This window comes from Paraburkholderia sp. RL17-373-BIF-A, from assembly GCF_046030175.1.
Classification (GTDB): domain Bacteria; phylum Pseudomonadota; class Gammaproteobacteria; order Burkholderiales; family Burkholderiaceae; genus Paraburkholderia.
The window spans coordinates 1-112,590 of the sequence record NZ_JARESO010000003.1 but is presented as its reverse complement, the minus strand read 5'-3'; the positions used below and the strand labels follow the sequence as shown (position 1 = coordinate 112,590).

Here is a 112,590-nt window from a genome sequence, read left to right as displayed (position 1 = left end):
GGGCACGTGTGGAGCTTCGGCCAGACGGTTCGCACCGTGTCGCGCGAGGAAGCCGAGCGCGTCAGCGGTCTGAAGATCGAAGGGTGGGTGTAACGCATGGCCCTGCCTGCGAGCGCCTCGCTCGACCGCACGCTGGCCGCGCTAGCCGATCCGAACCGGCGGCAGGTGGTCGATCTGCTCAGCCGTCAGCCGATGCGCGCCGGCGAACTCGCGCAAGCCACCGGCCTGTCGCCTCAAGCGATGAGCCGGCACTTGCGTGTGCTGCGCTCGAGCCAGTTGATCGAAGAGTCGCATGACGGCGTCGATGCGCGCGTGCGCCTTTACGTGCTGCGCTCGACGCCGATGGCCGAGTTAAAGGCGTGGCTCGAACAGACCGAGGCCATGTGGGCCGGGCAATTGCTGTCGTTCAAAGCGCATCTGGAGGCACAGGGATGAGTTCGCGCGTGCAGGTGTCGTTGCGCGTGGCCGCCTCGCCGCAACGCGCGTTCGACGTTTTCACGCGCGAGATCGGCGCATGGTGGCGGCCTAATCAGCTCTTTCAGTTCACGCCGCAGAGCGCCGGCATATTGTCGTTCGAACCGGCTGAGCAAGCGGGCGGGCAGGGGCGCCTGATCGAGACGCAGGCGGACGGCAGCGTCTTCGAGATTGGCCGCGTCACGGTCTGGGAGCCGGGCGAGCGCCTCGCCTTCGGCTGGCGTCAGGCCAGTTTCAGCGACGCGCAACACACGCACGTCGAGGTGCGTTTCGAAGCGGTGGGCGACGAAACACGAGTGACCGTTGAACATCGCGGCTGGGATACCGTGCCGCAGGAACACGTGGCGCGCCACCATTTCCCCGATCGCGTGTTTCTGCTGCGGCACGGCGAATGGTGGCAAGCGTTACTGGCTTCACTGCGAACGGCCGTACAGGCGTCCGGACCGACTGGCTGAGCGCTCGGGCGTTCCAGCGACGCAAAGCCTCAGCGCGTGGCGATCGCGGCCGCGACGCCCGCCATCACCGTCGCGCTCGCGCGGTTGGCGATCTTCACGGCGCGCCGCGTGGTGAGCAGCTTGCGCGCTCGCGTGGCGAGCAGCGCCCAGCCGAAGTCGACGGCCATCAGCACGATCAGCATGGTGAGCGTGAGTTCGAACCACGCGACGGTGCCGATGCGCGACACGTCGATGATGGTCGGCAACAGCGCGAGGTAGAACATCATGATCTTCGGATTGCCGAGCGTGACGAGCAGACCCGCCACGAACATGCGCCACGGCGAGCGGGCGCTCGGCAATTCGCTGCCTTGCACATCGGCCGGCGCGCGCCACATCTTCCAGGCGAGAAACAGCAGATACGCCACGCCGATGAATTTGAGCACCACGAACACCATGCCGAAGCTGCGCGCAATCACTGCAAGTCCGGCCACCGCGCAGGTGAGCCAGAGCGCCTCGCCGATCCACATGGCGGCGAGAAAGGGCAGCACGTCGCGAAAGCCGTTGGTCAGCGCGCGCGCGACCAACGCGGCGATACTCGGCCCCGGCGTGCCGGCCGCGACGATCAGCGCGAGGGCGAAAACGAGCAAGGCGGTTAGCGTCATGACGATCTCCACGAATTTCAGTGCGCGCGCAAGCGCCGGTTGACGAAGCGCCACACTCCGCTCACGAGCAGCGAGCCGACGCCGAGCGCGACGCCCAGCAGCACGATCGAACTCATATGATCGCGCACCAGCGGCACATTGCCGAACAGATAGCCGGCCGCCACCAGCGATACGATCCACAGCGCCGCGCCCGCCGTGACGAACGACACGAAACGCGCGAACGTCATGCGCGAAACGCCCGCGACGAACGGCGCGAAGGTGCGCACCACGGCGATGAACGGTGACAGCAGGAAAGTCAGTCCGCCGCGTGCTTCGTAAAACGCGTGCGCCTTGCGCAGCGCGTTCTTGTCGAGCCAGCGATAGTCGGCGGTATAGACTTTCTCGCCGATCGCGCGTCCGATCGCATAGTCGACGATGCTGCCCGCCACCGTCGCGGCGAACAGCACCGGAATCACGAGCCAGACGTTCAGCGCGCCGGCGGCCGCGAGACCGCCGCAAATGAAGATCAGCGGATCGCCGGGCAGGAAGAATAGCGGCAGGAAGCCAATTTCGACGAATACGACGAGAAACAGCATCGCGTAGACGGCGGTGCCGTATTGCACGATCAGGCCGCTCAGGTGCTGGTCGAAGTGCAGGGCGACCTGCAGCACATGCATCAGATCCATCTTGGGTCGAAGGGAAATTCAGATCTTCAGGAGTTTAGTCCCGCCGCGGCGCGCTGACTTGTCTATTTCTCGGAGGTGATGTCAATATCGGGGCGTGTCGTCGAGAATAACCAGCACTACACACCTGCGAAAACGCCCATGCAACACGCCACCGCTGTCACCTTCCGCTTTGCCGAGCCGCACGATGCGAACGCCATCCGCACGATCGAATTCGAAGCGGGGCAGCGCTTCCTCAGCGTCGATATGGCGGGCATCGCGGATGCGCCGCCGATGGACCTGGAACTCGTCGAGCGCAAGATCGCGGCGCGGGAAATCATCGTTGCCGTGGCTGCCGATGCGACGTGTGCCGGTTTCGTGATGTTCGAGCTGCAGCCCACGCGCATCTACGTGCAGGAACTCGATGTGCTCACCTCACACGCGGGGCAGCGGATCGGCGCGGCGCTGATCGAGCAGGTCGCGCAAATTGCTCGCGCGCAACGACTCACGCAACTGATTCTGTCGACGTTTCGCGAGGTGCCGTGGAATGCGCCGTACTATCGGCGGCTCGGGTTTCGCGATATCGAAGAAGCCGAACTCGACGCGGCATTGATCGCGCGGCGCGACGCGCATATCGCGCGAGGACTCGACGAATCGAAGAGGGTGTTCATGCGGCGTGATCTTGCGTGATATGCGCTTTTTTTCAGGCATAAAAAACGCGGCGGGTATGACCGGAACATATCGTTCATGTCACACCCGCCGCGCGGTTTTTAGCGTACTGCCATGCATTTGCCGCTTTGACTCAGCGGCTTAACCTCCGTCGACCCCACGCATAGCTTCGCTTTTTTACAGCTTGCTGCAAGGCTTATTCCACGGTTTCCAGCGTCGGATAATCGATGTAGCCAGTTTCGCCGCGTGCATAGTACGTCGCCGGGTTCGGCTTGTTCAACGGCGCATTGGTGGCGAAGCGGCGCACCAGATCCGGATTCGCGATGAACAGTTGACCCCACGCCACCGCGTCCGCTTCACCCGCGTCGAGCACCTGTTGCGCGGTTTCCTTGGTGAACTTTTCGTTCGCGATGTACGGGCCGCCGAAGGCTTTCTTCAGTTGCGGGCCGAGACGGTCGTCGCCGAGCGCTTCACGTGCGGCGATGAACGCGATCTTGCGCTTGCCGAGTTCGCGGGCCACATAGCCGAAGGTGCCGGCCGGATCGGAATCGCCCATGGCGTGCGCATCGCGACGCGGCGCGAGGTGCACGCCGACACGGTTCGCGCCCCACACGTCGATACAGGCGTCGGTGACTTCGAGCAGCAGACGCGCGCGGTTTTCGATCGGGCCGCCGTAGGCGTCGGTACGCTTGTTGGTGCTGTCCTGCAGAAACTGGTCGAGCAGATAGCCATTCGCGCCGTGCACTTCAACGCCGTCGAAACCGGCTGCCTTCGCGTTTGCCGCGCCTTTGCGGAAGGCTTCGACCACGCCGGCGATTTCATCGAGTTCCAGGGCGCGCGGCGTCACATAGGGACGCTCCGGACGCACCAGGCTCACGTGGCCTTGTGCCGCGATCGCGCTCGGCGCGACCGGCAGTTCGCCGTTCAGGAACAGCGGGTCCGAAATACGGCCGACGTGCCACAGTTGCAGAAAAATCTTGCCGCCGGCGGCGTGCACGGCGCTCGTGACGAGTTTCCATCCTTCGACCTGCTCCTGCGACCAGATGCCCGGCGTCTCGGCATAACCCACGCCCTGCGGCGTGACAGACGTCGCTTCGCTGATGATCAGGCCGGCGCTCGCGCGTTCAGCGTAGTACTTCGCCATCAGCGCATTCGGCACGCGGATTTCTTCGGCGCGTTGGCGCGTGAGCGGCGCCATGATGATGCGGTTCGGCAGCGTGATGTCACCAATTTGCAGCGGATCGAAAAGAGTCGGCATATGAGTTCACCTTTGGCCGAGGGCGCGCGGCCCGAGCCGAAAAAACTGCTTGATGAAAGAAGCGCGGCACTGCGAATAACAGCGCCTAGAACTGCGTGTTCATGTGCTCGAGGAACGCCTGGATGACGGCCTCGTTGCGTTTGAAAAACACCCATTGACCCACCCGCTTCGACGTGACGAGGCCCGCGCACTGCAAAGCCGCGAGGTGGGCCGACACGGTGGACTGCGACAAGCCGCAGTGTTCGTTGATCTTGCCCGCGCACACGCCGTAATCGAGCGGCAGTTCCTGGTCGCCGAAATGCGCAAACGGCTCGCGCAGCCAGCCAAGAATCTCCCGGCGAACAGGATTGGCAAGCGCTTTGTGAATCGCGTCGATGTCGAGCGTCATTGGGTGGGTTTCAGGGTCATCAACAACAGCCAGTTGGGGGCGCCGGTTGGCGCCCCCACGACTGCATCGCTACAGGACGAATCATATATCGGATTTCGACGATATGCACGAAGGCACTACTGGCGATGGGGGTGATAGGTGTGGACGCCCGACAAGGCCCTACTTTCGACGCACCTCCGATCAGATGAAACGCCACATCGACCCACTATCGCAGACCGGTCGCGGGGAGCGCAACCCGCTGCAGCGCGGCCATCGGGCCGAGCCGCTCGATCACTTGCATCTGCGCCGCGTCGCGCACGAAGAGCGACCCGGCGAATCCCAATGCGTTGATTGATACGCCCTCGACACGCTCTTCCGACCTCGGTACGAGCAACATCCATCGGCGTGTAACGAGCAGGTTGTACGGGGCCGACTGACGAAGTTCACCGTTGGACTCGACCGGTCGGACGCCGGCGGCTTCGAGCAGTGCACGGTAGCAGGAGAGGACCGACTGCGCCGCAGCCACGGAGATCGCGGCGCCGGGTTCGAGGTGCGCGAACGCATGCCGGAATGGCAGCCCTGGTACGCATTGCGGCAGACCATCGGCAAGCGTGGTTGCGAGAACGGGCTCGATGGGGACCGGCGGTTCAGAGTCGCCGAGCGGCAGCGGCATGATTTGCAGATGCTTGTGCGCCTGACTCGCGCCCGCGGCAGCGCCTGCATTGTAGAAACCGATGCCGTCGAACTCGGCCATACAGGCAATCAGCGACTCGAAGTCGGCCAGGTTGAGGAGCGCGTCCTGCGGTTCGAAAGCACGGGTAACGATCAGCAGATGATTGTCGATGACATTGAACTTGTTGAGCAAAGCCACATGCGTGTCGGAGATATCGGCGACAAAGAGATCCGGCTCATAGGGAAGGAATGGATTCTTGGATGGACGCTCCCCGTCATGAAGCTTTTGCGTTTGCCGGCGCTGCTGCTCCTTGCGGTTCAGGCTCGAAACCTGCCGCACGATAAAACGGATGCCGCCGCTTTCGATCACCGCCTGGAAGGTTTCGATCTGTTGCAGCGCGCCGCAGCGCAGCGCGTGCGCGGTCTGGCGCAGCATGGCAGGCCACAGGGTTCCCGGTGGAAGGCGTCGATTTTCCATGGTTCGTTGCGGAGACAGGTTCGTCATTGGGCACGCTCATCGATTGCCGCTAAAGCTTGTAACCGATCGTGCGCAACAGATCCTTGCGCCATTGCACGTCTTCCTCGCTTTCGACGCCGAGCGGCGAGAATCCATCAATCACGCCGACAATGCCACGGCCCTGATCCGTTTCCGCGATCAACACCTCGACGGGATTCGCTGTCGCACAGAAGATCCGGCATACCTCGGGCACCGCCTTGATCGCGTTCAGCACGTTGACCGGAAAAAAACCGTCTCCGAGAAAAACAAAGAAGCTGTGGCCCGCGGCGACGCTCATCGCGTTCTTGCAAGCCATCTCGACCAGGCTTTCCTCGGTGCCGGAGCGGCGCACGAGGCGCTTGCCTGATGCCTCGCAGAACGCCAGGCCGAACTTGATGCCGGGCACGGTGCCAACCATTGCCTCGTGAATATCCTCGACGGATTTGATGAAATGGGTTTGCCCGAGGATGAAGTTAGTCGTTTCGGGCTTGACGATTGTGACGGCGGACAATTGCATATCGGACCTCGCTCCGTTGCGACAGCACACTGGTAAAGACGCGCAGACGACCGGCAATTGTGACTTCAGAGATTTGCGCCAGCCAGTCCACCGCTTTAGCCCATCTTCTAGGCTAGTACTAACCGCCCCTCAGCGGAAGCACAGTTCGCCGATGAGGTCTCGCCAGACTTCTGTTTTCTCGTTACCGGCCGGCATTCATGTCTGGCGCGGTCCTTTGACAGCCTATTTCAATCATTCGGGTACAGGCGTTGACCCAGAGCCCGCCGTAACCTCATCGGTCAAGGGACAGTTCTGAACTTTGCGTGCCGACGGCAATATGTAATCGCCGAACTGCTCACGCAGCTTCAGCTTGTGCAGCTTCCCGGTTGCGGTGTGGGGCAGCTCGTCGACGAAGACGACATCGTCGGGAATCCACCACTTGGCGACCTTGCCTTCGTAGAATCCACGCAGCTCGTCCTGGGTCACATCGCTATCGGGACGCTTGACGACCACCAGCAGCGGCCGCTCTGTCCATTTCGGATGCGCGCAGGCAATACACGCCGCTTCCGCCACCGCGGGATGCGCGACTGCCACGTTCTCGATGTCGATCGAACTGATCCACTCGCAGCCGGACTTGATCAGGTCTTTGCTGCGATCGGTGATGCGCATGAAGCCGTCGCGATCGATCGTCGCGACGTCACCCGTCGCAAACCAGCCATCGACGAGCGGCGACGTATCGTGGCGGAAATAACGGTCGATCACCCACGGCCCGCGCACATGCAGATCGCCGAACGCGACGCCGTCCCACGGCAATTCGCGCCCGCCGTCGCCAACGATCTTCATGTCGACGCCATAGATCACATGCCCTTGCTTCTCGAGCAGCCTGCGCTGCTTGTCGGGCGAGCGCTGCATCTGCTCCCAGTTGAGTCTTGCGAGCGTGCCGAGCGGCGACATCTCCGTCATGCCCCACCCATGGATGGCCTCGACGCCATAGTCGTCCTTGAACATCCTGAGCATCGCGGGCGGGCACGCCGAGCCGCCGATTATCGTGCGCTCCAGCGACGAGAACCGCACGCCCGCTTCGCGCACGTAGTTGAGCAGCCCGAGCCACACGGTCGGCACGCCCGCCGAACACGTGACGCGCTCGGCTTCCATCAGCTCGTAGAGCGACTTGCCGTCGAGGTCCTTGCCGGGGAACACGAGCTTCGCGCCGGTCAACGGCGCGCCGTGCGGAATGCCCCACGCGTTCACATGGAACATCGGTACGACGGGCAGCACGGAATCGCGCGCGGACAAGCCCATCGCGTCGGGAAGCGATGCGCCTAGCGCATGCAGCACCGTGGAACGATGCGAATACAACGCGCCCTTCGGATTGCCTGTCGTGCCCGACGTGTAGCAAAGATTCGAGGCGCTTCGCTCGTCGATGAGCGGCCAGTCGAATTGACCGTCCATCTCCGTGAGCAACGCTTCGTAGCACGATGCGTCCGTCGACATGCGCGGCCTATGCGCCTCGTCCGTCATCGCAATCCAGCCGCGCACGTTCGGACATTGTGGCGCAAGCATATCGACGAGCGGCGCGAACGTGAGGTCGAATAGCACATAGCTGTCGTCGGCGTGATTGACGATATAGGCGATCTGCTCGGGAAAAAGCCGCGGATTGATCGTGTGGCAGACGGCGCCGAAGCCTGTCGTGCCGTAGTACGTTTCCAGATGCCGGTAGCCGTTCCATGCGAGCGTGCCGATTCGGTCACCTGCTTCGACGCCAAGCGCGATGAGCGCCTGCGCGAGTTGCTTTGCGCGCCGCTCGCAATCGCGATATGTATAGCGATGCACGTCGCCCTCGACGCGCTTCGACACGATCTCCGTCGTGCCGAAGTAGCGTGACGCATGCGCCAGCAACGAAGAAACCGTCAGCGGCACATCCATCATCTGTCCATGCAGCGGTGTCGTCATAGCCGCGTCTCCCTGCTGTTCTCAACGCTTCGCTTTGGCACTCGAAGGCTGACTCGTTGTGCTCGAATTGACCGGCTGATGCTTCTATTGGCCTCTGACTTAACCCACCTAGCAATCCCGTTCAGTGATTCAAGATAGGCTAGCCCTGGACCTGTTGCAAATGGCTAACGAGAATATTGCCAGCCTCGATGGCGCCTTCCGGGAAAAAGTCCCTTATTCGGCTAATTAACGATACGGCCCTGGAGGGCGCTCTTGTCGCAACCGGGTCCTGCGCCTAATGTTTAGAAGCAGGCACGGGACAAGGGAAGGGATCGTATGCGCTGCACAAACTGCGGATTCGAGAATCCCGCTGGGGCCAGCTTCTGTGAAGCATGCCGTGCCATGCTGGCACGCACGTGTCCGCGCTGTGGACAAGAGGCGGGGTCTTCCGCGAAGTTCTGCAGCGAGTGCGGCGCGCCGCTGACTGATGGGCCCACAGGGGCGTCCGCGCAGTCCCGGTCCGTTTCAGAGCCGTCCCCGGCGCCTGTCCATTACACGCCACACCACCTTGCCGAGCGCATCCGCGCCGAGCAGGCGGCCATGGAAGCCCGGGGCGAGATCGCCGGCGAGCGCAAGACCGTCACGGCGCTATTTGCCGACATGGCGGGGTCCACGGCGCTGGTTCACGACCTGGACCCGGAAGAAGCCCAGCGCCTGATCGAGCCCGTCGTCGCGCTGATGATGGACGCTGTCCACTACTACGAGGGCTATGTCGCCAAATCGCTGGGCGACGGCATCCTGGCGTTGTTCGGCGCGCCCATCGCCCACGAGGACCATCCGCAGCGCGCGCTGTATGCGGCGCTGCGGATGCAGCATGCGATGCGCCGCCACGGGGATCGGATTCGTCTGGAAAAAGGCATCCCGCTGCAAATTCGCGTCGGCATCCACACCGGTGAGGTCGTCGTGCGTTCGATCCGCACGGACGACCTGCACACCGATTACGATCCGGTCGGCCACACGATCCACATCGCGTCCCGGATGGAAGGGATCGCCGCCCCCTCGTCGATTCTGGTGAGCGAGTGCACATACAAACTCGCCACGGGATATTTTGAGTTCAAGGCGCTGGGGGCCACCCTGGTCAAAGGGGTTCCCGAGCCGCTCGTCGTGTATGAGGTATTGGGTCCTGGCGCGTTGCGCACGCGCCTGCAACTGTCGGCATATCGCGGCCTTGCCCGATTCGTGGGCCGGCAGCTCGAACTGGACCATTTGCATGCGGCGCTGGAGGAGGTAAAAGAGGGGCGCGGACGGGTCGTCGCAGTGGCGGGCGAGGCCGGGGTCGGCAAGTCGCGCCTGTTCCATGAGTTCAAGGAGCGCTCTCAGGGCAACCGTGTGTTGCTGGAGACGTTTTCGGTTTCGCACGGCAAGGCCTTCGCCTATTTGCCGCTCATCGAGTTATTGAAGAACTATTTCCAGATCACCGCTCGCGACGACGAGCGGCAGTGTCGGGAAAAGGTTATGGGCAAGGCGTTGACTCTCGAGCGAAGCTTCGAGGATCTCGTGCCTTACCTTCTCTACCTGCTAGGCATCGGCGAGCGAGGATCGGCGCTCGCGGAAATGGATCCGCAGATCCGGCGTGACCGGACCATTGACGCGATCATCGAGCTTCTCACGCGGGAGAGCCGCGACCAGCCGATCGAGTTGTTGTTCGAGGATCTGCAATGGCTGGACCGCGAGACCGAAGCATTTCTCTTGAGCCTCATCGACCGCGTGGCGAATTCACGGATCCTGCTGCTGGTGAACTACCGGCCAGAGTATCAGCCTGTCTGGGAACGCGTGGGCCATTGCAGCCAGTTGCGACTCGAACCGCTTGGTCCGGCGGAGGCCCAGGGATTGCTCTCCGCGCTGCTTGGGGACGATCCCACCCTCGTAGCGCTCAAACAGCTCATCCTGGAGAAGACGGAGGGCAATCCCTTCTTCATGGAGGAAGTCGTCCAGACGCTGGTCGAAGAGAAATCGCTGCTGGGCGAGCCCGGCCGTTTCCGGATCGAGCACACCCCGGCTGCGCTGCATATTCCGACCACCGTGCAAGGCGTGCTGGCCGCTCGCATCGACCGGCTCCCTGTCGCGGAGAAGGACTTGCTGCAGGCGCTTGCCGTCCTCGGCAAGGAGTTTTCGTTCAGTCTGGTCCAGCGCATCTGCGAGGGGCCGGGCGCCCCGACCGATGACGCGTTGCGGGAGCTGCTGGCCCGGCTGGAGGCCGCGGAATTCATTTACGAGCGTCCCGCGTTTCCGGAGGTCGAGTATTCGTTCAAGCACGCGCTGACCCAGGAAGTCGCCGGCCGCTCGCTGCTGACTGAGCGCCGCAGCGCCTTGCACGAGCGTGCGGCGCAGGCCATCGAGGCGCTGTTCTCCACCCGTATCGCGGACTACTGGAGCGAATTGGCGCATCACTACAGGCTGAGCGGCAATGTCCCGAAGGCCGTGGAATACCTGCACCGCACCGGGCAACAGGCGCTCGAGCATTCCGCCCATCTGGACGCGATGCGTCATCTCGGCGCGGCGCGGGAGTTACTCGAGCATTTGCCTGACACGGCCGAGCGCGCTCAGCAGGAACTGACGCTGCTGCTCTCGCTGGGGCCCGCCTTGGTGGCCGTCCGCGGCTATGGCGCGCCGGAGGTCGTGGCGGCGTACACGCGCGCGCTGACGTTGTGCGAACGGATCGGCGAGACATCGAAGATCTTCCCGGTGCAACTGGGACTGAGGACTTATTACCAGCTGCGCGCGGAGTACCGTACCGCGAACGAACTGGGAGAGCGGCTGCTGCGCATGGGACGGCAGATCGGGAAACCGGCCTTGCTGGTGGAGGCGCATCTGGCGCTCGGGTCAAGCCTGTTTTTCCAGGGCGATCTCGAAGCTGCCCGCGTCCACCAGGAACAAGCGCTGGTTTTCTATTTCCAGGAAAGGCACGAAGAGCAGGTCTACGACCACGTGATCGATCCGGGCGTGCGCGCCCTGAACTTTATGGCCTGGACCCTGTGGCATCAGGGATACCCCGATCAGTCGAGCGAACGGAGTCAGGAGGGGCTTGCACTGGCCCGGAAATATAGCGGCGGCTCGAGCCTGGCGCTGACGTTGGCCTACACGGCGCAACTGCATCAGTTTCGCGGTGATGCGACGCTGACCCGCAAGTACGCGGAGGCCGTCGTGTCGCTCGCGGCCGAGCAGGGGATGTCGTTCTGGCTCGCGTGGGGAACGATTCTGCGCGGCAGGGTGCTGTGCCAGCAGGGAAGCCTCCAGGAGGGAATTGCGCAGATGCGCGAGGGAATGGCCGGCTACCGGGCGACCGGGGCCGAAATGGGGTATTCGTACTTTTTGGCGCTGCTCGCCGACAGCTACCGGCAAGCGGGCGAGACGGATGCGGGCCTCGGGGCGATCGACGAAGCGATGGCGATGGTGAGCCGTTCAGGCGAGCACTGCTACGAGGCGGAGTTGCATCGGATCAAGGGGCATCTGCTGCTCGGTGCGTTGGGCGCTCGCATCGGCGATGCCACCCGCGCGGAAGACGCGGAGGACTGCTTTCATCAGGCGATCGCAGTGGCCCGCCGTCAGGGCGCCAGGTCGTTCGAATTGCGGGCCGCATCGGGCCTCGCCCGTCTGTGGCAATGCCAGGGCAAAACGGCGGACGCGCGCCAGGCGTTGTCCGAGGTGTACGGCAACCTGGCAGAAGGCTTTGACACCGCCGACATGCGAGAGGCGAAAGCCTTGCTCGATGCGTTGGCGTTGTGCGAGGGGTGAACGATCGATGACACGTGGCGCCGACTGGTGTGTGATTGACCGGCGCACCGCGCCGGGCGAGTGCTACCGAATCCGCAGTGACCCAGGAGACGGGAAATGACGACGAAGAATACAAGACGTCGCGGCGATGACGAGCACAAGCCGGTCGCGCTGGCTTTGCAAGGTGGCGGGATGCACGGTGCGTTCACGTGGGGCGTCCTCGACCGGCTGCTCGAGGACGGCAGGCTCGCGATTGAAGGGGTGAGTGCGACCAGCGCCGGCTCGATGAATGCCGCAGTGCTCGCGTACGGGCTGCTGAAAGGGGACGAGGACGGCGCACGGCAGGCGCTGCACGACTTCTGGTACGCCGTGGCGCAATCGGCCGAGCATTACAACCCGTTGCGCTGGATGCCGTGGCTGAAAGGGACGCACAGCTTCGGGTTCGATCATTCGCCGTTATATGCGTTCGCCGACATGGCGCTGCGGATTTTCTCGCCCTACCAGTTCAATCCGAACAATCTCAATCCGCTGCGCGAGGTGCTCGACAGTCAGGTCGACTTCACCGCGTTGCGAAAACAATGTCCCATCCATCTGTACCTGTGCGCGACCAACGTCGAGACGGGGAAAATACGCCTCTTCACGGGCGAGGATATCTGCGCGGACGCCGTGCTTGCATCCGCGTGCGTGCCGACGCTGTTCCAGGCGATCGCCATCGACGGTGAACACTACTGGGACGGCGGCTACATGGGAAATCCAGCCATCTACCCGTTGATTTACCACTGCAATACGCGCGACGTCGTGATCGTCCACATCAACCCGCTCGTTCGCCGGGGCGTGCCGATTACGGCTGCCGACATTCTCAACCGCATCAGCGAAATCAGCTTCAATTCGTCGCTGATGCGTGAGATGCGCGCGATCGCCTTCGTCACAGATCTGATTCAGCATGGCAAAGTGGATGGTAACGAGATGAAGGAGATGCTGATCCATTCCATTCGATCCGACGAGGCAATGTGTGCGCTCAGCGTGTCCAGCAAGTACAACGCCGATTGGGATTTCCTTTGCGGACTGCGCGATAACGGGCGGCGCGAAGCCGATGCGTGGCTCACGCATCACTACCGGAACGTTGGGCAACGCTCGAGTATCGACATTCGCGAGGAGTTTCTTTGAGCATTGCGAGTCGATCGGCGCACAGCAACGAGGTCGCGATAGGCACGGCACCGGACGCTCACGCGTCGGCGCATGGTGCAAAGGGGCGGGAATGAGTCAGACGCAGGCGCGCTTCATCGCATTGTGGTCACGCAGCGGCGGCTTGCGCGCCGAGGCCGCCTATGCTGAGCTGGCGCAGCTATATGCCGAACCGGCGCGCTATTACCACACGCTGCGTCATATCCGCCGCTGCTTGCGCGATCTCGATCTGGCGCGTAGCGCGATTCCTCATCCCGATGTTGTGGAACTTGCGCTGTGGTGTCACGACGTGATTTACGTTCCCGGCGCGCGGGACAACGAGCAATGCAGCGCGGACTGGTTCCGGCAATGGGCAGATGACCGTATCGCTGCGGGCGGGCGTATCTGCGAAATGATCCTGGCGACGAAGCATACGCGTGTGCCGGCCGGATTGGACGACCGCTTTGCCTGCGATATCGACCTCGCGGTGCTGGGTGCTCGACGCAATCGTTTTCGCGAGGACGGGGTGCGCCTGAGAGCGGAACGTCCCGACCTCGACGACCGCGCCTACGACACGCACGAACGGACGATTCTGGGCAAGCTGCTGGCACGTCCGCGCATTTACTACACCGATTTTTTTCATGCCCGCTGCGAAACGAGCGCGCGGAGCAATCTGATATGGAGGCTTGGCCTGCCTGTGCCGCGATGACCGTGAGGTGGCGTCCGTCAACAGTCTTTGCGGTCAAAGCGCGGACGGTGTGTCTTTCATATCGCCTTCGGCCCACTCCCGAACTGCATTCGCAAATAATCGAAGTGCTGTTGGTGGGTGGCGATTCGCCGGGTAGTAAAGGCAGAGCCCAGGAAATGATGGGCTCCACTCAGTGAGCAACTGGACGAGGCGCCCCGACTGTACGTGCTCGGCTGCAATGTAATCCGGAATCCACGCAATACCTATCCCGTTGAGCGCTGCCTCGATCATGAGGTTGAGGTTGCCGAGCGTCATCGGACCATCGACATCGATGCTCGCGCTCTTTCCGCGACGTTCGAGATCCCATCGATACAGGGCGCCGCTCTCGAAACGAAAGCGGATACATCGATGTTGCGCAAGATCATGGGGCGCCTGAGGCGCGGGATGTCGCCGTAAATAGTCCGGCGATGCCACGGCCGCGAACCGCATATCGTCTCCGAAGCGCACGGCGATCATGTCGCGCGGAACGTCTTGCAGCACGCGAATGCCCGCGTCGAATCCATCGGCAACGATATCGACCAACCGCGTATCAACGACGATTTCGATATGTATGTCCGGATATCGCGTCAGGAAGCCTGGCAAGACGCCGCGCACGAGCGGTTTTGCCGCGGATTCAGACGCGCTGATGCGAATCACGCCCGACGGACGGTCGCGCGTGGAAGCCGCTTCGCTCACGGCGCTTTGCAGATCGGCGAGGGCGGGACCTACGCGCCGTAGCAACCGCTCTCCTGCCTCGGTGAGCGCGACCGAACGCGTCGTCCGGTTGAACATTCGCACGCCCAGACGCGCTTCGAACGCGCGCATGGCATGGCTGAGCGCCGACGGCGACACGCCCAGGTTACGCGCGGCCGCACTGAAGCTGCGCTGATGCGCGATCTCCACGAAGATCGTCAGATCCGAAAGACCAGCTTTCTGCATAGTTGAGAGATGTTCATAAGCCCATGCAATTGTAGGCCGATTGTTGAGTCCATCACAGCAGACTAAGCTTCATCCTTCACATGCCATTTGGCGATCCGAAGGAGATAGAGCAATGCAAAAGCGCAAGCTTGGTAACGGTGGACTCGAGGTCTCGGCGCTCGGTCTAGGTTGCATGGGTCTCAGCTTTGGTTACGGGCCGGCCGTCGGGAGAGCCGACGGCATCGCACTCATCCGTTCGGCCTTTGAGGCGGGCGTGACGTTTTTCGATACGGCAGAGTGCTACGGCCCGTTTGTCAACGAGGAACTGGTGGGCGAAGCGGTTGCGCCGTTTCGTGACCAGATCGTGATTGCGACGAAGTTCGGGTTCCAGGACGGCGATTCGAAGAATCCGTCCGACAGCCGTCCCGAACGCATCCGCGCGGTCGCGGAGGCCTCGTTGAAGCGGCTCAAGACCGATCGTATCGATCTCTTCTACCAGCATCGCGTCGATCCAAACGTTCCGATCGAAGACGTCGCGGGAACCGTGAAGGACCTCATTCGGGAAGGCAAGGTCAAGCACTTTGGTTTGTCCGAGGCGGGCGCTCAGACGATCCGCCGTGCTCATGCCGTGCAACCGGTCGCCGCGCTGCAAAGCGAGTACTCGTTGTGGTGGCGCGAGCCGGAGCAGTCCGTGCTCCCAACGCTCGATGAGCTCGGTATCGGCTTCGTTCCTTTTAGCCCGCTCGGCAAGGGTTTCCTGACCGGCACGATCAACCCGGGTACCGAGTTCGCCTCGAACGACTTTCGTAACGTCGTGCCGCGGTTTTCCGAAGCGAATCGCAAGGCGAATGCGGCGCTCGTCGACTTGCTCGGCGAGATAGCGGCCGGAAAAGGCGTGACGCGCGCGCAAATTGCACTTGCCTGGCTGCTTGCACAAAAGCCAGGGATCGTGCCGATTCCGGGCACCACGAAGCTGTATCGGTTGAAAGAGAACGTGGGGGCCGCAGCTGTGGAGTTGTCGGCGGACAATCTCGCAGCGATCGAATCAGCGTTACAGCATGTTCAAATTGCCGGAGAGCGCTATCCGGCGCATATGCAGCAACGTATTGATCGCTAACGCAAATCAATCGAACAGGTGACAAGGACCCGATATGCAGCAAGTGACTCTGAGCAATGGCGTCGACATGCCTATCCTTGGCTTCGGCGTCTATCAGATACGCGACCACGATGAATGCGAGCGCTGCGTGATCGACGCGATCGACGCGATCAACGCGATCAACGCGATCAACGCGATCAACGCGATCAGCGCGGGCTACCGCCATATTGACACCGCCGCCTCTTATATGAATGAAGAGGCGGTTGGCAAAGGTGGGCAAGAGCAGCTTCTTTTCGCATCAGGATCCGGCGATCGTCAGGTGGATGAGCGAGAGGAAGCTGGAGGTTTAGCGTCTTCGCCTACCGAGTGGATCGTTGACAATCCGCTTCTACGGCGCTGCAGTCCGCGTCCGCACCATGCAGGCACCTATTGGCGCACAATGATCAACCCACGGGTGCCTGCACCGCAGGTGTGAAGGTGCGCATCACTCGCCAGCGTATGGTCGGAAAATCGCCCGACACAGTGACGCGGACATAGCAGCCGGAGTAACGTCCGGCCGCCCGTGGCCAACTCGTCGCTCGCGAGGACCGGTAGGAGCATGGCGACGACGGCCCAGAGCGCGTCCAGGTTTTGCTGACGGATGGACCGGCCGGGCCACATTTCGATTTGGTGCCGCTACGACCGAGATAAAAGACGCAGGCCTGACCTGTCGGTGGAGTCGCGCGTATGGACACGTTCCGTAACATGAAGATTTTCGTCGAGGTCGCGGAAGCGGGCAGCTTCACGGCCGCCGCGCAGCAACTCGATGCGACGACAGGCTATGTGTCCCGTTCGGTCTCCGAACTCGAAGCGCATTTGCGTACGAGATTGCTGAACCGCACGACACGCCGGATAGCGCTCACGGAAGCCGGCGAGCGCTATCTGAACCGCTGCCATGCGATCCTCGCGTCGGTGATGGAGGCGGAGGCCGAAGCGTCCGACGCCCATGCAAAGCCGGTGGGAACGCTGAAAGTGCACGCCATGGCGAGTATCGGGCAGAACTATGTCGTGCCTGCGATCGCTGCCTATCAGGAACGCTACCCGTCGGTGACCGTCGATCTGACGCTGTCGCAGAACGTGCCCGATCTGCTCGAAGAGGGATACGACGTCGCGCTCAGGGTGTCGCCGGATGCCTTGCCCGATTCGAATTACATTTCGCATCAGCTCGGGACCGTCTACAGCGTGCTGTGCGCGGCGCCGGCGTACCTCCAGAAGCACGGCACACCCACGTCCGTCGATGATCTCTCGCATCACATTTGTCTGCAAGTGGCGATGCCCATTTTTCCGTCCGAACGCTGGCTGCTGGTTGGTCCGGATGGGGAGCGTGAATTCCGGTTGCAGAACGCTCGCTTCAAGGTCAACGTACCCGATGCGATGGCGGCCGCCTTGCACGAAGGCATGGGTATCGGTGCGCTGCCGACGTTGACGATAAGATCGGCGTTCAAGTCCGGCTCGTTGATTAGAGTGCTGCCCGACTATCATCTTCAGCTGCTGAATATTTACGCGGTCTATGCATCGCGCCAGTACCTCGACGCGAAGATCAGAACATGGATTGATTTCTTGCGGGAGTCGATCGCACAAGCGTTAAGCGCCGACGAGGCTGCATTCGGAAGCACGCCCGTCAAGTTATCCTGAAGAACGGCGCCGTACGGGGCCGTCATTGAGGAGGGAAAGCGGAGAGTACGATCGAGCCGAGTTCATCGAGTATCTCGACATACGGACGCGGCGTAACCCGCGGGTTGAGCGCAACATGATTGACGCCCGCGTCGCGCGCCTGTTCGAGGAACTCTCTCAACGCACGGCTGCCTATGGCGAACCCGCCGCGAATTCGTGTGAACGGATGATCGGGCTTCGGATGCAAATAAAGGAAACCACCAAAGGCGAGTGGTTTGAATGCGGTCGTGTTGGCGGTGGACTGTGTGAGGCTGCGCCATTCTTCTGCGAAGTTGCGCAACTCGGATGGATCCGGCACGAACCCGAGGTAACCATCCATGTTCTCGGCGATCCACTGCAACGTTTGCTGCGAGCGGCCGACGGCGATGGCGGGCGTGCGGCCATACGGCGGCTTGGGAAGCATATCCAGCGCACCCAGCGACCGTCCGAAGCGCGCCGACGCGAATTGCGGGAACGCGCTTTCGCTGACATTCCGATAAACACCGTAGGCGTCTCTGAACCGTTCGCCGCGCGTCGCGAAGTCGATGCCGAAGACAGGATACTCCGACGGCCGGTCACCACTCGACATGCCGATCACAACACGTCCGCCCGTCAGTTGATCGAGCGAGTTGACCTGTTTCGCCAACAGCAGCGGCTCGCGCATCGGCAGCACGATGCCCGTCGTGCCGAGCGTGATATTGCGCGTTGCGGCAGCGAGGTGCGCGATATAGATCAGCGGCTCGAAAATCTGCCCGGTGTCGCCATAAGCGGGATCGAAGAACGGGATGTCGCGTGCCCATAGTGCCGCGACGCCCAGGCTCTCCGCGCGTTGCGCCATCGAAATGTGCTCACGCATCGTAGGATGCGGCATGCCGGGGTGCGTTTCCAACGGCAGAATCAGCCCGACAGTGAGTTCGCGCGGCTGGAATACGCGGCTATATCCAGGATGCGACTCAAGTCGAATCGTGGTCGCGGTTGCGTCGGTGCGGGCAGGGGTGACGGACATATCCATGGCGGTTCCTCAGAGCGTGATGGGAGAGTACGCACTTTCTCGTCGGGGAAAAACGCAGCCATGCAAACAACACTTGATACACGGCGTCATCAACCGTGTTCATAAGACCTTTTCCATCTGGGCGATGAATGCGCGAATGACGACCTCGTCCGCACCGCGGCGTGAGAGACCGTGGCGTACGGAAAACAGCCGATACGTCTTCCCGGACGCATTTATTCCATCGAGGCAAAACTGTTGTTCGGCGAGGTGTCGTGCCAAACAGCCGCCGTGACTCCTATAGTTCGCTTGGACCGCATGCCGGTTTTATCAGCCAACCTGTACCAAGGCTCTATGTGCGCACTACTGCCCTTTATCGATCTGTTCAAACGGCGCCATGGCGGCGCCGCACGGTGTGATCATGAAACGTTTTAGTCTGATCGCGTCACTATGTGTTGCGTCGCTCATGTCGCCGGCAATTCAGGCGCAAGAACCGCCGCCGTCCGGCTACCACTACAGCTTGCCGCTCGACGTCGCTCTCGACGCGGCGAAAGAAGCGATACGCGTGTGTGAAACGAAGCGTTACTGGGTGACCGCCACGGTGCTCGACATGGATGGCGTGCCGCAAGTGGTACTGCGCGGGGACAGGAGCACGGTACACACCGCTGAATCGAGCATGCGTAAAGCGTTCACCGTCGTGACCCTAGGGCCGGAATTCGGCTTTGACCGGTCGAGTGGCTTTTTCGAATTGATGAAGACGAGTCCGTACGCACCGCAACTCGCGACCGTGCACAACGTCATGGCGTTGCCGGGTGCGGTAGCGTTCAAGGTGAACGGAGAGATAGTAGGCGCGCTCGGTATCGGCGGCGCACCCGGCGGCGACAAGGACGAAGTGTGCGCTGCGGCGGGCGTCGCGAAAGTCGCGGACCGCTTGCCGCACTGAGCCGTCGAGTCTCACTAAAAGTCCGCGATGCATGCCGGGTCGGCAAGAAGATCATCGGGCGAGATCCTGGTAACAGTACGCGCTCAGGCGGCCGCAACTCGTGGATCGAAGTCGAACTCGAGCCGAATTCCGCCCGGTTCGAAAATCATCGTGTGCCGTTTTGGGCCGGCACCCAGGGGTTCGGGCGCAAATTGAACTTCGACACCAGGCCATTTGGACACCTTCGAGAACACGTCGTCAAGCGCTGCTTCACTGCCGACGCGCAGGGCCAGGTGGTGCAGGCCTACGTTCGTTTTGCGGTCGAATTCCACGCGGCCCGCTTGATTCTGCACTTCCCACAGCGTCAGCATCACGTGCCCGTCAGACACGAATGCAGCCGGATAGTCCGGCTTCTCGCCAATTTGCGTCCATCCCAAACAATTGATGAAAAAGTCGCGAGTGAGATTCAGATCACGAACGGTCAAGCCGATGTGATCGATGCCAAGCGTCAGCGGTTTCGCAGTCATTTCGAGCCTCCGGGTTGTGGTGATGATGCTACCGCAGAAAAGCAATGTCGATCGATGGCGCGCGGGGCGGCGCGATCAGATCGCAATGGATGTAGTCGGGACGCTCAGTCGTGCATGGCGAGCCAGTCGATGCGTGCATTCACGCGCACCCGGTAAACGATGTCTTGATTGATCTGGGGTTAACCCCGACAACGTTGAAGCATAGACTTCATTCACCGCTTCAAACAACTGAGTCTGTTGCAGGCAGGTCCAACATTTATCGAGGTGTTTGTCATGAAATCATTTATCCGTGGAGTCCTTATTGCCGGCGCTCTTGTGATTCCCGCTGCGTCCTTCGCTCAATCGACGGAGCACACGACACGTGCGCAGGTCCGCGCAGAACTCGTGCAACTGGAGAGTGTGGGTTATCACGTCGGCGACGGTGATCCGACGCACTATCCTGATGCAATCCAGGCCGCCGAAGCGAAGGTGGCGGCGCGCGATGCATCGACGAGCAACTACGGTGGCGCATCGAGCAGTACATCCCAGTCGAGTGGTGGCGTGTCGGCAGCGGACTGGAATGCAATGTATAGCCGCTGAGCGGTGATGGTGTTTCTTCTGGTACCAGGACGCGGCCATGACGGCCTCCCGTCCTGGTTTGCGCTGATGCCCATCCATAGAGTCCGACGCGGACTCAAAGAACGAATACAAGAACTCTTGGCCGGCGGCAATAACTCGATTACTCTTTTCATTGGAATTGCGTAGGCGGTCATAGCGCCCCGTCATTGCCCTGCGCACTGGTGACTGTCGGCCAACCGATGGCGGCGCCCATCAGCATTGGAGGAGGAGCCGCGATGAGCAACGAGTCAGGGCCGGAAGGCGGTACGCCTTCCCCTCAGCCTTCCGCGGATGGAAGCCGTATCGACGACGCATTCGCCGATGACCCGGCCGTGCGCGATCACCCGCGTTACCAACAGATGTTTCCGGTGCTCACCGATGCGGAAGTCGACAAGGTGCGCCGCTTCGGCAGCTTGTCCCGCTACGTCAAAGGCGAATTGCTCTACCGTGCGGGAAGTCTCTGCCCCGGAATGTTCGTCCTGCTGTCAGGCAAAGTTCGGATAGTCGGCCGCGATGGCCTCGGCCACGAACGGATCATTCACACCTATACGCAGCGCGGCGAGTTCACCTCGGATGTCACCCAGCTCTCGAGCAAGCCCGCGGTTGTCGACGCGCATGTCGTCGAAGATGTCGAAGCGGTGTTGTTGCGGCCCGATGAACTCAGCACCATGATGATCAGTGAAGCCGATCTTGGCGAAAAGATCATGCGCGCACTGATTCTGCGGCGTGTCCTCGTGATCGAGCGCGGACAAGGGGTGATTCTTGTTGGCTCATCCAATCATCCGCAACTGCGCGCGCTGCAGAATTTCCTGCGCCGCAATGCTTTTCCGAATATGACGCTCGATGCCGAGCAGGATGCCGAAGCCATTGCGCTGCTCGAGCGCCTGACGCCACAGCCCGATGACTTCCCACTTGTGGTTTGTCCGGACGGTACTGTGCTGCGAAATCCCGACGAGGGGCAGCTCGCATCTTGCCTCGGACTGATCCCCGAGTTCGATCCGACGCACGTCTACGATGTGGCGATAGTCGGCGCAGGCCCGGCTGGACTGGCGGCGGCCGTATACGCGGCATCCGAGGGACTGTCGGTCGCGGCGCTCGACTGTCGCGCACCCGGCGGCCAGGCCGGTACGAGTGCACGCATCGAGAACTATCTGGGCTTTCCCACCGGTATCACGGGTCAGGCTCTCGCGGGCCGCGCGTTTGTCCAGGCGCAGAAGTTCGGCGCACATATCGGCATTCCGTGCGAGGTCAAGGCGTTGTATTGCCATAAGCAACCGCTTGTCATAGAGCTTGCCGATGGCCGCCGCATTGCCACACGCACTGTGGTCATCGCCAGTGGTGCGGAGTATCGGCGACCTGATGTCGAGGATCTCCCGCGCTTCGAACGCTGTGGCGTTTATTACTGGGCTACGCCAATCGAGGCAAGGCTGTGCCGCAAGGAGCCGGTGTTGCTGGTCGGTGGCGGCAATTCAGCGGGACAAGCGGCGGTGTTTCTGGCGTCGCACGCCGAGCATGTGCATATGTTCATTCGCAGCGCGAGTCTCGAACACAGCATGTCGCATTATCTGGCCGAACGTGTCGCATCTCTGGCGAACGTGACGCTTCATACGCGTATCGAACTGACCGCGCTCGAAGGGGCAGCACGCCTCGAGCGTGTGCACTACCGCGGTGCTGGTGGCATTGAAGGAAGCATGACGGCACATCATCTGTTCGTATTCATCGGCGCGGAACCGAATACTGAATGGCTCAAGACATGCAGCGTGTCGCTCGACAGTAAGGGGTTCGTCTTGACGGGGACCGATCTCGAGGAAGCGGGCGTCCATTCCATGCCGTTGCAGACGAGCGTCGAGGGTGTCTTCGCGATCGGCGACGTTCGTTCAGGATCGACGAAGCGTGTCGCGTCGGCTGTGGGTGAGGGCGCGGCCGTGGTGGCCCAGATTCACGGATTCCTGACCGGTGCGCGGTGAGTCATTCGAACTAGCAACCTTCATATTCAGGCTGACGCCTTTCAGCAAATGCGGCGACCCCTTCGGTTGCATCATTGGTAAGCGACCTTTGACGAAACGATACGTGCAGCGAAGGCCAGGTTCGACGGATCTGAAAAACGGCGTTGACTCGCTGATTTACCACTAGAAGAATTGTCGCAGTCGAAAAGAACCTCGGACAGAACCTCGCAGCTCAATACGAAGTGCATACGAGTCTTAACGGCTGGCATCCTGAGGCACAGGCGGAATATACAGCCGGCTGGTCACGAGCATCACCGCTGCCAACACAACAATCCCGGTGAGAATGCCGGAAAGCCGCATAAGCGCGGGTAACGGATCGGCTGACCAATGATGATCCTGGACAAACACCATGATGAACGCGATGGTGAACTGCCGGCCCACGTAGCTTGCTCCTTCGCGTCCCGTTTGCACGTGACATCCTGCCCACACGCCGATGGACAGCGCGAGCATGCAGAGCATCGCTTGCCCCTGCATCAGAGGGAGTAGCGCCACACCGATCGCACCGGCCAGCAGACAGCCGGCCACGCGTTGCACCATCTTTTCCATGACCGGCTGCCGCGTTCTGTCTATTGCCAGCCCCGGCGGCACGATCAGCACGGCGATCGCCGTGACCATTGCTTGCGCGAAACCCGGTAGATGCAGCACGAAGGTCAGGGAGGCGAGGATTGTGATGGACAGCGCGGCCTGCAAGCACAGCAGCATGCGGGTCGAGCGCGCTGATTCCAATGGCGGCGTCAAGATCGCAGCGGAAGGCACGCCCGAATCGCCCGCTGCGCGAGCGACTGAAGCCGCCAATGATGTTCTGTTCTTTCGGTACCACTTCGGCCCGAAATGAAACACGCTCGCCACCAGCAGACAAGCAAGTGTTCCGACCGCGACCTCGGCGACTCGCAGCACCGCGAATATTGCGGTCGCCCGGACGGTCGCGAACTTGTGCGCTTCGTACGTCACCATCAGGGCCGTCACGCCGCCCAGAATCCAGGCGTAGGCCGCTTTGGACCCGTTGGCTCGATACACCGTGACAGCGCCGATCACCCCTAACGCGGGCACGAACAGCCACGGGCGGTCACCAATCCAGGGCCCCGCCAGGGTTCCCAGCGCCGCGCCTATCACCGTGCCCATGATCCGGTGTGCGGCACGCTGCACGGAGCCGGCAAAACTCGTTTGCATGACTGCAAAGCCGCTGATTGCGGCCCACCACGTGTCCGATAGATGCAACGCGTTGGCAAGCGCGACAGAGAGTGCGACCGAGAGCATCGCTTCGGCCCCGAATGTCGCGCGCGCTCCGGAAGGCTTCCAGGCCGCCAGTTCACGCCCGAGCCCGAATAGGGCCGTCCGGCAGATCTGAGCAAGCGTACCGAAGAGCGTCATCTATGCCGCCGCAGTCTCGTAACGCCTGCGCGAGGGACATAGTCGAGCGGAATGGCCGCATCGCGATAAGTGAGTCTTCCGGGCAAGAGTGATCTGCCAGGCTTCGCGCACATGTGGCCCAAGCACTGCACCACAATAGAGGAGCGCAAGCACAGCGGCAGAAATAACATAGTGATCCATGGGGAACCGGCCTCCGTCGATCGCACGGGTCATGACACTTACGTCGAGTCGTCCTCGCAGTCATGCCGCAGATTATATGGCTGGCGATGCAAAAGGCCATGCGTTATCCGGCGCATGGCCTGGCGGATCCGAATGGGTGGCTGATCCGGGCTTCCAGAAGGTCACGTCAGAAGGGGTGACGCGGAATGCCCCATCATCTTCCTGCCAATTCTTGCACGCTACGAAACGGACGTGCCCGTTAGCGCATCTTGCCGGACAGGACGGGCCGGAAGTTGCCACGCGTCGCGCAACAGTCTCAGGAATTCGGCTTCGCGATCGCAATGGCCGCAGTCCGCCATGACGGCCTCGCTGCACAACTCTAGGATGTCGCGCCGGAGTCGCCAGTCCTGCACATCAGCCGCGAGCCAGGCGAGCGTCGTGGGATCGACGTGACATACGTCGCTCCAGCTCAGGTACCCGGAGCGCGTCAGGTCTTCGTACAGCGTTTGCACGATCGAGAGCAGACGGTGTCGATTCAACAACAGGCGCTTTTCCATGCCACAACGATCGAGTGCCTCGAGTTCCGTGAGGCTGAGGTGTCCATCGGTTAGCAGGCATGCCGCCAGGATGCGGCCGGCTGCCTCAGGACTGTTGCATTGATAGTGACGCATTTGCTACTCCTCTCTATATCGGCAAGAACGGATCGGCGAAATGAATCCTGAGATGTTCCAGGTGAATCGCCGTGACAATTCAGTTCGCCTCACGTGTTCGCTAAATGAGGAAAACAAAATGTTTGGGTGCGGCATGCGGCCGGTTCGGGTTCATTGACGGCGGCATTCTGGCGTCCGCCCAGCCGCCGGTCAGCGGCGAGATTGCCGACCGATTGGAGCGGGGCGTAGCTTGACCGCTGGTCGCCTTGCAGGATCATTTCGATTGCGGTGCGATCGGCTTTTCCCTGTTCAGTAAGCGGCACGCGATCCGCCACGACGATACGAATCCGCTTGGCGACCAAAGGGCCGAGCACGATTTCGAGCCTGCGCATGCATCGCGCAACGTCTGCTTGCCCAGCAACCCACGGTTCGATTAGCGCGTTCCATCCATATTTGTCGGCAGACTGGTCGGCGGCCAGCACTACGGCGTAGCGAACGTCGGGTAAGCGGCACAGGACATCTTCGATATCGGTGGGGCCGATCGCCAGTCCATCGATTTCCGCCACATCGGTCGCGCGGCCGAGAATGTGCAGATTGGCAGCCTCGTCGATGAAGCCGGCGTCGCCGGTCAGGCACCAACCGTCCTGAAACTTTTGTGCTTCTTCGACCGACTGATGGTAGTAACCTTCAGCCACAGCGTCCGACCTGACTTCAATGTTTCCGCACTGTCCCGCGCGCGCCAGCGTTCCATCGGCGCGACGCAAACGTACCTCGACGCCGGGTCGAATGCGGCCCGCGCAAGCCAGCAGATCCGGATTCGCCTCGTATGCGGATGGCGGCAGAATGCTGACGAGACCGGTTTCGCTGGCACCGTACATGTGCGTGAGCACAGGACCCAGACGCGCGATCGCGCGTTGCCGCAGTACCGCAGGCGCTGATCCGCCGATGTGCGCAATGGAGCGCAGCGACGACAGGTCGCGCCGGCCGACGTCCGGGTGGTCCATTATTTCGAACAGCTGAGGCTCGACGAGAAGCACGTCGGTGATGCGATCCGATTCGATCGTCGCGAGCGTCTCCGCGGGGTCGTACCGACGCTTCAGCACGACCGTACCGCCGCCGATGAGCGTGCTGTCGACGAGCACTTGCGACAGGTAGGCGAGCGGGCCATTGATAAGCTGACGCCGGTCCTTGTCGTCCGCTGCGCCGACCATCGTTGAATATGTCGCGAAGGACCGGCGGCTGCATTTCGGCACACCTGTCGTGCCGCCCGACGAGACGACGACCGCGAGGTCATCGGGCCTCAGTCGTCCGCGTAACGGCAGATCAGAGTGCACTTGCACGAGTTTGTCCAGGCGTGACGACGCGGGACCGACGCCCACGAAAACCACATGGCCCTCGACCGCAACGGGAATGAGGTGAAGGGTTTCCGGGAAGGCTACGAGAAGCGTCGGTTGAACGCGGGCCAGCAAGGTTGCGCGCCGTTCGGCATTCGTAGACGCAGGCACGAACATCGTAGCCGAACCAAGGAGGTTTGCGGCGTAGCGAATCGCAAGCGCGTCCGGGCAATTGGGTGCGAGCAGTGCGACCAGCGAGCCCCGGCCGATGCCATGCACTGCAAGTGCCCGCGCATAGCGAAATATTGCGCTTCGCAGGGTTCTGCCTGTGACGTCATGATCGAGATAACGCAATACCGCACGATCAGATTGGTTTTCCAGTTGACCGAGTAAGGCGTCAACATAGGGCCGAAAGGCTGCATTCCCGTCGTTTTGCATGATTGCTCCGCTCCAGTGATGCGTGATTCGATATGCGAATCAGGCTGTGTTGTGAAGCATTGTGCGTTTGCAAAATGAGCGGAGAATTAGCCGGTGCGGAAGGGGCGCCACCTCCCGTCTTGCTATGCGAGTCGATGAGGGGCCGTCGGCCGGCGCGATCGCCGGATTGAGCAGCAGCACCAGTGGCTCATCGTAAAGATGCTCCCACGACTCGGGTAGCGTGGTCGCGCGGGGTTCGCTGACGATCACCGCCGCGTCGATTTCCCCGGCGCGCACCTGGCGCTCCAATTCGGCGCTGTTGCCGTGCGCGAGGCGCACCTTCAGCCCGGGGTAGGAGACCCTTGGCCGGATCACGTTGGCCGCCAGAAAACCCATCGACGACACGGTCGAGCCGATCGTGATCGAACCTTCGATGCTGAGTTTGTCGGCCAAGCCGCGCAACAGCGAGTCATCCGCGGCCACCACCGTGCGCCTGCTCGATGATCGAGCGGCCGGCATCGTTCAACTGGATGCTGCGCCCGCTGCGGTCGAACTCAAGTCGATATTCATCTTCGCTGTTCGGATCGGCCGCGGAGCAGCCAGTCGTTAAGGACCGGTATTGGTCCGCTCTACGTCATTCGCCGAACGGATGTAGCTCACCCGGATAGCGTCGGTTCATAGCCCAAGCTCCGCCTATACTGAGTAAAGTTCGTACCCTGTACGGGCTTGGATTCTGGCTGGAGAACGAGGTGAACAACACCAAAGTCTGCGACACTGATCCACCACTATCGAGCGCCCCACTGAATGGCCGCTTTGATGCTGTTGTCATAGGTGCGGGTCTCGCCGGGTGTACGGCGGCGCGGTTGTTTGCGCTGCAAGACCTGCGTGTCGCGCTGGTCGAACATCATTCCGACATGGCTGCTTTCAAACAGTTATGTACACATTTCATCCAGGCGTCAGCCACGCCAACGCTGCGGCGTCTGGGTCTTGACCGGCTGATTGAGGACGCTGGCGGCCTGCGTAACGGCGTTGATATATGGACTCGCTATGGCTGGACCGGAGACGTCGCCCCGCTTGATGAGAACGGTGAGCCTGCCTTCGGGTACAACGTCCAGCGCCGAACGCTTGATCCGATTCTGCGGCAACTTACGATGAACACCCCGGGCGTCACAACCCTGTTCGGGTGCGGCGTGCGTGGGCTCGTGAAAGAAAACGGTGTCGTCACAGGCGTCGATCTCGGCGGGAACCGCACGGGTATAGTTTCGGCCCCCCTGATCGTCGGTGCGGACGGCCGAAGCTCTCCGCTGGCGACGCTCGCCGGGATCAAGCCTGCCGCGTCGGAGAACTGTCGCTTCGGTGCGATTCGCGCTTATCGCGGCGTGGCACTGCGGCGGGGAACCTGTTCGCAAATGTGGTTGCGCGGTCCGGAGACCGGCTACGTATTTCCCAACGACGGTGACGTTACCGTGATTGCCTACATGGCGACCAAGGACAAGCTCGACGGCTTTCGCGCCAATCCGGGGGAGGCACTTGAACGAAGCATGGCTGGGTTTCCGGATTCCCCCGATTTGGCTTCCGCCGAGCCGCTCAATAACGCGCTGCTCGTCAAGGACTATCCGAATTTGTGGCGACAGCCAGCTGTTGGGAACATCGCGTTCGTCGGCGATGCCCTAATGAGTATCGACCCCCTGTGGGGCGTCGGTTGCGGGTTCGCGTTCCAGACGGCGGAGTGGCTCGTTAACACTCTTACTCCAGCCCTACGACAAGGGCGCCCGATTGCGCCGGCCCTGCGCAGCTACGCGAAGCGTGTGCATCGGGAACTCAATGGACATCGATTTCTTATAGTCGATTTTGCACGCCGACGCGGACTCAACGCGATTGAGCGGCTTAACTTCTCGGCCGCGGCGAAAGACGTAGCAGCAGCGAGACATCTGCACGCCTTTGGCGCGCGTCTGATAGGGCCGGCAAGGTTCTTGTCACCCGGCGCTCTGCTGAGGGCCGCTTGGGTCGATCTGCGTCGGCCCGCCGCGCGCTCCGCGCAACCTGACGCACCGGTCTGAATGATGCGTCCGCCGTCGCTCCGTAGACAGCCATGAAAGAGGGCTCCGTCCGCGTCGATGGAATCCGTTCCCCCCTGTTGGAGGCAGGACCGCCCGACGCCATCGAGGCAATCGTTTTCGTGCACGGCAATCCTGGATCGACTGCCGACTGGACGCGACTCGTGGCCAGGGTGGGTGAATTCGGTCGCGCCCTCGCCATGGACATGCCAGGTTTCGGCAATGCCGACAAACCTGAACAGTTTGACTACAGCGTGCGTGGCTACGCACACCATCTCGGTCGTCTGCTGGTTGAGTGCAATGTCCAGCGTGCCCATCTCGTCATGCACGACTTCGGCGGCCCTTGGGGCCTTGCGTGGGCCGCTGCCAATCCCCGCGCTATCGCGAGCGTTACATTGATCAACACAGGCATCTTGCTTGATTACCGATGGCACTATCTCGCGCGTATCTGGCAGACGCCGTGGCTAGGCGAATTGTTCATGGCCACGACAACGCGTGCCGGGATGCGGCTCCTGCTTCGACACGGGAACCCGCGTGGCTTGCCCGTGGAGTACATCGACCAAGCGTTCAACAACTTCGATGCTCGCACCCGGCGCGCTGTGCTGCGGCTCTATCGCAACACCCGCGAGACGAATGGCGCCATGCAGGACATCGCTAACGCGTTGCGTCCGTTGGATCTGCCTGCACAGGTTGTGTGGGGTGCCCGCGATCCCTATATTTCCGTGGACTTCGCCGATCGGCAATGCGAGGTCTTTCCCCGCGCCGAGGTGTTGATTCTGCACGATAGCGGGCACTGGCCTTTCATAGACAATCCTGACGCCGTCGCGTGCGCGATCGTACCGTTCCTGCGCAAGCAACTGGGCGCGAGTTGAAGCGTTCGGAGCCACAGGGAAGATTCAGATATGTTGAATACACGCGAGGAAATGGCCTTAACCCAGCGCCTGATTTACCGGTTGCGACATCCCGGCGTTCGTTGCTATGCAAGCCGAACATTTTTCCAGGACCTCTAACTTGGGCAGCACTGCCGAAACAATTGACCCAGCAGCGAATCGACTCGCTACTGCACCACCATATCGTTACGGCCTTCATTCATGAAGGTTACGCTCCAACCAACGAGCAACTGGCACAGAAGGTCGCGTCGAGCATCGACGATGTAGAAGCTGGGCTGTTGCGCCTTCAGGCCTCTCATGGCGTCGTTGCGATCGCTTTGAAGCATATAAGCTCGCTGTAAGTCACCCTTCATGCGGTTTGTGCGAGGACCGCGCGAAGGAGGCGTCACTCAAGACAAAAAAAGACCGGTGACCGGCTTGCGCCCGTCGCTGGTCTTTGCGATTGTCACGCTTCAATTGCGCAACGAACTCCGACTAGAACTTATGACGAATACCGAGGCTGACGATTTCTTGCGTGCGCGAATCGCCCGTGAAGCCGTAGTCGGCCACCGAAGCAACTGCCGGTTGTAGTTGCTGCGGTGGCGAGCTGCGCGGGTTGTGCTGCGTGCCGCTCGCGCGCTGCCAGGCGCCTACCAGGTAAAGGTCCGTGCGCTTCGACAGGTTGTAGTCCGCGCCGAGCGAAACCTGGTTGTACGATGCAGACGTGTCACCTGAACCGTGCGTGTAGGTATAGCCGAGACCCAGCAACGCAGCCGGCGTCACCTGGTAGCCAAGATAGCCGCCAGCCACGTTGTAGCGCTCGGTCGAGACGAACGTCGACGCTCCATCAGGCTTGTATTGTGCATTGCTGTAACGCACGCCGGCCGTGAACGGGCCCGTGACGAATTGCACTGCAACCGACGCGATGCCGATCGACTTCGCCGTTGCGTATGCGCCGTTGACGATCGAATCGATCGTGCCGTCAGACGAGCTCGTGAAGGCGTTGTTCGGGCGCCACACTCGAGCTGGCGTTGTTCATGCGGATGTAGCCTGCTGCCACGCTGAACGGGCCCGTTGCGTAGGTTGCCGCACCCGCCCACGTTTGCTGCGAACCCGTCTGGCCTGCCACGCCGCCGAACGCGTACATGCCTTCGAACTGGAAGCCAGTCCATGTTGGCTAGGTGTACTTGACCGCGTTGTTCGTGCGCGAGCTGTTGTCGTTGTTGTCGACGTCGCCCGGAGTCGTGAACGTGCTGCCGAAGTAGTTGTCGGCCGTGAGCGGCTGAACCAGGTCGACGAGCGGGTCATATTAACGGCCAAGCGTCACGGTACCGTACGCCTGATGCGCGAGGCCGACGTATGCCTGTCGGCCGAACATGCGACCGCCCTGGCTCAGTTGGCCGTTGTTGATGTCAAAGCCGTTTTCCAACTGGAAGATCGCTTGCATGCCGCCGCCGAGATCTTCCGTACCCTTCAGGCCCCAGCGGTTGCCCTGGAGGTTGCCGCCAGCCAGCTGGTACAGGTTGTTGCCCGCCGGATCGGCGTTGTGCACGTACTGAAACGCTTCATCGATGACGCCGTATAGGGTGACGCTGCTTTGCGCATGGACTGCGCCGCTTGCGCTGAGCAGCGCAAGCGAAACCGTAGATAAAGCGATTCGTTTCATCGATTTCTCCACGCAGACGACTGGTTTGTCGTTGCGAAGCTGAGCGTACGCCCCACACCCTGGGATACCGAAGCAAAAACAAATTTTCTGTCGCTACCCCTGTTGGATTACCGCAAACAGCGGCTCGAAAAAGCGTTCGATACAGTCAGACATCGCCGCTTTTCAATTCCACCAGGCACCTTCCTGGTGGAGATCAACTCCTGTTTATTTTCAGGTGGTTACCGTCGGTCAGCGGGCGGACGGATCGGACTTGGCATAACCCGTGCATTTGTAGCTGCGGGCACAACGACGACCGGTTTCGTGCTTTCGCCGCGGCGTCAGCAATATTGCTCACATTTAAAGGGAAATGCGTTGTTCGTTTGAGCCTCTTTGTCAGCGCGCGGCAAGCCCTTTGCCTCTTCGCATCAACGTTGAATAGCGCGCCGAAAATGGACCTGATCCGGGTGCATTCGAGTATTCAACAAACTTATTATTGGAGTCGTTATGAAGGTGAAACTTATCGTCGGTCTATTAGTCGCAAGCTCTGCCGTGTTGGCTGCTCCCGCGTTTGCGAGCGGTTACGGCCCTGCACCTTTCTATCGCCCCGACGTCGGCGAGCCTGCAATGCAACGCAGTCAAACTGCTCAGACGATGGCTGCGGCAGTGAGTCCGGCAAGCATGGTAGACGAAAACAGCAGTGGCGTTGGCGGTAACGAATCGGTCAGATCGCAGTCTGGCGGGCCTGCCGCGGCTGATAGCGTCGGCGTGATGTATCGCGGCAATTGATAAGCCCGGTCGCGGGGCGCGAGTCAGCCAGCGCTCTGCGACCGAAGTGATGTCCGTTGCCGCGGCTATTTCAGTTTGCACTCGCGTTTAGTAAAACCATCCCGTGTATGCCCGAAAGCGTCTGTTGCCAGGTGCTGCTGTTCTGTGCGGCCTGGTTATCGTCAAACAAAGGTTGCAGCAACGTAAGCAGATCTTTCGAAACCGATGTATTCGTTGGCGTGGTGACGTCCGACACCAACACGCCTCTCACGTATTCGGATTGTCGTACAGACTGATTGGACGCCTGGTTCAACGTCGCCTGAAGTAGCTTGCCGCGTTTCGTTGCGATGTCGACTGTGCTGCTTGCGTCGTCGTTGATCTGCACATAGTCGTAGTTCTGTGATGCTAACGATTTGCGGAGTTGTAGCGTGCCGCCGGCTAGCGCCTGGTGGTAACTCGCTTGCAGATGCGATCGCTGCGTTTGCGAAATCTTGCCGTCCAGCAGATTGCCTTCGGTTCGCGTGCTCTGCGAGACCTGATAGGAAAAAGTATCCGTTTGATTCACCAGCATCGGATTGGAGGACACCGGGTTATCGGTCATCGAGCCGGTGAAATCGGCCAGACCGGTCAACATGGCGTGATCCGACTGCGCCAGCCACGGTGCATAGGCCGTACCGGGAAGCTGCTGCGACGACGTCCCATAGTCGCTGTTCAGTTGCGTGAACGCGTCTTTGAACATTGACATCAACGCGGTGTTCCCGTGCCCTTTCGCGTTGGCGTTGTCGAACTGCGTCAGATAGCTTGCGATGGCCTGGTCGCGTTGCGCGCCCGAGCCCCAGACTGCGGAATCGCTCGTATCGACCTTGAGATTGATCGTGCCGGCGGAGTCTGTGAGGCTCACGCTCCTCGCTGAACTGTCCAGTGAGATATTGGCTGACACGTTGTTTGGGCCGTCGCCTGTCACATCGAACTGCATATTCACGGACGACAATACCGATGTGTCGTACTGCGTCAGACCTCTCATGTCGAGCGTCGGTGGGACAGCGCTGATGCCATCGATTGCTTTCTGAAATCCATCCGCCAGCTTGGCCAGGGCACTGCGCTCGGTGCCGCTCAACGTCCCGCTGCTCTTTACGCTGACCGCCAGCGTCCCGTCCCCGCTGTCCATTTCAATATCAACCTTGACGCCGCTCGCGGTCTGAACGGTCAGTTTGATATCGCCCTGCGGACTTTGTCCCGATAGTCCGATTGCACCGGCTCCGCCGGCTGCGCCCGCCGAAGCGACCGTGACCGACTGCGAGAAATTGCTACCCGTGGTCTTGAAGCGATCGAGCAGAGCGCTTCCCAGATTGTAGAACTGCCCGCACATCGTGCCGGCCATGTAATCGCCCGCCATCGCGAGAGAGACGGCGTCGGTGTTGCTGTGACCCCAGGTGATGGTCGGTCCCGCGCTAGCCAGCGTTCCGTGCTGCGTGTACACGATGGGTGATTCGACGCCCGCGTAGGGGATCGTGACAACTGTCGACGCGGTCTCGGTGACGGCATCTTCCGATACGACGCCGGCTGTCGAAGCAAGGCTGTTCGCCGTGCTCGATGACGGCGTCATAGTTAGAGGAAGGCCTACATTCAATGACGATAAGGTGGTCATGGTGCCGTGCTTTGTTATTTTTTCGATGCGGGATTGTGGTCATCTGCGCGACGAGCGGCTTCAGTCGATATATCGACTGCAAACTGAAAATCTTTAAGCTTAATACTTGGTTTTATGGAAACTCGGGGCGAAAGAGGGGTTAATCCGCTGTTTCGCTCCGCATCCGCGTTGCTCGCTTATAGCCCCATGCCTTTGCCGGGCTGACCCTCGAACTGCGCCATTTCGTCATACTTTGGGCCACCGAGACGAGGTGTCCCAAATGCGGTCAACGGCCGCCGGCGCGTCCCAAATCCTCCTGTCTCGATGCCTTGGCAGTGCGGTCGCCGAAGCACGAGTTACCGCGAGTAAAATGATGCGACTGCAACGCCAACCAGTTAACACCATGAACCTCGGCCGGATCGACCTTAATCTCTTGCGAGTATTCGACGCAGTGTTCGAGGACCGCAATCTGGTCCTCGCCGGAAAGCGGTTGAATCTTAGCCAGTCCGCCGTGAGTCACGCTCTGGGGCGGTTGCGGGACGCACTGGAGGATGACCTGTTCGTCCGGACCTCGAAAGGGATGGAGCCGACCGCGCGCGCAGTCGCGATGGCAGCCCCGTTGCGCAACGCACTCCACCAGATTCAAGTGGCGCTGGGCGACGAGCCGTTCCGGCCGGATGTTGCCGAACGTGAGTTCGTCGTTGCGGCGAACGACTACATCACGATGCTTCTTCTCGGCCGTCTCAGTCAGAGACTTGCCGCCGAAGCTCCGATGGTGAACCTCGTGATACGACCGTCCACGCGGCTGGATCTCGCCGGACAGATCGACATCGGCCGGATCGACATCGCCATTGGAATCTTTGCGGAGGTGCCGCCGCGCTTTCAGTCGATGATGGTGTGGCAGCAGAGAGACGTGCTGGTGATGCGTCAGGATCATCCCATTGGCGAGCGCACAGTCACTCACGACGACCTGTTGAACTACCCACTTGTCGCCGTCTCGCTCGGTGGTGCGGAAGAGGGCGCCGTTGGCGGCTTCATCGTTGAACGGGGTTTGGCGCGGCAGTCGGAAATGTTCGACCGGCAGGCGTTGGAAGATGCCTTTCCAGAGGGATCGGCGCGACCGCGGCTGAGGGTCGCTGTGGCTCATTCGCTGGCGATCCCTGCATTGCTGCGTCACAGTGCGATGTTCGCCGTCGTACCTTCCCCATTGGGACGCGAGTTCGAGCGCTACGGCGAGCTGAAAACGCGGGCAACGCCGTACCCGCCTCCGGAGTCCGCGGTCAGAGCGGTGTGGCATGCGCGAAACGCCCACGACCCGGCGCTGCAGTGGCTGCGGGCCCAGATACTCGACATCGGCAGGCAGGTGCGAAGCTAGGCGGTCCCGTTTCCTTCAAGACCATCTTGCAGTCTTTTCACCGCGCTTGATGTTCTGGCTATGCCATCATGGGGGCACTATGCATATAGATATCCCTAACGCCGCGGAGACCGGTCATCAAATGCATTCGGACGCTCAAGTCGTCGATTCGGTTATCCGGTCACGGAAAGCCGTTCGCGTTTTCCGTTCCGATGCAGTCTCACAGAAAGACATCATAGACATTCTCGATGTCGCTCGCACAGCGCCAAGCAACTCGAACATGCAACCGTGGCGAGTTCACGTGCTGCGTGGGCGTAGCAAGGAGTCGCTGAGTGAGGCGCTTGTGCGCGCCCATGTCGCGGATTTGCATCCGCCACTACAGCATGTTCCGGACCCCATGCCGGAGGCTTATCGCCCGATGCAGGAGGAGTTCGGCGCGCGATACTACGGTGCCCTTGGTATCGACAAGGCGGACGTCGCCGGTCGCGCCCGCGCCACAGGCCGAAACTTCGGTTTCTTTGGGGCACCGGTCGGCCTGATCTTCACTATCGATGCGAGACTGAAAAAGCACAGCTGGCTCGACTATGGTCTCTTTCTGCAGACGGTCATGATCGCAGCCCGTGCTCGGGGCCTCGATACGTGCCCGCAAGTGTCGTTTGCACGCTATCAGACGATCATCGCCGAGCATCTTTTACTTGAACCGGGCTTTGACGTGGTGTGCGGTATGTCGCTGGGTTACGCAGACCATGATTCAGTGGTCAACAGGCTCGCAATTCCGCGCGAGACGGTCGAAAGATTTACTACGTTTGTCGGCTTCGACGAAGAGGCATAGCGCCGAAGGCCGTTGTTTTGGACCGGCTAATCGGTCGCTCTCCATTTCAGAATTCGCGTGCGTTGCAGTTGCGGCGCGCGCAATCGCCTTGCCGAAGACCCACGAGCCATGTGCACCGGGCAGGCGTCCCAACGTGTGTACGCGACATGATCGCGGATCATCTAACTCACGTTGAGGATCAGCCGGCAATAGTTCAATCAGTTCACTTCAATCTCTTTTTTTGACTCCACTACTTTTCAAAATATGACAGTAAAGATCCTTGCCTTTTGTGGGAGTTCCCGCCGTGATTCCCTTAATCGAAAACTATTGGAAATAGCTGCGTCTGCTGCACGAACGGATGGCGCGGAGGTGACGTTTATCACACTCGCTGACTTTCCCTTGCCAATTTACGACGTTGATGTCGAAAGTGCGCACGGTGTCCCTGAGCGGGTTCGAGCGCTGCAGGAATTGTTCGCCAGACATGACGCGCTGTTAGTCGCTTCGCCTGAGCATAACGGCGGCTATACCGCTGTGCTCAAGAACATGCTGGACTGGGTAAGCAGGCCGACCGCGACGGGAAGTTCCGGCTTGACACTCTTCGCCGGTAAGGTCGCGGCGGTTGTTTCGGCATCACCGGGGCCGATGGGCGGGATTCGCGCAATGCTCGGAATGCGGGGTGTTCTCGAGAAGATGGGCGCGATCCTGATTCCTCAAGTGTTCTCGCTGGGTTCTGCCCATCAGGCATTTGCTGAGAACGGCGGGCTCGTCGATGAGATAGCGGATGCCGAAGTGCGACGTGTCGGTCTTGGCCTCGTTGGCGTGACGAAGCAACTGACCACCCACTGAATGTTGGTGCCCGGGCGCAACTCAACGCGCCCGGCGTGATGCCGGTTTGGTGTCCCAGCTTCCGGGTTGAAGGGGAACGGGTGTCGACGCGGCGTAAGCGCAGAACGCGCCGTTACCGACGGGTCCTGCGCATGATCAGTTTGCGTCAGGCGCCTTGACGTTATACGCAATGCGCCCTGCGGGCAGAAAAAACAAAGCGATAATTGCGCCGCCCTTTGCTTCCGGATAGTGATGACTGCCCGGCGCCGGCGCGGTCCATCCGCCATAACACCAGCCGTTCGGACCGGCGAGGGCCGCGCCTTCGTTTAGCGACACCACCATGTTGAATTCGCCATAGGGATGCGCGTGGTAATCGCCCCGGAAGCTTCCCTCCGGATTGTTCTGGTCATTGCCGGTGCTATCCATATAGACCGCCGTAATGCTGAATCCAAAGGTCTCTTCTGACGGATCGACAAGACGTGCGCGCCGATACCTGCGCCCGGAGATCTCGATGTTGGCCGCCCAGCCTTCTTCCACTACGCCGATCGTAATCAGGCGCTCGAGATCTTTATAGAACTCGCTCGATGTGCCGTATTTTTCGTTGAGCCACTGTTCGACCTCATTGCCCGTAGTCAGATCCTTGACCTCCTCGAGAAAGGGCAGGCATTTCGCTATCAGTTCATCTCTACTGCTTGAGTTATTGGCTTGTGACAAGTTGGTCCTCACTGGTCTGAGGGGCTGCGTGTGCAGCCCGGGTCGACGACGCCGCGTCGAAGATGGTGGGCTTTGCCCGTCGACACATAACGACTGGGCGCTCACCGCTGCGGTCACGATGCCACATCGCTGCAGGAGGGCGAAGGGGATAGTTTTCAATACCACATTGAATGATGTTCAAGTGCCGCACACCGCTGCGTTCAATAGGCAAATGAACACAATTCATCTCGATACTCGAGGTCTCCGGCGCTTCTCTCTCAAGCACGTTAGCGCATGAAAATCACCGCTGATCACGCCGTGAAAAGAAAAGTACATGCGTCTGTGTCCTGACAGGAGAATTTAAATTTTCCAAATGTCCGGCGAATACGCTTCGTATTTTCGTGGCCCCGTGTTTCACCGTGTTGTTGCTTTTTATTTGCAAACATAAGCTCCGCACCAATGATCCGTATCACATAAAGTACTTTGGATAACGAAGCGACTGACCAATCATTGGGAGGAGTATGAAGCGTGGAAGGGTTGCAGCGTTCGGTCTCGGGATGTTGAGTGCATCTGCCTTCGCACAAAGCAGCGTCACACTGTATGGTTTGATCGATACCGGCATCGAGTACGTGTCTCATGCAAATTCCGCCGGCGACCACGTCGTTCGGATGCCGGCCATCAGTGGGGAATTGCCGTCCCGGTGGGGGATCCGCGGCACCGAGGACCTCGGGGGCGGCTGGAAGGCGATCTTTACCCTGGAGAATGGCTTCAATACGAGAGCGGGAGACATTGGGCAAGGAGGGCGGTTGTTTGGGCGCCAGGCGTGGGTCGGCATTGACGGGCCGTGGGGGGCGCTAACCTTCGGGCGCCAGTACAACATGGTTTTCTGGGCTTTGTCCGATGCGGACATGCTGGGCCCCGATGTCCACGGGATCGGCGCACTGGACAATTACCTGCCCAATGCGCGTAGCGATAACAGTATCGTCTACAAGGGCACCTATAAAGGGGTGACAGTGGGCGCCTCGTATTCGTTCGGACGCGATGCGGCCGGCACCGGCAATTCGCCGGGACAGGGTACATGCGCCGGTCAGGTTCCAGGCCAGTTCAACCCATGTCATGAATGGAGCGCAATGCTCAAATACGACGCGGCAAGTTTTGGCGTTGCGACTGCATACGACGAACAGCGCGGCGGTGCGAACGCCGCGGCTAATTTCTTTGACGGCATCGGCACTTTTCCCATTGCGTCAGGCGCAGACAAGGACACGCGCATCGTGGCAAACGGCTACGTGAAGTTTGCCGGGTTGAAGGTCGGAGCGGGGTGGCTCGGAAGACACGTCGAGACGAACGCCGCCGCGGCGCCCGACGTACGGTCGAATCTTTACTTCGTAGGCGCCCAGTATTTCGTGACCCCGAGTTTTGTGATCGATGGCGAAGGCTTTCGGATCGTGGTCCGGGAGCAGGATGCGCGGGCAACGATGACAACGCTGCGCGCCACTTACTTCTTGTCGAAAGCCACTGCTGTCTATATCGGCGGTACGTATTTGTGGAACAGCGCCAAGGCGCGCTTTTCCGCGAGCGTGGGCGGCGGAGGCACAACGCCGGCGGCGGGCATGGGTCAGTTCGCTACGATGGCGGGTATTCGGCACTTGTTCTAACCGGGCGCGTGCGCGAAGCGCGAGTTGCCCGATAGAAGCGACGGGTATCGTGCTCCGTGAATCCGCAGGGCAATCATTAACCATGGCAGGCGGACAGTGTTCTCGCGAACGCTCCGCCCGTTTGATCACGGAGTTTGCATGAGCACACGAGATATCGGCGAGCAGAACGTACTCAACGTCGAACAGTTCATTGACGAACGCAGGTTTTCACCCTATCAGTGGTTGATTCTGTTTTTCTGCTTTCTGATCGTCGCGCTGGACGGATTCGATACCAGCGCAATCGGCTTCGTTGCGCCGGCGATCGCGAAAGAGTGGGGAGTAACAAAAATCGCGCTTGGGCCCGTACTTAGTGCGGCGCTCGTGGGTCTCGCGATCGGTGCGCTGCTTGCTGGACCCGTTGCCGACAGGATCGGGCGTCGCAAGGTTTTGATCGGCTCAGTCTGTTTTTTCGGCGTGTGGACGATTGCCTGCGTATTCGCTACGGGTGTTTGGCAACTGTCGGTCTTTCGCTTTTTAACCGGAATTGGGCTTGGCGCGGCACTTCCCAACTCGACGACGTTATTGTCGGAATACGTGCCGGCGAGACGTCGATCCTTGCTGCTGAACGTCATGTTCTGCGGATTCACCTTAGGCGCGTCGGCCGGTGGCGTCGTGTCGGCTGCATTGATACCAGACTTCGGATGGCGCTCGATCTTCCTCGCGGGCGGCATTGCGCCCGTCCTGCTTGCATGTGCCCTTGTTGCGCTGCCCGAGTCCGTGCGATTCATGGTGATCAAAGGCTGGCCGGATGATCGGATTCGTCGAGTACTTCGAAGAATTGCCAGTGGTGAGCTGGTGACTGCTTCAAAGTTCTCTGTATCTGATCGGGTAGGGGAGAAGGAAACCGCGCCACTTGCTCTCATCCTCTCTACGCGTTACAGGTTCGGCACGTTGATGTTGTGGCTAGCGTACTTCATGGGTCTGCTTGTCTATTACATGCTGACGAGCTGGATGCCGACGATGATCCATGACGCGGGCTTCACACTGCGCCAGGCGTCGTTGGTGTCGGCACTGTTTCCGGCGGGAGGCGTAATCGGCGCATTGGGTTGTGGCTGGTTGATGGACCGCTTCAATCCGTGGCGAGTGGTCGCGCTCGCATTTCTGTTGTTGGGCGCCGCTGTCTGCGCGATGGGACAGGGCACGGCCAATGTTCAGTCGCTTGCGATCGCGACCTTCGTGGCGGGTGTCTGCATGACGGGCGCGCAAATGTCGATGCTGGCCCTTGCGGCGCTGTTCTATCCCACGCACGGGCGCGCTTCCGGCGTGGCGTGGATGCTGGGTATCGGGCGCCTGGGAGGCATTCTCGGCGCGCTCGGCGGGGGAGCGCTTTCTGCTGCCGGCTACAGCATGATCGCCATTTTGACGTCGATGGCCGCGCCCGCATTCGTCGCAGCCATGGCATTGCTTGTCGCGGTATCGGTCAGTAATAAGCAGGGAAGCCTGCAGGCGGCGGTTGTTGAACCGAGTCCATGAGAAGGCGCGCGCCATCGAATTCGCGATAGGATCTCGGTACAGACCGGATGGTGCTCGCCCCGGCAAGAGGAGACAGCATGGACCTATTCATGTCGATGGAAGCGTTCGTACGCGCCGCGGAAGCGCAGAGCTTCGCCGGCGCGGCGCGTCAGTTGGGGGTCGCCAAATCGGTGGTGACCTCGCGCGTCAAGCAGCTCGAAGACCATTTCGGCGTGCCGCTCTTTCATCGTTCGACCCGGGCGGTGCGCCTGTCCGAACTCGGCGAGACCTACTACCGCGAGTGCGCCGAGCTGGTCACCAAGGTTCACGATCTGTCCGGCCGCTCGCGTGGCGATCCGCAGGCGCTCGCGGGCACGCTCAATATCCACGTCCTGCCGGGCTTTGCGCTCGGCCATTTTTCGCAGACGCTGATCGAATTCCGCGCCGCGTACCCACGCGTGGAGTTCGTCGTGACCGTCAACGACCGCGTCATCGATCCGGTTCAGGAAGGTTTCGACCTGGCGTTGCAAATCTATCCGCCGGCATCGAACCTGCTGGTCGAGCGGCGTCTCTTTCCGGTGCGCGGCGTGCTCTGTGCCGCGCCCGGCTATCTGAAGGAAGAGCCGCTGATCGAGACACCGCTCGATCTGCTGCGGCACGATTTCGCCCGCTATTCGTACTACCCTTGGGGCGACAAGTGGCCGCTGATGCGCGGCAACGAGTGCTTCGAAATCGCGCTGAACCCGGTGCTCAAAACCAATAGCGTGCATCTGCTGCTGGAATTCGCGAGGGCCGGCGCGGGCGTCGTCTATCTTCCGACCATGGTCGCCGCCGCCGATCTGCTCGAACGCCGGCTGGAACGTGTGCTGCCGGAATACGCGGCGCCGCCGCTGTGGCTGTCGGCGGTGTATCCTGCGTCGCACCGCTCGACCACCAAGGTCAAGGCCTTCGTCGACTTCCTGCGCGCGCGCTATCTGCGCGAACCGCAGTGGGACCGGGCGCTCGGCATTACGCCGCCGGACGACGAAACGAAAAGCGTCGGCGAGGAACTGTCCGACAGTTAAGGCCAACCCGAGGCCGATGAGGGTTCGCCACCAGGTAGTTTCCCTGGCGCGATTTTGGAGCACCCAAGGTTCGCGTTTCCCGACCCTCAGAACATTGCTGTAATGCCTGTCGCCGCTTAATCTTCGATGCAAGCAACGCATTCGTGGATCAACTGGAGGCAGACATGCAACAAACCTGGTTCGGCAGCCTGGACAACTTTCGGAAAGGCTCCATCGAAATCATCAAGGGCAAACCGGAACATTACGCCATGTCGAATGTATTCGACGTCGCGAGCCGCGCTGAGCCCTACGAGAAGGTCGTCGTCGGCAAGAATCTCAAGTACGTGATCGAGACGCTGCGCGCGGAAGGTTCGTCGCCGTGGTTTGCTGCGTCGCACGATGAGTTCGCTGTCGTGCTCGACGGCGAAATCGACATCTATTTCATCAAGCCGTCGGACGGCCCGCTGGTCGACGCACAGACCGAAGGCAGCGTGCGCCTCGAAGGCCAGCCCTCGGGCCAGTCGATGGGCCATGTGCGGCTGCGCCGCGGTCATCAGGCGCTGCTGCCCGCCGGCGCCGCCTATCGCTTCGAAGCAAAGACAAAAGGCGTGCTGCTCGTGCAGACGATCCTCGGACGCTATTCGGTCGAGAAGTGGGCCGACATCTGCATCCACTGAATCCCTCTACACGATCGATCTTTTCGGAGCCCATCATGGACAAAGTCAGCACCCTGCAAAACGTCACCGCGAGCGAGGCCGACGCGGTGACCGGTTATCGCACGTTCTGTCTCGGCGACTTCGAATTCAGCCGCGACGCTTATTTCGCCACCGTCAGATGGCCGGCCAAAGGCCAGATCCGCTCGCACCAGATGCACGCCGACGACTTCCTGCGCGCGATGATGCGCGACGTGGCGTGGGGCTTCTTCTACGGCTGGGTCAACTTCGACGAAGTGATCGGCACGCGCAATCACTACGGCAAGGTCGACATGTACGCCGGCGCGTATAACGCGAGCTTCAAGGAAGCGGGCGTCGACCATATGCAGCAGTTCGACACGCCGCTCATCATGGCGACCTTCAAGGCGATCCTGAAGGACTGGGTCAACGAAGGCTTCGACCCGTTCGCCGCGCCCGAAGAAACCGGCTCCGCGTTCGGCACGAAACATGGCGACAACATCGCCGCGATCGAGCGCACGCGGATTGCCACCAAGCGCATGCCGGGCCTCGAAGGCGACTCGCCGTTGCGCGACGATCTTCCCGTCAATCGCCAGTTTGCCGACGTCGGCCAGGACGAACCGGAGATTCACGCGGAGCCGGGTTTCGAAGGCGCTCTGCATGCGTTCAGCCTCTTCAAGTACCTGTCGCGCTCGGACGTGACGTGGAATCCGTCGGTCACGTCGGTATGCCAGCAGAGCCTGTTCTGCCCGACCACCGAGGAATTCGTGCTGCCGGTGTTCCACGGCAACGACCGCGTCGAGTGGTTCCTGCAACTGTCCGACCAGATCATCTGGGACGTCGCCGACAAGGACAGCGGCGAGCCGCGCGCACGCATCACGATGAACGCGGGCGATATCGCCGCGATGCCGGCCGATATCCGCCACAAGGGCTATTCGCAGAAGCGTTCGATGCTGCTGGTGTGGGAGAACGCGACCCCCGATCTGCCCAAGCGCTACGAAAGCGGTGAGCTGCCGCCGTATCCGATTCAGATGTAACTCCCCGGCATTCCCCCCGATCGTCGATCGAACGGCGCCAGACCGCTGGCGCCGCGGGGAAAGTCGCGTCCAGGTTTTACTTGCACAGGACTGACATGCAAACGCAACTCTTCATCGGCGGCCGCTTCGTGCCGGCTGCAAACGGCGAAACGCTCGCCTCCCTCAATCCCCACGACAACTCGGTAATCGCCGACGTCGCGATGGCGGGCCCGGCCGATGTCGATCGCGCCGTCGCGGCGGCGAAGGCGGCGTTTCCGAAGTGGAGCAACCTCGCCGCGATGGAGCGCGGGCATCTGCTTCTCAAGCTGGCCGACGCGATCGAAGCGAATGCCGACAAGCTCGCGCGCCTCGAATCGCTCGATACCGGCCACCCGATCCGCGATACACGCAACCTCGACGTGCCGCGCACGGCGGCCACGTTCCGCTATTTCGGCGGCATGGCCGACAAGTTCGAAGGCTCGGTGATTCCGGTCGAGCAGGGCTTTCTGAACTACCTGACGCGAGAGCCGGTCGGCATTGTCGGGCAGGTGGTGCCGTGGAATTTCCCGCTCATGTTCACGAGCTGGAAGATGGCGCCGGCGCTCGCCGCGGGCAACTGCGTGATCATGAAGCCCGCCGAACTCACGCCGCTGTCGAGCCTGGCGATAGCCGAACTGATGGCCGAAGTGGGTTTCCCGGATGGCGTCGTCAATATTCTGCCGGGCCTGGGTCATGTGGCCGGGCAGTATATCGCCGAACATCCGGAGATCAGCAAGGTCGCCTTCACCGGTTCGACCGCGGTGGGCCGCAAGGTCGTGCAGGCGTCGAGCGGCAATCTGAAGAAGGTGCAACTCGAACTCGGCGGCAAGGGCGCGAACATCGTATTCGGCGACGCGAATATCGAGGCGGTCGTGCAAGGCTCGGCGTTCGCGATCTTCCACAACCAGGGGCAGGCGTGCATCGCCGGCTCGCGGATGATCGTGCACGAATCGATCGCCGACGAAGTGCTCGAAAAGTTCGCCGCGTTGAGCCGCACGATCAAGATTGGCGATCCGCTCGATCCGTCGACCGAGATGGGCCCGCTCACCTCGCGTCAGCACCGCGACCGCGTGCTTTCATTTGTCGATATCGCCCGCGAACAGGGTGGCCGCGTACTGGCGGGAGGCAAGGCGCCGGACAATGCCGCGCTCGCAAATGGCTGCTATGTCGAGCCGACTATCGTCGAAGCGAAACCGGAGCATCGGGTGTCGCAGGAAGAGGTGTTCGGGCCATTCATGACGGTCACGACATTTAGCACCGACGAAGAGGCGCTGGCGATTGCGAATGGCACCGAATACGGTCTCGGCGCGGGTCTCTGGACACGCGATCTCCAACGCGCGCATCTGGTGGCTCGCGAGATTCGCGCCGGCATGGTGTGGATCAACTGCTACAAGCGCGTGAGTCCCGCTTCGCCATTCGGCGGCGTCGGCGCAAGCGGCTACGGCCGTGAAATGGGTTTCGAAGCGATGCGCGAATACACGCAGCCCAAGTCGGTCTGGGTCAACGTGGATGCGCAGATTCCGCCTTACTACCCGCGCTGAACCGCCATGGAACCGTTCATCTATAACGGCCTGCCGTCACGCGTGATTTTCGGCGCGGGCAGTCTCGACCAGCTCGATCGCGAGATCGGTTTGCTCGGCGCCACGCGGGCGATCGTGCTGTCCACGCCGCAACAGCGTGCGCAGGCCGAAGCGCTCGCGGCGAGTCTCGGCTCGCGCGCGGCAGGCGTCTACGCCGAAGCCGTGATGCATGTACCGGTCGAAACCGCTCGCGCGGCGCGCGAGTTCGCCGCAAGCGTCGGCGCCGATTGCGCGATCGCGATAGGCGGCGGTTCCACAACCGGTCTCGGCAAGGCAATCGCGCTCGAAACCTCGCTGCCGATCATCGCAATTCCGACCACGTATGCAGGCTCCGAGATGACGCCGATCTACGGCCTCACCGAGGGCGGCGTCAAAAAGACCGGCCGCGATCTGCGTGTGCTGCCGAAGACGGTGATCTACGACCCGGCATTGACCACGTCGCTGCCACCCGCGTTGTCGCTGACGAGTGGGATCAACGCCATCGCCCACGCGGCGGAAGGGCTCTACGCACAGGACGCGAATCCGATCATCAGCCTGATGGCGCAAGAGGGCATTCGCGCGCTCGGCCAGGGGCTGCCTCGCGTAATGCAACAACCAGAAGACCTCGCGGCGCGTGGTGACTGCCTGTATGGCGCGTGGCTATGCGGCGCCGTGCTCGGCAGTGTCGGCATGGCCTTGCATCACAAGCTGTGCCATACGCTCGGCGGCACTTTCAATCTGCCGCACGCTGAGACGCACACCATCGTGTTGCCGCATGTGCTCGCCTACAACCGTGCGGCTGCACCCGAGGCGATGAAGCGTATCGCCCACGCATTGCACGCCGACGACGCCGCGCAAGCCGTATTCGATCTCGCACACGATCACGGTGCGCCGACGGCGCTGAAAGACATCGGCCTGACAGCAGCCGATCTCGACATCGCACTCGATCTCGCGTTGAAGAACCCGTACTGGAATCCGCGGCCAATAGAACGAATACCGCTGCGTGCATTGCTCGAAGCCGCCTTCGACGGGCGGCGCCCCGACTAGCACGCCCAATTCACTCATACAAAAAAATTCAGGAGACAACCATGGACTCACATACTTTCGATGCGAGACGCCGCCGCTTTGTCAGCCTCGCGGCAGGCGGTGCGCTCGCCGCCACGACCTCGGCGTTCTCGCCGCTCGTCTTCTCGGCCGGTCCGCGCACACTGAAAATCGGCTACGTATCGCCGCAAACCGGGCCGCTCGCGCCGTTCGGCGAAGCGGACCGTTTCACGATCCAGCAGATGCAGACGGCGCTGAAGAACGGCATCGTGATCGGCGGCAAATCATATCCGGTATCGATTGTCGTCAAGGACAGCCAGTCGAATCCGAATCGCGCCGGCGAAGTCGCCAACGACCTGATCCTGAAGGACAAGGTCGACATCATGCTGGTGTCCGGCACGCCGGAGACCGCCAATCCCGTGAGCGACGCGTGCGAGCTGAACGAGATGCCGTGCGTGTCGACGGTGGTGCCGTGGCAGCCGTGGTTCTTCGGCAGAAAAGGCGATCCGAAGAAGGGCTTCCGTTTCACCTATCACTTCTTCTGGGGACTGGAGGATGTGATCGCCGTCTACACCGGCATGTGGCAATCGGTGCAGACCAACCACAGCGTGGGCGGCCTCTTTCCCAACGACGGCGACGGCAACGCCTGGGGCGATGCGAAGCTCGGCTTTCCACCGGTACTCGCGCAGAAGGGCTTCACGCTCAAAGACCCCGGCCGTTTCCAAAGCATGACGCAGGACTTCTCCGCGCAGATTTCCTCGTTCAAGCAGTCGAATGCGCAGATCGTCACGGGCGTCGTGATACCGCCGGACGCCAAGAACTTTCTCGTTCAGGCGCGTCAGCAAGGCCTGAAGCCCAAAGTCATTTCGATCGGCAAGGCGCTGCTGTTTCCGACCTCGATCGAAGCGCTCGGCGATCTCGGCAACGGACTGTCCACCGAGGTGTGGTGGTCGCCTTCGCATCCGTTCAAGTCGTCGCTGACGGGGCAAACCGCACGGCAAGTCGCGGATGACTACGAGCGCGTCACCTCGAAGCAATGGACCCAACCGATCGGTTTCGCCCACGCGCTATTCGAAATCGCCGTCGATTCATTGAAGCGCGCGAAAGACGTCGACTCGAACGAAGCCATCCGCGACGCAGTGGCATCGACCAAGCTTGATACGCTGGTCGGCCATGTCGCCTGGGGCAGCGGCCCGGTGAAGAACGTCGCCAAGACGCCGCTTGTCGGTGGGCAATGGGTGAAAGGGCAGAAGCATCCGTTCGACCTTGCCATCGTCAACAACCAGCTCGCGCCAAGCGTGCCGCTGTCCGGCCCGCTCAAGTTGATTGCCTGAATTCAAAGCGGAGAGCAGTGATGAACCCAGTGCTCAGACTCACCGGCGTGTCGAAGCGTTACGGCGCGCTGCAGGTGACCGACGACATCAGCTTCGCGGTGGAACGCGGCGAAACCTACGGCATCCTCGGCCCGAACGGCGCCGGCAAGACCACGCTGTTCAACCTCGTCAGCGGCGACGTGCGGCCCGATCAGGGCAGCGTCGAATTCGACGGGGCGGATGTGAACCACTTGCCGCCGCATCGCCGTTGCGTGGCGGGGATCGGCCGCTCGTATCAGGTGCCGCGGCCGTTCGGCGGAATGACGGTGTTCGAGAACCTGCTGGTCGGCGCCACCTTCGGCGGCGAACTGACCGGCCACGCGGCGTACGACGTCTGCGTCGACGTGCTCGAACGCACCGGCCTCAAAGCCCGCGCCAACCAGTTGGCCGGCACGCTGGGGCTGCTGGACCGCAAACGGCTCGAACTGGCTCGCGCGCTCGCGACGCAGCCGCAACTGCTGCTGCTCGACGAGATCGCCGGCGGCCTCACCGAACCCGAAACGCACGCGCTCGTCGACGAGATTCGCCGCGTCAAGGAGCGTGGCGTGACGATCGTGTGGATCGAACATGTCGTGCATGCGCTGCTCGCGGTGGCTGACCGTCTGCTGGTCATCAACTTCGGCAAGCGGCTCGCGGAGGGCTTGCCCGCCGCCGTGATGGACGACCCCGAAGTGCGGCGCGTGTATCTCGGACTGGAGGCTTGACCATGTCGGCACTATTGGAGACTCGCGCGCTGAGCGCGTTTTACGGCGACTTTCAGGCGCTATTCGGCATCGACGTGACGGTGGCGCCGGGCGAAGTGATCGCGCTGATCGGGTCGAACGGCGCGGGTAAATCGACCTTTCTGAAATCGGTGGCGGGCCTGCTGCGCCCACGCACCGCCGAGCAGATTCTGTATCGCGGGGAGCCAGTGGGCGGTGCGGCGGCGGCGAGCATCGTGGGCAAGGGCATTGCGCTGGTGCCGGAAGGGCGGCGTCTGTTCGCGAGCTTGACCGTCGAAGAGAATCTGCAACTCGGCGCCTTCAGCAAGCGGCCGGGGCGCTGGAACCTGCAAAGCGTCTATGCGCTGTTTCCTGCGTTACAGGCGCGCCGTCATCACGCGGCCACCGCGTTATCGGGCGGTCAGCAACAGATGGTGGCGATCGGCCGCGCGCTGATGAGCAACCCCGATCTGCTGATGTGCGACGAACTTTCGCTCGGCCTCGCGCCGGTGATCGTCCGCGAAATCTACGCGGCGTTGCCCGAGATCGTTTCGCATGGCATGAGCGCGATCGTCGTCGAGCAGGACGTGCAACTGGCGCGCCGCGTGTCGTCGCGTTTCTATTGCCTGCAGGAAGGGCGCGTGTCGTTGACGGGCGTGTCGGCAGAAGTGTCGGACGAGGCGATCACGCAGGCATATTTCGGAGTGTCGGCATGAACACGTTCATCAATATCGTCGTGCAGGGCGTGCTGTTGGGCGCGCTTTACGGCCTCTTCGCGATGGGCCAGTCGCTGGTGTTCGCCGTGATGCGGCTCACCAATACCGCGCACGGCGACTTCATCGTGCTGCTGGTGTTCGTGCTGTTCGCCTTGACGAGCTTCGCCCATCTGCCGCTCGCCGTCGCGCTCGTGCTGTTGCTCGTGATCGCATTCGGTGCGGGGTATGCCGTGCAGTTCGCGCTTCTGAACCGCGTCAGCAGCCGCGATCCGCTGCCGTCGCTGATCGTCACGTTCGGCCTGTCGATCGTGATCCAGAACGTGCTGCAGCAGATGTTCTCCGCGGATCCGCGTTCCATCGCCACCGGCAGCTTCGAATCGCGGAGCATCACGCTCGCGGGCGGCATCACGCTCGGCTATCTGCCGCTCGTCACGCTGGTGGCGACGGTGGCGCTCGCCTTCGCGATGCAATGGCTGTTCGGCCGAACGCCGCTCGGCCGCGCGTTTCGCGCCACCTCTGACGATCGCGAGATCGTGCAACTGATGGGTGTCTCGTACCGCCGTACCTATGCGCTCGCGATGGGCATCGCCTTCGTGCTGATCGCGGTAGCCGCGGCGCTTTACTCGATGCGCACGGCGGTGTCGCCGACCGACGGTCCGGCGCTGCTGCTGTATGCGTTCGAGGCGGTGATCATCGGCGGAATGGGGTCGTTCTGGGGCACCTTCGTCGGCGGCATGGCGCTCGGCATTGCGCAGCAGGTGGGCTTTTACTTCGACCCCGGCTGGGGCATCTGGCTCGGCCACGTGGTGTTTCTCGGCGTGCTGGTGGCGCGGCCGCAGGGCTTGCTGCCCAAAACCGCATAGAGGCTTCGACATGACCATGCAATTGAACCAGCCCACAGCGGGCTTCGAAGTGCGGCGCGCGACGCGTGCGAGCCGCGTGGCGGTGATCGTGCTGCTGATCGTCGCGTTGGCGGTGGCGAGCGCGCCGTGGTGGGCAGGACGCGATGCCATGCGCGACTTCGTGCAACTGGCGTCCTACCTGGTATTCGCGTTGACGTGGAACCTGCTGGCGGGTTATGGCGGGATGGTGTCGATCGGCCAGCAGGCATTCTTCGGCATCGGCGGCTACGGCATGCTGATTCTCGCCAACTATTGCGGCATCTCGCCGTTCATCGCGGTGCCGATTGCGGCGGTGATTGCGACGGTCGTGGCGATTCCTGTGTCGATGGTGGCGTTCCGGCTCGAAGGCGGCTACTTCGCGATCGGCACCTGGGTGATCGCCGAAGTGTTCCGGTTGACGGTGGCGAACGTCTCGGTGCTCGGCGGCGGTTCCGGCACGAGCCTCACCGCATTGCAGGAGGTGCCGCGCGCGCTGCGCGAATCGCTGACGCTGTGGCTGGCGCTTGCCATCGTCGCGGCGGCGATCGGACTGCTGTATCTGTTTCTGCGCTCGAAAGCCGGTCTCGCGTTGACCGCGATGCGCGACAACGCGGTGGCGGCCAGCAGCCAGGGCGTCGACGTGAAGCGCGCGCGCCTGATCGTCTATCTGGTGTCGGCGTGCGGCACCGCGCTGGCGGGCGGCCTGTACTTCGTCGGCAACCTGCGCATTTCGCCCGACGCCGCGTTCTCCGTGAACTGGAGCGCGTTCGGTATTTTCATCGTGATGATCGGCGGCCTCGGCACGCTTGAAGGGCCGATTGTCGGCGCGCTGATTTTCTTCCTGTTGAACCAGTTCCTGTCCGATTTCGGCACCTGGTATCTGATCGGCCTGGGTGCGCTGGCGATCGTCGTGACGATGTTCTTTCCGCAAGGACTGTGGGGCTTCGTCTCGCACCGCTATGGCCTGCAACTGTTCCCCGTGGGCCGGCGCGTCGTATTCCGCGACGCCGGTCCGTCTCAACAACGCTCGCCGGACGGCGCGTCCGATTCGCTCGACGCGGGCTCGGCGGCACACCGTGCATGAGGCCAGGCATGAACGATAAAACCATCCACCCGTTGACACAGAACGTGCTCGATACGTTTGCCGATTGCACCGATCCGCGCCTCAAGCAGATCATGACCGCGCTGGTCACCCACCTGCATGCATTCGCCAGCGAAGTCGAACTGACCGGCGACGAATGGCGCCGTGGCATCGAATTCCTGACGGCCACCGGCAAGATGTGCAACGGCATCCGCCAGGAATTCATTCTGCTGTCGGACACGCTCGGCCTGTCGATCATGATCGATGCGATCAATCACGGACGCGGCGGCGTCACCACCGAGAGCAGCCTGCTCGGCCCGTTCTATCGCGAAGGCGCCAAGGAAGAAGAATTCGGCGCCAACATCGCCCGCACGGAAGGCGAGCCAGCGTTGATTCATGGCCGCCTCGTCGACGAAGGCGGCGCGCCGGTGGCCGGTGCCTTGATCGAGGTGTGGGAAACGGCGAACAACGGCATGTATGAAGGCCAGGATCCCGATCAGCCCGAGAGCAACCTGCGCGGTAAATTCCGCTCGGGGCCCAACGGCGAATACGCATTCAGGACCATCAAACCGACCAGCTATCCGATTCCGACCGACGGCCCGGTCGGACAGATGCTGATGGCGACCGGCCGTCATCCGATGCGGCCTGCCCACATCCATTTCCTGATCGTCGCGCCCGGCTACGAGACGCTGACCACCGCGCTTTATTCCGAGGGCGATCCCTATGTTCACTCCGATGCGGTGTTCGGCTCGAAGCCGTCGCTCGTGATCGACTACGTGCCGAATCACGACGCTGCCGCTGCCAAAGAGTGGGCGCTGCCGAGCCCGTTCTTCGAAGTGCAGCGCGACTTCGTGCTGTCCGCGCGGCAGGTATGAGGAGGCGAGGCGATGAACGCGGCGAATCCCGAACCTCATCAAGCCTTTCTCTGCGCGCTCGACGACGTTCCCGATGGCGGCGCGCTTGAAATCCCCGCTGATCGCGCCGGCGCACCAGGCGTCGTGATTCTGCGCCGTGGCGATGACGCGTGGGCGTACCGCAATGTGTGCCCGCACTTCTCGATTCCCCTGAACTACGAACCGAACACGTTCTGGGCCTACGACGCCGAATTGCTGATGTGCGCGCATCACAGCGCGATGTTCCGCTTCGAAGACGGCGTGTGTGTCGATGGACCGTGCGAGGGCGCGTCGCTCACGCCGGTCGAGATCCGCATCGAACAACGACAGATATTCAACAACGACTGGAGGAGACAGCTATGAAAGGGACCAAGCCGAAGCGCCTGGCGATGGCAGGGTGCACGTTCGCATGCATCGCGCCGGGCATCGTGCCAAATATAGCCGTCGCGCAAAGCAGTGTGACGCTGCAAGGTGTGATCGATGCGGGCGTCACGTATGTGAACAACCAGCATGGCGGCGCCGCGACGCTGTTCGACAGCGGCGTGCTCTCGCCGGACCTGCTGACGTTCAAAGGCAGCGAAGATCTGGGCGGCGGCAACAAGGCGATTTTCGAACTCACGTCGCAGTTCGATCTGGGCAGCGGCGCGACGATTCCGGGCGCCGGGCAGATTTTCAACCGCACGGCGCTGGTCGGTCTCACCAATGACCGCTTCGGCTCGCTCACCTTCGGCACCCAGTACGACATCATGTTCGAGACGTTGACGCTCGGCCTGTATGACGGCGGGTTCCTGTTCGGCGGCATCTACGATTTTCGCCAGGGGCCGTTTACGGCGCTGGGCGTGCCGAACAATCCGACCGGTTCATTCGATTTCGACCGCATGGCGGGCGCGACACGCGTAGGGAACTCGGTCAAGTATCGCAGCCCGGATATCGCGGGGTTCACGGTCGGTGCGCTCTATGGATTCGGTGGCGTACCCGGCTCGTTCTCGTCGGACTCGACAATGAGCTTCGGCGCGAACTATGTGAACGGTCCGTTGGGCATCGGCGCGGCATATGTCGAGGTGAAGTATCCGCAATTGGGCGACGGTCACGACGGCATCCGCAATTTCGGTTTCGGCGCGCACTACAATTTCGGCAGCGTGCTGGGGATGTTGCTCTACACCAACACGAAAAATACGGCGAGTGGTGCGAAGATCGACGTCTACAAAGGCGGCGCGTCGTGGACGATCTCCGGCCCGTGGACACTCGGTCTCGACTACGCGTACATGAAGGGCAACGACGTGCTGCTGAACAACAAGGCGCAACAGGTCACCACCGCGTTGCAGTACAGCTTTTCGAAACGCACCACCGCGTATGTCGAAGCGATCTATCAGCGCGCGAGTGGCGACGCGGCTGTGACGCGGGCATGGATCAACGGTTTGCTGCAACCGGACGGCGCGGCGAGCAACCGCTCGCAGACGCTTGCTCGCGTCGGTTTGCGTACCAGCTTCTGACGGTCTGGGCTTGCGCGGCCCAATCCAAAGATCGTCCGAATTTCGAAAGTGGTTGTCAGGCGTACCATCCGGGAAACGATACTCTTGTCGAGGGTCTCACTGACCCGGTCGTTACGGCGTCGCTCGCACGGCGTGACGGTCGGTATTCCATTCATGCGTAGGCGTTGAAATGACGGCACAGTCTCTGGAAGGGAAGGTCTGCGTGATACTCGGCGGGTCCGGCGGTATCGGCAGCGCGACGGCGCGGCGCCTGGCGGCACTGGGCGCGCGCATCGTCGTGACCAGTCATGCGGATTTGCAGAAGGCGCAAGGAGTTGTCGACTCGCTGCCGGGGAGCGGCCATCTCGCCGCGGCGGTTTCGATCACCGACAGTAACGCGCTCAACGATCTGGCCGTGAAAGTGCAAACCGAGTATGGGCGCACCGATGTGCTGGTCAATACGGCCGGCATCACGCAGGCCGTGCCGCACGCGAATCTCGATGCACTCACGGACGAGCTGATCGACCAGATATTTGCCGTGAACTGGCGGGCGCAGTTTGCGGCGATCCGCGCTTTCCGTGCGCTACTCGAGTCAAGCGGCGACGGATTGGTGATCAACGTCTCGTCCATCTCGGGGACCACGGGGCAGGGCAGCAATATCGCCTATTGCGCCGCCAAAGCGGGGCTCGACGTGATGGCGGCTTCGTTGGGCCGCGCGTTGGCGCCGCGCATTCGGGTTTTGAACGTTTCTCCAGGAGCCGTCGATACGACGTTCGTGCCGGGGCGCGGCGCCGATTTCAATGACAAAGTCGCGGCGACGACACCGCTTCGCCGCATCGGCACGCCGGACGATGTCGCTTCGGCAATCGAGGCGTGCGCGACGCATCTGACGTTCAGCACGGGCGTGACCATAGTCGTCGACGGCGGGCGGCGTCTGAATTGAGCCGGCTGGTCCAGAGGAGCGTTGCGACAATCGCGCGGAAACTTCACATGGGTTCTATATATCGGCGCGCGTCGTCGCTCGACAATACGCCGCGGTCCACGCGATTCGCGGCGCTGGCCGCGTAGACGTTCTTGCGAGCGTGTGTGATGCCCAGCGGTTCGAAGCCGTTGGCCGGGTTGAATGCCATCTGGTTGATGTGCGCTTCGTCGTCGGCGGAGGGCAGTGTCGCGATCTCCAGGACGCCTATCGCAATCGGCGGCTCCACCCATGCGACCGATGCGTCATTGACCGGCGTGCTCTCCTCATCCACGAAGAACTGCACGCAGAGTTGCCATTTGAGCGGACCGGTTTTCAGGCGATTCAGCAGGTCTTCGCGCAGATAGTCGTCGCCGTGGCGATCGCCGTTTGTCCCTCGCACGGTTGTATCTTCGGGTTGAAGCGAGTACTTGATGGCGGCGGCGCCCAGCTTGACCACCGAGCCCCAGAACCGCTCGGTCGTGAGACTCTCGACGGAGCGCAGAGTCGTCTCCTTTGCCAGGATCGCGACGATGCGGGCTGTCTCGACGGGGCCGAGTTTGCCGCTCAACACTTCCATCGACGCCTGTTCCAGTGCCCCAAGCGCGCCTCTAGCGATCTGGGCGACGAGGATATCAGCGAAGTCCATGAACTGCACCGCGTTTCTCGCATGCGAGCGGCCACCTTCGTTGGTCATGAGGAGATCGGTTTCAATGCCCTGCGCGGTGAAGAACTTGATGGCGACACCGCGAACGTCGGCGGCCTGGTCGGAGAAAGGACAGGGCTGCCCGTTAGAAAAGCGGCAGGCGACCCGATAGCAAAGCGACGGTCCCAGTTCGTCCTGTTTCGCAAAAGGGCCATGCTTGAGCGCAGTGGGTATCGTTTCGAAGATCCGCAGCGTGCCGAAGGCGCCGAGCGTTTGCTTCTGATGCTGACCGCGGTCGGCGCGTCCGTCCAGATGAGTGTTGCTACTGGCTGCGATCGCCGCCTGCTGCGCCTTGATTTTCTCGACGAGAACGGCGATGACTTCTGCGTCTTCGGGCTGGTCGATCCAGCCTGTGCCGCGTTCTGCTTTGTCGGGGGAGTCGTTGGTCATGCTCGTCCTCCATCAAGGTTCGCCGCGATGGAAATGCGTCCAGGCCTGCGCTGAAGTGGCAATCGTGTTGCTGCGGGAGCGCATGGATCTGAACTACATCGTAGACTACCGCGCAATCGAACGCATGACCGCTTCAGCGTCCGGCGCGCGAGATCGCGGTGACATCATGACCACCACGATCGAACGAGCGGCGGTTCCCCCGTTTAGTGCATGCCCGACGGGTTCGGCGGCGGCAATGCCGGATCGAGCTTGGCGGACTCTTTGACGAGCTGTTGCGTCATCGCGGCCGCGACGGCGTTCGAGCCACGATGCGGCTGATCGTCGTGCACAAACGGCGCAGGTTCAGGCGGCGGGAGCGCCGGATCCAGCTTGGCGGATTCCTTGACGAGTTCGTCCGTCGCCGCGGACGAGACCGAATTCGAATCGCGGCGGTGCAGACCGTCACGGCCGCGGCCGGGTTGCACAACGGTGGCTGTTTTTGAATCGGTGGCGGCCAGGACGGTGGCCACCGCGGGCGTTTGCACGGTTTGCGGGTGCGGTTGTGCCGGTTGCCGTGGCAATTGCGCGGCGTGCTCCGTTGACGGTTCGCGCGCGGGCGCGGACGCGGACGTGATGTGTCCCTGCGCAGCTTGAGCGGGGATTTGTGCGGGGACGCGTGCGGCGGTCTCCGTGCTTGCGGCGGGCGACGACGCGCTGAGAGCGTTGTCGGCGTTCACATGTAACGTGCCGGACTGAACCTTGTCCGAAGCCAGCGCCGCAGAGCCGTCCGTAACGGCCCCGGGATCGCGGGTCGACGGATCACTTTTTGGGGACAGTAGGTAAACGGCGAATGCGACCTCTGCGAGCACCAGACCGACCACCAATGCTTTTCCGATATTCCTCATAATTAGCCAACGGGTACTCAGAGCGATGCGATCGCACATGATAACCAACCGGCCGCTGGCGGTTTGTAACGAGAGGTATGCGGAAGTAACCGGAATACTCGGCGCGGAGCATGCTAGATTTGACTTATCGCGCCATCAACGGAGTTTCTTCCATGGACACTCATTCGATTCTGGGCATGATTCACGCCGAAGAGGCATTACTGGTCTCCATCGTGCGGTCGTTGCCACCCGACGTGCGACGCACAGTGGCTAACGATTTCCACGAGCAGGCTCAACTCGCTGAGACCTCGCATCTGAATCCCACCACCGATCGCGAGGCGAGCATCGCGTTCAAGGCTCACATCAGACGGCTGTCGAACATGCTAGCTTCGCTATCCTGAGGAGATATGGGGCGCTGCCGAGCGTGCATGTCCTACAACAAAATTTTAAACATGGAGCGACACAACAGCATGCTCAGAATATTCACATCGATCCTCGTATCCACTGCGGTCTTGCCCGCATTCGCGCAACCCAACGACGCGAGCGCCCAGCCAGCCGCAACCTCGAAACCGGCAAGCGCATCGATGGCCGCCGTATTCGCGCCGAGCGGCACGTTGCGCGCGTCGATCAATCTCGGCAACCCCGTGCTGGCCGCGCTCGATCCGGCGACGGGCAAGCCGGTCGGCGTGTCCGTCGATCTCGCCAGCGAATTCGCCAAACGGCTCGGCGTGCCGCTGCAACTGGTCGCGGTCAAGTCGGCGGGCGCCTCGGTCGAGAACGTCAATCAGGACAAGGCCGACATCGGTTTCTTCGCGGTCGATCCGAAGCGCGGACAGGAAATCGCGTTCACGAAACCGTATGTGCTCATAGAAGGCTTTTATCTCGTGCGGGCGGCCTCGCCGATCACCACCAACGAGCAGGTCGATCAACCCGGCGTAACGGTCGCGGTCGGCAAAGGCAGCGCCTACGATCTGTTTCTGACGCGCGAACTACACCACGCGACAATCGTGCGGATTCCGACTTCGCCCGCGGTCGTGCAGGGGTTCCTCGATCAGCATCTCGACGTGGCCGCCGGCGTCAAGCAACAGCTCGAAAAGGACGCCTCCAAAACTGGCGGAGTGCGCATACTGGACCAGCGCTTCATGGTGATCCGTCAGGCGATGGGCGTACCCAAGGCAAAGGGCGACGACGCGGCCGCATACCTGTCGAAATTCGTCGAGGACATGAAAGCGTCCGGCTTCGTCACGGCGTCGCTGGCGCGGCATCAGATCACCGGCGCGGTGGTGGCGAAAGACAACGACTAGCACGGCTCAGGGCGACGCGTTCTGTTGCACTGGTTTCCGTGGATCAGTCAATTCGCTAGCGGACCAGCCGCCTCCCAGGTCGCCGATCAACGACGCCGCATCGAGCAACCGTGTTTGCTGCACGTTCAACGCGGTCTGCTGAAGATTCAACTGCGTTGCCTGCGCCGTCGCGACCGTCGTGAAGTCCACCGTCCCCGCCTGGTATTCATTGCGCGCGATCTCGGTGCCGCGCGTCGCATCGCGTACGGCACGCTCCAGCACCTCGGCTTGCTGCGCGAGGATGCGCAAGCCGGCGAGGTCGTTCTCCACACCCTGGAACGCCGTCAGGACGGTGCCGCGATAATTGGCCACGGCCGCTTCGTAAGACGCTCTTGCCGCGTCGACCTGCGCGCTGCGCTGGCCGCCGTCGAAAAGCGTTTCGCTCGCCTGCCCGCCCAACGACCACACATAGTTGCTGATGTGCAGCAGGCCGGCCAACGGCGACTGCGTGAACCCGTCCAGCGCGGATAGCGAAATCGTCGGGTAATACGCGGCGACGGCCACGCCGATCGCGGCATTCTGCGCCGCCATCTGACGCTCGGCGGCGGCAATGTCGGGCCGGCGCTCCAGCAGCGTGGACGGCACGCTGACGGGAATGGACGGCAGCGTCGGCAGCGTGGTGTTCGGGGGGACGTCCAGCTCTTCCGGATTCTTGCCGACCAGCACGGCGATCGCATGAACGTTTTGAGCCCGCGCGACGCCCAGCGCAATCAGACTCGATTGCGCCGACTCCAGTTGCGTCTGCGCGGTCACCAGATCGGAAGGCGGCACGGTGCCGGCCTTGTCCTGCTCGGCGACGACGCGCAACGATTGCTCGAACGCATCGACGGTGTGAGTGAGCAAGTCGATATTCGCATCCGTCACGCGCAGATCGATGACCGCGTTCGCCAGCGCGATCTGTTCGGAGAGCGTGGCGTTCGCGAGCGTCGCCTGACTGGCCTGCGCGGTGGCGGCGCTTTCCTCGATGTTGCGGCGCACGAGGCCCCACAGGTCGGGCGCCCAACTGGCGTTGGCTTCGAGCGAGCCGGCGTTGTTGATGCGCTGGAAGCTGCTCGCGCCCGCGCCGGCCAGTGCGCTGCTGTTGAAGTTGCCGGTCGACGAACGTGCGCGGGTCACCGATCCGGTCACGCCGATGGTCGGGAACAGGGCGCTGCGCGCAAGCCGCACTTCGGCGAGCGCCTCCTGGTAGTTCGCATAGTCCTGGCGCACGGTCTGATTCGATACCGACACGAGCGGCTCGAACTCGTTGATGAGCGGGTCGTTGAAGCCCGTCCACCAGTCGCCCTTCGGACGGTCGGCGGCGGGCTGCGCTTCGGTCCAGCCGGGCAGTTCCTTCCATGTGGCGGGCGTGGCGACGGGCGGGCGATGATAGTCGGGGCCGACCATGCAGCCGCCTGTCAACACAGTCGATAAGGCCAGCATCGCGCCGGCCAGTCGGGTGGGGGAGATCGTCTTCATCATGCGCTCGTATCGGGTGCTTCGCCGCGGCGATTCCACGGCAGGCGCGCTGACCATTTCGCGAGTCGCGCGCGCAGCCGGTCGAGGTACAGATAAATCACCGGCGTCGTGTACAACGTGAAAACCTGGCTCACGAGCAGCCCGCCCATGACCGTGACGCCGAGCGGCTGGCGCAGCGACGCGCCCTGGCCGATGCCGATCGCAAGCGGCACCGCGCCCAGCACGGCGGCCGCGGTCGTCATCATGATCGGGCGCAGCCGCACCACCGCGGCCTCGTGAATCGCATCGCGCGCGTTCATGCCGTCGTGGCGCTGCAACTGGATCGCGACATCGACCATCATGATGCCGTTTTTCTTGACGATGCCGATCAGCAGAATGATGCCGATCATCGCGATCACCGAAAAGGGCGTGCCGAAGATCAGCAAGGCGAGTGTCGCGCCGATGCCCGCCGACGGCAGCGTCGACAGAATCGTGAGCGGGTGCACCGTGTTCTCATACAGCACGCCGAGCACGAGATAGACCACCACCAGCGCGGCGAGAATCAGCAAGGGCACGGCGCCCATCGACTGCGCATACGCTTGCGCGGCGCCCGCGAACGCGCCGTGCACCGACGCGGGCATGCCGATGTCGCGCTCGGCCTGCGTGATGAGCTGGCCGGCTTCGCTGAGCGATCCGCCCGCCGGCAGATTGAACGAGATGGTGCCGGCCACGAGGCCGCTCTGGTGGTTCACCTGGGTCGCGGTGTGGCTGTTCGAGAAGGTCATCATCGCGGAGAGCGGGACCATGGTTTCGGCCGCGGTGCTGTCCGCGCTGCCGCTGGAATTGCCGCCCTTGCTGTTCGAGATGCTGTTGGTTTGCTGGTTCGCTTCGGCATCGGCGTTCAGCGAGTTCGTATTTGCGCTGGTGCTCGACGCGCTGCTGACGGCCGCCGCCTGTTGCACGGCGCTGACGGTGGCACGCGACATCTGCGTCTGCTGTGTGCCGTTCGCGTTGCCGGCGGCCGTGCTGAGGTAGATCTGATTGAGCGCTTGCGGATACTGCCAGTAGGCCGGCGCGACTTCCATCACGACGAAGTACTGATTCAGCGGGTTGTAAATGGTCGACACGGTGCGCTGGCCGAAAGCGTCGTACAGCACGTTGTCGATCTGGTTAGGCTGGAATCCGTAGCGCGTGGCGGTCGCGCGGCTGAAGTTCACGTAGGTCTGCAAGCCGTTTTGTTGCAGGTCCGAGTTCACGTCCTCCATCTTGCTACGGTATTTACCGAGCTCAGTCACGAGTTTCGGCACCCACGTGAAGAGTGCGTTGGCATCGTCGCTGGTGAGCGTGTACTGGTATTCGGCAGCGGCCTGGCGTCCGCCGATCTGTAGATCCTGCTGCGCCTGCAGGAAGAGTCGCGCGCCCGAGACGGCGTTGAGCTTCGGCCGCAAGCGGTTGACCACCTCCGTCGCCGACAGATGGCGTTGCGCGAGCGGTTTGAGTTCGATGAACACGTTAGCGGTGTTCAACGCGCGTCCGCCGGTGAAGCCCGCGACCGACGCCACCGCCGGGTCCTGCTTCACGATCGCCTGCAATTGCGCGAGCTTCTTTTCCATCGCGTTGAACGAGACGCTCTGGTCGGCGATGATCTGCCCGATCAGAATGCCGGTGTCCTGTTCCGGGAAGAACGTCGCGGACAGGAAGCGGGCCAGGAACACGTTGAGCACGAGCAGGCCGATCAGCAGCAGGACGACCACGAGTGCGTGGTCGAGCGCCGCCGAGAGCGAGCGGGAATATGCCTGTTTGAAGCGCTCGAACTGCGCCTCGACCCAGCGGGCCCAGCGCGACGGCGAATGCATTGCGCGCTCGCGGCTGAGCAGGTAGGCGCACATGACCGGCGTGATGGTCAGTGAGATCAGCAGCGACAGCAGGATCGCAATCGAGAGCGTGACGGCGAACTCATGAAACAGCAGCCCGACAATGCCGGGCATCAGCAGGATCGGCAGGAACACGGCGATCAGCGAGAGGCTCATCGAGATGACAGTGAAGCCGACCTCGGCGCTGCCGCGCAGCGCGGCTTCCTTCGGATCGAGACCGGCTTCGAGATGACGCACGATGTTCTCCAGCACCACCACGGCATCGTCGACCACGAAGCCGGTGCCGATCGTCAACGCCATCAGCGAGAGGTTGTCGATGCTATAGCCGAGCAGATACATCGGACCGAAGGTGCCGACAATGGAAAGCGGCAGCGCGACCGCCGGAATCAGCGTGGCGCGCGGCGACAGCAGGAACACGAAGACCACGCCCACCACCAGCAGCACCGCGATGAACAGCGTGCGCTCGGTATCGGCCACCGAGGAGCGCACCGACTCCGAGCGGTCGATAGCGACATTCACGTGAATCGTGCTCGGCAACGCGGCTTCAATGATCGGCAGGCGCGCGCGGATCTGCCCGACCGTCTGCACGACGTTGCTGCCCGGCGTCGGATAGACGATCACGAGCACGGCCGACTTGCCGTTGTAGAGGCCGGCATTGCGGATATTCTCGTTCGAGTCGCGCACCTGGGCGACGTCGCGCAGCAACACGGGCGCGCCGTCGCGATAGGCGATCACCACGTCGCGATACGGCGCGGCCTTGCTGATCTGATCGTTCGACGTCACCACGTAGCGCTGCTCGCCCTGGTCGATATGCCCTTTCGCGCTGTTCGCGTTCGCCGCGCCGATCGCCGCGCGCACGTCTTCGAGGCCGATGCCGTAACTGTTCAGCTTGCCCGGCTCCAACTCGACGCGCACCGAGGGCAAGGCGCCGCCGCCGAGCGTGATCTGCCCGACGCCGTCGATCTGCGACAACTGCTGCTGGATCACCGAATCGGCGGAGTCGTAGAGCTGCGCCTTTGTCAGCGTGTCGGAGGTCAGCGCGAGCACCATGATCGGCGCGCCGGCCGGGTTGTACTGGCGATACGTCGGGTTGCTGCGCAGCGTGGTCGGCAGATCGGCGCGCGCGGCCTGGATGGCGGCCTGCACGTCGCGCGCCGCGCCGTTGATATCGCGGTTCAGGCCGAACACGACGATGATCAGCGACGAGCCCACGTAACTGATCGAGGTCAGCTGGCTCACATCGGCGATGGTGGCGAGGCGCCGCTCCAGCGGCTCGGCGACGGTGGCGGCCATGATTTCCGGACTAGCGCCCGCCATGTTCGCCTGCAACGCGATCACCGGAAAGGCGATGTTCGGCAACGGCGCAACCGGCAGGCGGAAATACGCGAGCGCGCCCGAGATCAGGATCGCGACCGCCAGCAGCGCGGTCGCGACCGGGCGCCGGATGAAGAGCGCCGAGATGTTCACGGTGCATTCTCCGGCGGCGCGGCGGCGCCGTCATTCGCGGCGCGGCGCCGGTTCTTCACGCGCTGCGCGGCGCGGTCGAAGAACAGATAGATCACTGGCGTGGTGAAGAGCGTCAGCACCTGGCTGAGCGTGAGTCCGCCGATGATCGCGAGACCGAGCGGCCGGCGCAGTTCCGAGCCGGTGCCGGTGCCGAGCAGCATCGGCAGCGCGCCGAGCATGGCGGCGAGCGTGGTCATCAGGATCGGCCGGAAGCGCAGCAGCGACGCTTCGAAGATCGCTTCACGCGCAGGCTTGCCATGCACGCGCTCCGCCTCGAGCGCGAAGTCGACCATCATGATCGCGTTCTTCTTGACGATGCCGATCAGGAGCACGATGCCGATGATGCCGATCACGTCGAGATCGCTGCCCGCGATCATCAACGCCAGCAGCGCGCCGATGCCGGCCGACGGCAGCGTCGAGAGAATCGTCACCGGGTGGATGTAGCTTTCGTACAGCACGCCGAGCACGATATACACCGCGACCAGCGCGGCGATCAGCAGATACACCTCGCTGGAAAGCGAATCTTCGAACGCCTGGGCCGCGCCCTGGAACGATGTCGTGATCGACGGCGGCAGGTCCACCGCGTGCTCGGCGTCGCGGATCTGCGCCACGGCGGCGCTCAGCGACGCGTCCTGCGCGAGGTTGAACGAGATCGTGACCGCCGGGAACTGCGCGAGGTGGCTGATCAAAAGCGGCGATTGCGTGATGCTGATCTTCGCGATGCCCGACAGTGGCACCTGGCCGGTGCTGCTGGTCTGGCTCGGCAAGTACAGATTGCCGATCGATTGCACGGTGGGTATCGTCTCCGGCTTTGCCACGAGAATCACGCGGTACTGATCGGACTGCTGGAAGATGGTCGAGACGATGCGCTGGCCGAGCGCGTCGTACAGCGCGTTGTCGATCGTGGCCGCCGTGATGCCGTAGCGCGCGGCAAGCTGCCGGTTCACTTCGACGTTCACGCTCAGGCCGTTGGTGTTCAGATCGCTCGTGACGTCCGTGATGGCGGGAATCTGCTTCATGCGCGCAATCAACGCGGGCACGTACTGATCGAACGCCTGCTGGTTCGGCCCGCGCAGCACGAAGTTGTACTGGTTGCGCGAGATCGACGTGTCGAGCGTCAGATCCTGCTCGGGTTGTAGATAAAGGCGGATGCCGGGCACGTCGGCGACTTCCTGCTGGATGCGGCGGCCTATTTCTTCGGCCGTGAGCGAGCGGTCGTCGCGCGGGCGCAGATTGATCAGGAAGCGGCCGTTGTTCAGCGTCGGATTGGTGCCGTCGATGCCGACGTACGAGGTCAGCGACACCACGTCGGGATCCTTCAGAATCGCGTCGGCGAGCGCGCTCTGACGCCGGACCATGGCTGTGTACGAAACCGAGTTGTCGGCCACGCTGATGCCCTGGATCACGCCGACGTCCTGCACCGGGAATAGTCCTTTCGGAATCACGATGTACAGGATCGCCGTGAGCGCGACGGTAATGAGCGCGACCACCAGCGTCAGCGTCTGGTGATCGAGCACCCAGCGCAGGCCGCGTTCATACGCGGCGAGCGTCTTGTCGAACAGGCCCTCGCTGAACCGCTCGAAGCGGCTCGGATGGCGTTGCGCCTGCGCGCGCAACAGACGCGCGCACATCATCGGCACGACGGTCAGCGAGACCACCGCCGAAATCACGATCGTCACCGCGAGCGTGATCGCGAATTCGCTGAAGAGCCGGCCGATCACGCCGCCCATGAACAGGAGCGGGATCAGCACGGCGATCAGCGAGACCGTCAGCGAGAGGATCGTGAAGCCGATCTGCCCGGCGCCTTCGAGCGCGGCTTCGAGCGGCGTCTTGCCTTCCTCCAGATAGCGCACGATGTTCTCGATCATCACGATCGAGTCGTCGACGACGAAGCCCGTCGCGATGATCAGCGCCATCAGCGAGAGGTTGTCGATCGAATAGTTGAGCTGGTACATCACGGCGAGCGTGCCGATCAGCGAGACCGGCACGGAGATGCTCGGAATGATGGTGGCGGGCACGTTGCGCAGGAACATGAAAATCACCAGCACGACCAGCACGACGGCGAGCACGAGTTCGAACGCGGCGTCCGAGACCGATGAGCGGATCACGCCGGTGGTGTTCGCCACCACCGTGACCTGCAGGCCGGCGGGCAGCGTCGATTCGAGCGCCGGCAGTTGCTTCATGATCTGGTTGACGGTGGCGATCACGTTCGCGCCCGGCTGACGCTGCACGTTTAGCACGATGGCCGGCGTGCGGCCGTACCACGCGCCGCGTCCCACGTCCTGCGCGGCCTGGCTCACGCGCGCGACATCGCGCAGATACACGGGCGCGCCGTTCTGATACGCGATCACGGTGGCCAGATAGTCCTGCGGGTCGACGATCTGGTCGTTCGCGTTGATCGTGTAGTCGAGCTCTGGCCCGTCGAAGTTACCTTTCGGCTGGCTGACGTTGACGTTCGCAAGCAGGGTGCGCAGATCGTCGAGATTCAGACCGTAGGCCGCGAGCTTTTGCGGGTCCGCTTCGACGCGCACGGCCGGCACGTTGCCGCCTGCCGTCGTCACGAGACCGACGCCGGGGACCTCGGAAATCTTGGTGGCGAGGCGATTGTTGGCCGTGTCCTGCAACTGCGTCAGCGACATCGACTTCGAGGTGACCGCGAGCGTGAGGATCGGCTGATCGGCCGGGTTGACCTTCGCATAGGTCGGCGGCGCGGGCAGGCCGGTGGGCAGGAAGCTGTTGGCCGCGTTGATCGCCTGCTGCACGTTCTGTTCGGCGATGTCGAGGTTCAGCGAGAGATCGAATTGCAGCGTGATCACCGACGCGCCTTCCGAACTGTAAGACACCATCTGCTGCAAGCCCGGAATCTCGCCGAGCTGGACCTCGAGCGGCGCGGTGACGGTGGTCGCCATCACGTTCGGGCTCGCGCCCGGATAGAAGGTCTGAACCTGGATGGTCGGATAGTCGACGTCGGGTAGCGACGAGACCGGCAGGAAGCGCACCGCGACCAGGCCGACGAGCACGAGCGCGACCATCAGCAGCGACGTCGCTACGGGTCTCAGGATGAACAGGCGGGAGAAGTTCATCGGCGGGGCGGCGTGTTATGAGGCCGTGGACGCCGTGTCGGGCGCGGACGCCGGACGTGTGCGCCGCGCAGTGGACGCGGACCCGGGCGCCGCAGCCGAGGCGCCCGCAGCATCCGAAGCGCCCGCTGTACCCGAAGCCGGCCGCGTCGCCGACGCCTTGATCTTCACGCCGTCGCTCAAGCGGTCCATGCCGTCGGTGACGACCACGTTGCCCGCGGCGAGCCCCGACGTGATCACCGTATGCTGGCCGTCGCCCGGTCCCAGCGTGACCTTGCGCACCGATACCGTGTTGTCGGCGTTGACGAGATACACATAGTCGCCGGGCGCGCCGCTCTGCACGGCGGGCGTCGGCACCAGCACCGCGTTTTGCAGCGTATCGACCAGCAGCTTGACGTTGACGAACTCGTTGGGGAAGAGCGCCTCGTCGTCGTTGGGGACGGTTGCGCGCAGCGTGACGGTGCCGGTCGCGGTTGCCATCTGGTTGTTGATCGCGTACAGCGTGCCGGTGGCGATTTGCCGGGAATTGTCGCTGCTGAATACGGCGACGGGTAGCTGCGCGCCGGCGTTGATGCGTTGCAGCACCTTGTCGAGCGCGGTTTGCGGCACGGTGAATTCGACGGTGGTCGGCTTCATCGTCGTGATCACCGCAATGCCCGGTTGGCTCGACGCGGTCACGTAGTTGCCCGGGTCGACGAGGCGCAGTCCGACCCGCCCCGACACCGGCGCGGTGATATGGCAGTAGAGCAGGTCGAGAACGAATTGCGCGACGTTGGCTTCGTCGGCCTTGACCGCCGCTTCGTCCTGCTGGACGAGAAACTGCTGATCCGCATAGGTCTGTTCGGCGATCGACTTGCGTTCGTTGAGTTGCGTAAAGCGCGCGAGATCGGCGCGCGCCTGGGCGAGCGCCGCTTTGTCCTTGGCGAGTTGCGCCTCGGCTTGCCGCTTGCTGATTTCGTATTGGCGCGAGTCGATCTGCGCGAGGAATTGCCCTTTCTCGACGTCCTGACCTTCGCGATAGCCGACGGCGGTCAGGTAGCCGCTCAGTTGCGGCAGCACGGTCACGGTGGCGACCGGCGTCACGGTGCCCAGTTCGCTCAGCGTCTCCGGCATCGGTCCCGTGGTGGCGGCGGCGACCGTCACGACCTGGGGTGCCACGCCGGGCTTGGGCGCCTTCGAGCGCAACAGATGAAACACCACCAGCGCGATCAGCGCGAGCACCACGAGCGCCAGCACGATACGGCCGCGCCGCGGACGCTTGACCGGGATTGACGACACTTCGCTCATGACGGTCTCCCGCCGGATCCGTGGCACCCGGCGACCGCCGTCGAGGAACGGCCCGGCCAATTGCTGTCGAAGAGCGTCATACGAACTCCCAGGATGGGGCATCGCCGTCGCCGGCGACAGGAATCCAGACAATCACTAGCAGAGTCTATCCGACTGTGGAGCTAGTTCTCACGACAGTACCTTGACGGGCGTTTCGATTTGTTACGGTCGGCCAGGCCGTGGCGCCTTACCGTCTGTCCAGGCGCGAGCGCGAGCATCCGGAAAAAAGTAGCGGCGACGCGGGACGTCGTCGGGCACCAGCGAAGCACGCGCGCCGTGCCGACATGTAACCACGTAACTTGGCGCAACAGAACCGTAGCCTGAATGTCGGACTCGCGAACTAGCATCACGGCATTGTCCAGTCTCAACCGACGAGGTAACCGATGCTGAGCCATCATGAACTCGCGACACTGCTGCGTCTCGCGGACACCGAGCGGCGTCCGGAGGCGATCGATCCCGACGTGCTCGCCCTGAGCCGATACGATCTGATCGAAATCGACCGGCGCGAGGAGGGCGTGATAGTGGGCGGCACGTCGACGCTGCGGTTGACGAGCCGGGGCCGTGAACTCGTGCGCCGGCTGTTCGGTGGTGGCGACCGCGACGGCGCGTGAACGGAGTCCCTTGCGCCGTCGCGTGCGTCCCGCATCACATGAGATCGGGACGCGGAGCGGGCGTGCGTCTGATCTGCCGCGCCAGCGTGTCGCGATAGATGCCCGGCACGGCGGCCAGCTCGGCCGGCGTGCCTTGCTGAACGACACGGCCGCGGTTGAGCACCACGATCCGGTCGAAGGACTGCAACGTCGACAGCCGGTGAGCGATCGCGACGACGGTGCGATGCTTCATGAGCCGTTCGAGCGCCGCCTGAATGGCGATCTCCGATGCGGTATCGAGCGCCGACGTCGCTTCGTCGAGCAGCAGGATGGGCGAGTCTTTCAGAATGGCCCGGGCGATCGCGATGCGCTGGCGCTGTCCGCCAGAGAGTTTGGTGCCGCGGTCGCCCGCGACGGTGTTGAGCCCTTCGGGCATCGCGTTGATGAAATCGAGGCAATAGGCGTCCTCGCACGCGCGGCGCACGTCGGCCTCGCTCGCGTCGGGACAGCCGTAGCGGATGTTGTCCAGCAGCGAGCGGTGAAACAGGGAAACGTCCTGCGGCACGACCGAGATGGCGCCTTGCAAGCTTTGCAACGTGACATGCGCAATGTCCTGGCCCGAAATCCGCACGTACCCGGAGCCCGGTTCGTAGAAGTGCTGCAGGAGCGCGAGGATGGTCGATTTTCCCGCCCCCGAGGGGCCGACGAGACCGACGCGCTCGCCCGCGCCGATATGCAGGTTCAGGCCGGTCAACACCGGGCGGCGCCCCGGATACGCGAACGTCACGTCTTCGAAGTCCACGGTGGCGCGCCGGACTTCGAGCGCCGCCGCCCTGGTCGGCTCGGGCATGGCGTGCGGGATCAGCAGTGTCTGCGACGCTTCGCCAAGCCGGGCGACATGCTGGGTCAGGTCGACGAACGCCACGGCAATATCGCGCGAGCCGTGCAGGATCGAGAAACCGAGTGAGCCGACCAGAACGACGTCGCCGGTGGTCGCACGGCCGACGCTCCACAGCCACACGGTCCACCCGAGCACGCAAGTCGACAGAATGCAGGTGGCGAACGCGTGCAACAGGCGCAGTTTCTCGAGATAGAGCAGGCTGCGCTTGCGGGCATCGCCTTCGGCGGCGAGCAGCGCGTCGAAGCGCCCCCGCTCCATCACCACGGCGCAGAAGGCGCGGACCAGCCCCATATTGCCGATGACGTCCACGAGTTCGCCGTCGACCGAGGCAGCCTGCGCGGCGAACGCCTCGTGCCGGGCGGTGCCTTTGCGCGCCAGCAGGAACAGGCAGAAAGCCAGCCCGACCGAAATCGCGACCAGCGTGAGGCTCATGGGAATGCTGACCACGCCGACCATGACGATCGCCCCGACCACGGTCAGGCACGGCGGAAAGGCCGTCCACGCCACCGTGTTTTCGATCACGTACACCGCGTTGGCCGTCGCCGATATCCGGCTCGACAGGACGCCGGGTTGCTTGTCGGCGAAGAAGGTCGGGGCGTGCACGGTGAGATAGTCGAACATCTCGCGCCGGATGTCGCCTGTCACCGCCACGAACGTGCGCGCCGAGATCCATCCGGCAATGCGCCAGAAGAGATTGTCGGCGAGGATCAGCGCGACGAGCACGGCAAACGCGTGAATCACCTGTTGCGGATGGGCGCGGCCGCCCGGCAACGCGTCGATCAGATTGCGGATCCCATATTGCGATGCGAGTGCACAGCCGACCGCTGCCACGACGCTGGCCAGCACGATGGCGTGCGCCAGCTTGCGACGGGCTACGTAGCGCCAGATCAGCCGGATGGGCCGCCCGGCGTATCGCGACAGCACGCGGGACTGCCGCCGCCTGCGCACGCGCCCGGCCCGGCCGGTATCGCCATCGTTGGTCAATTCCATGACACCGCTTCCCCTTGGTGGAAGGAGTCGGGCGTCCATGCTGTGCCACCCCGACGGGCAGCCGACAGTCGAGAAGTCCGGTTCCGGCAGCACGCAAGCGGCGTGCCTTCGCAAGCAGCGAGCCGGTCTGACCGGCGGCGATGCATATTGGGTAAGGGCGTGCGGTGTTTCCCCCGGTTTTTGTCTGACGCGATACCCTATACTTCCAAACTCCAAATCGGTTCGGCGCTTGTCACCGGCAAGCCGTTTTTATCATCCGCAACGTGGGCTCCGTGCAATGTCGACCCGCCGCCATCCGCTGGGAATGCGATGAGTGACCCTATGCAGCCGCCGTTTTCCATTCTCTTCGTCGACGACGACGAGATGTCGCGCAACCACTTCGCGCGCGCGATGAGTGCCGATTACAAAGTGTATGTCGCCCAAAGCGCCGACGAGGCGATGACGGTGCTAGGCAAGCACGCTTCGGAAATTGCGGTGCTGGTGACGGACTTCCGCATGCCGGGCCGCGACGGCGACGATCTGTTGCGCCAGGTGGCGCAGGAGTATCCGCAAATCGTGCGCATTCTCGTGACCGCCTATGCGGACAAGGACATGCTGCTGCAAACGGTCAATACGGGCGACGTGTTCCGCATTATCGAAAAGCCGCTGCGAACGGACATGGTGCGCGAGGTTCTGCAACTGGCAACCGCGCGCTATACGGAGCGGGAAACGCGTCAACAGCGGCTGCTGGCAATGGACGAGACGCTCGCTTTTCTCGCCCACGAGCTGAATACGCCGTTGGCGACGATCTCGCTGTTCGCGCGCTCCGTCGAGAACGACGTGGCCGAGCAATACGACCCGGAGCGTCAACGGGAGATCGGCCTCGCGGCAAAGTCGATGCTGAACAACGCCCAGTATTGCCTGACGCTGATCTCGTCTTTCTGGGCGACGGTGCACAAGAGCGGCGGCCAGAAGTCCGCCTCGGGCGGTGGCACGCGCGCGGTCAGAGCGACGCGGTTGATCGCCACGCTGCTCGACACCTATCCGTTTGTCGCGTCGCAGCGCGATTGGGTGAAGGTCGACGTGGAAGGGGATTTTGTCGTGCACGCCATGCCCAATTGCGTGGCGCTCGTGCTGTCTTCACTGCTGTCCAACGCGCTGCGCGCGCTCGACGGCACCAGCGCGCCTTCGTTGCGCCTCGAAGTGGTGGCTTTCCCTGAACCGGAGATCCGCATTCGCGACAATGGCCCGGGAATCGCGCCAGAGGTCAAAGCACGTTTGCTGCAGGATCCGGTCACCACTTACGCCGGCGCCGGCGGCCACGGCATGGGCATGATCTTCTGCAACCGCATTATGCAATCGTTCGGCGGCTGCCTGCGGATCGAATCCACGGTCGGTGCGGGGACCACGGTGACCATGGGCTTTCCCAGTTTCAATAGCCACATGCACACCGCTGACGACGAAGAACCGTCCGACAGTCAGGTGGCCTCGCGATGAAATCGAATGGCCTGGATGGCCGCTTGTGTCACCGCTTGCATCACCACTAGTCGCTCAGAAAATCCCGATGATCGCGGCGTGCCTTGGCCGTGGCGAAATACGTCTGCAACGCATCGGTTGAACGCTCGCTCAAGATGCAGATGCGCGCGAGCCAGTCGGTTTCCACCGGCCATTCGCCTTCCACCACGCGCGGATAGATTTGCCGCGCGAACTGATGCAGCGCTCTTGCGCCGATATTGCCGCTGACGCCCAGCAGGAGGTGCAGCGCGCCGTGCGTCGATTCGAGGTCGACAGCCGCGACACTGGCCGCCAGCCGGGGCACGAGCTGGCGAATCTGCTCGATGCCTTTGAGGAACGATTCGTCGAGCAGATCGAGCGACGCCAGTTCTTCGAGGTGTTTCTCGTCGAGCAGTTCGCTTTCGCTCACGATCGGCAGCTTGCCCGCCGGCATGGCCGGTGGCGTCGGCGGTAGACCGGCTTCCGTCGGCGCGTTCGAGCCACGTTGCCGTGCAAACTGTCTCGCAAGGCACGCATAGAGAGAACTGGCTTGCACGGGTTTGATCATGACTTCGTTCATGCCCACTGCCAGACAGGTCTGGACCGCCTTGATATCGGACTGGCTGGTCAAGGCGATGATCGGCAGGGTGGCGTACGAATCGGCACGGGCGCGAATCGATGCGGTCGTTTCCAGGCCGCCCATTCCCGGCATATTCATATCCATGACGATCGCGTCGATCACGCCGTCCGCCTGCAGATGCGCGAGCACGGCCTGCCCATGCTCGGCCTCGACGACGCTCGCGCCGCATCGCTCCAGATAGGCTTTGGCCACCAGCCGGCTGTAGGTGTCGTCGTCCGCGACCAGGATCGATTTGCCGGAGAACGCGTCGGATTTCTGGCTCAAGTGGTGCCGGTTGCCGTTTTCGAAAAGCGCCTGGAGCGTCGTGATCAATTCGAGCACGCTGCAGGATTTGCTGATGATTTCGTCCATGCCGGCTCGGCGGGCGAGCACGCGCACCACCGTGCCGGGCTCGGCCGTATAGGCGGCGATCAGGACATTCCAGCTCGGATAATCGTGACCGGCGCGAATTCTCTCGGCGGTCGCGTAGCCATCCAGAACCGGCATGTTGATGTCCATCAACACGAGGTCGTAAGGGGCCGATTCCCGAAGCACGCTCAACGCGATCGCGCCGTTTTCCGCTTCACTCAGGTATGCGCCCACTTTCGACAGCGCACGGCAGGCTCGCGCGCGCTGACCCGCGTCGTCGTCCACGATGAGAATGCGCTTGTCTTTGAAGACCGGCGTGGCGCGTTCGAAAATCTGCCGCTCGTGGTCCACGATTTCGCTCTTCGGGACGACGGGAAACTGCAGCGTGAATTCCGTGAATTTGCCGACTTCCGAACGGCAACTGATGCTGCCGCCGAAGGCGCGCATCGCGCGCTGGCAATAGGCGAGTCCGAGTCCTGTGCCGTCCGAATTGCCCGCTGTACGGAAGGGCTCGAACAGATGCGACAGCATGTCGGGCGCAATGCCGGGACCGGTGTCGCGAACCATGACCGACTGCTGCTCGATCGTCAGCGTGAGCGTGGCCGCCGGGTGCGTAGCGATGTGATGCAGCGCGTTCTTGATCAGGTTGAACAGGGTGAACAGATAGACGGTTTCGTCGACCTTGAAGGTGAAGTCTTCCCGCACCACGAGCCTGACCTTGTCGCGCTCCTTCTCGTCGCCGAAGCCGTATTCTTCCAGCGCCTTACGCGTGGTGCTCGTCGCACTCAGATACGTGAGGTAATCCGGGCGAATGGGTTTGGCGCTGACTTCGTCGAGCGTCATGGCGATGATGCGCAGGCCACGCTCGATCGACAACTGCCCTTGAGCGAGATGGCGATAAAGCCCCGCGGCGCTCTCGGCACTGTCGTGGCTATCGTGCCTGTCGTGTGTGAGTGCCAGCGGCCGGTTGGAGCCCATTGTCGCGGGCAGGGCTTCTTCCACGCGATCCAGCACGTAGCGCAACTGGCTGAGAGGGTTGCGCATTTCATGAGCGATCGAACCGGCAAGGGCCTGCAACGCACGGTTCTTTTCGACGAAGATGCGCCCTTTGCTGATCGCATGGCTGAAGGCCATGCTGCACAGAACGACGACCGGCAGCAAGGCGAGATTCGATTGATCGGCGGCGGTCACGACAATCGGAACCGGCGAACTGATCACCGCGGCGAGCGCCCCGGAGAATACGCCGATGCCGATGCAGCCCATCAGCAAAAGCGGATTGTCGATGCACAGCGCCATGATGAAGATCATCATGACCTCGGTCATCATCCACATGGTGGAGAATGCATTTCTGATCGCGAGAAAAGTGCAAACGAATGGCAGTACGTAGATCAGGCAGCAATGCCAATAGATCAGCAGGTAATGGTTGAACCGCTTCGGCCAATGCGCCTGGAAAATCAACGGAATGCAGACGAGCGCCGCACTCAGTCGAAGGGAGAGATTGTCGTAAGGTTGCGGCAGGACATAGGTCCAGACTACGTAGTAGATGGGGTGGCACAGGAGGCCCAGTGCGCCGCCCCATCGTATTGCAAACCGGCTTCGTTCCAGCACGTCCCGCATGCTCTCGCGCGGTATTACCATCAGGCCTCCAATGACGTTTACGAGCCCATCAATTCTCGCTTGCCGCGAAGTTGTGCATCCAGTTCGATCGGCGAGCCGTTTTTCCCATGAAAAGGGCCGACCGCAAAGCCGTACTTCTTCAGCAGGCTGTGCGTGTAGGAGACGGACCACACGGGCGGGCTGCCGATGATGAAGTCGGACGCAATGCCTTCCTGCCAGGCGGAGTAGCCTTCGGCGAAACAGGTATAGCAATCGCGCGTGGTCGGCAGCCGGAACGGGAAGGTGGTGTTGAGTCCGGCCGGCCCACGGGCGAAGCACTCAATATATAGCGTATGACCGCGTGACGCGAGTTCAGCCTCGACGCTCGCCGCCCGGGGGTGCGAGTCGTCGATCCAGAACTGCGCGCGCTTGAGATCGGCTGCGGTGAGGTAGGGCACGCTGGTGCTGCTCGCCAGAATGGCGCCGTCGAAGTCCGGCAAGGGGGTGTTCGGACTGAACGTGTGCACGGAAACCCGCGTTTTGCCGAGCAGGTCCGACGCCATCAACTCCTTGGCTTGCTCCGTGAGCAGGTTCACCTTGTCCGGCAGATCGATCAGAACAAGCTCGCGCGGTGCATCTTTGTAGAGCGCGTATTTGGCCACCGTCGTGCCGAGCCGGCCGGCCGCACCGAATAGAGCAAGCTTGGTCTTGCCGAACTCGAGGTCGAGTTCATTGCAGCAGTGCATGGCCCAGTCTTTCAGCATCGCCGCGGTGGCGGCGTGACCCGTGGTGATATGCGGCGGCTTGGTATCGCGCGGCAGTGCGCCGTAGTTGCAGGCGTATGGCGTGGAGGCGCCCATTGCCACCATGTTCAGGCCCGCTTGTCTTGCCAGCTCCAGTGCCGGAAAAAATTGCGTCTCGCGGAATCGCTTGATGCCGCGCGGGCTGCCGAGCCATAGCTCGAGCGGAACCGGACAGGCAATATTGGCCCCGATGATCTGGGAGCCCGAATAGATCGGTGAGGCAATGAAAGGCTTGGTGTTCCAAAGCTCTTCTTCGAAAGACGCGTTTCTGTGCTTCACATTGTGAAATGAAAACGAAAGTGTCTCCCAGTCGGTAGCGTGAAATAAAAACCCGACGCCGCCTTGGCCGGCGGGCAGGTTGTCCCGGATCTCGTCCGGGCTGATGGTGTGTTTAAGTGCCAAGGGGGCGCCCGTTTGAAGTTGACGAACCCCGGTTTGCTCTTCGGAATAGGCCATTACTTCGTGGTGAACAGAAGTTCTCATTTGATTTTCCCTTTGATTGAATCTCACGCTGAACAGTTAGCGCGACAAAGCCGACCGGCGTGTTGGATGGTCGACCCTTCAACTCTAGAGAAAACTGATGCGATGTGCCCGTCTGTTGGTTCGCATTGCCGAGAATGGGGGGCGTCGCGCGATCAGGTCGAACACGGTTGCGTGTGCATTCGAGTTCTTGACGGGTCGGCCGGGCGCCGCTGCCGGCAAGCCAGGCAAGCACCCGGCCGTGTCTTGCATGGCAGCGCTTCGATCTGGCAGATGTTTCTAGTGAGAAGACGGGTTGACCAGACGGGGCGCTGAAATCAAAATCTTTCCATTGGAAAATTTTAAGCGGGCGTATGAATGAACGTTTGAAAATGAATGGCTACCGTGCCAACCCGGCGTCGATCGATTTCGAAGTCGACTGCGGCCCGCTGCCTGTGCGCGGCGAGTTGCCCTCCAGGCTGGCGGGCGTGCTGGTCCGCAACGGCCCGAATCCGCTTCATCCCGATCCGGTGCAGCACTGGTTTGCGGGGCATGGGATGGTCCATTGCTTCGAGTTCGCGAACGGTGGCGTGACGTACCGGAACTGCTGGGTACACACGCAGCGCTGGCTTGCCGAACGGGCGAGTGTGGCCGTCGACGTCGGGCCTTCGGCGCGCGGCCGCAGCAACGATGGAAATTCCGCACCGCGTGCCGAACGGTTTTCATGGCAACCGGGTGGCGGCGCGCAAATAGCCCGCGTGAACGGCGCGTTACGCCGGAGCACGCGAGCTAGTTGATCCACCCGGATTGGCAACGTTTGCACGAGCCACGCATTCCAGCGTGGGCGGGAACACGCGCTTCAAATCCTCCATTCGTGCGGCGTGCTGGACACATACCAGCGCGCCGGATCCGCATGCGTTTCCACGACGTTGATGCGGTGTTCCAGATCGACCAGATCGACCGACGACGCCAGATAGGACTCGCGTTCGTGGTCCTCGGTGGTGATCAGCAAGGCGCTCAGTTTCTTGGCAAGTTCAGCAAACATGATTCTCTCCAGTCCGTGTTGCAACGAGCCGTTTCGGTCCGGCTGTGGGAGCCGGCGTTGCCCGTCGATGGAATGAAGCTTAGGCGCGAAGAATGAGCCGGAAATGAGCGCTCGAAACCGGCGATTAACGCCTTGGCAATGTGCAAATTTCGAACTGACACGCTGCTAATTTCCCCCTCATTCTGCGTGACCACAATGCAGTCATTCGATGCAGCCAACCGACTCGCACCGATCGACAAGGGGAACAGAAAATGAAAGTCATTCGCCATCTGGTAGTCGCTGCGGCGCTCGGTGTCGGCCTGGTGAGTTGCGCCGAAGCGCATGTGTTCGTCGGCGTGGGCGTAGGTGTAGGCGCGCCGGCGTTTCCGATGGTGCCGGTAGTGCCGGCTTACGTGCCGCCGCCGGTCTACTACGCAGCGCCGCCACCTCCGCCGCCGGTGTACACGGCGCCTGTCGTGATTGGGTACTACGGGCATCCGCAGTATCCGCGCTACTACGGCGGGTGGGGTTACGGCTATGGCTACTGGCGCCGTTAAGACGCGTGCCTGAACCGGCAGTACCACGAACCAATAATCAACGATCAAGAGGAATATCAGTCATGAAGCAACGTCAACTGGCTTTTGTCGCCGCTATCGCGCTGGCGCTTTCACTCGTATCCGGCTGTGCGGTCGCCGACGATGGCTACGGCTACTACATGAGCCGTCATCCGAACATCGAAGCCGCGGACTTCAACGCGCAGCAGGCGATCGAGCGGATGCGCGCCGCACAGCGCGCCAACGGCTACGACATGGGCGGCCATGCAGGCCGGGCGATTGCCTTGATGCAGCAGGCTCGCGCCGAGATGCAGGTCTCCGCCGAAATGGCGACGCGTTGAGCGCGTCGACTACCTGGACAAGCGGGGCACATGCACGTCGAATCCGCGATGAATTCACGACGAACAGCCCCGCTCGCATCGCGCGAGCCGCGCTGACCACGGCGTCCGTCGGCCGTTTCTTTCCGATCAGATCATCATGAACGTCCAGCAATCCCAAACCACTTCGACCGATGGCGTGCCGCTCGACACGCTTACGCGACCGCGTGCCGAAAGCTGGCAGGCCGCCTGGGTGCGACGCGCGATTCCGCTGGTGATGGCGCTGCACTTCAGTTCGAGCCGCCGCCCGGCGCCCGACGTGCACGCGCTGCGATTGCGCGCGCATCGCTACACCTTGCCTGGCCGGCTCGCCGCGGCATGCCTTTATCCGCGCGTGCGCCGTCACGCCGATGCCGAACTGAAGGGCGAATGGATTCGTCCGCCAGGCGCTTCACAGGAATCGGAAGAAACAGTGGTGCTATACCTGCACGGCGGCGCGTACTACTTCGGCTCCCCCGCGACGCATCGTGCGTTGACCGTCGAACTGGCCCACTCGACGCAATCGGCGGTGTTCGCGCTCGACTACAGCCTCGCGCCCGAACATCCGTTTCCCGCCGCGCTGGAGGACACCTTGCGCGCCTATCGGGCGCTGCTGGCGCGCCGCATCGCGCCGAGTTCGATCGTGTTCGCCGGCGACTCGGCGGGCGCCGGGCTCGCGCTCGCCGCGCTGGTGGCGCTGCGCGACGCGGGCGAGCCGCTGCCCGCCGGGGCCGTGCTGTTCTCGCCTTGGGCGGACCTGACGACGATCTGGCGCGCGAGCCATAACGCGTTGTCGATGAACCGCACCGCGATGGAAGCGGCCGCCGACATGTATCTGCGCAACGTCAGGCGCTTCGAGCCGCTGGCGTCGCCCGCGCGCGCGAAGCTGCATGGCTTGCCGCCCATTCACGTGCAGACCAGTGACGCCGAGGCGTTGAGCACCGACGCGCGCGAGCTCGCGGCAAGACTGCAACGCGCAGGCAATGCAGTGGAGTTCGCACAATGGCATGCAATGCCGCACGCGTGGCAGTGCTTCGCGCCGTTCGTGCCGGAAGCGCGCGCGGCGCTGGCCGAGGCTTCGCGATTTATTTGCCGCTGCTGGGCGGGCGCGACCTTGCGATGAACGCGTTGATCGCGGCGGCGAGCGCCTGCGGGTATTGATACATCATCGCGTGGCCCGCCGAACGCACGACGAGCAGTTGCGCATGCGGAATCTGCTTGGCGAGCGCTTCCGAGTTCTGCTTCGGCAAGACCTGATCGTCGGCGCCCGTGAGGACCAGGGTAGCGAGGCGCACGTTCTTCAGCGCTGCTGCGGCGGCCTGGTCGCCGGCCCAGTCATGCAGCAGTGCGGACTGGCCTTCGGTCACCGTCGCCGAAATGGCCGGCGACTGGTAGCCGGCCGGCTGGAACATATTCTTACGGAAGCACCGTTGCGCTGCGTCCACCGCAGTGGGCGGAAACAGGACCCGCATGACGTCCATGAAGCTGGTGCCCGGCTTGCCGGACAGGGTGGCTTCGACGTCGGGCGTCACCGGCACGCCGAGCGACCCCGGCGCGGGCGCGCTCATGAGGACGATGCGCCGCACGGCGAGCGGCGGGTCGAACGCGAGTTGCTGGGCAATGGCGCCGCCCATCGACCAGCCGACGAAGGTGACGTCGGAGAGGTGCAGTGTGTCGATCAGCGCGGCGGCGTCGAGTGTCATGTCCCGTGCGGAAAAGCTGGATGCCGCCGGTTCGGAGCGGCCGATGCCGCGGTTGTCGAAGACGATCACTTCGTGCCGCCTGGCGAGATCGGTCAGAAAGGCGGCGTCCCATTCGGCCATCGTCGCGCGAAAGCCGGTTTGCAGCACGATCGGCGTGCCGCGGCCGAAGCGGTAGTACGCGATGTCGCCGTTCACCGTATGCGCGATCTGCTCACGAATCGATGGTTTGTGATCCGGGCGATCGGCAACGACCGGGCAGGCCTTTTCGTTCGCGTAGTGGACGGTTTTCGCTTCGACGAGCGCGGCCTGCGTGGCGCCGAATAGCGCCAGCAGCGAAGTCGCCGCGATGAGACTGCGCAGGCGTGTCATGAAGCCGGTCCTTTGCCGGCTTCGCCGAGCATGACGGTCCAGCCGAGCCCTCGCACGTTGCGAATCACGGTGAGCCCGAACTTCTTGCGCACCGAATGAATCAGCACATCCACCGCGTTGCTTTCGACCTCTTTGCCCCAGCCGTACAAACGGTCTTCGAGTTGTTCGCGCGACAGGATCGTGCCGGGGCGTTCGAGAAACGCGAGCATCAGCGCGAATTCGCGTGCGGAGAGCACGGTCGTGGTGCCGTTGCAGGTCAGCGTGCGTTTGTCGAGATCGAGGCTGAGCGATTCGTCGCCGAGACGCGACGACGCGTAGCCGGCCTTGCGGCGGATCACTGCACGGATGCGGGCGAGCAGTTCGGGGACGTCGAAAGGCTTGAGCAGGTAATCGTCGGCGCCGACATCGAGACCCTGTACGCGCGAATCGAGATCGTCGCGGGCGGTCAGGATCAACACCGGGACCGCGTTGCCGGCCGCGCGCGACGACTTCAGCAGCGCGATGCCGCTCATGCCGGGCAAGCCCAGATCGAGCAGCACGACAGTGTATTCGGCGTTGGCCATGGCGTCGCGCCCGGCGATGCCGTCCCTGACCCAGTCGACGCTATAGTCGGCGTCCTTGAGTGCACGCAGCAGACTTTGGCCAATCTGCAAATCGTCTTCAACGAGGAGAATTCTCATGATCGTCCTGTCGGCAGCAGTCAGGTTGTGCCTGGCTCGCAGCTCGCGGGTGCGTGGCCGGGCCACGACAGGCGAGCGATTGAATGATAACCGACGCACGCGCGGCGGCATGATCCGCAGTGCCGATCTGGTCGAATGAGTGAGGGGTTTGTGCGTGCCGACGCAAGCGTGGATGCGGGACGATTCGAAGACTTCGCTGCGTGCGCAGCGATGAGAGGCCGGGACTCGTGGCGTGCCGAAATCCTGCTGGCGCAGGTGGCGGATCGAGACGCCACATAACGCGGTGTGGCGGCTCGCTGTGTCGTCGTCAATAAGCGCCGGCCATGGCGAGCAGATAGAACGGCAGCAGATCTTCGTTCGATGGCGGCGGCTCCAGCGCTGCGCCGGCTGCGTCAGCGGGTGCGTTGGCGGTGTCGTCGGACTGGGTGGAAAGGGCGGTTTGCGTGTCCATGATGCTAATCCTCGTGATGATCGAACCGCATCTGCGGAGAGCCGAAAGGGTCTTTCCGTGCGGGATAGAGTCATCGTGAGCCTCGTGAATTAGCGTGAAATTAGTCGATGTTCCGAGCCCTGCGATGAAGAAGCGCAGGGCTGCGAAACGCTACTGCTAGCGCGATGCCTGCCCGGCCGCGTGCTGTTCCGGATACCACGACGTGAACTTGACCGCGGCGACCAGCGCGGCCACGGTCGCCATCACGCCCACCGAATGGGGCAGCGCCGGCGCATAAACCATCTCGATGTCCGCGAGCACCAGCATGCCGAACGCGAGCGCCCAGGTGGCGCTGATCACATAGTTGACGTGGATGAAACGCTCGCTGTTCCACTGCTCGCGATCGACGGTCTCGCGTGCGTATTGCAGCGTGAATGGCCGCCGCAATGCGATCGACGCCAGCACGACCAGCGCAAGCCCTGCATCGACCCGCAGCCGCACCGCGGCGATCGACCAGTGCACGTCACTGGTCAGCGCATAGATGGCCAGCGCCCCAAATAGCAGGACGGTGCAGGCTTCCAGCAGCTTGACGTGGCGGGCCGGGCTTACGAGATCGCGCACCAGCAGCGCGGCGGCGACGAGCGCACCGGCAAGCAGTCCCGCCTGCGCGCCGGCAAGGCGTTCGATCACCGCAAAGGCTAGAAACGGGGCAAAGCTCAGCAAGAGATTCATCGTGGACTCCAGAGTTGGGGGAGGTTCGCGTGATGGCAGCCGGCCGTGCGTTTCGCGTAACGCGGACTACGCATGACGGCCATGCGAAGCCAAATGCCGGTATGTTTACAGTGGAAAGATATTGCCTAAATTTTCAGCGCGAGTCAAGTGGAGATGATTGGGAGCCAATTCATTCGTTCGCCGGGCAAATCACCTCGACGTCGATGCCGATCGACCCGCGGACGAGCGTCGTCCGAGTGCTCACTTTCACCTAACTCTCGAAGCCGATCATGCGTCCTGCAGCACACGAAAACGACGCTTATCGAAACCACCAGGGTGAAGGAGAATCATCATGTCAACACTTCGTTCAGCATTGGCCGTCGCCGTCATGGCCGCGTCCGCTCTTGCGGTGAATACCGCTCACGCCGCCGAGGGCTGCGGTCCGAACGGCTGGCGCGGTACCTGGGGCCATTGCCATTACGCGCCGCCGGTCTATGTCGCGCCGCGTCCGGTGATCTATGCAGCGCCGCCGGTCTCGACCTACGCTTGCCCTCCCGGCTACTGGCTGGGCCCGTGGGGCCATTGCCGCGACACGCCATATCACGGCCGCCTGCCGAACGGCGGATGGCAATGAGCGGGCGCAAGCCTGATCCGTCGCCGGCGATGGGGCCGACGGCGGATCGTTCCAGGTCCGCCGCGTGCACAGACCTTATCCACAGAAAATGTTCGCAACCCTGTGGACAAGTCCTGGCCAAGCGAGATAACTGATTGAGTGCAGAAGGATTTCTTCGCGGGAGCAGCGAACGCGCTCACTCCATCGGCGAGGCGAGCAAGGACACCGGCACGCCATGGCAATTGACCCGGGCGACGAGCGCCGCGCCCAGGCCCGCACTCGACTTCTCGTGCGCATCGAATGAGGTCATCTCCCTGTCGACCCGCAGAATGTTGATGGGCCACGACGGCCGGGACAGCCGTTCGTGCGCGAAAGCCCCGACCCATAGCGGCGTGATGGACGTGCCGTTGCCCACCGCGTAACCGCTGGGCCAGAAACGCAGCACATCGCGTTCGTCGCGCGAGTCGCCCGGACGCATGAAGACCACCGAGGACGGCACGCCGTTGTTGAGTTTCGGCAAGACCGGCAGCGACACCGCGGCCACGTTGGGCGAGGCCAGCGAGAGCAGGCTGTGCGCCGAGACGTCCGTGCCCTCGACCCACCCTTGGGCGCGCAACTGTCCGCGGATCGAATCGAGATTCGAGACCCACTGCAGCGTGAGCGGCTCTTTGCGGTCGCCGCCCATATCCGAGCGGTAGCACGGCAGGCGCTTCCACAGGGACAGTGTCCATTCCGATTGCGTGACCAGCACGGGCGACGGACGCAGCGCGCTATCCGGCGGCGGGGTGGGCATGTTGAAGCCGATCTGCACGCCCACGCTGACCAGCACGACCGCCAGCACCACGACGGGCATGAACGCGCGTTCGGGCGGTGCTTCCGGGTGCCGCCACATCGCTGTCAACGCAACGATCGCCACCCAGATGTACGCGAGCGCGGCGCCGCCGATCGCATCGGACACCCAGTACCTGCCGAAGTACAGTCCCGCGAGCGCGACCACGATCACCACGATCGCACTCGCGGCCGCCACCAGCACGCCCTCAAGCCGGCCGACCCGGCGCGCCAGCAGAAACGCGAGAAAGCCGTACACGATGACGGTCGCGGCGACGTGATTGCTCGGAAACACATAGGAGCCGGCCATCAGCTCATTGGGCGGCGCGCGGCGCATCGCGAACTGCAGCGCGAAGATCAGCAATTGGGAAAACACCACAGCCGCCAGCCAGTAGCCGATGGTGCGCCAGCGCCGCTCGAGCAGCATCCACATCGCGACCGTCACCACCAGCGCCGCGAGCGTGAAGCTGCTGCCGAGTGTCGAGAGTCCCGCAAGCACGGTGTCGCTCCAGGGCGTGCGTACCGATTGCAGGAAGTGATAGACGGAGAGGTCCACTTGCGTCAGCGGATCGCCGCTGATGACGTCGTCGAGCACGCCGAAAAAAAGCGCGCCCGACACGAGCACGACCAGCGACGTCAGCAGGATGCTGCTGGCGTCGGGTGTGCTGGGGTCGAGCATCCTGCGCGCGAAACGGCCGAACGGCCCCGGATGCCGGCACGCCCAACTCCCGAGCTGGCGGCCCGCCGCGCCCGACCATGCATTGGCATGCGAGAGCAGAAAACGCGCGGCGCGAAAGCTCAGCCAGACGATCCCCACCAGCAGCGCGATGATCACGACGAGCCGGAACGACACCGCGCCGGCCAGCAGCACCGAGGCGCCGAATATCATGCCCGGCAGGATATGGGCGGGCGCCCAGATCAGCGCGGACAGCACGTTCATCGCGTAGAAGCGCAGCGGCGACATGCCCAGCATGCCCGCCACCACCGGCACGATCGCCCGCAAGGGGCCGATGAAGCGCGCCAGCACGACGCTCTTCGCGCCATGTTTGCGGAAGAAGCGGTGACCTGCCTCGAGCAGTTCGGGATGTTTGCGGAACGGCCAGAACTGGACGATCCGGTGCTTGTAGCGGCTGCCGATCCAGAAGCTCATGCCGTCGCCGGCGATGGCGCCCGCGATCGCCCACACCAGTGCCCAGCCGAGGCTCAGCGAGCCGGTGCCGACCAGCGCGCCGGCGAGGAACATCGCGGTGCTGCCCGGAACGAAAGTGCCGATGACGGCGAGAGACTCCAGAAAGGCCGCCAGGAAGACGACCGTCAGCGTCCAGCCAGGATGACCGGCTAACAGATGCAGGAGGTGGATGTAGGCGTGCTCCATCGTGCGCGATCAGCCGTTCTGGCGTAACGATTGATCATAACGCGCGAGGGAGCCGTCTTATTCCTTTTTGGGGACCGCTCGCATGTTCACGAAGCGCTAAGCGAATCGCCGGAGACGTGAACGCGTTCGCCGATCTGCACGGCTGGTTGCGTCGGGTAGCTGAAGTTGCGATAGCTGCCGTCCTGCATGCGGACCTGGACTTCGTAAGTGGTCTGCTTGCGCACCGCGTGCTCGATGCCGTTACCGGCGAGTCCGCCGCCGACCGCGCCCGCAATCGTCGTGAGAATCTTGCCGCGGCCGCCGCCGATCTGATTGCCGACCAGCCCGCCCGCCACCGCTCCGCCCAGCGCGCCGAGCCCCGTGGTCGGCTCGGGCGCCTGCACCGTATTGATGGCGACGACTTCGCCCGCGTACGGATCGGCGGCGACCGGCCGCGGTGCCGCGGCGTCATAAGGTGCCTGGTAGCCCTGATTGTTTGCGTAGTTCGGCGCGGCCACCGGGTTTGCGCGGCGCGGGTGATGAACCGGCGGCCGGGCAGGGGCGGCTTGCTGCGCGGTCTGCTGAACCGGAGCCGGTTGCGGCGCCGCGATCGGCGCGCTGGCGATCTGCGGCGCCGCCGCCGTGACCGGCAGCGCCGGTTCCGTGACGGCATGCGAAGTCGGCAGCAGGCCGGTCATCGCGGCGATGCCGGTTGCGCTCGCCAGGATGACGGCGACAGCCGCGCCGGCAACCAGCGGATGAATACGGCTGCGTTGCGCTTGGCTGGTAGCGAGGTTCGTGTTCATGGCGGACTCCGCGGGTAGGTGCTTGCAATAACGCCGCGAAAGTGCGCCCGGTGGACACGGGTCGCGTGCTCCTTTGTAAGGATTTGTACAACTTCGCGCGTCCGGTTACACGTTCAGATTTCGTCGCTGAATTCGTCGAGGAAACGTTGCAGGCGGTCATGGCGCAGGCTCGCCAGACGCGCGCCGGTCGTCGTTTGAAAACCCGCCGAGAGTTTCAGCAGCTTGGTGTGGAAATGGTCGAGCGTGTAGCGCGTGTCGTCCAATGGACGCCGCGTTGCGTGCGGATCAGCCGGATCGTACAAGGCGCGGCCCATCCGTCCCGCGACGTAGAAGCAGCGCGCCACGCCCAGCATGCCGAGCGCGTCGAGCCGGTCGGCGTCCTGCAGCGTTTTCGCTTCGAGCGTGGTCGGCGTGACGGCGGCTGAAAAACTGTGCGCCTCGATCGCGTGCGCCGTGGCCTCGACTTGCGCTCGCGGCCAGCCGAGCGAGGCCAGCACGAGTGCCGCTTTTTCCGCCGACAGGCGCGACGCCTGCGCGCGCAGCGGCGAGTTTTTTTCGACCGCGACGCAATCGTGCAGCAACGTGGCGGCGAACAGCACCTGCGCATCGCCGCCTTCTTCCGCCTGAATGGCCGCGGCGTTTTTCCAGACGCGTTGCAGATGCGAGGTGTCGTGCGAACCGTCGCCGTTGTCGTCGTAAGCGTGCGGCAGGAGAGTTCGGGCCAGATCCTGAAAGGGGGCGAAGGCGGGTTGTGTCATCGGTGCAGTCTGTGAAGAAAGCCGTCGATTATCGCGCATCGTTCGCCGAGTTCTGATCTGGCGGCGGTGAACGAAGCGGGTCGGGCGTCGTCATACTATTTGAGCGGCCGGCAATGCGGACACCGCGGCCGCGCAATTCGACGATGTAACGGAGTGGGCTATGAAGATCGTAAAGGGCAGTATCGTGGCGTCGGCACTCGTGATGGGTGTCGCCACGGCGGCATATGGGCAGTCGGTCGGCCTGCCGGGCAATGCCGGCGCGGGTGGCATGAATGGCGTGCAGTCCAGCGGGATCAATAACATGGGTGCCGCGGCGGGTGCGGGGCTGGGGACGGGAGCCGGCACGAGTCCGACACCGGGCGTCGGCACGATGGGCGGCGCGGGGGCCGGTCCCGCGCTCAACACCATGCGGGCAAACGGCACGAGCCTGAACATGAATCCGGACCCACGCGTGCCGAATCTCGCCGGCAAGGGCATGCCGGCGCGGAATTAGTCAGCAAGCTGCGCGCGTCCATCGCGTGATGGCCGCGTATAAAATGCACGCCTCGGCAAGCGGATCCGGTTCGACGGCAAGGAGATGGGCATGGCGTACGGGGAGCACAAATACAAGGTCTCGGTGCAGTGGACCGGCAATCGCGGAAGCGGCACTTCCGGTTATCGCGACTACGGGCGCGATCATGTGATTGCCGCGGGCAACAAGCCCGAGATTCCAGGCTCATCGGATGCGGCCTTTCTCGGCGACGCCGGGCGCTGGAATCCGGAAGATCTGCTGGTCGCCTCGGCCAGCGCCTGTCACAAACTCTGGTATCTGCATCTATGCGCGGATGCCGGCATCGCAGTGACCGCGTATCGCGACAACGCCGAAGGCACCATGCTCGACGATCCGAAGCAAGGCCGTTTTTCCCAGATCGTTCTGCGTCCGCATGTCGTGATTCGCGCGGGCGGCGATGCCGAACTCGCCGCGCACCTGCATCACGTCGCGCACGAGAAGTGCTATATCGCGAACTCGGTCAACTTTCCGATTCTCTGCGAGCCGGTCATCGAAACGGATACGCATTGAACGAGGCGTTCTGGCCGCCGCTCGCCGAAGCGCGCGGGGGCTGTGCGCTATCCATTCAATGCAGCAGCGTCATCTGCACGACCTTCACGATCACCAGCGCGACCGCCACGATCAGATAGCCGCGCAACACGCCCATCCAGACACGCTTGGACATCGTCAATTGCGGCGCCGGCAGTTCGTCCAGAGGTGGCATGCGCCAGTTTGCGCGTGTTTCCTTCGACAACCCGAACTCGCTTTCGTGAGCCGCGGAGTTTTCTGATTCCCGCCGTAGCTTGCGGACCACGACGGTGGCCGCATAGCCTGCTACGGCCATCAATGTGCCGCCTGCGAGCACTTCAAGAATCGCGTCGCCCGTGATGTCCGGATACATCACCGATGCCGTGAGAATGATGGATAGCATGACGAGCACCCAGACCACTGCGCCTGTAAAGACGTTGAGCTTCTTCGAGTTGACCCACGGTCCGAGGACCGCGCGGTCGTTGCACAACAGCAGCAGAAACACGGTCGCGCTCGGCAGCAGCACGCCGGCGAGCGTTTGCACTGCTTCCGTCAGAAGGCCGAGCGGGCTGCCCGGAATCAGCACCAGCGTCGCCGCGGCCGCCACGATGCCGAAATAGACGAGGTAGAAGCCCTTCGCGTCCGACACGCCGCGATGCAGCGAGTGGCGAATCTTGAAGACGTCGCCGATCGCGTAGGCGGTGGACAGCGACACCGCCGCCGCGCCGATGATGCATGCGTCGAGCAGCGCCACGGCGAAGAGTACGGCGGGCGTGCGGCCGGCATATCTTTCGAGGTCGGCGATCACGCCGCCGGCGTCGGTGAAATTGCCGGATTCAGGTTTGCCCGCGTAGAGCGCCGCGCAGAACGAGATCATGGCCACGGCGCCGATCATCACGAAGACGATACCGATCCACAGGTCGGCTTTTTCGTACTTCATGAAGCGCGGCGTGATGCGCTTGTCGACGATGTAGCTCTGCTGGAAAAACAACTGCCACGGCGCGACGGTGGTGCCGACAATGCCGATCACGAGCAGCATCACGTCGCTTAGTTTCGAGTGGGCGGGCCAGCCCGGAATCAGAAAGTCGTGCGCCATCTGGCCGGCCGGCGGATGAATCGACACCAGCACCGGCACCAGCAACAGGCTCATCAGACACAGCACCACGGCGAAGCGTTCGAAGCGCCGGAAGTTGCCCGTGCTGACCGCGGCCATCGTTACCGCCGCCGCGATGCAAACGCCGGCCACTTTCGAAATGCCGAAGAACTGAAGCACGAACGTAATGCCGATGAATTCGGTCACGATCGTGAGCGCGTTCAGGATGAACAGATCCACGACGCTGAAGGCGCCCCAGAACTTGCCGAAGCGCTCGAAGATCAGCCGTGCGTGACCGACGCCGGTCACGGCGCCCAGACGCAGCACCATTTCCTGATTGACGAAGAGCACGGGCACGAGCAGCAGCATAGTCCACAACAGGGTCGTGCCGTAGTTCTGTCCCGCTTGCGTGTAGGTGCCGAAGGCGCCGGCATCGTTATCGCCGACCATCACGATGAGGCCGGGCCCGAGAATCGCAAGCAGCGTGCGCACGCGGGCCCACCAGCTGTTGCGCGCACCCGTGTCGTGGTGAGCGATGGTGCCGAGCGCGCCTTTGATGTCGCCGAGGTGCGCGTCGTCGAGAACGGCGCTGCGCGGTGGTGAGACGTTGATTGGAGTGGACATGCTAGCCGCCTGAGTAGGTTTGATTGGATTGAGCGGGGCGCCTTCGGGATTCGCTGGGTGTGCGCGGTCGGACGACGGCGGCGCGGGCGGATCGCGAAGGCGCGCTGAGCTGGGCGTGCGTAGTTACGAAGCGGTGTGCGAAACGGGCTGTGGAGCGGGCTGTGAAGCGCGGCGCGACGCGAGCGCCTTGAGGCGTTCCCAGGATGCGGCGAGCCAGTGCGGCTTGATGCCGTGCAGTGCGAGAGCGGCGTCGCTGTGGGTGTGGGTTTGCTGCAGGGTCGGTACGAGGATGGCGAAGTACATGTTATTTCTCCGGGCGTATGGCTTGACGCGGATTGCGGAAAGCCAGCAGACACGGAGCGCGGCGCATCGGGCGCGCGGCGAAGGACGTCTACTTGCTTTCCTTAGGCAAATAAAGCTTTGCGTGCCTGCCCGGTCGTGACTGAGCGGCACCTAAGCGGCATATGGGATAACTGTCACTGTCCATGGCGGCTCCTTATCGGCGTTCAGTACGCACGTGTTTGTCCACGCGCCCGGCCGCGCCGTTTCGAGCGAATCGAAACGGCGCGAGCGAACGCTGTTGCGAGCCGAGGCTCGCAACGCAATGCCATTCGGTGAGACGCACGTGCGCAAGCACGGCGCGGCCGGATGGCGCTAATCAAGGTGCACGGAGAGAGTTACTGCGGCGCGCACCGTCTGCCTGCTGGCAAGACGGCGGCTAAGAAAAGAGAGCGCGGGCGTCGGGCCGGTCAGGCAGTGAAGCTGTTCGAAAGTCGACTACTGCTGGTGTCCAAGGCATGGGCCCCGTTTGTGAAGACGGCGAATTTTAGGCACTCCGGCAAGCGGAAGTCAACATGCTTCGTTAAACGAAGCAAATATTCTTTTGTGGGGCGTGGGCTAGGCCACGTTGTGGTTGCCAGAGGTGTCTTGTCTTTCAGTTTAGACAGAAAAGAAAGGCAAATGAATGGTGTGTTTTTCGTCGCTGGCGCAGAGAGGTTGCGGCTGATATCGCGGGCCGGGTTCCATGTGCAGCTCGGCCTGATCTGGCGACTGCGCTTGCAAAAGCATGATGCGGTTGCAGCGCGTGTTCGTGACTCGCGGTGACAGGCGAGCGTGCCCAGTGGATGGAGCCGAACTTCGGGCGCGCTTCGCCGTCGCTACACGGGCAGAGCGCGCTTCGAGGCGTCTTAACGATTGCCGTCGAGCAGATCGCCAAGCAGTTCGTCGAACGCGGCTTGCGCGTCTTCGAGCTCCTGCAGCGCGGCGTCGAATGTTTGCAGCGCGAACTGCGAAGGCTTGCCGCTGCCGGCCGGCGGGAATTGCGATTGCAGCGACACGAACGCCGACTGCACCCGCTGCGTCGCGGTCAATACGCGCTGCATCGCCGCGGTTTCTTCGGCTCGCGCCTGTTCGTGATCCATGAGAACTCCGTATTCGTCTGGTGGGCTCGCGCCGTTTTCAAAGGGGTGAACATGCCACGTTCGCGTTCAGGACAGCGGCAAGCCGCCATTAGCCTTAATTTCGCGCAACGATAGCGCCGATTCCACCGATGTCACGCCAGGCAGGCTGCGCATCTCGTCGCGCATAAAGGTGCCGTAGTCGTCGAGGTCGCGTGCCACCACCTGCAGGATGTAATCGGCGCTGCCCGACACGTTGTGACACGTGAGGATTCGCGCAATGGCCTGCACCTCGCGCTCGAAGCGCGTCGCCACCGCGCGGTCGTGCACGGCAAACCGCACGTAGACAAATGCCACCACGCCGAAGCCGAGCGCGGAGCGTGACAGCATCGCGCGGTACTGGTCGATATAGCCGTCGTTTTCGAGGCGCTTGAGACGGCGCGCGCAGGGCGTTTCGCTCAGGCCGACCGTTTCGGCCAGCCGCGCGTTCGACATGCGGCCATCTTTCTGCAGCGCGGCAAGGATCGCGCGGTCTGTTTTATCGAGGTCGGTCGTCATGGCTCAGGTGCTGATTTCGGTTTGGAGGAAAACATAGGCATAAGCCGTAATGTTAGCGCATTCCTCCAAACATAAAGTCAAGAGGCTGGTAATTCGCCAGCAAACCCTCCGCCGGCGATAGCAAGATAGAGCCTTGAAAACAGGAGAATTTCATGATTTCCGCACACTTGCTGGCCGTGTATATCGCAGCCCTTTTCGTCGTCTATGCCGTGCCCGGACCGGATATGGCGCTGGTGCTGCAAACCAGTATCGGACGCGGCGTGCGCAGTGGTTTCGCGGCCGCCGGCGGCCTCGGTCTCGCGCGCGCGACGCACGTCACGCTCTCGGCATGCGGGGTGGCCGCGCTGTTGCGCAGCGCGCCCTGGCTGTACGACGTGGTGCGCTATGGCGGCGCGGTTTATCTCGCATGGGTGGGCATTCAGATTTTTCGTTCGCCGGTGTTTGCGCTGCCTGACGGCACGACAACGGCGACCCCTGCGGGTGCTGCGGCGAGCATCGAGTCACGCCCGCTGCGGGCCGCCTTTGTCAAAGGCCTGCTGACCAACCTGCTCAACCCGAAAGCGTTGCTGTTCTGCTCGGTGTTGCTGCCGCAATTCGTGCGCCCGGAGGCGGGGCCGGTAGCCTTGCAGATGGTCGAACTCGGTCTGGTGCTGCTCGCTATCGGCGCCTGTTTCGACGTGATGTACGCGATCGGCGCCGCGCGGATCGCCGGCTGGATGCGGGCCCATCCGCTCGCGCAAGCGCTGCAGCGCTGGACCTTCTCGGCGGCGCTGATCGGCTTCGCGCTGCGGCTCTCGCTGGACTGACTCTGGCTGGGCATCACGTGGCGCGTTATCGGACCGCCACGCGCCCAACCGCGCAAGAGGGGCCGCCTACTTGCTCAGCTTATGCTCGCGCCGCGAGCGGTCCTCGATGATTTTCTTACGATGCTTGTCTTTCATCTTCTTCCAGCTTTTGCATTCGTCGCGCGTGCGCAGGCAGCCGATGCAGAAGCCGGTTTTGCTGTCGAACTTGCAGATGTCGATGCAGGGTGACGCGATGCTCATGGCGAATGGCAATTAAAGTAAATGCGAGGACTCTCGCATGCGCCATGCCCGCACGCAAAGTGATTGTGTTAATAAAGCCGATAGAGAGCCACAGCTTAGTCGTGGCATCACAATCACTCGCTTTCACTCTCAATGAAAACTTTTCTGCTTTATGCCGTGACCGCCATTGCTGAAATCGTCGGTTGCTATTTGCCGTGGCGGTGGTTGAAAGAGGGCGGTTCGATCTGGCTGCTGGTGCCGGGCGCGCTCAGCCTCGCGCTGTTCGCCTGGCTCCTGACCTTGCACGGCACCGCCGCAGGCCGCGTATATGCGGCTTACGGCGGTGTGTATGTGGCGGTGGCGATTGCCTGGCTATGGTGCGTCGACAAGGTGCGGCCCACGCTGTGGGACGCCGCCGGCGTGGCCTTTACGCTGGCCGGCATGGCGATCATCGCATTCCAGCCGCGCGTTTGAGCTGGCCGGGGCGTGGATCTTTGCGCACCCCAACATGCATCTTTCTGTGAGCGCTCATTGCCTTATCTGCGCAACCGTCAAAGCCACGCAGGCACGCCCTTTACTTGATGCCGCCGAGATAGTCGAGCTTGCCGAGTTCGACGCCGTTGTGACGCAGAATGTCATACGCCGTCGTGACGTGAAAATAGAAGTTCGGCAGCACGAAACCGAGCAGATACGACTGGCCCGTGAACTCGACCGGGCCCGTGCGCATCTTCAGCGTGATCGCGCGTTCTTCCGAGCCGTCGATCTGCTCCGCATTGAATTCCTTCAGATAGTCGATCGTCTTTTTAAGGCGGCCAATCAATTCTTCAAAAGTCTGTTCGACATCTTCGTACTTCGGCGCTTCGACGCCGGCCAGACGCGCGGCGCAGCCCTTCGCGGTGTCGCTGGCGATATAGACCTGGCGCGTCAGCGGCAGCATGTCCGGCGCGAGCCTGCCGGTGGTGAACACCGACGGCTCGATCTGCTTCGCGGCGGCGTGCGCTTCGGCTTTGCCCAGAATGACCTGCAGGTTCGTCAGGCCGCGGATCAACAGGGGCAGTGATGCTTGATACATCGAAATTGACATGGGGCTTCCTCTGATTCTTTTGATCGTGCGCGCGGATGGCGCGCGAGGCAACGTAGCGGCTGGATTGCCGCTGCAGCATCATAGCGCGAGCGATGCGGGATGCGCATCGATGCGACACGACGTTAGCCATTCGGACAACTGCCGCGCGCGCCGGAACTGTGTTTGAATGGATTGGTCGGACGGTTTGACGTCCTTGATCAGCAAACTTGCCGCCGGCCTTAGGCAATGAGGTTGTGCAGGCGCGTGGCGTGCCGCGTCCACCCCCGTGGAGCGCGCTGCCACGCTAACCGGAGAATCGACACCATGGTCAATAAGCACCCGCTGCCTGGCAGCGAACGCACAGTGGAACAGGGTTCGAAAGTCGTGGGGCAATGCGATCCGGCGGAGCGCATCGAAGTATTCGTCATGTTGCGCCGTCAGCAGCAGGCGCAGTTCGACGCGCTGATGAGCAAGATCGAAGCCGGCGATCCCAGCGTCAAGCCGTTGTCGCGCGAGACGCTCGCCAAAGATTACGGCGCCGCGCCAGACGACATCGCCAAGGTCAAGGCCTTCGCCACCGCACACGGCCTGACGGTGGTGCGCGAAGATCCGGCCGCGCGCACGGTGCTGCTGAGCGGCACGATTGCCCAGTTCCAGGACGCGTTCGCCGTCAAGCTGGAACACTACGAACATCACTCGACCGGCCAGTTCCGCGGCCGCACCGGCACGATCAGCGTGCCCGACGATCTGCACGGCGTAGTGCAAGCCGTGCTCGGCCTTGACGACCGCCCGCAGGCGAGTCCGCACTTTCGCATCCGGCCGCCGTTTCAGGCGGCCCGCGGTCATCAGGTTTCGTTCACGCCGCCGCAACTCGCGTCGCTCTACCACTTTCCGCAAGGCGACGGCGGCGGTCAGTGCGTCGGCATCATCGAACTGGGCGGCGGCTATAACACCAGCGACCTCAAGTCCTACTTTGCGAGCCTCGGCGTCGCATCGCCCAAGGTGAAATCGGTCGGCGTCGACCAGGGCAGCAACCAGCCGACGGGGGACCCGAACGGGCCGGACGGCGAAGTCACGCTCGACATCGAAATCGTCGGCGCGATCGCGCCGGGCGCGACGATCGCGGTGTATTTCACGCAGAACAGCGACGCCGGCTTCATCGACGCGGTGAGCCGCGCGGTGCACGACACGACCAACAAGCCATCGGTGATTTCGATCAGTTGGGGCGGCCCGGAGTCGAACTGGACCAGCCAGTCGTTGCAGGCCTTCAACAGCGTGCTGCAGTCGGCGGCGACCCTCGGCGTGACGGTCTGCGCGGCGTCGGGCGACAGCGGCTCGAGCGACGGCGCGGGCAGCGGCGACCAGGTCGACTTCCCGGCGTCGAGCCCGTATGTGCTGGCCTGCGGCGGCACGAGCCTCACTGCGTCGGGCACTTCGATCTCGCACGAGGCGGTGTGGAACGACGGCGCGCAGGGCGGTGCGACCGGCGGCGGCGTGAGCCAGGCCTTCCCGGTGCCCGTGTGGCAGAAGGGTCTGTCCGCCACCTCGACGAGCGGCGGCAAGAAGGCGCTCGGCGGGCGCGGCGTGCCGGACGTGGCGGGCGACGCATCGCCCGTGACCGGCTACAGTGTATTGATCGACGGTACGCAGACGGTGGTCGGCGGCACCAGCGCGGTCGCGCCGCTGTGGGCCGCGCTGATCGCGCGCATCAATGCGGCGAAGGGGCAGCCGGCCGGCTTCATCAACCCCAAGCTGTACAAGGCGAGCGGCGCGTGCAACGACATCACGCAAGGCAACAACGGCAGTTTCGCGGCATCCGCGGGCTGGGATGCGTGCACGGGGCTCGGCAGTCCCAATGGTCAGAAGGTGGCGGCCGCACTATAGTCTGCAGGACACGCCCCGAAGGAAGTCCTTTGGGGCGACATAAAGACGTGAACGAAGACGTGAACGAACCCATGGAGCGATCATGACGAATACCGAGTCAGCTTCTGTTAGTCCGCAGCCGTCGCACAATTCCCATGCTTCTGGCGCACCAGCGGGCACGCCCGCGCCCGCCAGCGCGCCGCACAAAGCCGGCGACCAGCCGTTCTTCGATCCGGTCGCCTACGGCAATGGGCCGGACGATTCCGTTACGGCAACCGATGAAAGTGCCGCGATCACGCATCACTCGGTCACCATCGGCGGGCACAAGATCAACTACACGGCGACGGCGGGCCACCTCGTCATCGTCGACCCGAGCAGTTCACAGCCGGAAGCCCGGATGTTCTACGTGGCGTTCACGCAGGACAACCAGAAGGAAGAAGCGCGGCCGGTGACTTTCTTCTATAACGGCGGCCCTGGGTCGTCGTCGGTGTTCGTGCTGCTGGGCTCGTTCGCGCCGCGCCGCATCAAGACGTCGATGCCGAGCTTCACGCCGCCCGCGCCGTATTCGATGGAAGACAATCCGGACAGCCTGCTCGACAAGAGCGACCTCGTCTTCATCAACCCGGTCGGCACCGGCTACTCGGCGGCGATCGCGCCGAAGAAGAACCGCGACTTCTGGGGCGTCGACCAGGACGCGGATTCGATCAAGCAGTTCATCAAGCGCTTCCTGACCAGGAACAACCGCTGGAATTCGCCGAAGTACCTGTTCGGCGAGTCGTATGGCACGGCGCGCAGTTGCGTGCTGGCGTACCGCTTGCACGAAGACGGCGTGGATTTGAATGGCATTACGCTGCAATCGTCGATTCTCGATTACACGCAGGCCGGCAACCCGGTCGGCGCACTGCCCACGGCGGCCGCGGACGCGTGGTATCACAAGAAGCTCGGCATCGCGCCGCGGCCCACCGATCTCGGCACGTTCGCCGAAGAAGTGGCGCAGTTCGCGCGCACCGACTATCTGGCCGCGTTGCGCAAATTTCCGACCACCGACACGGCAACGGTCGAAAAGCTCAGCGAATACACCGGCATCGACAAGACAACCTTGCTTGCGTGGAGTCTGGATATCGCGTCGTACGACAGCCGGGGCAATTCACTCTTCCTGACCACGCTGCTGAAATCCAAGGGTCTCGCGCTCGGCGAATACGACGGCCGCGTTACGGCGATCGGCACGGGCATTGCCGGCAAGATCGACCCGAATTCCGGCGGCAACGACCCGACCATGACCGCGGTCACCGGCGTCTACACGACGATGTGGAACGTGTATCTGAATGAGCAGTTGAAGTACACGTCGAACTCGTCGTTCACGGATCTGAACGACCAGGCCTTCCAGTACTGGGACTTCAGTCACATCGATCCGACCGGCGCGCAGAAGGGCGTCGATTCGAAGGGCAACGTCATTCTGTACACCGCCGGCGACCTGGCCGCGGTGATGGCGCTCAATCCCGATCTGAAGGTGCTGTCGGCGAACGGCTTCTTCGATTTCGTGACGCCGTTTTATCAGACCGTGCTCGATCTGCAGCAGATGCCGCTGCTTAGTCAGCAGGTCCGGCAGAACCTGTCGGCGCGCTTTTATCCGTCGGGGCATATGGTCTATCTCGACGGCGGGTCGCGCACCGCGCTGAAGGCCGATCTCGCGAAGATGTACGACACGACGGTGTCCAACACGCAGGCGCTACTCCGTATCCGCGCTCTGCAGGCTCGTGTGCCGAAGTAGCGGCGCATTGACGCGTCGCGTTGCGGACGTGACGCGTGTGGAATGCTTGGGATCGCGGGGTCAGTGGACAGAGGGCGCCAGCGGGGATTGGGATTGGCGACGCGCGAGTGGTGGCGTCGCCGGTTCCCGCAGCCTGTGAAATCCGCCGAATGCGGCCTATGCGCGCGGCGCGCATAGGCAGGCTTTTTTACTTAAGCATATTGAATGTGTTTTAATTGGTCTGCGAATTGAACTATTGCGTGCCGCTCCCGGCGCGCCGAAGAATGAACGCAGGCATTGCAGACAGGCGTCGCGCCGACCATTCCAGCGACCCGACCAGCAGTACGTATGACACGACTCCTCCAGCGCTCGCGCGCCGGTGCGGCGTTGCGCGTCCCCTCGGCAATAGGCGCTTTGCGCTCGCGCTCGGCTTTACGGCGCTGCTCGCGTTGCGCATGGGCGACGCCCGCGCGCAAGACGTCGGCATGCTCGACGAACGTGTCACGCAGCAATCGGTGGGGGACACGATTTGCCGCCCTGGTTACGCGGACACGGTTGCGCCGCCGTTCGACGAACTGATGGCGCACAAAGACCGCATGCTCGTCGCGCGCGGCATCGACGCGGACAGCGGCGCTGCCTTCGCGCTCGACCGGCGTGTGCCGATCGTGCTCGGCGGTTCGCCGGACGCTCCCGCCAATCTCGATCTTCTGCCGTGGGCGGGCCACCAGGGCGAGCGCCGCAAGGCACGTGCGGCGGTCATGCTCAAGCGCTGCGTGTGCGAAGGCAAACTGAGCCTCGCCGAAGCGCAAGCCGCGATCGTCGGCAACTGGTCGGTGGTTTATTCGGGCTTCGGTCAAACGTCTTGCAACATAAGCCGGCTCGACGTGGCCACCGGTGGCGACAACGGCCACGGAGCCGGACGCGACAACCCGCCATGAAGCCGGCTGCCTCGTCTGTGGCCTGCTTCGTCCATTCGCATCTATTCAGTCGCGCGGCTTGCAACTCGCAGGCCGTGGCCCCATCTAGTTTTCGGAGAATCATCATGATCCATTCACGTTTTGCCGCCATGGCGCTTTCTATCGGCTGCCTGTTCGGCAGCACCGCCGTGTTCGCCGCGGAGCCTGTACGCTGCGGCCAGGCCGACACGCTGAAGATCCGCGGCGATGTGCCCGCGGCCATCAGCTTCGACGTGTACCGCCAGCTGCGGCCGTTGAGTGCGCAACGTGTTGCGCTGTTTCAGTCGGCCGGCGAGGTGAAGCGCCTGCCCGACGGTCTCGCGGTATGCGAAGTCGCTGACGATGGCGTCGACGATCCGTCTGCGGTGCTGGTTCAGCTGCCGCAGGGCAAGAACGCATGGTGGGTGAGTTCGGCCAACGTGCAAACGGCAGACTGATCGCGACGACCAGTCCGCCTTTTGCGCAGGTCCCCCGCAGGATGCCGTGGCGATGCATGTCGCGGCCCGGTTTTCGCGTTCAGCGTCCGCGTTTGACGCGTTTGCCGGGCCTGTAGCGGGAAATGAACAGCTGTTTTGCTATTTTTGACGCCGCTTATTCAGGTACAGTGCATTAACGGAGATATTTAAGTCCGTTTTTTGACGACACTGTGTTGCATCGCTTTTATTGTCGATTGTGGCTATCCTGAGTACAGGACGAAATTCGCAGGGGAGAATTAAATGATCGCCTTCTATTTGTCATTAGCCGCTTTGGGCGCCGCTGGCGCTGCATTGATCCGCCAGTTCGCTGCCGCGCAGGCGAAACAGCGTGCCGCATTGCGCCCTGTGCGCGTGCAGTCCGCGGATCGCGGCACAGGCCGCAACGCGCGCAGAGGGTAGGCCGCATGAACCTGATCGTGCGCAATATCGCGGAATCGTGCAGCGAGCAGGAAGTGCGGGAATTTCTGAAGCACGAACTTGGGCATTACGCGAAAAACATCGAGGTGGTCGATGCCGGCAAGCCCAGCGCGTACGCCACGGTCGAGCTGGACGCCGAGGTGCCCTATGTGGGCGAAGTGATCGCGCGGCAGATTCACGGGAAGCAGTTGGGCGGCCAGACGCTGGAGGCCAGCGCCGATCTCTTCACCGACGAACCGCCGGCGGCTCAGTAACCTGACGCTGTTGTCGATTCACCCTGGATGCGGCGCGAGACACGAGCGCGCCTAAGCTCGCGCATCGCCGATGCGCCGACCTCGACGCATCATCTGCGCACCCGTATCTTCGTCAATCTCCGCTTGCCTGCACCGGCCAATCGAACGGCGTGTACGGCAACGCCCGCTTGTGACGCGTGACTTCGTAAAAACGCAAGATGGTCGCGCGTGCGGCATCGCTCACGGGTTTGCGCTCCAGAAAATCATCGATGGCATCGTAGGGAATGCCGTAGGCATCCTCATCAGGCCGTTGCGGACGCAACATTTCGAGGTCCGCGGTCGGCACCTTGTGCGCTAATGCTTCCGGTGCGCCCAGCGCTTTGGCCACGGCGCGCACGCGACGCTTGTTGAGCCCGGCGAGCGGCAGCACATCGGCGCCACCGTCGCCGAACTTCGTGAAGAAGCCCATCACCGACTCCGCCGCGTGATCCGTGCCGATGACCACGCCGGCCCGCGCACCGGCCACAGCGTATTGCGCGATCATGCGCTGCCGCGCCTTGATATTGCCGTGCACGAAGTCCTGTTGCGATTCGTCCTTGTATAGCACGCCGCTTTTATCCAGCGCGGCGAGCATGGCATCGGCCGCGGGCTTGATATCGATGGCGAGATTTTCGTCCGCGCGAATAAAGCGCAAGGCCTGTTGCGCGTCGGCTTCGTCTTTCTGTTCACCGTAAGGCAGACGTATTGCAACGAAGTGCGCGTCGTAATGTTCGGCGCGCAACCGTTCGACCGCGAGTTGCGCAAGCCGGCCGGTAGTCGTCGAATCGACGCCGCCGCTGATCCCGAGCACATACGTTTTCAGGCCGCTGCTGCGTAGATAGTTCGCGAGAAAAGCGACCCGGCGCTCGATTTCATGTGCAGCGTCGAATTCGGCGCTGATGTGCATTTCTTCAGAGATGCTTGCCTGGCGTGCGACTGGATCCTGTTGCGTCATGATTCTTCTTTGCTCCTTGCGCGCTCGCGCAAATGTCGAACCGTTACCGGCGTGGGTTCAATTTACCTTGGCGCCGCTTTTCATTTGCCGCGTTGATCGGCAAAGGTGCCCGGTTGTTGAGGCGATATCAATGAATCGTCCAATGTTCATCGACAGATCGCAATGTGCTTAGTAACATCCTCGTTCCGAGAGCGCCGCATGAGCCGGCGAGCAGTCAATAATAATCAGGTTTGCTCAAACACGCGATGAACCACCGCAACCGGCCTGGCCAGCCTGTACTGGACCGTCTCACTTTCGCGCCGGTCAATCGTCCGCGCGACGTGTCGTGTATGTTGGATCGACTTTCCGTGCGGAGCATCGCGCGCACTATGTCTTCCTTGCGCCGTTTGACGCGTGCGTTGAGTGCCGCGTTTTGCATGTTGTCATGCGGTGCGGCGATTGCGGCCTCGGCACCCGTAGCTGCATCGGCGCCAAAGCCAGCGAACCGTCCAGCGGCCGCCGTCAATGCGTCGGCTGTCGCGATGCCCGATGCCGCCGGCGTGGTCGATCCGCGTCGCGCGTTCGTGCTGCGGGACGTGTTCGCGCAGAACGTCACGCGCAAGTTGAAAGTGCCTGCGGCGGATCAGCGAGCCTATGCCAATCGGCTGCAAGCCGCGCTCGGCGCGCACATGCTCGGCGATCTGTCGGGCGAGTATGTCGTGCTGGTCGATCGCAACGCCAACGTGCAGGCGCTCTTCATCTATTTTCGCGCCGCGCCGGCCGACACCTGGCAGATGATCGGCGCATCGCCAGTTTCGACGGGGCGGCCGGGCGAGTACGACCATTTCATCACGCCGCTCGGCGTGTTCGAACATACGCCGGCCAATATGGATTTCCGTTCGGAAGGCACGCAGAACGAAAACCATATCCGCGGCTACGGCAAGCGTGACATGCGGATCTACGACCTCGGCTGGGCCCAGGGCGAGCGCGGCTGGGGCAAGGGCGGCATGTCGCAGATGCGCTTCCAGATGCACGCCACCGACCCCGACCGCCTGGAGTCGCTGCTCGGCATTCGTCATTCGAAGGGTTGCGTGCGCATTCCCGCGTCGCTCAATTCGTTTATCGATCACTACGGCATTCTCGATGCCGAATATGAGGCGCTCGTCGAGTCGGGTAAATCGCTGTGGGTGTTGAAAAGCGATCGACAGGTGACGCCGTGGGCCGGGCGTTATATCGCCGTGGTGGATTCGGCGCGCAAGAGCCGCCCAGCGTGGGCGTCCGCGCCCGGCGGCGAAGCGCGCGCCAAAGTACCGGCCGGGGCGGACACGGCGGATTGATTCGCGTCGGCGCGGTTCGTCGCCAGCGGGCTGCTTGGCGCGAGCGCGCCGTTTATCGCGAGCGCGTCGTTAATCTAATTTGCGTGGTTCCTCGCAAGCGCGCCGCTCACAAGACCGGGCGGCTGCTCGCGAGCGCGCCCCTCATCAAGCCGTGCGGGTCACCACGACCGCGCCATCCATCACGAGCGCGCCAGCAACACCCCCAGCAACGCAACGACAAACCCGGCGATCTGCAACGGCACCAGCGTCTCACCGAACCCCACATACCCCTGAAGTGCGGCAAGCGGCGGAGCGAGAAACATCAGCGCGGTCGCGCGCGCCGCGTCGCCGCGCCTGACCATCCACACCAGCAATGTGACGCTGACGCCGGAGAGCATCACGATCCCCCACGCGAGCGATCCCCACAACGCGGGCGACGCAATCCAGCGATGTTCACCGAGCGCCAACGCAAGCACGGCCGCGACGAGCGCGGCGCCGAAGTTCTGCACCGCGCTCGCGCTGCGAATGTCGGCCTTGGCCAGCGAAGTCTTCTGAAACAACGTGCCCGCCGTAATCGCGCCGATCGCGGCGATCGAGATCAGCACGACCAGCCACGCGGGCGCGCTGCCCTGCGGCGTCGACGCGGTGGCCGCGGTCAGCTTCGGTTCGAGCACCAGCACGACGCCGGCGAGGCCGAGCGCCATGCCGGTCCAGCCGCGCCGCGAGAGCCGCTCGCCGAACAGCGGCGCCGCGACCGCGGCCGTCGCAAGCGGTTGCAGCGCGCCGAGCAAAGCCATTACACCGGCGCTCAGGCCCTGGGCAACGGCCCAGTAACCGGCGCCAAGATAGACGCCTTGCAGCAGCGCGCCCGCCACCAGATGTTTGCCCAAATCGCGGCCACTCGGCCACGTGGCACGTGCAATCAGCGCCGCCAGTGCGAATATCAGCGCCGTGCCGCCGAAGCGCGCGAGCAGGAAGAGGTTGGGATCCGCGTACGGCGTGATCGCGCGGGCGACCACGAAACCGGTCGACCACAACACGACGAAAACAGCGGCGATGAGAGAAGCGAGCATCGGAAAGGGTTGCGTGAAAAAACGCCATCTTGTCGGGATACGCGACGCGCGTCTTGTTCGAAGCTGCAATCGGCGGAGTGCTCCGCCGCACTGCGGTCCGCGGGGCGCGCCGACGCCATCACCACATCAGCAGCACCGTTCCTGCGCCGAGCACGCCGCCACACACGGCACACGCCCACAGCAGCACACGCGTGCGCCGGTATTCGCGGCCAATCTCCGCCATCAGTTGCGCATTCTGCTGCGGCGTGCGCGCGCGATCATGCTCGTGTTGCAGATAGCGAACCGCCAGTTGCGGCACACGCGGCAGCATGTGCGCGAGATGCGGCAACTCGCGCCCGATCCGTTTGATCCAGCCGCGGTGATCGATGTCGCGCCGCGCGATATCCGCCAGCACGCCGCGGGTGATACTCCATGTGTCGACCCCCGGATGCAGCGCGCGCGCCAGCATTTCCGCTTGATGAAACGAGCGCTGCGCGGTCGCGAGCCGTCCGGGCACCGCGCCCTCGAACGGATGCACCGCGTGCAGCAGATGATGAAACAGCGAGCCCGCCGAACGGTCTTCCGGCTCGGCCGCGAAATGCGCTTCGGCGCGCGTGCGCAGTTCGGCTTCGAGCACCTCGGCGCGCGTGTCGTGCGGCACGTGCCCGGCATCGCGATGCATTTCGGCGAGCCGCCCGTAGTCCTGGTCGAACAGCGCGGTCGCGCCGTGGACGAAGAACTCGCGCTCGTCGGTCGAGAGACTCGACATGATCGAGAATTCCGCCAGCACGAGGCGCCCCAGCGTGTCCGGTTCGATACTCACGCGTACGCGGCGGGCGTCGAGCGTGGCGTGAAAGAAGCCGTGCTCGAACGCCTGCTCGGTGACGACTTCGACGATATGCGCGGCAAGCGGCGCGAGCTTGATGTGATGCGCGTGGAGGCCTGGCAAGTCGCTCGCCGGCAAGGTGCTGACGCGCTGCATCGTCAGCGTGTAGGGGTTGCACAGGTCCCAGATCACGTCCGGCACGACGATGCGCTTGTCGCCGTCGAAATGATGGCCGGTCTGGCTGAGATTGGCGGCTTCGGCGCGCAGGTCGAAGCGGCGCAGGATGTCGTCGGTGAAGGTTTGCGCCAGCATGCGCAGTTGCAGGCGGCGCGCGGTGCCGGAGAACTTCTCCAGCCAGCGCGCGACCCAGCGCAGCAGCGCGAGTTCGTCGCCAATCTGCTGCAACTGGTCGGCGCGCACCAGCTTGATCGCTACCTCGTAATGGCCGTTCACCGGCGCGAGCAGCCGTGCCAAATGCGTCTGTTCGGCGAAGCCGCCGCGCACCGGCACCAGATCCACGGCGCTGAAGAGCGTGGCGAGCGGCTTGCCGAAAGCGCGCGCAAGTGCCTGTTCGGACTCGTGCGGCGGCAGTGGGGCTTCCATATGATCGATCGCGTCGATGGCGTCGTGCAAGGTGCCGGTCGCAAGTTCGGGCCGTTCGACGAGCGTTTCCGCGAATCGGCCCGCCAACGGTCCGAGCGCCGGCAGCACGCCGCTCAGGCTCTTGCTGCTACGTTCGGCCGTATGCAAACGACCGACCATCTCGATCATCCAGTGCAGTTTGTGGTCTGCGGGCGCGGCAAGCCAGATCAGGCGCGCGCCGTAGCGCAGCGCGTGGAACAGCAACAGTAGACGGCGAAACAGTGGCGGCATCGGCAGTTCGGTTGACGGGTCACGCGGCGTCCACCTCTATCGAGGGATATTCGCGCACGGCCAGGGCGTTCAGATTAGCAGGTAAGCGCGCCAGGAGGAGCATCGCCGCGCCATGCGTAATACAATACGCCGGCCTTCTCCAACCGTGGCGAAACCCAAGCGTGCCGGTTTCCGGCCTTTCATCGATGCTCGCAGAACAACGTCACCAATACATCCTGGCGCAAGTCGCCAAAACCGGCGCGCTCTCGGTCGCGGAGCTGGTGCGCGAACTGAACGTGTCGCGCGAGACCATTCGTCGTGACCTGAACGCGCTGGCCGGGCGCGGCCTGCTGGTCACGACTCACGGCGGCGCGCTGTCGAGCGACCGGCGCGAGCCCGACCTCGATACCCGCGAAGCCGCGAATGCCGGCGCCAAGCGCGCCATCGGCGAACGCGCGGCCGAGTTCGTGCCGGACGGCGCGTCCCTGATCATCGACTCGGGCAGCACCACGCAGGCGGTGGCGCGGGCGTTGCTCGACCGGCATCGTCTGTCGGTGTACACGAACGACTGGCGGATCGCGCTGCTGCTCGGGCGCCGCAACGACAACCGCATCACGCTGCTGGGCGGCGAGCTGTCCGATATCGAAGACGCCACCTTCGGGCTCGATACCGTCCATCAGCTGACGCAGTACCACGCGGACTTCGCCTTCATCGGCGCGGGTGGGATTTCGCCGGACGGCTATCTGACCGACTACAGCCGTATGGCCGCCGAGGTGCGCAGCCGCATGATCGCCGCGGCGGACATGGTGGTGGTGGTCGCCGATCATTCGAAGTTCGGCCGCGTGACGCCGGTGCGCATCAACGGGATCGAGTCGGCGCGTTATCTGGTGACCGAGCTGGCTCCGGAGCGCGCGCTCGGCAAGGCGATCACGGCGCACGGTCCGGAAATCCTGATCGCCTGAGCGCGCCCCGGCTTGCCCAACTATTTCACCCGGATGCCCAGCCGCTCGAGCGTGCGTCCGATCGCGGCTACCGCGTTGTGAAGTTCGTTCGCATCGATCGCGCCGATGCAACCCACGCGAAACGTTTCCACTTGCGTCAGCTTGCCCGGATACAGCACGTAGCCGGCTTCGCGCACGGCGGCATAGAACGCCGCGAATTGCCACGCCGGATCGCGCGGCGCGTGGAAGGTGACGATCACCGGCGCCTGCACCTCGGGCTTCAGAAACGGCTCGAAGCCAAGCGCTTTCATTCCGCTGACCAATGCCACGCAGTTGCGCGTATAACGCGCGCCGCGCGCGGGCTGGCCGCCTTCGGCGTTGAACTGGTCGAGTGCCTCGCGCAATGCGGCCACCACATGGGTCGGCGGCGTGAAGCGCCACTGCGTCGTCTTCTGCATATAGACATATTGATCGTGCAGATCCAGTGCAAGCGAGGGCGAACGGCCTTCGCTGTCCTCCAGCACGCTGCGCCGCACAATCACGAAACCCATGCCGGGCACGCCTTCGAGGCACTTGCCGCTCGCCGAGATCAGCGCGTCGATGCCGCCACGGCGCAGGTCGATCGGCAACGCGCCGAACGAACTCATGGCGTCGACGATCAGGCTCTTGCCGTGCCGCTGACATACCGCGGCGATATCGTCGAGCGGATTGAGCAGGCCGGCGCTCGTTTCCAGATGCACTTGCGCGACGTGGCTGATGCGCGAATCGAGATTGAAGGCGTCTTCGATGGCGGCCGCGCCGACCGGCTCGTCCTCGCGCAACGCCAATTCGATATAAGCGATGCCCATTCGCTGCAATATTTTGATCAGCCGGGCACAATACGCGCCGTTGTTCGGAACGAGCACACAGCCCTGGCGCGGCACCAGCGTGCCGAGGGCCGCTTCGACCGCGAACGTGCCACTGCCTTGAAGCGGTACGCATACATAGTCATTTTCACCATGTACGATCTTCAGGAGGTCGGCGCACACGCTGTGGGTCATGCGGTTGAACGCGGCGTCCCACGAACCCCAGTCGCGCAGCATCGCTTCGCGCGTCCGGGGTGAGGTGGTGAGCGGCCCCGGGGTCAACAGGATTGGGTCGTTTCCAAGGATCACATCAGGGATCACATCAGGGATCACACCAGGGGTCACACCAGCCTCCGTCATCATCTGAACGAACGCCGCCCAGGCCGGGCGACGAAAAGATTGATTTGGATATTATTGGCGAATTGTGTCATTTTTTGGAACTCTGCAGAATCGTCATGGCGTTGTCATGGAAACCTGTGATCCTTGCCGTGCCCATTCAGGCATGGCCGGCAGCGCGGGTGTCGTAGCTGGGCTGTGAGTCAGGCTGGAAAGAATCGACAAGAGGGCAGCAAAGTTGTTGGCAATCTGCAATCCGTATGAAGCTGCACGACAGCTTGATGCGGGCAACACGCAAGCGGCGCGGCGCTACCGCCGTTCAATCACAACAGGTATCGGGATCTCCCGACCGTCTGGTTTTTTGCCTTTCGGAGAAAGCGACATGACAAAGACGAATTCCCTTCACGCCACGGCCGGCCTCGTACGCAAACTGCTGCCGGCGCTGGTCGCCGCGGCGGCATTCGGCGGCACGGCCATGCAGGCGCACGCGGCCGACGCAGTGGTGCTGTACACCGCCGACGGCCTCGAGAACCTCTATAAGGATGTGCTGCCGGCCTTCGAAAAGAAGGAAGGCGTGAAGGTCAACATCGTCACGGCGGGTAGCGGCGAAGTGGTGAACCGCGCCACCATCGAAAAGGATCAGCCGAAGGCCGACGTGCTCGTCACGCTGCCGCCGTTCATCCAGCAAGCTGACCAGAGCGGCCTGCTGCAGGCTTATCAGAGCGCCAACTACAAGAACGTGCCGGCGATCGCCAAGGCGTCGAACGGCGCGTGGGCGACCTTCGTGAACAACTACTTCTCGTTCGCGATCAACCCGGAAGTCACCAAGACCCAGCCGAAGACCTTCGCCGACCTGCTGCACCCGGACTTCAGCGGCAAGGTCGCCTACTCGAACCCGGCCACGGCGGGCGACGGCATGGCCGTGATCATTCTGACCTCGTCGCTGATGGGTGAAGACAAGGCGTTCGACTATCTGAAGAAGCTCGAAAACAGCGCCAAGTTCCACACCAAGGGCACGGGCTACCTCGACGTGCTGCTCTCGCGCAACGAAATCGCGGTCGCCAACGGCGACCTGCAAATGGACCTGGACGACGCGGCCAACGGCGGCCTGTCGCTCAAGCCGATTTTCCTCGCACACGAAGGCGGCCAGCCGACCACGTTCCAACTGCCGTACGCAATCGGCCTGATCAAGAATGGCCCGAACCAGGCTGAAGGCAAAAAGCTGATCGACTACCTGATGTCGAAGGAAGTGCAGGCGAAGGTGCCGGACATCTTCGGCATTCCGGGCCGCACCGACGTGCCGCTCACCGGCAAGAACGGCGAAGCCGTCAAGCAGGCTATCGCGGGCGTGAAGCTGATTCCGGTGGACTGGAATCAGGTGATGGCGAAGAAAGCCGACTGGACGGCGCGTTGGAAGAACGACGTGATCGGTTCGTCGGGCAAGCAGCTCGAAGTGGTCAAGCCGAAGTAAGCCGTCGTTCGTAGCATCATCGACGTCACTCAGTCATATAACCGGGTGACGTTGCAGAATCAGGCGGCGCCTGCGGGACTCCCCGAGGCGCTGCGTCAGCATTAATTCCGTTGGAGGATGAAACCGGTGAATACCGCCAGTCTTGCTCAACCAGGCGCGCCCGGCGCCGCACCGGACGCGCTCGATGCCGCGCATTCGACTACGCCGGGCGGCGTGCAGATCGATCATCTGACGGTGCGCTTCGGTTCGCGCACAGTGCTCGACGATCTGTCGTTGACCATCCAGCGCGGCGAATTGCTCACCGTGCTCGGCCGCAGCGGCTGCGGCAAGACGACGTTGTTGCGTTTCATCGCCGGGTTTATCGAAGCGGACGGACTGGCCGGCACGTTGACCGTGGCCGGTCACGATCTCACTCACGTGCCGCCGCACAAGCGCAATCTCGGTCTGCTGTTCCAGAGCTATGCGCTGTTTCCCCATCTGTCGGTGTTCGAGAACGTGGCCTTCGGGTTGCGCGCGCGCCGCACGCCGTCCAAAGATGTCGCGCGACGCGTCGCCGACGCGTTGAAGCTGGTGCAACTCGGCGACGCCGGCCACGTGATGCCCGCGCAATTGTCGGGCGGCATGCAGCAGCGCGTGGCGCTTGCGCGCGCGCTCGTGATCGAGCCCGATGTGCTGCTGCTCGACGAACCGCTTTCCGCACTCGACGCCAATCTGCGCGCGTCGGTGCGTTCCGAACTCAAGTCGCTGCATGAGCGCCTGCCGAATCTGACGATCGTCTGCGTGACGCACGATCAGGACGACGCGCTGGTGCTGTCCGACCGCACGCTGCTGATGCGCGAAGGCCGCATCGCGCAACTCGGCACGCCGCAACAGTTGTACGACACGCCGGCCGACGGCTTTGTCGCGCGTTATCTGGGCGCGGCCAATCTGCTGCCGCCGCAGGTCGCCTTCAGTATGGGCGACGCACGCCACAACGAGCGCGATCGCGTGGCCTGTCTGCGTCCGGAGGCATTGCGGATCGTGCCGCTCGGCGAAGGGCAGTTGCACGGCGCGATCGCTTCGGTCGAATGGTATGGCGCGGTGTTGTCGGTATCCGTCGTATTGGACGCGATGCCCAACGAGCCGGTGCTCGTCACCATGCAGCGCGGCCACGGCATGATGCCGGAGAAGGGCGCGCGTATTTCCCTGCGTTACGAGGCTGACGATGTCGTCCTTATCAACCCCTGATACGCCCAATCCGCTCGGCTCGGCCGCCGCTGCCGACGCCCGCCGCAGCGCCAGCGCCGCCTCGCATGCGGCCGCGGTGAAGCGCCGCGAACGCGCCGCGCAATGGCATCTGCTGTTCATCGCCGTGGTGGTGCTCGGGCCGCTGGTCATCTATCCGCTCGTGCGCCTCGTGCTGCTGAGTCTGACCGGACCGCACGGCTTGAGCCTGCATGCGTACTCTGCGTTCTTCGGCAATCCGGAAACGAGCGGCGTGATCGGCACGACGCTGTGGATCCTGTTTGCCAGTGCCGGGCTCGCGTCGCTGCTCGGCGTCGCGCTGGCGTCGATCCTGTTTTTCAAGCCGTTTCCCGGCGCGCGGATGATCACGCGGTTTCTCGAACTGTTCGTCGCGTTCCCGTCGTTTCTGGTCGCCTTCACGCTGATCTTTCTGTACGGCTCGCAAGGCTCGGTCAGCATCGGCTTGCAGCGGCTCTTTCATCTGCAGAACCCGCCGCTCGATTTCCTGTTCGGCGTGGGCGGTGTGATTCTCGCGGAAGTGGTGTTCTACGCGCCGTTCGTCGTGCGTCCCACGCTGGCTTCGTTCGCCACGCTCGACATGCGTCTGATCGAAGCCGCCCGCAGTCTCGGCGCGAGTGGCTGGATGGTCGCGTTCAAGGTGATCCTGCCGCTCGCGTGGCCGGGCATCGCCGCGGGCACGATCCTGTGCTTTCTGCTGACGCTCAACGAGTTCGGCATTCTGCTCGTGCTCGGCAGCGCGCATCTGATCACGCTGCCGGTGGCGATCTACAGTTCCGCTACCGTCGATCTCGATCTGCCGACCGCCGCCGCCGGCGCGGTCGTGATGCTGATCATGTCTTTGTCGCTGTACGCGTTGTACCGCCAGGTCAACCGTCGCAAGGTGAAAGGAGCGGGCCATGGCCGTTGAACTCGACCCGACCGTTTTGCCGGTCATGCACAAGAAAGCGCGGCCGGTGCGCCGCAGTCTGGTGGTGCGCATGCTCGGCGGCGCGTTTCTCGGTTTTTCCGCCTTGCTGTGTTTCTGGCTGTTCGTGTTGCCGGTGGTGGTCGTCGCACTGTCGAGCGTGGCCGCGCACTGGTCCGGCACGATCCTGCCCGACGGCTTCAGCACGCGCTGGTTCGAGCGTCTCGGTTCGAGCGACTTCGATGCCATTACGACGAGCCTCGAAATCGGTATCGGCGTCGCGGTGCTCGGCACGATCCTCGGCCTGTGGCTCGCGCTGGCGCTCGAAGGGCGCGACCGCCGCGGGCTCGGCGCCATCGTCGACACCATCGCGATGATGCCGAACGGCGTGCCGAGCGTGGTGCTCGGGCTCGCGGTGCTGATCGCGTATCACAAGCGGCCGTTCGATCTGTCGAGCTCGGCGGCGATCGTCGTGTTCGTGCAACTGGCGCTAGTGCTGCCGTTCTGCTACCGCTGCGCGGCCGCCGCGTTGCGCCCGGAGCTGACGATTCTGCGCGAAGCGGCGGCGAGTCTCGGTGCGCCGCCTTCGATGGTGTTGCGCCGCGTCGTGCTGCCGCAACTGGTGCCGGCGATCCGCGCGAGTCTCGCGCTGGGCTTCGCGCTCTCGCTCGGCGAACTCGGCGCCACGCTGACCGTGTATCCGCCGGGATTCGCGACGGTGCCGATCGTGGTCGTCGGTCAGGTGGAACGCGGCTATTACCTGCCGGCCTCCGCGCTGTCGCTGATTCTTCTGCTGGTCTCGCTTGCTGCGCTTCTGCTGATCGCTGCGCGCGTCCCGCGCCGCCGGACGGACTGACGAGCAACTTCTGATGCGTGTGCCGGCATGCCGTGGCGGCGCGCCTGCACATATCGATGTGGCAAAATTTGTCAAAATGACCGAATATATGCAAACTGCTTCTGTCGATCCGATTGAGGTTGTGCGCAGGCATTCGCTGACGACGCTGGTTCGCGACGAAATCGAACGGCACATCGTCGAGGGGGCGCTCGCGCCCGGCGACAAGCTCAACGAAGCCGACTGGGCGACGCGTCTGCAGGTGTCGCGCGGGCCCGTGCGCGAGGCGTTTCGCGCGCTGGAGCAGGCCGGCCTGGTGCGGACCGAGAAGAACCGCGGCGTGTTCGTGCGGACGCTGTCGCTGGCGGAAGCGGATGAGATTTACGCGGTGCGCGCGGTGCTCGAAGAGGCGGCGTGCCGGATGCTGGCGGTCAGTATCGATGCCCGCAAGCTGGCGGGATTGCGCGACTGGCTCGACGCGATGCGCGCGGCGCTCGACGCCCAGGATCACGATGCCTATGCGCGCGCGAATGTGGCGTTTCACGACGCGCTGGTGGCGGCATCGGGCAATTCGAAGCTGTATGAGACGTACCGCAGGCTGGTGTGCGAATTGAGCTTGTTTCGACGTGCCGCGCTGGTGGTGCACGCCGATGCGATGGAGCGCTCGCTGGCCGAACATCGCGCGATCCTGACGGCGGTGGCCTCGCGCGACGCCGACCATGCCGCGGCGCTGATGCATGCACACGTGAACGGCGGCATGCAGCGCGCTCACGCGGCGTGCGAACCGGCGGGGCCGTTGAGCGTGGTGCGCATGCCGACGGCGTCGAACGATTGAGATGGTTGCAACGAACTGACTACAACGCGCGTGCCCGGCACGCATGGAAGGGAACGATGGCGAATACAGACACGAGTACCAGCGAACGCACGATCGAAGTCAACGGCCGCAGCTACCGGCTACCCTCGCGACCGACGGTGGTGGTGTGCGTCGACGGCTGCGAATTCGATTATCTGGAAGCCGCGGTCGCGGCGGGCGTGGCGCCGTTTATCGGCAAGATGCTCAAGGGCGGTGGCGCCTTCAAGGGGGACTGCGTAATCCCTTCGTTCACCAACCCGAACAATCTGTCGATCGTGTGCGGCGTGCCGCCTTCGGTGCACGGCATCTGCGGCAACTACTTCTGGGATCCGGACGCGAACGGCGGCGAGGGCGCGGAAGTGATGATGAACGACCCCGCGTATCTGCGCGCGGGCACCTTGCTCGCCGCTGCCGCCGAAGCCGGCGCGGCGGTCGCCGTAGTCACCGCGAAAGACAAGTTGCGCCGGCTGCTCGGCTGGCAGTTGAAAGGCCTCTGTTTTTCGGCGGAAAAAGCCGACGAGGTGACGCTCGAGGAAAACGGTATCGGCGAAGTACTCGATTTGGTCGGCTTGCCGGTGCCCGATGTGTATAGCGCCGGGCTGTCCGAATTCGTGTTCGCCGCCGGCGTGCGGCTCGCGCAAACGCGTCAACTCGACCTCATGTATCTGTCGACGACCGACTACATCCAGCACAAATGGGCGCCGGGTACCGAGGGCGCGAACGCGTTCTACGCAATGATGGACGGCTACCTCGCGAAGCTCGACGCGCTCGGCTGGGTGATCGGCCTGACCGCCGACCACGGCATGAACGCCAAGCACGATCCGCAGACCGGCGAGCCGAACGTGATCTATCTGCAGGATGTGCTCGACGACTGGCTCGGCGCCGGCCGTGCGCGCGTCATTCTGCCGATCACGGATCCGTATGTGGTGCATCACGGCGCGCTCGGCTCGTTCGCAACCATCTATCTGCCGCGCGATGTCAGCGTCGCGCAGGTGATCGAGCGGATCGGCGGCTTGCAGGGGATCGATACCGTGCTCGACAACCAGGCGGCGTGCGAGCGCTTCGAGCTGCCGAACGACCGCGTCGGCGATATCGTCGTGGTCAGCACGAAGCATGTCGTGCTCGGCACGCGGCGCGCTGAACATGATCTGTCCGGACTGACCGTGCCGTTGCGTTCGCATGGCGGGATTTCCGAACAGGAAGTGCCGCTGCTGTTCAACCGGCGTGTCGAAGCATTGCCGTCCAGCGGCGGCGATGGTGGCAAGAGGCTGCGCAACTTCGATATCTTCGACATCGCCTTGAATCGCGTGTCGTCATCATGAACGCCGTGCTGCGGGACCATCCGGCTTTTCGGGCGGAAGCGCTGCGGCTCAAAGGCGAGCGCGTGACGCGCTCGCGCACGCTCGATGTGTTCGATCCGTATACGGGAACGCGCGTGGGCACGGTCCCGCTGGCGAGCGTCGATGACGTGCGCGCTGCGTTCGAATACGCGGCGGCCTATCAGGCGCAACTCACGCGTTACGAACGCTCGCAGATTCTCGAGCGCGCGGCGGCGCTCATGCGCGAGCGGACCGAAGAGGCGTCGGACCTGATTTCGCTCGAGTCGGGTTTGTCGAAGCAGGACTCGCGCTATGAGATCGGCCGCGTGGCCGATGTGTTCAAGTTTGCGTCGATCGAAGCGTTGCGTGACGACGGGCAGAGCTTCTCCTGCGATCTGACGCCGCACGGCAAGAAGCGGCGCGTGTTCTCGCAGCGCGAGCCGCTGGCGGGCGTGATCGTCGCGATTACGCCGTTCAACCATCCGATGAACCAGGTCGCGCACAAGATCGCGCCGGCCATCGCGACGAACAATCGGGTGGTGCTGAAGCCGTCGGAGAAGGTGCCGCTGTCGGCGCTGTATCTCGCCGACGTTCTGTACGAAGCCGGCTTGCCCGCGCCGATGCTGCAGGTGCTGACCGGCGATCCGCTCGAAATCGCCGATGAGCTGATCACGCATCCGTTGGCGGAGCTCGTCACGTTCACGGGCGGCGTGGCGATCGGCAAATACATCGCGGGCAAGGCGGCGTACCGGCGCGTGGTGCTGGAACTGGGCGGCAACGATCCGCTGATCGTGCTCGACGACGCCGATCTGGACCGCGCGGCGACGCTCGCTGTCCAGGGCTCGTATAAGAACTCCGGGCAGCGCTGCACCGCGGTCAAACGGATGCTCGTGCAAAAGAGCGTGGCGGCGGATTTCACCGATCTGGTGGTCGAGAAGACGCGGGCCTGGTCTTTCGGCGATCCGTTCGATGCATCGAATCAGATGGGCACCGTGATCGACGTCGCCGCGGCGCAGCTTTTCGAGGCGCGCGTGAATGAGGCGGTGGCGAGCGGGGCGCGTCTGCTTGTGGGCAATCAGCGCAAGGGCGCACTGTATGCGCCGACGGTGCTGGACGGCGTCGATCCGTCGATGACGCTGGTGCGCGAGGAAACCTTCGGGCCGGTGTCGCCGATCATCACCTTCGACACGCTCGACGACGCCATCCGTATCAGCAACGGCACGCCGTTCGGGTTGTCGTCGGGCGTCTGCACGAACCGGCAGGATGCGATCACGCGCCTCATCAATGAATTGCGCGTGGGCACGGTCAACGTGTGGGAAGTGCCGGGCTACCGGATCGAGTTGACGCCGTTCGGCGGCATCAAGGACTCCGGGCTTGGCTATAAGGAAGGCGTTCAGGAAGCCATGAAGAGCTTCACCAATCTGAAGACCTTTTCATTACCGTGGGAGTAATAGCGTGGCATTGAATGTGAAGGACATCCGTTCGCTGTTCGAGCAATACGGCAAGCTGGCTTATAGCGGCGAGCCGGTGACGCAGCTTGAACATGCGTTGCAGAGCGGCTTATTGGCGGAAGAGGCTGGTGCCGATGAGGAACTGGTTGCCGCGGCGTTTCTGCATGACCTCGGCCATTTGCTCAATCTGCAAGGCGAGACGCCGACGGAGCGGGGCATCGACGATCTGCATCAGTATTTCGCGCTGCCGTTTCTGCGGCCGGTGCTGTCGAATGCGGTGTTGGAGCCGATTCGTTTGCACGTCGACGCCAAGCGCTGCCTATGCGCCATTGACGACACGTATTTCGGCCAGCTTTCCGCCGATTCGGTGCGGAGTCTGGAGTTGCAGGGCGGCATCTTCAGCAAGGAGGAGGCTGAAGCGTTCCTGCAAAAACCCTATGCGGAAGACGCATTGCGCCTGCGCAGGTGGGACGATCTCGCCAAGGAAGAGAATCGCGCGACGCCGGATCTTGATCACTATTTAGGTATTGTCGAACGGGTGATGCTTAAGCACGCGGCTGTTTGAGGGCTGTTCAATGTTGCGCGGTTTTCGGTGCTTCTCGCGCTTGCTGGTCTGCCGATTTTGTCGTCGGCCTGGCGCCGTTTCTGGCGCAATTCATGCCTATCAAA

General features: G+C 62.9%; 108 protein-coding genes and 2 pseudogenes (1 of these 110 only partly in view). 65 read left to right on the top strand and 45 right to left on the bottom strand.

All coding sequences use genetic code 11. The annotated features are described in order from the left end of the window. The 3 genes in view from P0D80_RS04695 to P0D80_RS04685 are tightly spaced (at most 3 nt apart) and all read left to right on the top strand, a layout consistent with a single transcriptional unit that may run on beyond the window. Positions 1–93, top strand: partial view of a VOC family protein gene (locus tag P0D80_RS04695; RefSeq protein WP_408281666.1) — the end only. It extends 369 nt beyond the left edge of the window; the window shows 93 of its 462 coding nt (coding positions 370–462); its start codon lies beyond the left edge, outside the window; it ends in the stop codon at positions 91–93. Positions 94–96: 3 nt separating this feature from the next. Then, positions 97–435: an ArsR/SmtB family transcription factor gene (locus tag P0D80_RS04690; protein WP_132382547.1), complete on the top strand. Its 339-nt coding sequence runs from the start codon at positions 97–99 to the stop codon at positions 433–435. After that, a complete protein-coding gene (locus P0D80_RS04685; protein ID WP_408281662.1) occupies positions 432–929 on the top strand; it encodes an SRPBCC family protein in 498 nt (165 codons plus the stop codon). Before P0D80_RS04690 ends, P0D80_RS04685 begins: the two co-directional genes overlap by 4 nt. Positions 930–958: 29 nt before the next feature. On the opposite strand, the gene P0D80_RS04680 is transcribed toward P0D80_RS04685, so the two are convergent. After that, on the bottom strand, positions 959–1,570 hold the full coding sequence (locus P0D80_RS04680; protein ID WP_408281660.1) for a LysE family translocator: 612 nt from the start codon (positions 1,568–1,570) through the stop codon (positions 959–961). Between the two features lie 17 nt (positions 1,571–1,587). Continuing rightward, positions 1,588–2,235: a VTT domain-containing protein gene (locus P0D80_RS04675; RefSeq protein WP_408281657.1), complete on the bottom strand. Its 648-nt coding sequence runs from the start codon at positions 2,233–2,235 to the stop codon at positions 1,588–1,590. Positions 2,236–2,373: 138 nt separating this feature from the next. Between P0D80_RS04675 and P0D80_RS04670 the strand changes: the two genes are divergently transcribed. Continuing rightward, on the top strand, positions 2,374–2,901 hold the full coding sequence (locus tag P0D80_RS04670) for a GNAT family N-acetyltransferase (protein ID WP_408281655.1): 528 nt from the start codon (positions 2,374–2,376) through the stop codon (positions 2,899–2,901). A 175-nt stretch (positions 2,902–3,076) separates the two neighbouring features. On the opposite strand, the gene P0D80_RS04665 is transcribed toward P0D80_RS04670, so the two are convergent. From P0D80_RS04665 to P0D80_RS04645, 5 genes are all read right to left on the bottom strand, one after another. After that, positions 3,077–4,138 carry an alkene reductase gene (locus P0D80_RS04665; protein WP_408281652.1) on the bottom strand — a complete coding sequence of 354 codons (1,062 nt, stop codon included), beginning with the start codon at positions 4,136–4,138 and terminating at the stop codon, positions 3,077–3,079. Between the two features lie 85 nt (positions 4,139–4,223). Further along, positions 4,224–4,526, bottom strand: a complete 303-nt coding sequence (locus tag P0D80_RS04660) for an ArsR/SmtB family transcription factor (RefSeq protein WP_408281650.1) — start codon at positions 4,524–4,526, stop codon at positions 4,224–4,226. A 205-nt stretch (positions 4,527–4,731) separates the two neighbouring features. After that, positions 4,732–5,655, bottom strand: coding sequence for an ATP adenylyltransferase family protein (locus P0D80_RS04655; protein ID WP_408281647.1), 924 nt, complete (start codon positions 5,653–5,655; stop codon positions 4,732–4,734). A 49-nt stretch (positions 5,656–5,704) separates the two neighbouring features. Further along, positions 5,705–6,190, bottom strand: a complete 486-nt coding sequence (locus P0D80_RS04650) for an adenosine-specific kinase (protein ID WP_132382561.1) — start codon at positions 6,188–6,190, stop codon at positions 5,705–5,707. Positions 6,191–6,421: 231 nt separating this feature from the next. Then, complete coding sequence (locus P0D80_RS04645) at positions 6,422–8,122, bottom strand: 3-(methylthio)propionyl-CoA ligase (RefSeq protein WP_408281643.1); 1,701 nt, start codon at positions 8,120–8,122, stop codon at positions 6,422–6,424. A gap of 315 nt (positions 8,123–8,437) precedes the next feature. On the opposite strand from P0D80_RS04645, the gene P0D80_RS04640 reads away from it, so the two are divergent. From P0D80_RS04640 to P0D80_RS04630, 3 genes are all read left to right on the top strand, one after another. Next, the gene (locus P0D80_RS04640; protein WP_408281638.1) at positions 8,438–11,896 is read left to right on the top strand and encodes an adenylate/guanylate cyclase domain-containing protein; all 3,459 of its coding nucleotides are present in this window, start codon (positions 8,438–8,440) and stop codon (positions 11,894–11,896) included. A 96-nt stretch (positions 11,897–11,992) separates the two neighbouring features. Beyond that, positions 11,993–13,042 (top strand): patatin-like phospholipase family protein, encoded by a 1,050-nt coding sequence (locus tag P0D80_RS04635; protein WP_408177147.1) that lies wholly within the window; start codon positions 11,993–11,995, stop codon positions 13,040–13,042. A gap of 91 nt (positions 13,043–13,133) precedes the next feature. Further along, on the top strand, positions 13,134–13,748 hold the full coding sequence (locus P0D80_RS04630; protein WP_408177148.1) for an HD domain-containing protein: 615 nt from the start codon (positions 13,134–13,136) through the stop codon (positions 13,746–13,748). 33 nt (positions 13,749–13,781) lie between these two features. On the opposite strand, the gene P0D80_RS04625 is transcribed toward P0D80_RS04630, so the two are convergent. Further along, positions 13,782–14,705 (bottom strand): LysR family transcriptional regulator, encoded by a 924-nt coding sequence (locus P0D80_RS04625; protein WP_408281635.1) that lies wholly within the window; start codon positions 14,703–14,705, stop codon positions 13,782–13,784. A 112-nt stretch (positions 14,706–14,817) separates the two neighbouring features. Here P0D80_RS04625 and P0D80_RS04620 point away from each other — a divergent pair, with 112 nt between their 5' ends. The 3 genes and pseudogenes from P0D80_RS04620 to P0D80_RS04610 all read left to right on the top strand — a co-directional run bounded on the left by P0D80_RS04620 (position 14,818) and on the right by P0D80_RS04610 (position 17,454). After that, positions 14,818–15,801, top strand: coding sequence for an aldo/keto reductase (locus tag P0D80_RS04620; RefSeq protein WP_408281633.1), 984 nt, complete (start codon positions 14,818–14,820; stop codon positions 15,799–15,801). Between the two features lie 34 nt (positions 15,802–15,835). Beyond that, positions 15,836–16,054: pseudogene (locus P0D80_RS04615) on the top strand (hypothetical protein); the annotation flags it as partial. Between the two features lie 452 nt (positions 16,055–16,506). Next, positions 16,507–17,454: a LysR family transcriptional regulator gene (locus tag P0D80_RS04610; protein WP_408281631.1), complete on the top strand. Its 948-nt coding sequence runs from the start codon at positions 16,507–16,509 to the stop codon at positions 17,452–17,454. A 22-nt stretch (positions 17,455–17,476) separates the two neighbouring features. On the opposite strand, the gene P0D80_RS04605 is transcribed toward P0D80_RS04610, so the two are convergent. After that, entirely contained in the window at positions 17,477–18,484 is a 1,008-nt protein-coding gene (locus P0D80_RS04605) for a TIGR03571 family LLM class oxidoreductase (protein WP_408281628.1), read from the bottom strand. Between the two features lie 397 nt (positions 18,485–18,881). Between P0D80_RS04605 and P0D80_RS04600 the strand changes: the two genes are divergently transcribed. After that, a complete protein-coding gene (locus P0D80_RS04600) occupies positions 18,882–19,403 on the top strand; it encodes a GlcG/HbpS family heme-binding protein (RefSeq protein ID WP_408281626.1) in 522 nt (173 codons plus the stop codon). Between the two features lie 83 nt (positions 19,404–19,486). Here P0D80_RS04600 and P0D80_RS04595 read toward each other — a convergent pair whose 3' ends face one another. Further along, positions 19,487–19,909 (bottom strand): VOC family protein, encoded by a 423-nt coding sequence (locus P0D80_RS04595; RefSeq protein ID WP_408177228.1) that lies wholly within the window; start codon positions 19,907–19,909, stop codon positions 19,487–19,489. A gap of 273 nt (positions 19,910–20,182) precedes the next feature. Between P0D80_RS04595 and P0D80_RS04590 the strand changes: the two genes are divergently transcribed. Both P0D80_RS04590 and P0D80_RS04585 read left to right on the top strand, forming a co-directional pair. Then, a complete protein-coding gene (locus tag P0D80_RS04590) occupies positions 20,183–20,488 on the top strand; it encodes a DUF4148 domain-containing protein (protein ID WP_408177153.1) in 306 nt (101 codons plus the stop codon). Positions 20,489–20,742: 254 nt separating this feature from the next. Further along, positions 20,743–22,473 carry an FAD-dependent oxidoreductase gene (locus P0D80_RS04585; RefSeq protein ID WP_408177154.1) on the top strand — a complete coding sequence of 577 codons (1,731 nt, stop codon included), beginning with the start codon at positions 20,743–20,745 and terminating at the stop codon, positions 22,471–22,473. A gap of 234 nt (positions 22,474–22,707) precedes the next feature. Here P0D80_RS04585 and P0D80_RS04580 read toward each other — a convergent pair whose 3' ends face one another. The 4 genes from P0D80_RS04580 to P0D80_RS04565 all read right to left on the bottom strand — a co-directional run bounded on the left by P0D80_RS04580 (position 22,708) and on the right by P0D80_RS04565 (position 26,926). Beyond that, positions 22,708–23,883: an FUSC family protein gene (locus tag P0D80_RS04580; protein WP_408281623.1), complete on the bottom strand. Its 1,176-nt coding sequence runs from the start codon at positions 23,881–23,883 to the stop codon at positions 22,708–22,710. Between the two features lie 398 nt (positions 23,884–24,281). Beyond that, positions 24,282–24,713 (bottom strand): TerB family tellurite resistance protein, encoded by a 432-nt coding sequence (locus P0D80_RS04575; RefSeq protein ID WP_408177156.1) that lies wholly within the window; start codon positions 24,711–24,713, stop codon positions 24,282–24,284. A gap of 89 nt (positions 24,714–24,802) precedes the next feature. Then, positions 24,803–26,464 (bottom strand): class I adenylate-forming enzyme family protein, encoded by a 1,662-nt coding sequence (locus P0D80_RS04570; RefSeq protein WP_408281620.1) that lies wholly within the window; start codon positions 26,462–26,464, stop codon positions 24,803–24,805. Positions 26,465–26,503: 39 nt separating this feature from the next. After that, positions 26,504–26,926: a LysR substrate-binding domain-containing protein gene (locus P0D80_RS04565; protein ID WP_408281619.1), complete on the bottom strand. Its 423-nt coding sequence runs from the start codon at positions 26,924–26,926 to the stop codon at positions 26,504–26,506. Positions 26,927–27,192: 266 nt separating this feature from the next. Between P0D80_RS04565 and P0D80_RS04560 the strand changes: the two genes are divergently transcribed. Continuing rightward, a complete protein-coding gene (locus P0D80_RS04560; protein WP_408177159.1) occupies positions 27,193–28,503 on the top strand; it encodes an NAD(P)/FAD-dependent oxidoreductase in 1,311 nt (436 codons plus the stop codon). A 32-nt stretch (positions 28,504–28,535) separates the two neighbouring features. After that, on the top strand, positions 28,536–29,372 hold the full coding sequence (locus tag P0D80_RS04555) for an alpha/beta fold hydrolase (protein WP_408177160.1): 837 nt from the start codon (positions 28,536–28,538) through the stop codon (positions 29,370–29,372). Positions 29,373–29,557: 185 nt separating this feature from the next. Here P0D80_RS04555 and P0D80_RS04550 read toward each other — a convergent pair whose 3' ends face one another. Beyond that, on the bottom strand, positions 29,558–29,743 hold the full coding sequence (locus tag P0D80_RS04550) for a hypothetical protein (protein ID WP_408177161.1): 186 nt from the start codon (positions 29,741–29,743) through the stop codon (positions 29,558–29,560). A gap of 121 nt (positions 29,744–29,864) precedes the next feature. Further along, positions 29,865–31,035, bottom strand: a pseudogene (locus tag P0D80_RS04545) (porin). A gap of 483 nt (positions 31,036–31,518) precedes the next feature. On the opposite strand from P0D80_RS04545, the gene P0D80_RS04540 reads away from it, so the two are divergent. Next, on the top strand, positions 31,519–31,800 hold the full coding sequence (locus tag P0D80_RS04540) for a hypothetical protein (RefSeq protein WP_408177162.1): 282 nt from the start codon (positions 31,519–31,521) through the stop codon (positions 31,798–31,800). A gap of 70 nt (positions 31,801–31,870) precedes the next feature. On the opposite strand, the gene P0D80_RS04535 is transcribed toward P0D80_RS04540, so the two are convergent. Further along, the gene (locus tag P0D80_RS04535; protein WP_408281614.1) at positions 31,871–33,385 is read right to left on the bottom strand and encodes a hypothetical protein; all 1,515 of its coding nucleotides are present in this window, start codon (positions 33,383–33,385) and stop codon (positions 31,871–31,873) included. 424 nt (positions 33,386–33,809) lie between these two features. On the opposite strand from P0D80_RS04535, the gene P0D80_RS04530 reads away from it, so the two are divergent. The 3 genes from P0D80_RS04530 to P0D80_RS04520 all read left to right on the top strand — a co-directional run bounded on the left by P0D80_RS04530 (position 33,810) and on the right by P0D80_RS04520 (position 36,417). After that, positions 33,810–34,781: a LysR family transcriptional regulator gene (locus P0D80_RS04530; RefSeq protein WP_408281950.1), complete on the top strand. Its 972-nt coding sequence runs from the start codon at positions 33,810–33,812 to the stop codon at positions 34,779–34,781. 121 nt (positions 34,782–34,902) lie between these two features. Continuing rightward, positions 34,903–35,592, top strand: coding sequence for a nitroreductase (locus P0D80_RS04525; protein WP_132382593.1), 690 nt, complete (start codon positions 34,903–34,905; stop codon positions 35,590–35,592). Positions 35,593–35,835: 243 nt separating this feature from the next. Continuing rightward, positions 35,836–36,417, top strand: a complete 582-nt coding sequence (locus P0D80_RS04520; RefSeq protein WP_408281609.1) for an NADPH-dependent FMN reductase — start codon at positions 35,836–35,838, stop codon at positions 36,415–36,417. A 135-nt stretch (positions 36,418–36,552) separates the two neighbouring features. Here P0D80_RS04520 and P0D80_RS04515 read toward each other — a convergent pair whose 3' ends face one another. Continuing rightward, positions 36,553–37,110: a 4-hydroxylaminobenzoate lyase gene (locus P0D80_RS04515; RefSeq protein WP_132382595.1), complete on the bottom strand. Its 558-nt coding sequence runs from the start codon at positions 37,108–37,110 to the stop codon at positions 36,553–36,555. A 500-nt stretch (positions 37,111–37,610) separates the two neighbouring features. Here P0D80_RS04515 and P0D80_RS04510 point away from each other — a divergent pair, with 500 nt between their 5' ends. The 16 genes from P0D80_RS04510 (at position 37,611) to P0D80_RS04435 (ending at position 53,667) form a co-directional block, all read left to right on the top strand. Further along, on the top strand, positions 37,611–38,744 hold the full coding sequence (locus P0D80_RS04510) for a porin (protein ID WP_408281607.1): 1,134 nt from the start codon (positions 37,611–37,613) through the stop codon (positions 38,742–38,744). Positions 38,745–38,882: 138 nt separating this feature from the next. Further along, positions 38,883–40,256, top strand: coding sequence for an MFS transporter (locus P0D80_RS04505; RefSeq protein ID WP_408281604.1), 1,374 nt, complete (start codon positions 38,883–38,885; stop codon positions 40,254–40,256). Between the two features lie 77 nt (positions 40,257–40,333). Beyond that, a complete protein-coding gene (locus P0D80_RS04500; RefSeq protein ID WP_408281601.1) occupies positions 40,334–41,299 on the top strand; it encodes a LysR family transcriptional regulator in 966 nt (321 codons plus the stop codon). Positions 41,300–41,463: 164 nt separating this feature from the next. After that, positions 41,464–41,955 (top strand): cupin domain-containing protein, encoded by a 492-nt coding sequence (locus P0D80_RS04495; RefSeq protein WP_106301548.1) that lies wholly within the window; start codon positions 41,464–41,466, stop codon positions 41,953–41,955. A 35-nt stretch (positions 41,956–41,990) separates the two neighbouring features. Then, complete coding sequence (locus P0D80_RS04490) at positions 41,991–42,986, top strand: hydroxyquinol 1,2-dioxygenase (RefSeq protein WP_132382601.1); 996 nt, start codon at positions 41,991–41,993, stop codon at positions 42,984–42,986. A gap of 95 nt (positions 42,987–43,081) precedes the next feature. Next, positions 43,082–44,545: an aldehyde dehydrogenase family protein gene (locus tag P0D80_RS04485; protein ID WP_408281597.1), complete on the top strand. Its 1,464-nt coding sequence runs from the start codon at positions 43,082–43,084 to the stop codon at positions 44,543–44,545. A 6-nt stretch (positions 44,546–44,551) separates the two neighbouring features. Then, complete coding sequence (locus tag P0D80_RS04480; protein ID WP_408281594.1) at positions 44,552–45,610, top strand: maleylacetate reductase; 1,059 nt, start codon at positions 44,552–44,554, stop codon at positions 45,608–45,610. Positions 45,611–45,651: 41 nt separating this feature from the next. Next, positions 45,652–46,941, top strand: a complete 1,290-nt coding sequence (locus tag P0D80_RS04475; RefSeq protein ID WP_408281591.1) for an ABC transporter substrate-binding protein — start codon at positions 45,652–45,654, stop codon at positions 46,939–46,941. A gap of 20 nt (positions 46,942–46,961) precedes the next feature. Further along, a complete protein-coding gene (locus P0D80_RS04470; protein WP_408281589.1) occupies positions 46,962–47,684 on the top strand; it encodes an ABC transporter ATP-binding protein in 723 nt (240 codons plus the stop codon). Between the two features lie 2 nt (positions 47,685–47,686). Beyond that, positions 47,687–48,397: an ABC transporter ATP-binding protein gene (locus P0D80_RS04465; RefSeq protein ID WP_132382611.1), complete on the top strand. Its 711-nt coding sequence runs from the start codon at positions 47,687–47,689 to the stop codon at positions 48,395–48,397. After that, a complete protein-coding gene (locus tag P0D80_RS04460; RefSeq protein ID WP_408281586.1) occupies positions 48,394–49,260 on the top strand; it encodes a branched-chain amino acid ABC transporter permease in 867 nt (288 codons plus the stop codon). Before P0D80_RS04465 ends, P0D80_RS04460 begins: the two co-directional genes overlap by 4 nt. Before the next feature lie 16 nt (positions 49,261–49,276). Further along, positions 49,277–50,362 (top strand): branched-chain amino acid ABC transporter permease, encoded by a 1,086-nt coding sequence (locus P0D80_RS04455; RefSeq protein ID WP_408281585.1) that lies wholly within the window; start codon positions 49,277–49,279, stop codon positions 50,360–50,362. Positions 50,363–50,370: 8 nt separating this feature from the next. Further along, positions 50,371–51,234 carry an intradiol ring-cleavage dioxygenase gene (locus tag P0D80_RS04450; RefSeq protein WP_408281583.1) on the top strand — a complete coding sequence of 288 codons (864 nt, stop codon included), beginning with the start codon at positions 50,371–50,373 and terminating at the stop codon, positions 51,232–51,234. Positions 51,235–51,246: 12 nt separating this feature from the next. Beyond that, positions 51,247–51,615, top strand: coding sequence for a Rieske (2Fe-2S) protein (locus P0D80_RS04445; protein WP_408281580.1), 369 nt, complete (start codon positions 51,247–51,249; stop codon positions 51,613–51,615). After that, positions 51,612–52,745, top strand: coding sequence for a porin (locus tag P0D80_RS04440; protein ID WP_408281578.1), 1,134 nt, complete (start codon positions 51,612–51,614; stop codon positions 52,743–52,745). Before P0D80_RS04445 ends, P0D80_RS04440 begins: the two co-directional genes overlap by 4 nt. 169 nt (positions 52,746–52,914) lie before the next feature. Continuing rightward, entirely contained in the window at positions 52,915–53,667 is a 753-nt protein-coding gene (locus P0D80_RS04435; protein ID WP_132382621.1) for an SDR family NAD(P)-dependent oxidoreductase, read from the top strand. Between the two features lie 43 nt (positions 53,668–53,710). Here the strand turns inward: P0D80_RS04435 and P0D80_RS04430 are convergent, their stop codons facing one another. After that, the gene (locus tag P0D80_RS04430) at positions 53,711–54,778 is read right to left on the bottom strand and encodes a catalase family protein (RefSeq protein ID WP_408281575.1); all 1,068 of its coding nucleotides are present in this window, start codon (positions 54,776–54,778) and stop codon (positions 53,711–53,713) included. A gap of 203 nt (positions 54,779–54,981) precedes the next feature. Continuing rightward, positions 54,982–55,494 carry a hypothetical protein gene (locus P0D80_RS04425; protein WP_408281572.1) on the bottom strand — a complete coding sequence of 171 codons (513 nt, stop codon included), beginning with the start codon at positions 55,492–55,494 and terminating at the stop codon, positions 54,982–54,984. Positions 55,495–55,814: 320 nt separating this feature from the next. Here P0D80_RS04425 and P0D80_RS04420 point away from each other — a divergent pair, with 320 nt between their 5' ends. Together P0D80_RS04420 and P0D80_RS04415 are read left to right on the top strand one after the other, a co-directional pair. Next, positions 55,815–56,042: a hypothetical protein gene (locus P0D80_RS04420; protein ID WP_132382627.1), complete on the top strand. Its 228-nt coding sequence runs from the start codon at positions 55,815–55,817 to the stop codon at positions 56,040–56,042. A gap of 183 nt (positions 56,043–56,225) precedes the next feature. Continuing rightward, the gene (locus tag P0D80_RS04415) at positions 56,226–56,945 is read left to right on the top strand and encodes an ABC transporter substrate-binding protein (RefSeq protein ID WP_408281947.1); all 720 of its coding nucleotides are present in this window, start codon (positions 56,226–56,228) and stop codon (positions 56,943–56,945) included. Between the two features lie 6 nt (positions 56,946–56,951). Here the strand turns inward: P0D80_RS04415 and P0D80_RS04410 are convergent, their stop codons facing one another. Genes P0D80_RS04410 through P0D80_RS04395 form a run of 4 tightly spaced genes read right to left on the bottom strand, consistent with a single transcriptional unit; the run spans position 56,952 to position 66,168 of the window. Beyond that, entirely contained in the window at positions 56,952–58,445 is a 1,494-nt protein-coding gene (locus P0D80_RS04410; RefSeq protein ID WP_408281571.1) for an efflux transporter outer membrane subunit, read from the bottom strand. Continuing rightward, positions 58,442–61,762, bottom strand: a complete 3,321-nt coding sequence (locus P0D80_RS04405) for an efflux RND transporter permease subunit (protein WP_132382633.1) — start codon at positions 61,760–61,762, stop codon at positions 58,442–58,444. Before P0D80_RS04405 ends, P0D80_RS04410 begins: the two co-directional genes overlap by 4 nt. Then, on the bottom strand, positions 61,759–64,884 hold the full coding sequence (locus P0D80_RS04400) for an efflux RND transporter permease subunit (RefSeq protein ID WP_408281567.1): 3,126 nt from the start codon (positions 64,882–64,884) through the stop codon (positions 61,759–61,761). Before P0D80_RS04400 ends, P0D80_RS04405 begins: the two co-directional genes overlap by 4 nt. A gap of 15 nt (positions 64,885–64,899) precedes the next feature. Continuing rightward, entirely contained in the window at positions 64,900–66,168 is a 1,269-nt protein-coding gene (locus P0D80_RS04395; RefSeq protein WP_408281565.1) for an efflux RND transporter periplasmic adaptor subunit, read from the bottom strand. Positions 66,169–66,590: 422 nt separating this feature from the next. Between P0D80_RS04395 and P0D80_RS04390 the strand changes: the two genes are divergently transcribed. Then, entirely contained in the window at positions 66,591–66,818 is a 228-nt protein-coding gene (locus P0D80_RS04390) for a hypothetical protein (RefSeq protein WP_132382639.1), read from the top strand. Positions 66,819–66,852: 34 nt separating this feature from the next. Here P0D80_RS04390 and P0D80_RS04385 read toward each other — a convergent pair whose 3' ends face one another. Continuing rightward, positions 66,853–68,688 (bottom strand): ABC transporter ATP-binding protein, encoded by a 1,836-nt coding sequence (locus tag P0D80_RS04385; RefSeq protein ID WP_408281945.1) that lies wholly within the window; start codon positions 68,686–68,688, stop codon positions 66,853–66,855. Positions 68,689–68,997: 309 nt separating this feature from the next. On the opposite strand from P0D80_RS04385, the gene P0D80_RS04380 reads away from it, so the two are divergent. Next, a complete protein-coding gene (locus P0D80_RS04380; RefSeq protein ID WP_132382643.1) occupies positions 68,998–70,164 on the top strand; it encodes a hybrid sensor histidine kinase/response regulator in 1,167 nt (388 codons plus the stop codon). A 46-nt stretch (positions 70,165–70,210) separates the two neighbouring features. On the opposite strand, the gene P0D80_RS04375 is transcribed toward P0D80_RS04380, so the two are convergent. Further along, positions 70,211–72,787, bottom strand: coding sequence for an ATP-binding response regulator (locus P0D80_RS04375; protein ID WP_408281561.1), 2,577 nt, complete (start codon positions 72,785–72,787; stop codon positions 70,211–70,213). Positions 72,788–72,804: 17 nt separating this feature from the next. Continuing rightward, positions 72,805–74,004: a hypothetical protein gene (locus P0D80_RS04370; protein ID WP_408281559.1), complete on the bottom strand. Its 1,200-nt coding sequence runs from the start codon at positions 74,002–74,004 to the stop codon at positions 72,805–72,807. A 395-nt stretch (positions 74,005–74,399) separates the two neighbouring features. Here P0D80_RS04370 and P0D80_RS04365 point away from each other — a divergent pair, with 395 nt between their 5' ends. Then, positions 74,400–74,804 carry a carotenoid oxygenase family protein gene (locus P0D80_RS04365; RefSeq protein ID WP_408281557.1) on the top strand — a complete coding sequence of 135 codons (405 nt, stop codon included), beginning with the start codon at positions 74,400–74,402 and terminating at the stop codon, positions 74,802–74,804. 62 nt (positions 74,805–74,866) lie between these two features. Here P0D80_RS04365 and P0D80_RS04360 read toward each other — a convergent pair whose 3' ends face one another. Next, complete coding sequence (locus P0D80_RS04360) at positions 74,867–75,052, bottom strand: DUF3563 family protein (protein WP_408281554.1); 186 nt, start codon at positions 75,050–75,052, stop codon at positions 74,867–74,869. A 251-nt stretch (positions 75,053–75,303) separates the two neighbouring features. Between P0D80_RS04360 and P0D80_RS04355 the strand changes: the two genes are divergently transcribed. From P0D80_RS04355 to P0D80_RS04345, 3 genes are all read left to right on the top strand, one after another. Next, the gene (locus P0D80_RS04355) at positions 75,304–75,588 is read left to right on the top strand and encodes a hypothetical protein (RefSeq protein WP_408281552.1); all 285 of its coding nucleotides are present in this window, start codon (positions 75,304–75,306) and stop codon (positions 75,586–75,588) included. Between the two features lie 62 nt (positions 75,589–75,650). Then, positions 75,651–75,926: a hypothetical protein gene (locus P0D80_RS04350; RefSeq protein ID WP_408281551.1), complete on the top strand. Its 276-nt coding sequence runs from the start codon at positions 75,651–75,653 to the stop codon at positions 75,924–75,926. 136 nt (positions 75,927–76,062) lie between these two features. Further along, the gene (locus P0D80_RS04345; protein ID WP_408281548.1) at positions 76,063–77,064 is read left to right on the top strand and encodes an alpha/beta hydrolase; all 1,002 of its coding nucleotides are present in this window, start codon (positions 76,063–76,065) and stop codon (positions 77,062–77,064) included. Here P0D80_RS04345 and P0D80_RS04340 read toward each other — a convergent pair. After that, on the bottom strand, positions 77,027–78,013 hold the full coding sequence (locus tag P0D80_RS04340) for an alpha/beta fold hydrolase (RefSeq protein WP_408281545.1): 987 nt from the start codon (positions 78,011–78,013) through the stop codon (positions 77,027–77,029). The two genes, P0D80_RS04345 and P0D80_RS04340, sit on opposite strands and share 38 nt — an antisense overlap. Then, a complete protein-coding gene (locus P0D80_RS04335; protein WP_408281544.1) occupies positions 78,010–78,693 on the bottom strand; it encodes a response regulator transcription factor in 684 nt (227 codons plus the stop codon). The genes P0D80_RS04340 and P0D80_RS04335 overlap by 4 nt, the downstream gene beginning before the upstream one ends. Here P0D80_RS04335 and P0D80_RS04330 point away from each other — a divergent pair. After that, on the top strand, positions 78,692–78,832 hold the full coding sequence (locus tag P0D80_RS04330; RefSeq protein WP_408281542.1) for a hypothetical protein: 141 nt from the start codon (positions 78,692–78,694) through the stop codon (positions 78,830–78,832). The two genes, P0D80_RS04335 and P0D80_RS04330, sit on opposite strands and share 2 nt — an antisense overlap. A gap of 168 nt (positions 78,833–79,000) precedes the next feature. Here the strand turns inward: P0D80_RS04330 and P0D80_RS04325 are convergent, their stop codons facing one another. After that, positions 79,001–79,144 (bottom strand): hypothetical protein, encoded by a 144-nt coding sequence (locus P0D80_RS04325; RefSeq protein ID WP_408177195.1) that lies wholly within the window; start codon positions 79,142–79,144, stop codon positions 79,001–79,003. A gap of 156 nt (positions 79,145–79,300) precedes the next feature. Further along, complete coding sequence (locus P0D80_RS04320) at positions 79,301–79,855, bottom strand: hypothetical protein (protein ID WP_408281540.1); 555 nt, start codon at positions 79,853–79,855, stop codon at positions 79,301–79,303. Positions 79,856–80,186: 331 nt separating this feature from the next. Here P0D80_RS04320 and P0D80_RS04315 point away from each other — a divergent pair, with 331 nt between their 5' ends. Continuing rightward, positions 80,187–80,468 carry a GCG_CRPN prefix-to-repeats domain-containing protein gene (locus tag P0D80_RS04315; RefSeq protein WP_408281538.1) on the top strand — a complete coding sequence of 94 codons (282 nt, stop codon included), beginning with the start codon at positions 80,187–80,189 and terminating at the stop codon, positions 80,466–80,468. A gap of 175 nt (positions 80,469–80,643) precedes the next feature. On the opposite strand, the gene P0D80_RS04310 is transcribed toward P0D80_RS04315, so the two are convergent. The 3 genes from P0D80_RS04310 to P0D80_RS04300 all read right to left on the bottom strand — a co-directional run bounded on the left by P0D80_RS04310 (position 80,644) and on the right by P0D80_RS04300 (position 84,193). Then, complete coding sequence (locus tag P0D80_RS04310) at positions 80,644–82,650, bottom strand: bifunctional DedA family/phosphatase PAP2 family protein (protein ID WP_408281535.1); 2,007 nt, start codon at positions 82,648–82,650, stop codon at positions 80,644–80,646. A gap of 86 nt (positions 82,651–82,736) precedes the next feature. Beyond that, positions 82,737–83,435: a glycine zipper 2TM domain-containing protein gene (locus P0D80_RS04305; RefSeq protein ID WP_408281532.1), complete on the bottom strand. Its 699-nt coding sequence runs from the start codon at positions 83,433–83,435 to the stop codon at positions 82,737–82,739. Positions 83,436–83,548: 113 nt separating this feature from the next. Then, entirely contained in the window at positions 83,549–84,193 is a 645-nt protein-coding gene (locus tag P0D80_RS04300) for an HD domain-containing protein (protein ID WP_408281531.1), read from the bottom strand. A 160-nt stretch (positions 84,194–84,353) separates the two neighbouring features. Here P0D80_RS04300 and P0D80_RS04295 point away from each other — a divergent pair, with 160 nt between their 5' ends. Together P0D80_RS04295 and P0D80_RS04290 are read left to right on the top strand one after the other, a co-directional pair. After that, entirely contained in the window at positions 84,354–84,686 is a 333-nt protein-coding gene (locus P0D80_RS04295) for a hypothetical protein (RefSeq protein ID WP_408177200.1), read from the top strand. A gap of 90 nt (positions 84,687–84,776) precedes the next feature. After that, positions 84,777–85,253, top strand: coding sequence for an OsmC family protein (locus P0D80_RS04290; protein WP_408281529.1), 477 nt, complete (start codon positions 84,777–84,779; stop codon positions 85,251–85,253). 55 nt (positions 85,254–85,308) lie between these two features. On the opposite strand, the gene P0D80_RS04285 is transcribed toward P0D80_RS04290, so the two are convergent. Together P0D80_RS04285 and P0D80_RS04280 are read right to left on the bottom strand one after the other, a co-directional pair. Continuing rightward, the gene (locus tag P0D80_RS04285; protein WP_408281527.1) at positions 85,309–86,967 is read right to left on the bottom strand and encodes an NRAMP family divalent metal transporter; all 1,659 of its coding nucleotides are present in this window, start codon (positions 86,965–86,967) and stop codon (positions 85,309–85,311) included. A gap of 123 nt (positions 86,968–87,090) precedes the next feature. Further along, positions 87,091–87,270, bottom strand: a complete 180-nt coding sequence (locus P0D80_RS04280) for a hypothetical protein (RefSeq protein ID WP_408177203.1) — start codon at positions 87,268–87,270, stop codon at positions 87,091–87,093. Between the two features lie 345 nt (positions 87,271–87,615). On the opposite strand from P0D80_RS04280, the gene P0D80_RS04275 reads away from it, so the two are divergent. After that, the gene (locus tag P0D80_RS04275) at positions 87,616–88,071 is read left to right on the top strand and encodes a hypothetical protein (RefSeq protein WP_408177204.1); all 456 of its coding nucleotides are present in this window, start codon (positions 87,616–87,618) and stop codon (positions 88,069–88,071) included. A gap of 83 nt (positions 88,072–88,154) precedes the next feature. On the opposite strand, the gene P0D80_RS04270 is transcribed toward P0D80_RS04275, so the two are convergent. Both P0D80_RS04270 and P0D80_RS04265 read right to left on the bottom strand, forming a co-directional pair. Then, positions 88,155–88,388 carry a hypothetical protein gene (locus tag P0D80_RS04270; RefSeq protein WP_408281523.1) on the bottom strand — a complete coding sequence of 78 codons (234 nt, stop codon included), beginning with the start codon at positions 88,386–88,388 and terminating at the stop codon, positions 88,155–88,157. 66 nt (positions 88,389–88,454) lie between these two features. Further along, on the bottom strand, positions 88,455–88,922 hold the full coding sequence (locus P0D80_RS04265) for an Lrp/AsnC family transcriptional regulator (RefSeq protein WP_408281521.1): 468 nt from the start codon (positions 88,920–88,922) through the stop codon (positions 88,455–88,457). A gap of 152 nt (positions 88,923–89,074) precedes the next feature. On the opposite strand from P0D80_RS04265, the gene P0D80_RS04260 reads away from it, so the two are divergent. Beyond that, the gene (locus tag P0D80_RS04260) at positions 89,075–89,728 is read left to right on the top strand and encodes a LysE family translocator (protein WP_408281518.1); all 654 of its coding nucleotides are present in this window, start codon (positions 89,075–89,077) and stop codon (positions 89,726–89,728) included. Positions 89,729–89,794: 66 nt separating this feature from the next. Here the strand turns inward: P0D80_RS04260 and P0D80_RS04255 are convergent, their stop codons facing one another. Then, positions 89,795–89,968 carry a DUF1289 domain-containing protein gene (locus P0D80_RS04255; RefSeq protein WP_132382683.1) on the bottom strand — a complete coding sequence of 58 codons (174 nt, stop codon included), beginning with the start codon at positions 89,966–89,968 and terminating at the stop codon, positions 89,795–89,797. A 132-nt stretch (positions 89,969–90,100) separates the two neighbouring features. Here P0D80_RS04255 and P0D80_RS04250 point away from each other — a divergent pair, with 132 nt between their 5' ends. Next, positions 90,101–90,421: a YnfA family protein gene (locus P0D80_RS04250; protein ID WP_116121219.1), complete on the top strand. Its 321-nt coding sequence runs from the start codon at positions 90,101–90,103 to the stop codon at positions 90,419–90,421. Positions 90,422–90,521: 100 nt separating this feature from the next. Here the strand turns inward: P0D80_RS04250 and P0D80_RS04245 are convergent, their stop codons facing one another. Further along, positions 90,522–91,031: a DUF1993 domain-containing protein gene (locus P0D80_RS04245; protein ID WP_408177208.1), complete on the bottom strand. Its 510-nt coding sequence runs from the start codon at positions 91,029–91,031 to the stop codon at positions 90,522–90,524. A gap of 303 nt (positions 91,032–91,334) precedes the next feature. On the opposite strand from P0D80_RS04245, the gene P0D80_RS04240 reads away from it, so the two are divergent. From P0D80_RS04240 to P0D80_RS04220, 5 genes are all read left to right on the top strand, one after another. Continuing rightward, positions 91,335–92,894, top strand: coding sequence for a S53 family peptidase (locus P0D80_RS04240; RefSeq protein WP_408281516.1), 1,560 nt, complete (start codon positions 91,335–91,337; stop codon positions 92,892–92,894). 82 nt (positions 92,895–92,976) lie between these two features. Beyond that, positions 92,977–94,644, top strand: a complete 1,668-nt coding sequence (locus P0D80_RS04235) for a S10 family peptidase (RefSeq protein WP_408177210.1) — start codon at positions 92,977–92,979, stop codon at positions 94,642–94,644. Between the two features lie 263 nt (positions 94,645–94,907). After that, complete coding sequence (locus tag P0D80_RS04230; protein ID WP_408281514.1) at positions 94,908–95,561, top strand: hypothetical protein; 654 nt, start codon at positions 94,908–94,910, stop codon at positions 95,559–95,561. A gap of 104 nt (positions 95,562–95,665) precedes the next feature. Next, complete coding sequence (locus tag P0D80_RS04225; RefSeq protein ID WP_132382691.1) at positions 95,666–96,016, top strand: hypothetical protein; 351 nt, start codon at positions 95,666–95,668, stop codon at positions 96,014–96,016. Between the two features lie 443 nt (positions 96,017–96,459). Then, positions 96,460–96,726 carry an RNA recognition motif domain-containing protein gene (locus P0D80_RS04220; RefSeq protein ID WP_106286333.1) on the top strand — a complete coding sequence of 89 codons (267 nt, stop codon included), beginning with the start codon at positions 96,460–96,462 and terminating at the stop codon, positions 96,724–96,726. A 112-nt stretch (positions 96,727–96,838) separates the two neighbouring features. On the opposite strand, the gene nadE is transcribed toward P0D80_RS04220, so the two are convergent. Continuing rightward, positions 96,839–97,699, bottom strand: a complete 861-nt coding sequence (gene nadE / locus P0D80_RS04215) for an NAD(+) synthase (RefSeq protein ID WP_408281511.1) — start codon at positions 97,697–97,699, stop codon at positions 96,839–96,841. Between the two features lie 368 nt (positions 97,700–98,067). On the opposite strand from nadE, the gene P0D80_RS04210 reads away from it, so the two are divergent. Beyond that, on the top strand, positions 98,068–99,015 hold the full coding sequence (locus P0D80_RS04210) for a L,D-transpeptidase (RefSeq protein WP_408281509.1): 948 nt from the start codon (positions 98,068–98,070) through the stop codon (positions 99,013–99,015). A gap of 179 nt (positions 99,016–99,194) precedes the next feature. Here P0D80_RS04210 and P0D80_RS04205 read toward each other — a convergent pair whose 3' ends face one another. Then, positions 99,195–100,067, bottom strand: coding sequence for a DMT family transporter (locus tag P0D80_RS04205; protein ID WP_408281506.1), 873 nt, complete (start codon positions 100,065–100,067; stop codon positions 99,195–99,197). A gap of 118 nt (positions 100,068–100,185) precedes the next feature. Then, positions 100,186–101,745 carry an ABC1 kinase family protein gene (locus P0D80_RS04200; RefSeq protein WP_408281503.1) on the bottom strand — a complete coding sequence of 520 codons (1,560 nt, stop codon included), beginning with the start codon at positions 101,743–101,745 and terminating at the stop codon, positions 100,186–100,188. A gap of 185 nt (positions 101,746–101,930) precedes the next feature. Between P0D80_RS04200 and P0D80_RS04195 the strand changes: the two genes are divergently transcribed. Beyond that, positions 101,931–102,686, top strand: a complete 756-nt coding sequence (locus P0D80_RS04195) for a DeoR/GlpR family DNA-binding transcription regulator (RefSeq protein WP_132382701.1) — start codon at positions 101,931–101,933, stop codon at positions 102,684–102,686. Between the two features lie 20 nt (positions 102,687–102,706). On the opposite strand, the gene P0D80_RS04190 is transcribed toward P0D80_RS04195, so the two are convergent. Beyond that, the gene (locus P0D80_RS04190) at positions 102,707–103,873 is read right to left on the bottom strand and encodes a 2-aminoethylphosphonate--pyruvate transaminase (protein ID WP_408281501.1); all 1,167 of its coding nucleotides are present in this window, start codon (positions 103,871–103,873) and stop codon (positions 102,707–102,709) included. A 355-nt stretch (positions 103,874–104,228) separates the two neighbouring features. Between P0D80_RS04190 and phnS the strand changes: the two genes are divergently transcribed. The 8 genes from phnS (at position 104,229) to P0D80_RS04150 (ending at position 112,486) form a co-directional block, all read left to right on the top strand. Next, on the top strand, positions 104,229–105,317 hold the full coding sequence (gene phnS / locus P0D80_RS04185) for a 2-aminoethylphosphonate ABC transporter substrate-binding protein (RefSeq protein WP_132382705.1): 1,089 nt from the start codon (positions 104,229–104,231) through the stop codon (positions 105,315–105,317). A 126-nt stretch (positions 105,318–105,443) separates the two neighbouring features. Further along, a complete protein-coding gene (phnT, locus tag P0D80_RS04180) occupies positions 105,444–106,544 on the top strand; it encodes a 2-aminoethylphosphonate ABC transport system ATP-binding subunit PhnT (RefSeq protein WP_408281498.1) in 1,101 nt (366 codons plus the stop codon). Further along, positions 106,522–107,469: a 2-aminoethylphosphonate ABC transporter permease subunit gene (locus tag P0D80_RS04175; RefSeq protein WP_132382709.1), complete on the top strand. Its 948-nt coding sequence runs from the start codon at positions 106,522–106,524 to the stop codon at positions 107,467–107,469. The genes phnT and P0D80_RS04175 overlap by 23 nt, the downstream gene beginning before the upstream one ends. Further along, positions 107,459–108,322 (top strand): 2-aminoethylphosphonate ABC transport system, membrane component PhnV, encoded by an 864-nt coding sequence (gene phnV / locus P0D80_RS04170; protein ID WP_408177219.1) that lies wholly within the window; start codon positions 107,459–107,461, stop codon positions 108,320–108,322. The genes P0D80_RS04175 and phnV overlap by 11 nt, the downstream gene beginning before the upstream one ends. Before the next feature lie 76 nt (positions 108,323–108,398). Beyond that, positions 108,399–109,133 (top strand): phosphonate utilization associated transcriptional regulator, encoded by a 735-nt coding sequence (locus P0D80_RS04165; protein WP_408177220.1) that lies wholly within the window; start codon positions 108,399–108,401, stop codon positions 109,131–109,133. 56 nt (positions 109,134–109,189) lie between these two features. Continuing rightward, positions 109,190–110,473: a phosphonoacetate hydrolase gene (gene phnA / locus P0D80_RS04160; protein WP_408281495.1), complete on the top strand. Its 1,284-nt coding sequence runs from the start codon at positions 109,190–109,192 to the stop codon at positions 110,471–110,473. After that, positions 110,470–111,921 carry a phosphonoacetaldehyde dehydrogenase gene (gene phnY, locus P0D80_RS04155; RefSeq protein ID WP_408281492.1) on the top strand — a complete coding sequence of 484 codons (1,452 nt, stop codon included), beginning with the start codon at positions 110,470–110,472 and terminating at the stop codon, positions 111,919–111,921. Before phnA ends, phnY begins: the two co-directional genes overlap by 4 nt. A gap of 4 nt (positions 111,922–111,925) precedes the next feature. Then, on the top strand, positions 111,926–112,486 hold the full coding sequence (locus P0D80_RS04150; RefSeq protein ID WP_408281490.1) for a phosphonate degradation HD-domain oxygenase: 561 nt from the start codon (positions 111,926–111,928) through the stop codon (positions 112,484–112,486). The last annotated feature ends 104 nt before the right edge of the window (positions 112,487–112,590 follow it).

Bases quoted from the DNA above. Each gene is read 5' to 3' on its own strand.
- P0D80_RS04690 (WP_132382547.1), top strand. From the start codon at position 97: ATGGCCCTGCCTGCGAGCGCCTCGCTCGACCGCACGCTGGCCGCGCTA.
- P0D80_RS04685 (WP_408281662.1), top strand. From the start codon at position 432: ATGAGTTCGCGCGTGCAGGTGTCGTTGCGCGTGGCCGCCTCGCCGCAA.
- P0D80_RS04680 (WP_408281660.1), bottom strand. From the start codon at position 1,570: ATGACGCTAACCGCCTTGCTCGTTTTCGCCCTCGCGCTGATCGTCGCG.
- P0D80_RS04675 (WP_408281657.1), bottom strand. From the start codon at position 2,235: ATGGATCTGATGCATGTGCTGCAGGTCGCCCTGCACTTCGACCAGCAC.
- P0D80_RS04670 (WP_408281655.1), top strand. From the start codon at position 2,374: ATGCAACACGCCACCGCTGTCACCTTCCGCTTTGCCGAGCCGCACGAT.
- P0D80_RS04665 (WP_408281652.1), bottom strand. From the start codon at position 4,138: ATGCCGACTCTTTTCGATCCGCTGCAAATTGGTGACATCACGCTGCCG.
- P0D80_RS04660 (WP_408281650.1), bottom strand. From the start codon at position 4,526: ATGACGCTCGACATCGACGCGATTCACAAAGCGCTTGCCAATCCTGTT.
- P0D80_RS04655 (WP_408281647.1), bottom strand. From the start codon at position 5,655: ATGGAAAATCGACGCCTTCCACCGGGAACCCTGTGGCCTGCCATGCTG.
- P0D80_RS04650 (WP_132382561.1), bottom strand. From the start codon at position 6,190: ATGCAATTGTCCGCCGTCACAATCGTCAAGCCCGAAACGACTAACTTC.
- P0D80_RS04645 (WP_408281643.1), bottom strand. From the start codon at position 8,122: ATGACGACACCGCTGCATGGACAGATGATGGATGTGCCGCTGACGGTT.
- P0D80_RS04640 (WP_408281638.1), top strand. From the start codon at position 8,438: ATGCGCTGCACAAACTGCGGATTCGAGAATCCCGCTGGGGCCAGCTTC.
- P0D80_RS04635 (WP_408177147.1), top strand. From the start codon at position 11,993: ATGACGACGAAGAATACAAGACGTCGCGGCGATGACGAGCACAAGCCG.
- P0D80_RS04630 (WP_408177148.1), top strand. From the start codon at position 13,134: ATGAGTCAGACGCAGGCGCGCTTCATCGCATTGTGGTCACGCAGCGGC.
- P0D80_RS04625 (WP_408281635.1), bottom strand. From the start codon at position 14,705: ATGCAGAAAGCTGGTCTTTCGGATCTGACGATCTTCGTGGAGATCGCG.
- P0D80_RS04620 (WP_408281633.1), top strand. From the start codon at position 14,818: ATGCAAAAGCGCAAGCTTGGTAACGGTGGACTCGAGGTCTCGGCGCTC.
- P0D80_RS04610 (WP_408281631.1), top strand. From the start codon at position 16,507: ATGGACACGTTCCGTAACATGAAGATTTTCGTCGAGGTCGCGGAAGCG.
- P0D80_RS04605 (WP_408281628.1), bottom strand. From the start codon at position 18,484: ATGGATATGTCCGTCACCCCTGCCCGCACCGACGCAACCGCGACCACG.
- P0D80_RS04600 (WP_408281626.1), top strand. From the start codon at position 18,882: ATGAAACGTTTTAGTCTGATCGCGTCACTATGTGTTGCGTCGCTCATG.
- P0D80_RS04595 (WP_408177228.1), bottom strand. From the start codon at position 19,909: ATGACTGCGAAACCGCTGACGCTTGGCATCGATCACATCGGCTTGACC.
- P0D80_RS04590 (WP_408177153.1), top strand. From the start codon at position 20,183: ATGAAATCATTTATCCGTGGAGTCCTTATTGCCGGCGCTCTTGTGATT.
- P0D80_RS04585 (WP_408177154.1), top strand. From the start codon at position 20,743: ATGAGCAACGAGTCAGGGCCGGAAGGCGGTACGCCTTCCCCTCAGCCT.
- P0D80_RS04580 (WP_408281623.1), bottom strand. From the start codon at position 23,883: ATGACGCTCTTCGGTACGCTTGCTCAGATCTGCCGGACGGCCCTATTC.
- P0D80_RS04575 (WP_408177156.1), bottom strand. From the start codon at position 24,713: ATGCGTCACTATCAATGCAACAGTCCTGAGGCAGCCGGCCGCATCCTG.
- P0D80_RS04570 (WP_408281620.1), bottom strand. From the start codon at position 26,464: ATGCAAAACGACGGGAATGCAGCCTTTCGGCCCTATGTTGACGCCTTA.
- P0D80_RS04555 (WP_408177160.1), top strand. From the start codon at position 28,536: ATGAAAGAGGGCTCCGTCCGCGTCGATGGAATCCGTTCCCCCCTGTTG.
- P0D80_RS04550 (WP_408177161.1), bottom strand. From the start codon at position 29,743: ATGAAGGGTGACTTACAGCGAGCTTATATGCTTCAAAGCGATCGCAAC.
- P0D80_RS04540 (WP_408177162.1), top strand. From the start codon at position 31,519: ATGAAGGTGAAACTTATCGTCGGTCTATTAGTCGCAAGCTCTGCCGTG.
- P0D80_RS04535 (WP_408281614.1), bottom strand. From the start codon at position 33,385: ATGACGCCGTCATCGAGCACGGCGAACAGCCTTGCTTCGACAGCCGGC.
- P0D80_RS04530 (WP_408281950.1), top strand. From the start codon at position 33,810: ATGAACCTCGGCCGGATCGACCTTAATCTCTTGCGAGTATTCGACGCA.
- P0D80_RS04525 (WP_132382593.1), top strand. From the start codon at position 34,903: ATGCATTCGGACGCTCAAGTCGTCGATTCGGTTATCCGGTCACGGAAA.
- P0D80_RS04520 (WP_408281609.1), top strand. From the start codon at position 35,836: ATGACAGTAAAGATCCTTGCCTTTTGTGGGAGTTCCCGCCGTGATTCC.
- P0D80_RS04510 (WP_408281607.1), top strand. From the start codon at position 37,611: ATGAAGCGTGGAAGGGTTGCAGCGTTCGGTCTCGGGATGTTGAGTGCA.
- P0D80_RS04505 (WP_408281604.1), top strand. From the start codon at position 38,883: ATGAGCACACGAGATATCGGCGAGCAGAACGTACTCAACGTCGAACAG.
- P0D80_RS04500 (WP_408281601.1), top strand. From the start codon at position 40,334: ATGGACCTATTCATGTCGATGGAAGCGTTCGTACGCGCCGCGGAAGCG.
- P0D80_RS04495 (WP_106301548.1), top strand. From the start codon at position 41,464: ATGCAACAAACCTGGTTCGGCAGCCTGGACAACTTTCGGAAAGGCTCC.
- P0D80_RS04490 (WP_132382601.1), top strand. From the start codon at position 41,991: ATGGACAAAGTCAGCACCCTGCAAAACGTCACCGCGAGCGAGGCCGAC.
- P0D80_RS04485 (WP_408281597.1), top strand. From the start codon at position 43,082: ATGCAAACGCAACTCTTCATCGGCGGCCGCTTCGTGCCGGCTGCAAAC.
- P0D80_RS04480 (WP_408281594.1), top strand. From the start codon at position 44,552: ATGGAACCGTTCATCTATAACGGCCTGCCGTCACGCGTGATTTTCGGC.
- P0D80_RS04475 (WP_408281591.1), top strand. From the start codon at position 45,652: ATGGACTCACATACTTTCGATGCGAGACGCCGCCGCTTTGTCAGCCTC.
- P0D80_RS04470 (WP_408281589.1), top strand. From the start codon at position 46,962: ATGAACCCAGTGCTCAGACTCACCGGCGTGTCGAAGCGTTACGGCGCG.
- P0D80_RS04465 (WP_132382611.1), top strand. From the start codon at position 47,687: ATGTCGGCACTATTGGAGACTCGCGCGCTGAGCGCGTTTTACGGCGAC.
- P0D80_RS04460 (WP_408281586.1), top strand. From the start codon at position 48,394: ATGAACACGTTCATCAATATCGTCGTGCAGGGCGTGCTGTTGGGCGCG.
- P0D80_RS04455 (WP_408281585.1), top strand. From the start codon at position 49,277: ATGCAATTGAACCAGCCCACAGCGGGCTTCGAAGTGCGGCGCGCGACG.
- P0D80_RS04450 (WP_408281583.1), top strand. From the start codon at position 50,371: ATGAACGATAAAACCATCCACCCGTTGACACAGAACGTGCTCGATACG.
- P0D80_RS04445 (WP_408281580.1), top strand. From the start codon at position 51,247: ATGAACGCGGCGAATCCCGAACCTCATCAAGCCTTTCTCTGCGCGCTC.
- P0D80_RS04440 (WP_408281578.1), top strand. From the start codon at position 51,612: ATGAAAGGGACCAAGCCGAAGCGCCTGGCGATGGCAGGGTGCACGTTC.
- P0D80_RS04435 (WP_132382621.1), top strand. From the start codon at position 52,915: ATGACGGCACAGTCTCTGGAAGGGAAGGTCTGCGTGATACTCGGCGGG.
- P0D80_RS04430 (WP_408281575.1), bottom strand. From the start codon at position 54,778: ATGACCAACGACTCCCCCGACAAAGCAGAACGCGGCACAGGCTGGATC.
- P0D80_RS04420 (WP_132382627.1), top strand. From the start codon at position 55,815: ATGGACACTCATTCGATTCTGGGCATGATTCACGCCGAAGAGGCATTA.
- P0D80_RS04415 (WP_408281947.1), top strand. From the start codon at position 56,226: ATGGCCGCCGTATTCGCGCCGAGCGGCACGTTGCGCGCGTCGATCAAT.
- P0D80_RS04410 (WP_408281571.1), bottom strand. From the start codon at position 58,445: ATGATGAAGACGATCTCCCCCACCCGACTGGCCGGCGCGATGCTGGCC.
- P0D80_RS04400 (WP_408281567.1), bottom strand. From the start codon at position 64,884: ATGAACTTCTCCCGCCTGTTCATCCTGAGACCCGTAGCGACGTCGCTG.
- P0D80_RS04395 (WP_408281565.1), bottom strand. From the start codon at position 66,168: ATGAGCGAAGTGTCGTCAATCCCGGTCAAGCGTCCGCGGCGCGGCCGT.
- P0D80_RS04390 (WP_132382639.1), top strand. From the start codon at position 66,591: ATGCTGAGCCATCATGAACTCGCGACACTGCTGCGTCTCGCGGACACC.
- P0D80_RS04385 (WP_408281945.1), bottom strand. From the start codon at position 68,688: ATGGAATTGACCAACGATGGCGATACCGGCCGGGCCGGGCGCGTGCGC.
- P0D80_RS04380 (WP_132382643.1), top strand. From the start codon at position 68,998: ATGAGTGACCCTATGCAGCCGCCGTTTTCCATTCTCTTCGTCGACGAC.
- P0D80_RS04375 (WP_408281561.1), bottom strand. From the start codon at position 72,787: ATGGTAATACCGCGCGAGAGCATGCGGGACGTGCTGGAACGAAGCCGG.
- P0D80_RS04370 (WP_408281559.1), bottom strand. From the start codon at position 74,004: ATGGCCTATTCCGAAGAGCAAACCGGGGTTCGTCAACTTCAAACGGGC.
- P0D80_RS04365 (WP_408281557.1), top strand. From the start codon at position 74,400: ATGAATGGCTACCGTGCCAACCCGGCGTCGATCGATTTCGAAGTCGAC.
- P0D80_RS04360 (WP_408281554.1), bottom strand. From the start codon at position 75,052: ATGTTTGCTGAACTTGCCAAGAAACTGAGCGCCTTGCTGATCACCACC.
- P0D80_RS04355 (WP_408281552.1), top strand. From the start codon at position 75,304: ATGAAAGTCATTCGCCATCTGGTAGTCGCTGCGGCGCTCGGTGTCGGC.
- P0D80_RS04350 (WP_408281551.1), top strand. From the start codon at position 75,651: ATGAAGCAACGTCAACTGGCTTTTGTCGCCGCTATCGCGCTGGCGCTT.
- P0D80_RS04345 (WP_408281548.1), top strand. From the start codon at position 76,063: ATGAACGTCCAGCAATCCCAAACCACTTCGACCGATGGCGTGCCGCTC.
- P0D80_RS04340 (WP_408281545.1), bottom strand. From the start codon at position 78,013: ATGACACGCCTGCGCAGTCTCATCGCGGCGACTTCGCTGCTGGCGCTA.
- P0D80_RS04330 (WP_408281542.1), top strand. From the start codon at position 78,692: ATGATCGTCCTGTCGGCAGCAGTCAGGTTGTGCCTGGCTCGCAGCTCG.
- P0D80_RS04335 (WP_408281544.1), bottom strand. From the start codon at position 78,693: ATGAGAATTCTCCTCGTTGAAGACGATTTGCAGATTGGCCAAAGTCTG.
- P0D80_RS04325 (WP_408177195.1), bottom strand. From the start codon at position 79,144: ATGGACACGCAAACCGCCCTTTCCACCCAGTCCGACGACACCGCCAAC.
- P0D80_RS04320 (WP_408281540.1), bottom strand. From the start codon at position 79,855: ATGAATCTCTTGCTGAGCTTTGCCCCGTTTCTAGCCTTTGCGGTGATC.
- P0D80_RS04315 (WP_408281538.1), top strand. From the start codon at position 80,187: ATGTCAACACTTCGTTCAGCATTGGCCGTCGCCGTCATGGCCGCGTCC.
- P0D80_RS04310 (WP_408281535.1), bottom strand. From the start codon at position 82,650: ATGGAGCACGCCTACATCCACCTCCTGCATCTGTTAGCCGGTCATCCT.
- P0D80_RS04305 (WP_408281532.1), bottom strand. From the start codon at position 83,435: ATGAACACGAACCTCGCTACCAGCCAAGCGCAACGCAGCCGTATTCAT.
- P0D80_RS04300 (WP_408281531.1), bottom strand. From the start codon at position 84,193: ATGACACAACCCGCCTTCGCCCCCTTTCAGGATCTGGCCCGAACTCTC.
- P0D80_RS04295 (WP_408177200.1), top strand. From the start codon at position 84,354: ATGAAGATCGTAAAGGGCAGTATCGTGGCGTCGGCACTCGTGATGGGT.
- P0D80_RS04290 (WP_408281529.1), top strand. From the start codon at position 84,777: ATGGCGTACGGGGAGCACAAATACAAGGTCTCGGTGCAGTGGACCGGC.
- P0D80_RS04285 (WP_408281527.1), bottom strand. From the start codon at position 86,967: ATGTCCACTCCAATCAACGTCTCACCACCGCGCAGCGCCGTTCTCGAC.
- P0D80_RS04280 (WP_408177203.1), bottom strand. From the start codon at position 87,270: ATGTACTTCGCCATCCTCGTACCGACCCTGCAGCAAACCCACACCCAC.
- P0D80_RS04275 (WP_408177204.1), top strand. From the start codon at position 87,616: ATGGCGCTAATCAAGGTGCACGGAGAGAGTTACTGCGGCGCGCACCGT.
- P0D80_RS04270 (WP_408281523.1), bottom strand. From the start codon at position 88,388: ATGGATCACGAACAGGCGCGAGCCGAAGAAACCGCGGCGATGCAGCGC.
- P0D80_RS04265 (WP_408281521.1), bottom strand. From the start codon at position 88,922: ATGACGACCGACCTCGATAAAACAGACCGCGCGATCCTTGCCGCGCTG.
- P0D80_RS04260 (WP_408281518.1), top strand. From the start codon at position 89,075: ATGATTTCCGCACACTTGCTGGCCGTGTATATCGCAGCCCTTTTCGTC.
- P0D80_RS04255 (WP_132382683.1), bottom strand. From the start codon at position 89,968: ATGAGCATCGCGTCACCCTGCATCGACATCTGCAAGTTCGACAGCAAA.
- P0D80_RS04250 (WP_116121219.1), top strand. From the start codon at position 90,101: ATGAAAACTTTTCTGCTTTATGCCGTGACCGCCATTGCTGAAATCGTC.
- P0D80_RS04245 (WP_408177208.1), bottom strand. From the start codon at position 91,031: ATGTCAATTTCGATGTATCAAGCATCACTGCCCCTGTTGATCCGCGGC.
- P0D80_RS04240 (WP_408281516.1), top strand. From the start codon at position 91,335: ATGGTCAATAAGCACCCGCTGCCTGGCAGCGAACGCACAGTGGAACAG.
- P0D80_RS04235 (WP_408177210.1), top strand. From the start codon at position 92,977: ATGACGAATACCGAGTCAGCTTCTGTTAGTCCGCAGCCGTCGCACAAT.
- P0D80_RS04230 (WP_408281514.1), top strand. From the start codon at position 94,908: ATGAACGCAGGCATTGCAGACAGGCGTCGCGCCGACCATTCCAGCGAC.
- P0D80_RS04225 (WP_132382691.1), top strand. From the start codon at position 95,666: ATGATCCATTCACGTTTTGCCGCCATGGCGCTTTCTATCGGCTGCCTG.
- P0D80_RS04220 (WP_106286333.1), top strand. From the start codon at position 96,460: ATGAACCTGATCGTGCGCAATATCGCGGAATCGTGCAGCGAGCAGGAA.
- nadE (WP_408281511.1), bottom strand. From the start codon at position 97,699: ATGACGCAACAGGATCCAGTCGCACGCCAGGCAAGCATCTCTGAAGAA.
- P0D80_RS04210 (WP_408281509.1), top strand. From the start codon at position 98,068: ATGTCTTCCTTGCGCCGTTTGACGCGTGCGTTGAGTGCCGCGTTTTGC.
- P0D80_RS04205 (WP_408281506.1), bottom strand. From the start codon at position 100,067: ATGCTCGCTTCTCTCATCGCCGCTGTTTTCGTCGTGTTGTGGTCGACC.
- P0D80_RS04200 (WP_408281503.1), bottom strand. From the start codon at position 101,745: ATGCCGCCACTGTTTCGCCGTCTACTGTTGCTGTTCCACGCGCTGCGC.
- P0D80_RS04195 (WP_132382701.1), top strand. From the start codon at position 101,931: ATGCTCGCAGAACAACGTCACCAATACATCCTGGCGCAAGTCGCCAAA.
- P0D80_RS04190 (WP_408281501.1), bottom strand. From the start codon at position 103,873: ATGATGACGGAGGCTGGTGTGACCCCTGGTGTGATCCCTGATGTGATC.
- phnS (WP_132382705.1), top strand. From the start codon at position 104,229: ATGACAAAGACGAATTCCCTTCACGCCACGGCCGGCCTCGTACGCAAA.
- P0D80_RS04175 (WP_132382709.1), top strand. From the start codon at position 106,522: ATGTCGTCCTTATCAACCCCTGATACGCCCAATCCGCTCGGCTCGGCC.
- phnV (WP_408177219.1), top strand. From the start codon at position 107,459: ATGGCCGTTGAACTCGACCCGACCGTTTTGCCGGTCATGCACAAGAAA.
- P0D80_RS04165 (WP_408177220.1), top strand. From the start codon at position 108,399: ATGACCGAATATATGCAAACTGCTTCTGTCGATCCGATTGAGGTTGTG.
- phnA (WP_408281495.1), top strand. From the start codon at position 109,190: ATGGCGAATACAGACACGAGTACCAGCGAACGCACGATCGAAGTCAAC.
- phnY (WP_408281492.1), top strand. From the start codon at position 110,470: ATGAACGCCGTGCTGCGGGACCATCCGGCTTTTCGGGCGGAAGCGCTG.